Source organism: Deltaproteobacteria bacterium, from assembly GCA_016178705.1.
Lineage (GTDB): Bacteria > Desulfobacterota > Binatia > HRBIN30 > JACQVA1 > JACOST01.
The window spans coordinates 172,204-287,546 of sequence record JACOST010000030.1; the positions used below are offsets into that span (position 1 = coordinate 172,204).

General features: G+C 64.4%; 105 protein-coding genes, 1 tRNA gene and 1 pseudogene (2 of these 107 only partly in view). 50 read left to right on the forward strand and 57 right to left on the reverse strand.

The window, feature by feature from the left end; translation table 11 throughout:
• Both HYR72_21760 and HYR72_21765 read right to left on the reverse strand, forming a co-directional pair.
• Positions 1 to 190: the 5' end (the start) of a hypothetical protein gene (locus HYR72_21760; GenBank protein ID MBI1817612.1), read on the reverse strand. Its footprint begins 287 nt before the window's first position; the window shows 190 of its 477 coding nt (coding positions 1-190); it begins with the start codon at positions 188 to 190; its stop codon lies beyond the left edge, outside the window.
• A 37-nt stretch (positions 191 to 227) separates the two neighbouring features.
• A complete protein-coding gene (locus HYR72_21765; GenBank protein MBI1817613.1) occupies positions 228 to 1,616 on the reverse strand; it encodes a cytochrome C in 1,389 nt (462 codons plus the stop codon).
• A 357-nt stretch (positions 1,617 to 1,973) separates the two neighbouring features.
• On the opposite strand from HYR72_21765, the gene HYR72_21770 reads away from it, so the two are divergent.
• From HYR72_21770 to HYR72_21780, 3 genes are all read left to right on the forward strand, one after another.
• Positions 1,974 to 2,357 (forward strand): hypothetical protein, encoded by a 384-nt coding sequence (locus HYR72_21770; GenBank protein ID MBI1817614.1) that lies wholly within the window; start codon positions 1,974 to 1,976, stop codon positions 2,355 to 2,357.
• Positions 2,358 to 2,419: 62 nt separating this feature from the next.
• Complete coding sequence (locus HYR72_21775) at positions 2,420 to 3,301, forward strand: hypothetical protein (protein ID MBI1817615.1); 882 nt, start codon at positions 2,420 to 2,422, stop codon at positions 3,299 to 3,301.
• 211 nt (positions 3,302 to 3,512) lie between these two features.
• The gene (locus HYR72_21780) at positions 3,513 to 4,922 is read left to right on the forward strand and encodes a multicopper oxidase family protein (GenBank protein MBI1817616.1); all 1,410 of its coding nucleotides are present in this window, start codon (positions 3,513 to 3,515) and stop codon (positions 4,920 to 4,922) included.
• Between the two features lie 43 nt (positions 4,923 to 4,965).
• Here HYR72_21780 and HYR72_21785 read toward each other — a convergent pair whose 3' ends face one another.
• The 5 genes from HYR72_21785 to HYR72_21805 all read right to left on the reverse strand — a co-directional run bounded on the left by HYR72_21785 (position 4,966) and on the right by HYR72_21805 (position 7,851).
• Positions 4,966 to 5,433, reverse strand: a complete 468-nt coding sequence (locus tag HYR72_21785; GenBank protein MBI1817617.1) for a hypothetical protein — start codon at positions 5,431 to 5,433, stop codon at positions 4,966 to 4,968.
• Complete coding sequence (locus HYR72_21790) at positions 5,411 to 6,013, reverse strand: hypothetical protein (GenBank protein MBI1817618.1); 603 nt, start codon at positions 6,011 to 6,013, stop codon at positions 5,411 to 5,413. Before HYR72_21790 ends, HYR72_21785 begins: the two co-directional genes overlap by 23 nt.
• Positions 6,010 to 6,369, reverse strand: coding sequence for a hypothetical protein (locus HYR72_21795; GenBank protein MBI1817619.1), 360 nt, complete (start codon positions 6,367 to 6,369; stop codon positions 6,010 to 6,012). The genes HYR72_21790 and HYR72_21795 overlap by 4 nt, the downstream gene beginning before the upstream one ends.
• A 151-nt stretch (positions 6,370 to 6,520) precedes the next feature.
• Positions 6,521 to 7,342 (reverse strand): isocitrate lyase/phosphoenolpyruvate mutase family protein, encoded by an 822-nt coding sequence (locus tag HYR72_21800; protein MBI1817620.1) that lies wholly within the window; start codon positions 7,340 to 7,342, stop codon positions 6,521 to 6,523.
• A 122-nt stretch (positions 7,343 to 7,464) separates the two neighbouring features.
• Entirely contained in the window at positions 7,465 to 7,851 is a 387-nt protein-coding gene (locus HYR72_21805; GenBank protein MBI1817621.1) for a DUF4260 domain-containing protein, read from the reverse strand.
• A gap of 318 nt (positions 7,852 to 8,169) precedes the next feature.
• Here HYR72_21805 and HYR72_21810 point away from each other — a divergent pair, with 318 nt between their 5' ends.
• The 3 genes from HYR72_21810 to HYR72_21820 all read left to right on the forward strand — a co-directional run bounded on the left by HYR72_21810 (position 8,170) and on the right by HYR72_21820 (position 11,825).
• Positions 8,170 to 8,592, forward strand: coding sequence for a hypothetical protein (locus HYR72_21810; protein ID MBI1817622.1), 423 nt, complete (start codon positions 8,170 to 8,172; stop codon positions 8,590 to 8,592).
• 88 nt (positions 8,593 to 8,680) lie between these two features.
• Positions 8,681 to 11,056: a TonB-dependent receptor plug domain-containing protein gene (locus HYR72_21815; GenBank protein MBI1817623.1), complete on the forward strand. Its 2,376-nt coding sequence runs from the start codon at positions 8,681 to 8,683 to the stop codon at positions 11,054 to 11,056.
• Positions 11,057 to 11,066: 10 nt separating this feature from the next.
• Positions 11,067 to 11,825, forward strand: a complete 759-nt coding sequence (locus tag HYR72_21820) for a TonB family protein (protein ID MBI1817624.1) — start codon at positions 11,067 to 11,069, stop codon at positions 11,823 to 11,825.
• A 5-nt stretch (positions 11,826 to 11,830) separates the two neighbouring features.
• Here the strand turns inward: HYR72_21820 and HYR72_21825 are convergent, their stop codons facing one another.
• Together HYR72_21825 and HYR72_21830 are read right to left on the reverse strand one after the other, a co-directional pair.
• Positions 11,831 to 12,739: an LLM class flavin-dependent oxidoreductase gene (locus tag HYR72_21825; protein MBI1817625.1), complete on the reverse strand. Its 909-nt coding sequence runs from the start codon at positions 12,737 to 12,739 to the stop codon at positions 11,831 to 11,833.
• A 66-nt stretch (positions 12,740 to 12,805) separates the two neighbouring features.
• Positions 12,806 to 13,678, reverse strand: coding sequence for a phosphatase PAP2 family protein (locus HYR72_21830; GenBank protein MBI1817626.1), 873 nt, complete (start codon positions 13,676 to 13,678; stop codon positions 12,806 to 12,808).
• A 155-nt stretch (positions 13,679 to 13,833) separates the two neighbouring features.
• On the opposite strand from HYR72_21830, the gene HYR72_21835 reads away from it, so the two are divergent.
• The 4 genes from HYR72_21835 to radA are packed head-to-tail and all read left to right on the forward strand — an operon-like array spanning position 13,834 to position 18,883.
• On the forward strand, positions 13,834 to 14,502 hold the full coding sequence (locus HYR72_21835) for an acetate--CoA ligase family protein (GenBank protein ID MBI1817627.1): 669 nt from the start codon (positions 13,834 to 13,836) through the stop codon (positions 14,500 to 14,502).
• Entirely contained in the window at positions 14,499 to 15,938 is a 1,440-nt protein-coding gene (locus tag HYR72_21840; protein ID MBI1817628.1) for a CoA-binding protein, read from the forward strand. The genes HYR72_21835 and HYR72_21840 overlap by 4 nt, the downstream gene beginning before the upstream one ends.
• A complete protein-coding gene (locus HYR72_21845; protein MBI1817629.1) occupies positions 15,938 to 17,476 on the forward strand; it encodes a glycosyltransferase family 39 protein in 1,539 nt (512 codons plus the stop codon). Before HYR72_21840 ends, HYR72_21845 begins: the two co-directional genes overlap by 1 nt.
• Before the next feature lie 48 nt (positions 17,477 to 17,524).
• The gene (radA, locus tag HYR72_21850; GenBank protein MBI1817630.1) at positions 17,525 to 18,883 is read left to right on the forward strand and encodes a DNA repair protein RadA; all 1,359 of its coding nucleotides are present in this window, start codon (positions 17,525 to 17,527) and stop codon (positions 18,881 to 18,883) included.
• A 78-nt stretch (positions 18,884 to 18,961) separates the two neighbouring features.
• Here radA and HYR72_21855 read toward each other — a convergent pair whose 3' ends face one another.
• The 4 genes from HYR72_21855 to HYR72_21870 form a co-directional block, all read right to left on the reverse strand.
• The gene (locus tag HYR72_21855; GenBank protein ID MBI1817631.1) at positions 18,962 to 19,399 is read right to left on the reverse strand and encodes a universal stress protein; all 438 of its coding nucleotides are present in this window, start codon (positions 19,397 to 19,399) and stop codon (positions 18,962 to 18,964) included.
• A 95-nt stretch (positions 19,400 to 19,494) separates the two neighbouring features.
• Positions 19,495 to 20,910, reverse strand: coding sequence for a hypothetical protein (locus HYR72_21860; GenBank protein ID MBI1817632.1), 1,416 nt, complete (start codon positions 20,908 to 20,910; stop codon positions 19,495 to 19,497).
• A gap of 82 nt (positions 20,911 to 20,992) precedes the next feature.
• The gene (locus HYR72_21865; GenBank protein ID MBI1817633.1) at positions 20,993 to 24,901 is read right to left on the reverse strand and encodes an Ig-like domain-containing protein; all 3,909 of its coding nucleotides are present in this window, start codon (positions 24,899 to 24,901) and stop codon (positions 20,993 to 20,995) included.
• Positions 24,898 to 27,942 (reverse strand): hypothetical protein, encoded by a 3,045-nt coding sequence (locus tag HYR72_21870; protein ID MBI1817634.1) that lies wholly within the window; start codon positions 27,940 to 27,942, stop codon positions 24,898 to 24,900. Before HYR72_21870 ends, HYR72_21865 begins: the two co-directional genes overlap by 4 nt.
• Before the next feature lie 78 nt (positions 27,943 to 28,020).
• On the opposite strand from HYR72_21870, the gene HYR72_21875 reads away from it, so the two are divergent.
• Genes HYR72_21875 through xylB form a run of 3 tightly spaced genes read left to right on the forward strand, consistent with a single transcriptional unit; the run spans position 28,021 to position 31,657 of the window.
• Complete coding sequence (locus HYR72_21875; GenBank protein MBI1817635.1) at positions 28,021 to 28,830, forward strand: hypothetical protein; 810 nt, start codon at positions 28,021 to 28,023, stop codon at positions 28,828 to 28,830.
• 8 nt (positions 28,831 to 28,838) lie between these two features.
• A complete protein-coding gene (locus tag HYR72_21880; protein MBI1817636.1) occupies positions 28,839 to 30,167 on the forward strand; it encodes a hypothetical protein in 1,329 nt (442 codons plus the stop codon).
• 29 nt (positions 30,168 to 30,196) lie between these two features.
• Positions 30,197 to 31,657 (forward strand): xylulokinase, encoded by a 1,461-nt coding sequence (gene xylB / locus HYR72_21885; GenBank protein ID MBI1817637.1) that lies wholly within the window; start codon positions 30,197 to 30,199, stop codon positions 31,655 to 31,657.
• A gap of 186 nt (positions 31,658 to 31,843) precedes the next feature.
• On the opposite strand, the gene HYR72_21890 is transcribed toward xylB, so the two are convergent.
• The 3 genes from HYR72_21890 to HYR72_21900 form a co-directional block, all read right to left on the reverse strand.
• A complete protein-coding gene (locus tag HYR72_21890; GenBank protein MBI1817638.1) occupies positions 31,844 to 32,140 on the reverse strand; it encodes a nucleotidyltransferase domain-containing protein in 297 nt (98 codons plus the stop codon).
• Positions 32,137 to 32,541 (reverse strand): HEPN domain-containing protein, encoded by a 405-nt coding sequence (locus HYR72_21895; protein ID MBI1817639.1) that lies wholly within the window; start codon positions 32,539 to 32,541, stop codon positions 32,137 to 32,139. The genes HYR72_21890 and HYR72_21895 overlap by 4 nt, the downstream gene beginning before the upstream one ends.
• Before the next feature lie 80 nt (positions 32,542 to 32,621).
• Positions 32,622 to 33,263: a hypothetical protein gene (locus HYR72_21900; GenBank protein ID MBI1817640.1), complete on the reverse strand. Its 642-nt coding sequence runs from the start codon at positions 33,261 to 33,263 to the stop codon at positions 32,622 to 32,624.
• 539 nt (positions 33,264 to 33,802) lie between these two features.
• Here HYR72_21900 and HYR72_21905 point away from each other — a divergent pair.
• A complete protein-coding gene (locus HYR72_21905; GenBank protein MBI1817641.1) occupies positions 33,803 to 34,099 on the forward strand; it encodes a hypothetical protein in 297 nt (98 codons plus the stop codon).
• Complete coding sequence (locus tag HYR72_21910; GenBank protein MBI1817642.1) at positions 34,080 to 34,427, forward strand: DNA-binding protein; 348 nt, start codon at positions 34,080 to 34,082, stop codon at positions 34,425 to 34,427. Before HYR72_21905 ends, HYR72_21910 begins: the two co-directional genes overlap by 20 nt.
• Before the next feature lie 99 nt (positions 34,428 to 34,526).
• On the opposite strand, the gene polX is transcribed toward HYR72_21910, so the two are convergent.
• The gene (polX, locus tag HYR72_21915) at positions 34,527 to 36,275 is read right to left on the reverse strand and encodes a DNA polymerase/3'-5' exonuclease PolX (GenBank protein MBI1817643.1); all 1,749 of its coding nucleotides are present in this window, start codon (positions 36,273 to 36,275) and stop codon (positions 34,527 to 34,529) included.
• Positions 36,276 to 36,729: 454 nt separating this feature from the next.
• Here polX and HYR72_21920 point away from each other — a divergent pair, with 454 nt between their 5' ends.
• Complete coding sequence (locus tag HYR72_21920) at positions 36,730 to 37,092, forward strand: hypothetical protein (GenBank protein ID MBI1817644.1); 363 nt, start codon at positions 36,730 to 36,732, stop codon at positions 37,090 to 37,092.
• A gap of 170 nt (positions 37,093 to 37,262) precedes the next feature.
• Here the strand turns inward: HYR72_21920 and HYR72_21925 are convergent, their stop codons facing one another.
• Together HYR72_21925 and HYR72_21930 are read right to left on the reverse strand one after the other, a co-directional pair.
• The gene (locus tag HYR72_21925) at positions 37,263 to 38,222 is read right to left on the reverse strand and encodes a zinc-binding dehydrogenase (GenBank protein MBI1817645.1); all 960 of its coding nucleotides are present in this window, start codon (positions 38,220 to 38,222) and stop codon (positions 37,263 to 37,265) included.
• Positions 38,219 to 39,412, reverse strand: a complete 1,194-nt coding sequence (locus HYR72_21930; GenBank protein MBI1817646.1) for an aminotransferase class V-fold PLP-dependent enzyme — start codon at positions 39,410 to 39,412, stop codon at positions 38,219 to 38,221. Before HYR72_21930 ends, HYR72_21925 begins: the two co-directional genes overlap by 4 nt.
• A 251-nt stretch (positions 39,413 to 39,663) precedes the next feature.
• Between HYR72_21930 and HYR72_21935 the strand changes: the two genes are divergently transcribed.
• The 9 genes from HYR72_21935 to HYR72_21975 all read left to right on the forward strand — a co-directional run bounded on the left by HYR72_21935 (position 39,664) and on the right by HYR72_21975 (position 49,584).
• Positions 39,664 to 40,317, forward strand: coding sequence for a hypothetical protein (locus HYR72_21935; GenBank protein ID MBI1817647.1), 654 nt, complete (start codon positions 39,664 to 39,666; stop codon positions 40,315 to 40,317).
• A gap of 135 nt (positions 40,318 to 40,452) precedes the next feature.
• On the forward strand, positions 40,453 to 41,334 hold the full coding sequence (locus HYR72_21940) for a hypothetical protein (GenBank protein MBI1817648.1): 882 nt from the start codon (positions 40,453 to 40,455) through the stop codon (positions 41,332 to 41,334).
• On the forward strand, positions 41,331 to 42,227 hold the full coding sequence (locus tag HYR72_21945; protein MBI1817649.1) for a hypothetical protein: 897 nt from the start codon (positions 41,331 to 41,333) through the stop codon (positions 42,225 to 42,227). Before HYR72_21940 ends, HYR72_21945 begins: the two co-directional genes overlap by 4 nt.
• A 13-nt stretch (positions 42,228 to 42,240) precedes the next feature.
• Positions 42,241 to 44,109 (forward strand): hypothetical protein, encoded by a 1,869-nt coding sequence (locus tag HYR72_21950; protein ID MBI1817650.1) that lies wholly within the window; start codon positions 42,241 to 42,243, stop codon positions 44,107 to 44,109.
• Between the two features lie 545 nt (positions 44,110 to 44,654).
• Entirely contained in the window at positions 44,655 to 45,032 is a 378-nt protein-coding gene (locus HYR72_21955; protein MBI1817651.1) for a hypothetical protein, read from the forward strand.
• Positions 45,033 to 45,194: 162 nt separating this feature from the next.
• Positions 45,195 to 46,082 carry a hypothetical protein gene (locus HYR72_21960; GenBank protein MBI1817652.1) on the forward strand — a complete coding sequence of 296 codons (888 nt, stop codon included), beginning with the start codon at positions 45,195 to 45,197 and terminating at the stop codon, positions 46,080 to 46,082.
• Positions 46,079 to 47,005, forward strand: a complete 927-nt coding sequence (locus HYR72_21965; GenBank protein MBI1817653.1) for a hypothetical protein — start codon at positions 46,079 to 46,081, stop codon at positions 47,003 to 47,005. The genes HYR72_21960 and HYR72_21965 overlap by 4 nt, the downstream gene beginning before the upstream one ends.
• Before the next feature lie 88 nt (positions 47,006 to 47,093).
• Positions 47,094 to 48,035: an intradiol ring-cleavage dioxygenase gene (locus HYR72_21970; GenBank protein ID MBI1817654.1), complete on the forward strand. Its 942-nt coding sequence runs from the start codon at positions 47,094 to 47,096 to the stop codon at positions 48,033 to 48,035.
• A 289-nt stretch (positions 48,036 to 48,324) separates the two neighbouring features.
• Positions 48,325 to 49,584 (forward strand): hypothetical protein, encoded by a 1,260-nt coding sequence (locus tag HYR72_21975; GenBank protein MBI1817655.1) that lies wholly within the window; start codon positions 48,325 to 48,327, stop codon positions 49,582 to 49,584.
• Between the two features lie 52 nt (positions 49,585 to 49,636).
• Here HYR72_21975 and HYR72_21980 read toward each other — a convergent pair whose 3' ends face one another.
• Positions 49,637 to 51,256 carry an FAD-binding oxidoreductase gene (locus HYR72_21980; protein MBI1817656.1) on the reverse strand — a complete coding sequence of 540 codons (1,620 nt, stop codon included), beginning with the start codon at positions 51,254 to 51,256 and terminating at the stop codon, positions 49,637 to 49,639.
• Between the two features lie 220 nt (positions 51,257 to 51,476).
• On the opposite strand from HYR72_21980, the gene HYR72_21985 reads away from it, so the two are divergent.
• Both HYR72_21985 and HYR72_21990 read left to right on the forward strand, forming a co-directional pair.
• Positions 51,477 to 51,824, forward strand: a complete 348-nt coding sequence (locus tag HYR72_21985) for a hypothetical protein (GenBank protein ID MBI1817657.1) — start codon at positions 51,477 to 51,479, stop codon at positions 51,822 to 51,824.
• Positions 51,821 to 52,315: a hypothetical protein gene (locus tag HYR72_21990; protein MBI1817658.1), complete on the forward strand. Its 495-nt coding sequence runs from the start codon at positions 51,821 to 51,823 to the stop codon at positions 52,313 to 52,315. The genes HYR72_21985 and HYR72_21990 overlap by 4 nt, the downstream gene beginning before the upstream one ends.
• Positions 52,316 to 52,374: 59 nt before the next feature.
• Here the strand turns inward: HYR72_21990 and grxD are convergent, their stop codons facing one another.
• The 6 genes from grxD to HYR72_22020 form a co-directional block, all read right to left on the reverse strand.
• On the reverse strand, positions 52,375 to 52,698 hold the full coding sequence (grxD, locus tag HYR72_21995) for a Grx4 family monothiol glutaredoxin (GenBank protein MBI1817659.1): 324 nt from the start codon (positions 52,696 to 52,698) through the stop codon (positions 52,375 to 52,377).
• 11 nt (positions 52,699 to 52,709) lie between these two features.
• A complete protein-coding gene (locus tag HYR72_22000; protein ID MBI1817660.1) occupies positions 52,710 to 52,979 on the reverse strand; it encodes a BolA/IbaG family iron-sulfur metabolism protein in 270 nt (89 codons plus the stop codon).
• 105 nt (positions 52,980 to 53,084) lie between these two features.
• Positions 53,085 to 53,690 carry a PKD domain-containing protein gene (locus HYR72_22005; protein ID MBI1817661.1) on the reverse strand — a complete coding sequence of 202 codons (606 nt, stop codon included), beginning with the start codon at positions 53,688 to 53,690 and terminating at the stop codon, positions 53,085 to 53,087.
• Positions 53,687 to 54,574, reverse strand: a complete 888-nt coding sequence (locus HYR72_22010) for a hypothetical protein (protein ID MBI1817662.1) — start codon at positions 54,572 to 54,574, stop codon at positions 53,687 to 53,689. Before HYR72_22010 ends, HYR72_22005 begins: the two co-directional genes overlap by 4 nt.
• Positions 54,575 to 54,652: 78 nt before the next feature.
• Positions 54,653 to 55,900, reverse strand: coding sequence for an MFS transporter (locus tag HYR72_22015; protein MBI1817663.1), 1,248 nt, complete (start codon positions 55,898 to 55,900; stop codon positions 54,653 to 54,655).
• Positions 55,901 to 55,933: 33 nt separating this feature from the next.
• A complete protein-coding gene (locus HYR72_22020) occupies positions 55,934 to 58,234 on the reverse strand; it encodes a DNA polymerase II (GenBank protein MBI1817664.1) in 2,301 nt (766 codons plus the stop codon).
• A gap of 121 nt (positions 58,235 to 58,355) precedes the next feature.
• Here HYR72_22020 and HYR72_22025 point away from each other — a divergent pair, with 121 nt between their 5' ends.
• The 3 genes from HYR72_22025 to HYR72_22035 all read left to right on the forward strand — a co-directional run bounded on the left by HYR72_22025 (position 58,356) and on the right by HYR72_22035 (position 61,879).
• On the forward strand, positions 58,356 to 59,087 hold the full coding sequence (locus tag HYR72_22025; protein ID MBI1817665.1) for a TetR/AcrR family transcriptional regulator: 732 nt from the start codon (positions 58,356 to 58,358) through the stop codon (positions 59,085 to 59,087).
• Entirely contained in the window at positions 59,087 to 60,349 is a 1,263-nt protein-coding gene (locus HYR72_22030) for an LLM class flavin-dependent oxidoreductase (GenBank protein MBI1817666.1), read from the forward strand. The genes HYR72_22025 and HYR72_22030 overlap by 1 nt, the downstream gene beginning before the upstream one ends.
• Positions 60,350 to 60,673: 324 nt before the next feature.
• The gene (locus tag HYR72_22035; GenBank protein ID MBI1817667.1) at positions 60,674 to 61,879 is read left to right on the forward strand and encodes a response regulator; all 1,206 of its coding nucleotides are present in this window, start codon (positions 60,674 to 60,676) and stop codon (positions 61,877 to 61,879) included.
• A gap of 8 nt (positions 61,880 to 61,887) precedes the next feature.
• Here the strand turns inward: HYR72_22035 and HYR72_22040 are convergent, their stop codons facing one another.
• Positions 61,888 to 65,817: a hydantoinase B/oxoprolinase family protein gene (locus tag HYR72_22040; GenBank protein MBI1817668.1), complete on the reverse strand. Its 3,930-nt coding sequence runs from the start codon at positions 65,815 to 65,817 to the stop codon at positions 61,888 to 61,890.
• Between the two features lie 91 nt (positions 65,818 to 65,908).
• On the opposite strand from HYR72_22040, the gene HYR72_22045 reads away from it, so the two are divergent.
• From HYR72_22045 to HYR72_22065, 5 genes are all read left to right on the forward strand, one after another.
• Entirely contained in the window at positions 65,909 to 68,191 is a 2,283-nt protein-coding gene (locus HYR72_22045; GenBank protein ID MBI1817669.1) for a thioredoxin domain-containing protein, read from the forward strand.
• Positions 68,192 to 68,300: 109 nt separating this feature from the next.
• Complete coding sequence (locus tag HYR72_22050) at positions 68,301 to 68,741, forward strand: hypothetical protein (protein ID MBI1817670.1); 441 nt, start codon at positions 68,301 to 68,303, stop codon at positions 68,739 to 68,741.
• A 23-nt stretch (positions 68,742 to 68,764) separates the two neighbouring features.
• A complete protein-coding gene (locus HYR72_22055; GenBank protein MBI1817671.1) occupies positions 68,765 to 69,475 on the forward strand; it encodes a HEAT repeat domain-containing protein in 711 nt (236 codons plus the stop codon).
• Positions 69,476 to 69,546: 71 nt separating this feature from the next.
• Positions 69,547 to 69,789 carry a hypothetical protein gene (locus HYR72_22060; GenBank protein MBI1817672.1) on the forward strand — a complete coding sequence of 81 codons (243 nt, stop codon included), beginning with the start codon at positions 69,547 to 69,549 and terminating at the stop codon, positions 69,787 to 69,789.
• Positions 69,790 to 69,871: 82 nt separating this feature from the next.
• Positions 69,872 to 69,954: transfer RNA gene (locus HYR72_22065), tRNA-Leu, on the forward strand.
• A 40-nt stretch (positions 69,955 to 69,994) separates the two neighbouring features.
• Here HYR72_22065 and HYR72_22070 read toward each other — a convergent pair.
• A complete protein-coding gene (locus HYR72_22070; GenBank protein ID MBI1817673.1) occupies positions 69,995 to 72,262 on the reverse strand; it encodes a fatty acid cis/trans isomerase in 2,268 nt (755 codons plus the stop codon).
• A 303-nt stretch (positions 72,263 to 72,565) separates the two neighbouring features.
• On the opposite strand from HYR72_22070, the gene HYR72_22075 reads away from it, so the two are divergent.
• Positions 72,566 to 73,474: a glycosyltransferase gene (locus HYR72_22075; protein ID MBI1817674.1), complete on the forward strand. Its 909-nt coding sequence runs from the start codon at positions 72,566 to 72,568 to the stop codon at positions 73,472 to 73,474.
• Here HYR72_22075 and HYR72_22080 read toward each other — a convergent pair.
• Both HYR72_22080 and HYR72_22085 read right to left on the reverse strand, forming a co-directional pair.
• On the reverse strand, positions 73,471 to 74,811 hold the full coding sequence (locus HYR72_22080; GenBank protein MBI1817675.1) for a glycosyltransferase family 4 protein: 1,341 nt from the start codon (positions 74,809 to 74,811) through the stop codon (positions 73,471 to 73,473). The genes HYR72_22075 and HYR72_22080 overlap by 4 nt on opposite strands.
• Before the next feature lie 40 nt (positions 74,812 to 74,851).
• Positions 74,852 to 77,833 (reverse strand): glycosyltransferase family 39 protein, encoded by a 2,982-nt coding sequence (locus HYR72_22085; protein ID MBI1817676.1) that lies wholly within the window; start codon positions 77,831 to 77,833, stop codon positions 74,852 to 74,854.
• A 71-nt stretch (positions 77,834 to 77,904) separates the two neighbouring features.
• Between HYR72_22085 and trxA (HYR72_22090) the strand changes: the two genes are divergently transcribed.
• Positions 77,905 to 78,264, forward strand: a complete 360-nt coding sequence (trxA, locus tag HYR72_22090) for a thioredoxin (protein ID MBI1817677.1) — start codon at positions 77,905 to 77,907, stop codon at positions 78,262 to 78,264.
• A 14-nt stretch (positions 78,265 to 78,278) separates the two neighbouring features.
• On the forward strand, positions 78,279 to 78,605 hold the full coding sequence (gene trxA / locus HYR72_22095; GenBank protein MBI1817678.1) for a thioredoxin: 327 nt from the start codon (positions 78,279 to 78,281) through the stop codon (positions 78,603 to 78,605).
• 9 nt (positions 78,606 to 78,614) lie between these two features.
• On the opposite strand, the gene HYR72_22100 is transcribed toward trxA (HYR72_22095), so the two are convergent.
• From HYR72_22100 to HYR72_22135, 8 genes are all read right to left on the reverse strand, one after another.
• Positions 78,615 to 79,787: a sodium:calcium antiporter gene (locus HYR72_22100; protein MBI1817679.1), complete on the reverse strand. Its 1,173-nt coding sequence runs from the start codon at positions 79,785 to 79,787 to the stop codon at positions 78,615 to 78,617.
• A gap of 67 nt (positions 79,788 to 79,854) precedes the next feature.
• Entirely contained in the window at positions 79,855 to 80,601 is a 747-nt protein-coding gene (locus tag HYR72_22105) for a four helix bundle protein (GenBank protein ID MBI1817680.1), read from the reverse strand.
• A gap of 36 nt (positions 80,602 to 80,637) precedes the next feature.
• On the reverse strand, positions 80,638 to 81,096 hold the full coding sequence (locus tag HYR72_22110; GenBank protein ID MBI1817681.1) for a Mov34/MPN/PAD-1 family protein: 459 nt from the start codon (positions 81,094 to 81,096) through the stop codon (positions 80,638 to 80,640).
• The gene (locus tag HYR72_22115; protein ID MBI1817682.1) at positions 81,093 to 82,046 is read right to left on the reverse strand and encodes a ketopantoate reductase family protein; all 954 of its coding nucleotides are present in this window, start codon (positions 82,044 to 82,046) and stop codon (positions 81,093 to 81,095) included. Before HYR72_22115 ends, HYR72_22110 begins: the two co-directional genes overlap by 4 nt.
• 115 nt (positions 82,047 to 82,161) lie before the next feature.
• Positions 82,162 to 82,434, reverse strand: coding sequence for a hypothetical protein (locus HYR72_22120; GenBank protein ID MBI1817683.1), 273 nt, complete (start codon positions 82,432 to 82,434; stop codon positions 82,162 to 82,164).
• Entirely contained in the window at positions 82,376 to 82,699 is a 324-nt protein-coding gene (locus HYR72_22125) for a BrnT family toxin (protein MBI1817684.1), read from the reverse strand. The genes HYR72_22120 and HYR72_22125 overlap by 59 nt, the downstream gene beginning before the upstream one ends.
• Positions 82,700 to 82,806: 107 nt before the next feature.
• The gene (locus tag HYR72_22130; protein ID MBI1817685.1) at positions 82,807 to 85,677 is read right to left on the reverse strand and encodes a pyruvate, phosphate dikinase; all 2,871 of its coding nucleotides are present in this window, start codon (positions 85,675 to 85,677) and stop codon (positions 82,807 to 82,809) included.
• Positions 85,674 to 87,002, reverse strand: coding sequence for a glycine--tRNA ligase (locus tag HYR72_22135; GenBank protein ID MBI1817686.1), 1,329 nt, complete (start codon positions 87,000 to 87,002; stop codon positions 85,674 to 85,676). Before HYR72_22135 ends, HYR72_22130 begins: the two co-directional genes overlap by 4 nt.
• Positions 87,003 to 87,295: 293 nt before the next feature.
• Between HYR72_22135 and HYR72_22140 the strand changes: the two genes are divergently transcribed.
• On the forward strand, positions 87,296 to 87,772 hold the full coding sequence (locus HYR72_22140) for a hypothetical protein (protein MBI1817687.1): 477 nt from the start codon (positions 87,296 to 87,298) through the stop codon (positions 87,770 to 87,772).
• A 108-nt stretch (positions 87,773 to 87,880) separates the two neighbouring features.
• Positions 87,881 to 88,879 carry a GNAT family N-acetyltransferase gene (locus HYR72_22145; GenBank protein MBI1817688.1) on the forward strand — a complete coding sequence of 333 codons (999 nt, stop codon included), beginning with the start codon at positions 87,881 to 87,883 and terminating at the stop codon, positions 88,877 to 88,879.
• A gap of 89 nt (positions 88,880 to 88,968) precedes the next feature.
• Here HYR72_22145 and HYR72_22150 read toward each other — a convergent pair whose 3' ends face one another.
• Positions 88,969 to 89,313 carry a tetratricopeptide repeat protein gene (locus HYR72_22150; GenBank protein ID MBI1817689.1) on the reverse strand — a complete coding sequence of 115 codons (345 nt, stop codon included), beginning with the start codon at positions 89,311 to 89,313 and terminating at the stop codon, positions 88,969 to 88,971.
• A gap of 116 nt (positions 89,314 to 89,429) precedes the next feature.
• Between HYR72_22150 and HYR72_22155 the strand changes: the two genes are divergently transcribed.
• The gene (locus tag HYR72_22155; GenBank protein MBI1817690.1) at positions 89,430 to 89,759 is read left to right on the forward strand and encodes an HNH nuclease family protein; all 330 of its coding nucleotides are present in this window, start codon (positions 89,430 to 89,432) and stop codon (positions 89,757 to 89,759) included.
• 166 nt (positions 89,760 to 89,925) lie between these two features.
• On the opposite strand, the gene HYR72_22160 is transcribed toward HYR72_22155, so the two are convergent.
• The 6 genes from HYR72_22160 to HYR72_22185 all read right to left on the reverse strand — a co-directional run bounded on the left by HYR72_22160 (position 89,926) and on the right by HYR72_22185 (position 94,213).
• Complete coding sequence (locus tag HYR72_22160) at positions 89,926 to 90,588, reverse strand: ABC transporter substrate-binding protein (GenBank protein ID MBI1817691.1); 663 nt, start codon at positions 90,586 to 90,588, stop codon at positions 89,926 to 89,928.
• Between the two features lie 3 nt (positions 90,589 to 90,591).
• Positions 90,592 to 91,380, reverse strand: a complete 789-nt coding sequence (locus HYR72_22165) for a VacJ family lipoprotein (GenBank protein ID MBI1817692.1) — start codon at positions 91,378 to 91,380, stop codon at positions 90,592 to 90,594.
• A gap of 14 nt (positions 91,381 to 91,394) precedes the next feature.
• Positions 91,395 to 91,856, reverse strand: a complete 462-nt coding sequence (mlaD, locus tag HYR72_22170; protein ID MBI1817693.1) for an outer membrane lipid asymmetry maintenance protein MlaD — start codon at positions 91,854 to 91,856, stop codon at positions 91,395 to 91,397.
• Positions 91,856 to 92,632, reverse strand: coding sequence for an ABC transporter permease (locus tag HYR72_22175; GenBank protein ID MBI1817694.1), 777 nt, complete (start codon positions 92,630 to 92,632; stop codon positions 91,856 to 91,858). Before HYR72_22175 ends, mlaD begins: the two co-directional genes overlap by 1 nt.
• Positions 92,629 to 93,432 carry an ATP-binding cassette domain-containing protein gene (locus tag HYR72_22180; GenBank protein MBI1817695.1) on the reverse strand — a complete coding sequence of 268 codons (804 nt, stop codon included), beginning with the start codon at positions 93,430 to 93,432 and terminating at the stop codon, positions 92,629 to 92,631. The genes HYR72_22175 and HYR72_22180 overlap by 4 nt, the downstream gene beginning before the upstream one ends.
• Before the next feature lie 292 nt (positions 93,433 to 93,724).
• A complete protein-coding gene (locus HYR72_22185) occupies positions 93,725 to 94,213 on the reverse strand; it encodes a universal stress protein (protein ID MBI1817696.1) in 489 nt (162 codons plus the stop codon).
• 118 nt (positions 94,214 to 94,331) lie between these two features.
• Here HYR72_22185 and HYR72_22190 point away from each other — a divergent pair, with 118 nt between their 5' ends.
• On the forward strand, positions 94,332 to 95,399 hold the full coding sequence (locus HYR72_22190) for a phosphotransferase family protein (protein MBI1817697.1): 1,068 nt from the start codon (positions 94,332 to 94,334) through the stop codon (positions 95,397 to 95,399).
• Between the two features lie 9 nt (positions 95,400 to 95,408).
• On the forward strand, positions 95,409 to 96,146 hold the full coding sequence (locus HYR72_22195; GenBank protein ID MBI1817698.1) for a tyrosine-protein phosphatase: 738 nt from the start codon (positions 95,409 to 95,411) through the stop codon (positions 96,144 to 96,146).
• On the opposite strand, the gene HYR72_22200 is transcribed toward HYR72_22195, so the two are convergent.
• The 3 genes and pseudogenes from HYR72_22200 to HYR72_22210 form a co-directional block, all read right to left on the reverse strand.
• Complete coding sequence (locus HYR72_22200) at positions 96,137 to 97,360, reverse strand: cytochrome P450 (protein MBI1817699.1); 1,224 nt, start codon at positions 97,358 to 97,360, stop codon at positions 96,137 to 96,139. The two genes, HYR72_22195 and HYR72_22200, sit on opposite strands and share 10 nt — an antisense overlap.
• A 58-nt stretch (positions 97,361 to 97,418) precedes the next feature.
• Positions 97,419 to 98,027 carry a TlpA family protein disulfide reductase gene (locus HYR72_22205; protein ID MBI1817700.1) on the reverse strand — a complete coding sequence of 203 codons (609 nt, stop codon included), beginning with the start codon at positions 98,025 to 98,027 and terminating at the stop codon, positions 97,419 to 97,421.
• A gap of 36 nt (positions 98,028 to 98,063) precedes the next feature.
• Positions 98,064 to 98,216, reverse strand: a pseudogene (locus HYR72_22210) (redoxin domain-containing protein).
• A gap of 328 nt (positions 98,217 to 98,544) precedes the next feature.
• On the opposite strand from HYR72_22210, the gene HYR72_22215 reads away from it, so the two are divergent.
• Positions 98,545 to 99,009 carry a nuclear transport factor 2 family protein gene (locus HYR72_22215; GenBank protein ID MBI1817701.1) on the forward strand — a complete coding sequence of 155 codons (465 nt, stop codon included), beginning with the start codon at positions 98,545 to 98,547 and terminating at the stop codon, positions 99,007 to 99,009.
• Positions 99,010 to 99,269: 260 nt separating this feature from the next.
• Here the strand turns inward: HYR72_22215 and HYR72_22220 are convergent, their stop codons facing one another.
• Both HYR72_22220 and HYR72_22225 read right to left on the reverse strand, forming a co-directional pair.
• On the reverse strand, positions 99,270 to 100,031 hold the full coding sequence (locus HYR72_22220; GenBank protein ID MBI1817702.1) for an SDR family oxidoreductase: 762 nt from the start codon (positions 100,029 to 100,031) through the stop codon (positions 99,270 to 99,272).
• Between the two features lie 13 nt (positions 100,032 to 100,044).
• A complete protein-coding gene (locus HYR72_22225) occupies positions 100,045 to 100,398 on the reverse strand; it encodes a DUF971 domain-containing protein (protein MBI1817703.1) in 354 nt (117 codons plus the stop codon).
• 117 nt (positions 100,399 to 100,515) lie between these two features.
• Between HYR72_22225 and HYR72_22230 the strand changes: the two genes are divergently transcribed.
• Positions 100,516 to 101,061, forward strand: a complete 546-nt coding sequence (locus tag HYR72_22230; GenBank protein ID MBI1817704.1) for a DinB family protein — start codon at positions 100,516 to 100,518, stop codon at positions 101,059 to 101,061.
• A 16-nt stretch (positions 101,062 to 101,077) separates the two neighbouring features.
• On the opposite strand, the gene apaG is transcribed toward HYR72_22230, so the two are convergent.
• Together apaG and HYR72_22240 are read right to left on the reverse strand one after the other, a co-directional pair.
• Positions 101,078 to 101,473, reverse strand: coding sequence for a Co2+/Mg2+ efflux protein ApaG (gene apaG / locus HYR72_22235; GenBank protein MBI1817705.1), 396 nt, complete (start codon positions 101,471 to 101,473; stop codon positions 101,078 to 101,080).
• 43 nt (positions 101,474 to 101,516) lie between these two features.
• Entirely contained in the window at positions 101,517 to 102,452 is a 936-nt protein-coding gene (locus tag HYR72_22240; protein MBI1817706.1) for a nitronate monooxygenase, read from the reverse strand.
• 98 nt (positions 102,453 to 102,550) lie between these two features.
• Between HYR72_22240 and bcp the strand changes: the two genes are divergently transcribed.
• Entirely contained in the window at positions 102,551 to 103,015 is a 465-nt protein-coding gene (gene bcp / locus HYR72_22245; protein MBI1817707.1) for a thioredoxin-dependent thiol peroxidase, read from the forward strand.
• Between the two features lie 7 nt (positions 103,016 to 103,022).
• On the opposite strand, the gene HYR72_22250 is transcribed toward bcp, so the two are convergent.
• Positions 103,023 to 106,769, reverse strand: a complete 3,747-nt coding sequence (locus HYR72_22250; GenBank protein MBI1817708.1) for a DEAD/DEAH box helicase — start codon at positions 106,767 to 106,769, stop codon at positions 103,023 to 103,025.
• Positions 106,770 to 106,880: 111 nt separating this feature from the next.
• Between HYR72_22250 and HYR72_22255 the strand changes: the two genes are divergently transcribed.
• The 4 genes from HYR72_22255 to HYR72_22270 all read left to right on the forward strand — a co-directional run bounded on the left by HYR72_22255 (position 106,881) and on the right by HYR72_22270 (position 111,330).
• Positions 106,881 to 107,561: an HAD family phosphatase gene (locus HYR72_22255; protein MBI1817709.1), complete on the forward strand. Its 681-nt coding sequence runs from the start codon at positions 106,881 to 106,883 to the stop codon at positions 107,559 to 107,561.
• Positions 107,562 to 107,952: 391 nt separating this feature from the next.
• Positions 107,953 to 108,561 (forward strand): glutathione S-transferase family protein, encoded by a 609-nt coding sequence (locus tag HYR72_22260; protein MBI1817710.1) that lies wholly within the window; start codon positions 107,953 to 107,955, stop codon positions 108,559 to 108,561.
• A gap of 545 nt (positions 108,562 to 109,106) precedes the next feature.
• A complete protein-coding gene (locus tag HYR72_22265) occupies positions 109,107 to 110,069 on the forward strand; it encodes a hypothetical protein (protein MBI1817711.1) in 963 nt (320 codons plus the stop codon).
• 13 nt (positions 110,070 to 110,082) lie between these two features.
• Positions 110,083 to 111,330 carry a hypothetical protein gene (locus tag HYR72_22270; protein ID MBI1817712.1) on the forward strand — a complete coding sequence of 416 codons (1,248 nt, stop codon included), beginning with the start codon at positions 110,083 to 110,085 and terminating at the stop codon, positions 111,328 to 111,330.
• 73 nt (positions 111,331 to 111,403) lie between these two features.
• Here the strand turns inward: HYR72_22270 and HYR72_22275 are convergent, their stop codons facing one another.
• The 4 genes from HYR72_22275 to HYR72_22290 all read right to left on the reverse strand — a co-directional run.
• Positions 111,404 to 111,889: a YajQ family cyclic di-GMP-binding protein gene (locus tag HYR72_22275; protein MBI1817713.1), complete on the reverse strand. Its 486-nt coding sequence runs from the start codon at positions 111,887 to 111,889 to the stop codon at positions 111,404 to 111,406.
• 137 nt (positions 111,890 to 112,026) lie between these two features.
• Positions 112,027 to 112,722, reverse strand: a complete 696-nt coding sequence (locus tag HYR72_22280; GenBank protein MBI1817714.1) for an outer membrane lipoprotein carrier protein LolA — start codon at positions 112,720 to 112,722, stop codon at positions 112,027 to 112,029.
• Between the two features lie 4 nt (positions 112,723 to 112,726).
• Positions 112,727 to 115,123 carry a DNA translocase FtsK 4TM domain-containing protein gene (locus HYR72_22285; GenBank protein ID MBI1817715.1) on the reverse strand — a complete coding sequence of 799 codons (2,397 nt, stop codon included), beginning with the start codon at positions 115,121 to 115,123 and terminating at the stop codon, positions 112,727 to 112,729.
• A 1-nt stretch (position 115,124) separates the two neighbouring features.
• Positions 115,125 to 115,343, reverse strand: the final stretch of a protein-coding gene (locus HYR72_22290) for a ribonuclease J (protein MBI1817716.1). Its footprint extends 1,452 nt past the window's final position; 219 of the gene's 1,671 nt are visible here — the last part of the coding sequence; its start codon lies off the right edge, out of view; it ends in the stop codon at positions 115,125 to 115,127.

The following is a 115,343-nucleotide window of genomic DNA, read 5'->3' on the forward strand; positions in this document are numbered from 1 at the left end:
TCGACTCCGGGCGCGACGACACCTGCCGCTCCAAACCCTCAACTCGGGTATCGAGCACCTGGAGCGTCTGTTTAAGTGCCGTGACCTCCTGACGCAAATCGTCGATGTCGTTGCTCTCGGCCCGTCCGGGTGTACCGCCAATCAACCCCGCCGTCACGACGATAAGCACAACCACGAGGCGCGACTTCATCTCGTTGTCTCCCTCACCCAGGCGGCCGGAGCACGTGTCAGTACATCAGCCATAAGAGGACGTAGAGCGTATTGTTGTCGAACGCATCACGGCTTGAGCCGTCGTAGTTGTTGGCGCGCCCATTAAACTCAGTGTAGACGGTGTACATAGCGGACAAGCGCACATTTTGCCATGGAAAGTAGGCAATTTCGGCCAGCACACCATCGCTATCGGGACTGCCGTTGGCACTGCCGCTGATCGCCGCGGGTGCATAGAGGATCGGATCGGAAGTTCCGTGGGTCAGAAAGTAGCCGAGCGATAGCGCCACCTGATTCTGGTAGTGATAGATGCCGTCGAGTCGAACAGTGTGCAGCTTGTCGCTTTCGTTCGACGAGCCGCCGGCGGCGTGCGTGGCGTCGAGCTGTTGATTCTCGTAAATGTAGGTCGCGTGGGCCGACAGCGAGTTTGTGCCGAGCGCTCGCTCGTATTGGGCGTCGAACGCGAAGTCGGTGAATTTGTTGGTAGCGCCGCTAGTGCCGGTTGGAATCACTTGCGCAAAGAGTCCGAAGGTACCGACTTCGATATAGTTCGGTCCCGAAGTCTGTTGCCAAGCCACACGCCAGTAAGGGGCGACATCCCGTATCGTACCATTGCTGGTCGTCGTTGGTGGTTGCGGTGCGCCGATTTGTGCCGAGCGGTAGAGGGTGACGTTCGCGTAAAGGTGCTTGTTCCACAGAAAGTAGCCGCCCAATCCCGCCACTTGCTGCGCCAGCGCACCATCGACGAGCGCACTTGCCGCCGGAGTGGGGGCCGAGTCGGCGGAGGCAAACGGGAAGGCCCACGCGGGCGTGCTGTGCCAGAGGTCCTCTACCGTGGGGTTGTTGTTGAGCGAAACGCCATAGATCAGTTCTCGGTCACCGATCGTGGTGTCGTCGGCGTACCGGATGTCGGTATTGTCAAGGCTGAAGTTGTCGTCCTGGCCAGTGTACGTCACCTGCAGGAACGTGCCGATATGAGGCGTGATCTCGCCGGCTAGGAAGATGCTGAGCTGTTGCGGGAACTCGACGTTGGCGTTCTGCGTGCCCGGCTGCTGCGCGTCGGTACGCGTTAGAGAAGTCTGCAACATAACGGACAGGGGAAAGGTCCGATTGATGTTCAGCGGCGCCTCCTTGTCCGTCCCCGCTTCCTCAAGTTGTTCCTTCATCGCCTGCGTCGTGTACCCGTGCATCTTGAAGGCTCGCCCGAACGCCGTCAGCTCGAGAAAGACGGTATGGCAGGAGGAACACGCCAAGCCGGTCTGCCGCGCATAGCTCGGCACTGCCCCGGCATCGCGGACTCCGAGCACCGTGAACGCCAGCAGCGCAACGGAGATGATTACGAGGCGTCCGTCTGCCTGTTGGCTACTGGTCTTGGTTTCTTCCCAGACTCCCAAGCGAAACCACTTCATCGCGGCCTCCTTTGTCGTGAGGTATCTGGTAGTCGCTCGTTCTAGCTAGACCGCTTCAGCACAAGTCCTGCCACGCCCCCCGAATGAATTGGCTGCGCACAAGGATTCGGTGTTTTTCCGGTTCGTGAGAAATCCCAGTTCGATTTTCTCAAGTTCCATCGAAGACTGCTGACTGTGAAGTCGCATCAGCCGAGCAAGGCAATGGCGACCGACGCCAAGAAAAGGCGCGACTCATCACCACCACTAGTTCGCGTTCAACCTCAAGTGCTGGCGAACTGTCTCGGCGGCAAATTGGACGTGCTCGCGCGCGGTAGTTTTTGACATCGTACCCAGCGGCGCGTAGGAGTCACCACCCTCATGGGCCGCAGTTCGCACCAACTGATCAGCGCCGTCGCCATCGCGGCGATCGTGGCACTCTTTACGGCGCCGATAGCAGGTCCGCTCGCCAGGGCGTGCGACCACTGTCCGCCGCAGTGTCCGATGCACGCCCGGGGCGTCGGATGCCATCAGGGCAAGACGATGGGCTGTCACGGTCAGCGAAGCGGGCTGAGACTGATGAGCGCGTGCAGCCACGCTGCGCACGAGCAGACATCGACAGCAACCGCGCGCGCCGTGCTTCCCGCGCGCGACACCGTCGTCGCGGTATCGTTGCCATCGCGAGTCATGCCGCAGCTCTACGCCTGCGCGGCGCAGCTCGCGCCCGAACCACCGACCGACCCGCCGAGAGCGTTCCGCGCCTGATCTGACACAGTTTCACTTCTGGTTACTTCAACCCGTCGCATCTGCGGCGGAGGAAGGCGCGCATGCGAACCTTTTGCACGTGCGCCGTGATGATCGTGCTCGGCTGCTTCGTAGTAACCGAAGTGCGCGCTCACGGCGTGGTCGGACAGCGATCGTTCATCGAACCCTTCGTCACTGAGGACGTTGACCCCAAGAACGAAATGGTCATCGCCCGTCCGGAATGGAATCATTCCCGTGACGGCAAGTCATTCAGCCTCGGCTTTGGTCTGGAGAAAAAGCTCGCGGATACCCTCAGCATCACGCTCGACTCCGAGTGGGACAGCATCAGCCCACACGATCCGGCTGAGCCGCAAACCACTGGCTTCAACAATCTCGGCATCACCGTGAAGGACGCCTTCTACATCAACCAAGAGCACGAGGCGATTCTCTCTGCCGCGTTGGAGGCGACGGCACCGACGGGGACGTCCGATGTCGCTGCCGAGCAGGCTTGGTCGTTCAAGCCGTTCTTCCTCTACGGCAAGGGCTTCGGCGATCTGCCACGATCGCTCCGCTATCTACGGCCCTTCGCCATTCAAGGCGACGCGGGGTTCGAGATCTCGATCGATCACGATCGGACGACGACCCTCGCACACAACCTCACGCTGCAGTACAGCATCCCCTACCTCGAGGCCTTCGTCCGCGACGTTGGTCTTGAGTGGCCGTTGAGCGATCTCCTTCCCATGACCGAATTCAACTTCGAGCACGGCATCAACGGACAAGCAGACGGCACGAGGATCATCGCGACACCGGGTATTGTCTACATGGATCGCTACCTAGAGATCGGCGTAGCCGGCCGCTTCCCGCTCAATGATACGGCGCACCAGGACATGGATTGGGGCGTGATCGGAATCGTCGACCTGTTCATCGACGACATCTTCCCCGCTAGCGAGTGGCAACCGTTCTAGGTGCGCGATGAGCCGCGCGTGTGGGGTCAACCGTCCAGGGATCGCCCATAGCCGTGACGCTGGTTTTCACACAGGCGACGGATTCGCAGATCCCTTCTCACATACGAGATAACACTGCGGCCATCGGCGTGAGAGCTGCGACCGACAGAGCGGGAACAGTCCTTGCTGCGCTAAGCGCCGCCCGAGTGGGCAAAGATTCGAGGGCTGCGTGATGGAACTGACTCGCCGGGATGTTCTCAAACTCGCTGGCGGTGCGATCGTGGCCAGCTACGTTCCTGCCGTTGCGATCGAACGGTCACCGGTCGGCTATCTATCGTATCTTCCCATCCGCCGGCTCCAGCCTGGACGCGCGGAAGCAGAACTCATCGCGATGCCCGCATTGGCATCGGTCGCGGGCACCACCGCAAATCTCTGGACGTACAACGGGACTTTTCCAGGCCCCGTGTTGGTCGTCCGTGAAGGAGAAAGAGTTCGGGTGCGGTTCCGCAACCGTCTGAGCGAGCCAACCAATGTACACTGGCACGGTCTGCACATTCCGCCATCAGTCGACGATCCGTTCCTGATGGTCGCCCCGGGTGAAACAGTCGACTACGAGTTCGTCATTCCCAACGGATCGGCCGGCACCTACTGGTACCACCCGCATGTGCATGGTCGAGTAGCGCAGCAGCTCTTTGCCGGTCTCGCCGGCGCGGTCGTCGTGAAAGGGCCGATGGATTACTCGCGCGAGTTGCGTCGTGCCGAGGAGTACACGCTCGTCTTCAAAGACATCACACTCGCGGCTGGCGGCGTAGCCGCACACACGCCCTTCGATTGGATGAATGGCAAAGAGGGCGAACTCCTGTTGGTCAACGGCGCGCTGCAGCCGACGCTTTCTCCGCGCCGGTCGCTTCTTCGGTTGCGGCTACTCAACGCCAGTAACGCTCGCTACTACCGACTGAGTCTGGAGGGACACGACCTGCACCTCATCGCGACCGACGGAGGTCTCCTGGCAGCGCCGGTGGCTGTACCCGAGTTGCTGTTGGCACCAGGAGAGCGCTCTGAAGTGCTCGTCCAGTTGCAAGGCGTTGGAGAGTTTCGCTTGCTCAATCTGCCGTACGACCGCGGGACAGCGATGATGGGAGGGATGCATCGGAATGCAGGCCGAGGCACACTCGCAACCACGCAGACGCTGCTGACCATCTCATCGTCAGGTGTGGCACGACCCACGCTCCCCAGAAGACTTTGCGTAGTCGAGGCTCTGGCACCAGGCGCCGCGAGCGTTCGGCGGCGATTGGTACTCAGTGAAGGCATGATGATGGGGACGGGGTTCTTCATCAACGGCAAGACGTTCGATCCGAGCCGGACGGACATCGCGGGACGGCTAGGCGATGTCGAACTGTGGGAGATCGAGAACCGCGGGCGGATGGACCATCCGTTTCACCTTCACACGTACCCCTTTCAAGTGCTGTCGCGGAACGGAGTTCCCGAGCCGTTCGTGGCGTGGAAGGACGTTGTGAATGTTCGCGCCGGAGAGATCGTGCGTCTCGCAGTCGCCTTGCGCGACTTCGTTGGGCGAACCGTCTTCCATTGTCACATCGTCGAGCACGAAGATCGCGGCATGATGGGCGTTCTCGCCGTGTGAGGGACACAGTCGCGGCGGCGCACTTCTTTCTCGGGCTCGCCACTCACTTGCGTTTCCTCTTCATGAACCTCGTCACGGTTCCGTAGGCAGGTTCCGGCCCAGCAAGCGCCTCAAGGCTGACGTGCTCAATGTCTTCCAAGTCACCTAACTTGCTTGTCCAAATCCCAGGGCCGTTTTGCCTGGCCGTATGACTCGGCATGCCGCGATGATCGACATAGATCGCGATCTTCTCGAACCCCGCTTCGTGCCCACCGTCATCGCAGACGCTGTAGCCACGCGACCCAAAAGCACGAGTATAGCCATCAAGAGTCTCATCATCGGAACCTGTCAATGGAAGCGGCCAGTAGAGCCCGCCGTATGGAGACGGTTGCCACCAATGCCGATCGTCCTCCGCGGCCCAGGCGTGACAGTTGTATCGACGCGTGTCTGGGCTTGTAATCTTGTATCCGCCTCTTTTCAGTTGCGGAAAACACGCTTCAATCTTTTGCTTAGACACGTCGTCGATACCCATGGTATCGGGCGCCCCACGACAACCATGCGCGCACCGCATCATCATAGTTGTCAATCCCAGCCGCAGCGTCCTGGCGGGCGATCGCCTTCAGAGCCCAGAACCAATGTCCACCGGTCGTTTCAAGATCACACAAAATGAGCGGTATCACTTTCTCACCCATGCCGATGATCTCTTGGTATGCTGGGGACATTACCTTGCGGAGGATATTGGAAAAGTGATCTGTTTCCCGGTGCCAGTCGTCAGCGAGACGGCGAAATTCCGCTTCGTACGTGTCGGATGCTGCAAAGATCGAAGCCGACAGCCTACGGGCCAGAAGGCCCCTGATCTCCTCAATTCGGAAACTGACGCGCCCTCTATCGCCCCGAGACAAACGTCTCTGATCAGCAATCGCCCGCGTGGTATCCTGAAGCACGTTCAGGGCATATTCGGCGAGCGCGTCGATGCTCAGCTCGACGCTTATTCCCTTGGGTGAAGTATTGCTCTGTGCGCGATGAGTCCCGCGGCGAGTGCCCAGGTCGATGACATTCGATGTTACGTCGGACCCATCGTTGGCTTTGTGCGACGCAGCATTCGGCGTCATGATTTGCCGTGACCGCGAGGACGCCGTCGGCCAGGAAGTGACCTCGGCGCTGGCTCGCGTAACTCCTCCTGGGTGAGACGAGCCACGAATTTTCCGAAATTGGTCTGGAGCAAGTCGATAATGCTCTGCATGACTGGAGGGGTGATGGCCAGCCGTGCAACACATTGGGCCGTGACAGAAGTCGGCGGATCGCTCTCGGATAGGACCATTGGCAGTTGCGATTGAAAGAACGAGAGGTGGAAGATCCCCTTGTCGGGAAGAGCCTGGCATGACGCCAGATCCGCAGACAGCAATGGCATGTTGTCTGGAAATTGAAAGTCGACACGAACCGTGATCCTTCCTTCACCCTCTGCCATTGCCGCTCCTCAATGGGACAACTATCACGTTCCTGTCCCATATGTGAAGCCAGTACTCGGGCGTGGCTGCATGTGGTTAGCCGGATCATTAAGACTCCCTCGGAAGCCCGGCAAGTTGTGAAGCACCAACGGCGGCCGGTGACGACCCAGATCAAGCTTCGAACATCGCGCTGATGTCGCGAAAGCTCACGGCATCGGCCGCGAAAGCAAAGGTCCCGCGTTCTCGCATTTCCCGCGCCGCGCGTAGAAAGGCGCCGAGCGCGGCGCGGGAGAGCGCACTGCCGACACTCACGCGCTTCACTCCCATCGCCGAGAGCTCGGCGAGACTGAGTTGCACGCCTTGCAATCCCATCACGACGTTCACCGGGCGGTCGACGGAGCTCACCACCGCGGCGATGTCATCTTTGCTGGCCAGCCCCGGTGCGTAGAGCACATCCGCCCCGGCCTCCTGGTAGGCCTGCAGCCGCTTGATCGTGTCGGCGAGATCGCGCCGCCCGACCAGGAAGTTTTCTACCCGCGCCGTCAGTGTGAAAGGAAACGGCAGCGCGCGTGACACCTGACTTGCGGCACGGACTCGCTCGACCGCAAGCGGCAACGCATAGATCGGATCATCCGCGCGACCAGTGGCGTCTTCGATCGACCCACCGACGAGCCCCGTTGCCGCGGCGAGCCGCACGGTTTCCGCGACCGTCTCCGCGTCATCGCCGAAGCCGTTCTCGAGATCGGCGCTGACGGGCAGGTCGGTGGCGGACACGATGCTTCGAACATGGTCCAGCATTTCGTCGCGACCGATCGCCCCATCACGCCGCCCAACCGAGAACGCATAGCCGGCGCTGGTAGTCGCGAGCGCCTCGAATCCGAGGTGCGCCAGCAACCGCGCGGTGCCGACGTCCCACGGATTGGGAATGATGAACGCGCTGTCGCGTTCGTGCAGTGCGCGAAAAGCGATTCCCTTTTCGGTTTGAGTTCGCATCAGCATCTCCACACTCGCGGGCGCTCAACAATCCACCAAGGTGTCCCATGCGGCGCGGTCATCCTACGACGAACGGGCTCGCAAACGGAACCGCGGCGGCGCGATAGGGACGGGCCATCGCATTACATTTCATCCGGCGATCTGCCGATCCGACCAAGGTGCGTGTCGTGAAAATCGCTCGGATATTTCAGACCGTATCCGAGCATGCGATCGAATCCAATGTGCGCAAGCCAGATCAGCCCCGCAATCGTCAGTGGCCGTGCGGGTTCGAGCTGCGACACGACCAGCAGCGCGAGTGGTCCGATCGTGCTGTGGGCCACGTTGTACACCCACGCGCCCAACCGCGGACCGCCAAGGTATCCGACAAACGACACGTCGGGTACCAAGAAGAGCAGTGCGAATAGTCCCCAACCCCGCCCGAGCCACACGTAGCAAGCTACTGCGAACGCCAGCGCGGCAGCCGCCTCGATGCGAAGCCAGATGCGGGGAGCATCACGCGGGAGAGACATCGCATCCTTTCGTCGCCGGCTCAGCCTGAGTTCGCATCAGCATCTCCACCTCGAGGGTGCTCGACATCGCGCTGCCATCCTACGACGAACGCAGCCGCTAACGGAATCGCCATTGCGGCGCATCTACCCAGGAACCGAACCCCGTTCGCGGCCGGGCGCACCGTCGTGCGCCCCTCCAAGGAATTCGCTTGTCTCGTGTCGGTCCAAACTGCCGCACCACGGTCGGCGCCGACATCCGAAACGCGCGCCCACTCGTACTAGAGAACGATGAGAATCCGGGTGACGGTCGACGCTTGGCTGTGTTAGGGCTGGTCCGCGATGAAGCGTGTCCGTCGCCAATTGAACCGCTGGACGCCGCTGGTGCTCGCGCTCTTTCTCAGCGCGATCGCCGCGCCGCGCGCCGGACTGTTCTTGCATCATCATGCCGACGGTGACCACGCCCACATTCACGCCGATGGTGATGATCACGACGCGGATCACGACCATAAGCTCGCTGCCGCGCATCATCATCACGACCTCACTGTCGGCGCGGCCGAGGATGAGCCGGAGATCGAAGCGCCGGACCACGACGAGAGCGGTCACTGGCACGCGCAGAATCGTTTTCACCGCGCCCTTGCGCCAGCACTGATCACGGTCGATGACGTTCAACTCGTTGCACGGCTTCGTGCGTCTTCCGATGCTCCAATAGTCGACCGCGCCGCACTCCCCGCCCGCGCTCGCGGCCCGCCGCTCGTTCTGTAGCTTCTTCTGAATACGAGATTCTTCGATCAACGTTCGGGCTTCATCGGTCACGGACCGTGAGCCCGTGTTGTGTAGCGGAGGTTCATCAATGCGAAACCGGAGCCGATGGCTCCGCCTCGCAGCGGTGGCGTGGTGTTTCGCCGTCGTGGCTCGCGCCGAGGAGCGCGGCGCGGCTGAGACACAGCCGGCCGCAGAGGCAGCAGAAGAGCGCTCGGCACCAGCGACGCCTGAAGTCGCCAAGCCGACCGGAAAGGGACGGGCTCAACTCACCGAAGTCGTCGTCGAGGCGAAGAAACCCTTGTCGGCCGCGTCGTCGGACGAGATCCGCGAGAAGGACTACGAGTTGCGGCCGCACGCCACCGTGATGGAGATTCTCAACAGCATTCCGGGACTGGTCGTGGCGCAACATCAAGGCGGCGGCAAGGCACCGCAATGGCTCATCCGCGGCTTCGACGCCGACCACGGCACCGACGTGGCCGTCTTCGTCGACAGCATGCCGATCAATTTGCCGACGCATGCGCACGGCCAGGGCTACGCGGACGTGAACTTCATCATTCCGGAAACGGTCGAGCGCTTCCAACTCTTCAAGGGCCCGTACTTCACGCAGTTCGGCGACTTCGCCAACACCGGCGCGCTCAACTTCATCACTAAGGAAGAGTTCACGGAGAACTTCGCCCTCGCCGAAGGCGGATACTTCGGCACTCAGCGCTACGTACTCGGGGCGTCGCCGAAGTTGCCGTGGGCGAAGACGTTGCTCGCGGCGCAGGCGTTCTCAACCAACGGCCCCTTCGTCAACCCGCAGCACTACTGGCGCTACAATGGCTTCGCCAAGATCACGCTCAACCCGACGCCGGAGTCGAACTTCTGGATCGACGGCACGGTATACGACGGCGATTGGGATGGTTCGGGACAGATCCCGCTACGCGTCGTACAGCAAGGCTCGCTCGTCACCAATCCGGAGACCACCCCAGCGACGACGCGTCCGTTCGGTCGCTTCGATTCGATCGATCCCACGGAAGGCGGTTCGACCGATCGCGAAAACCTCGACGTGCACTACACGTACACGCCGACCGCGCAGGACGTGTGGTCATTCCAGGCCTACGCCAGCCGATACAAGCTGCAACTGTTCTCCGACTTCACTTTCTTTCGGGATACGGGTCTGCGGTTCACGCGGCTGTCCAACGGCGATATCTGCGATACCACTCACGGCGACTGCGGTGGATCAGACAACTACATCCCAGGCGACGGCATCGAGCAGAACGATCAGCGCGAGATCTACGGCGGCAAGGCCAACTACACTCACTACTGGGCGCTGCTCGATCGCCCGGTGCAAAGCCAAGTGGAAGTCGACACGAACAACAATCACATCAACGTCGCCCTCCACCGGCAAGTGCAGCGCCAACGCTTCTACACGATCAACCAGTTGGCGGTTCAAGAGGACACGGTCAGCGCCTGGATGCAGCACCAGATCTTTCTCACCGATTGGCTGCGGCTGGAAACCGGCCTGCGCGGCGACGTGTTCTTCTTCAACGGATCGGATAACCTTCCCGCCTCGGTGACAACCCAACCGAATTGCGATCCGGCGAGCGGTCCGCGCTGCGACCGCAATTTCACCGCGGTGCGCATCGCCGGCAACAGCACCAATTCCATCGTCAGCCCCAAGCTCAACCTGGTGATCACGCCGATGCCCGACACCGATATCTATCTGAACTACGGCAACGGCTTTCACTCGAACGATGCGCGCAACGTGTTGCTCGCGAAAGCCCACCCGCAGCAGGCCGGCAACGTCAGCTCGGCGCTGGCGCAGTCGACCGGCTACGAGTTGGGGGCACGTACTCGCCAGTTCGATAGGGTCGATCTCGCCACCGCGCTGTGGCTGCTCGATCTGAGCGACGAGCTGATTTTTTCCGGCGATACCGGCGAAGCATCCCTACCAGCGGGCGCGACGCGACGGTGGGGAATTGATTTCGAGACCCGTTGCCAATTCACCGACTGGTTGTTCCTGGACTACGATTTGAGCTATGCGGACCCCCGCTTTCGCACCGGTGAAAACCCGGGCGGTGCGATTCCCTTGGCGCCCATCATCCTCATGAACGGCGGTCTCACCACCGAGTTCGGCAGCGGCTTCTCGGCGGCGCTACGTCTGCGCTATCTTGGCGACCGTCCGGCCAACGAAACGCGCACGCTGACGGCACCGGGCTTCACGCTCTTGGACTTGCTTGGCAAATATCGCTGGCGGAATGTCGAAGCCGATCTCAGCTTCTTGAACCTGACCAATACCGACTGGCGCGAGGCGCAGTTCGACGACCAGTCGTGCGTACGCAGCGAGGTCGGTGGCGGGGACTGCGCGCTGCATTCGCCTGGCAAGCAGGGCACGTCATCGTCTAACGCCGGCGTCACCGACATCCACTTCACCCCTGGCAATCCGTTCTGGATACGCGGGGGGTTGGCGGTATACTTCTAGCGACAATCTCGTGAGTGTCGCCGTGCAGAACGCCTCAGCCGAATTGATGATCTATGTCCCGTCACCGCGGGCCAGCCGGTTCAATGTACCGCTGCTCGCGTCGGTGGCGTTGCACGTAGTCGCGCTGCTGGTATTCGCGGGCACTTCTGTGCGACTGGTGGCGCCGCCGACGGCGCCGATTCGCATCACGATCATCGACCCCGCGCCGCCACCGCCACTTGGCAATGCCGCGGCGCCGATCGCCGCAGTGGCTGTCGCGCAGCCCGCGCCGCAACCCGTCCCAGTGGCGCGGCACCGACCTCGGATTGCCCGCCAGCCGCGCCCGGTCCCGGACACCACCACGACGACCGAACCGGCGCCGAGCACCGACGAGACGGCGCGCATCACGGGTGAGTCCGTCGGTGTTGTAGACGGCGCACCCGGCGGATCGATTGGCGGACAGTCAGGCGGTACCGTTGGCGGGCACGGCGATCAATTGTTCCGGGCCGACGAAGTCGCATCGCCACCGATCGCGATCACCAAACCGATGCCGAACTATCCACCGCTCGCCCGCGCGCGCGGCATCGAGGGCTTGGTGGTGTTGGAAGCCATCGTCGACCGCAGCGGCCAGATCGAACCCGACGGCGTGAAAGTTTTACAGTCGGTGGCGCAGCTCGACGATGCGGCCATCAGTGCGTTCCGCCAGTGGCGCTTCAAGCCGGGACGCGACCAGCACGGCGAACCCGTTCGGGTCGTGCTGCAGGTGCCGATCCGGTTTCAGTTGCGGTAGCGGCCCTACTCGAACGCGGCCAAGAACTCCTTGAACGCCTGCATCTGACCGCCGGCTGTCGAGGACGGCACGAGAATCGGCGTGCTGATTCCCGCCGCGTACCACGCTTCGAGACCGTCGCGGACTTCTTTCACGCTGCCGTAGAGCGTCGTGTCGGCAAGCCAGCGCTCGGACATCAGCGCAGGAATCTTGTCGAACTCCTTCTTCGCGATCGCTTGCTGGATCGCCCGCATTTCGTCTTCATAGCCCGCTTCGATCCAGTAGTTCTGGTAGTTGGGCAGCAGGATGTAACCGGTCAGCGTCTTGCGATTCACCGCGGCGGCCGCGTTGCGGTCGTCGCTGATGCAGGTCGGGATCATGTTGCCGATGAAAAAATCCGCGCTGCCCCGTTTCTCCGCCGGCAGATACGACAGCGACGCCGCCATGTGCGAGCGCGCCGCGTTGGCCCACATCGCGCCCTGGGCGATTTCCGCGGCGAGTCGCACCATGGGTTTGCGCAGCGTCGCCAATACCACCGGTGGTAGCTCGCCTTGCCGATTGCCCCCTTCGCGCAACTGTTCGACGAAGCGCCGCGTGTCGGCCAGCGGCTTGCCGGTCGCGATGCTCAAGCGCTTGTGTACCGGCCCGTGACTCACCCCGATGCCAAATGCGAAGCGGCCGTTGCTCAACTCGTGGATCAACGATGCGGTCTGCGCGTAGTCGAACGGATGGCGCGTGTAGATGTTGGCTATCCCGGTTCCAAAACGAATCGTCTTGGTCGACAGCGCCAGCGCTTCGCACAACCCAACGCCGTCGTTGAAGCTCGGGCAATAGATCCCCGCAAAGCCGCGGCGCTCGATCTCTTGCGCTAACTCGATCGTTGCGTGCCGCCGCCCGGGCATCGCCGCTAGGCTCACTGCTGGTTTTGGGTTCATGGATTCTCCTTGGTGGTGATTCGTGAGACGTGAGACGTGAATCGTGAAGGTTGGACACCCGGCGCGTTAGGTACTCACTGCTGGGCTGGGGCGTAGCCACAGCGCGCCGATCAGGCGCGGATAGATCCACAACGCGAACACCCACAGCGACGCGACCAGCCCGTAGGTCACGAGCAACTGCGTTGGCGGTATCATTCCGAGCGAGGTGGACAGCGCCAACTGCATGGCGAGGCCGAGGATGACGACAACGATGCTCTGACGCGACGAATTCAACGTGAGCGATTGTTGTGGCAACCAACTCGCGCCGGCGAGAAATCCCACCACGCTGCCCGAGATCGTTGCCAACGCCACGTCGCCGGTGAGCGTGATCGCCAACGACGCACCAACGATGACGGCGATCGCCCACGGCGGCGTGTAGCAGTTGCGATGCGCCCAGCGTTCGAGCGGACTGATCGCCGGCAACAGCAACAGCCCGAGCCCCAATCCGCCGAGCACGTCGATCGGAAAATGTACCGCGAGATACAACCGCGAGAACGAGATCAGCGCGATCAGTAGCACCGCCACCGCGGTGAACCAGCGCCGCCCGATCCACCACGCCAGATAGCCCCAGAACACTACAGCACCCTGCGCGTGGCCGCTGGGAAACGAGTTGCTGTGCGATTGATACGGCCGGAAATCCAGCACGCGCGCCAGCGCGGGATCCGGACGCGGCGTGTTCACCCACAGCTTCGCGTACGTGTTCACGTAGCCGCCAAGCAGAATCAACAGGAACAGTCCCATGGCCTTGCGGCGATCGACGATCCAGAACAGCGGTGCGACCGTGAGGTAGTAGAACGTCGGATAGCCGAGATCGGTGACGACGCGAAAGAATCCGTCGCAAAACGGATTCGCCCACGTCGCGATCCAGTGGAACACCGCGTACCCAGTCAGCCACTCCATGCGACGGAGTTAAACAAGTCCAACGTCCAAAGTCCAAGGTCCAAAATTGCGGGTCCAAAGTCCAAGGTCAAAAGTCCAAACCCGCGCGGCCAACGCTTGCGACTTTCGGCTTTGAACTTTGGACCTTGGACTCGGCTTCCGGTAAGGAAGCGGCGATGTCCGAGCGTGCACTGAACGAGATCGACGCCAAGGCGCTGCTGCGGCGCGCCGGCGTGTCGGTGATCGCGACCGCGTTGGCGCGCACGCCCGCGGAGGCGCGGGCCGCGGCGGAGCGTCTGGGATGTCCCGCCGCCGTAAAGATCGTTTCGCCCGACATCGTTCACAAGTCGGACGTTGGCGGCGTTCGCCTCAACCTCGCGACCCCAGCCGAGGTCGAAGCGGCCGCAGCCGCGATGCTCGCCCATGTGCGCGCCGCGCGACCCGACGCGCAGGTGCTCGGCGTGGCGGTGCAACCGATGGCGCCTGCGGGCGGCGTCGAGATCATCGTTGGCGTGCAACACGATCCGCAGTTCGGCCCGGTCATCATGTTCGGTCTCGGCGGCGTGTTGGTGGAAGTGTTTGCCGATGTGGTCTTCCGATTGATTCCGTTGACGCCGCGCGACGCGCGGCAAATGGTACGAGAGATTCGCGGCGCGCGCCTGCTCGGCGCCGTGCGCGGCCGCCCGCCGGTGAATATGTCACAGCTCGAACAATTGCTGCTCGCGGTCTCCGCCCTCGTCGAGCAACGCCCCGACATCGTCGAGCTCGACCTCAATCCAGTGCTCGCGTATCCCGATCGCGTGATTGCGGTCGACGCGCGGGCATTGTTGCGAGCGGCCTCGTGACGTTCAGCCGCGCGCAATTCGATCGCGCCTTCAATCCGCGCGTCGTCGCCGTCGTCGGCGACAAGTTGATGAACGGCTTTCTCTGGCTGCACGCGCTCAAAGCCTTCAACGGTAAGTTGTACTCGGTGCAGATCGATCCCAACGAGATTCCAGCGATCGAAGCGCTTGGCGTCACCAACGTCGCCAGCCTGCTCGATATCCCCGAGCCGGTCGACTACGTCGTGCTCGCCGTCCCGCGCCAGGTGGCGCCGCGTGTGTTGGATGATTGCGTGACGAAGGCGGTCGGCGCGGTCACGCTCTTCACCGCCGGCTTCTCGGAGACCGGCGAGGCCGAAGGCGAACGTCTCGAACAACAGATTGTGACGATCGCGCAGCGCGGCCGCTTGCTGCTTGTCGGCCCAAACTGCATGGGCCTGGCCAACCCGCGCCTCGGGTTGTGCAACTTTCCGAATCAGCCTGCGGGCGAGAGTGCGGCAGGCCACGTCGGATTTCTCGGGCAGAGCGGTACCCACACCATCAACTTCGTCATGCGCGCGCCTGGTCGAGGCGTCGGGATCAGTAAGGCGGCGAGTATCGGCAACGCCTCCGTCGTCGATGCGTGCGACTACCTCGAATACTTGCGCGACGATCCCGACACCAGCGCCATCGCCATGTACGTCGAGGGCGTGCGCAATGGGCGCCGCTTCTTCGAGGTGTTGCGCGCTACCACGCGCGTCAAGCCGGTCGTGATCTGGAAGGGCGGGCAGAGCGGTGCCGGCCAACGTGCGATCTTCTCGCACACGGCGGCCCTCGCCACGCCGACGGCGGTGTGGACCGGCATGCTTCGTCAAGCGGGCGCCGTCAGCGCCGACGGACTGGACGAACTCATCGACATCGTTGCGGCGCTACAGACGGGCAAAACCGCGACCGGCGGGCGCGCCGGCCTCATCGCGATGACCGGCGGACCGTCAGTCGCTCTCACCGACGCCTTCACGCGAACCGGCCTCGACGTGCCGCTGCTCAGCGACGCGTCGTACGCGCGCTTGCGCGAGTTCTTCAACGTCGTCGGCGGGAGCTTTCGTAACCCACTCGACGCTGGCAGCACGATCGCGATGGGGTTCCGCATCGACAATCTCGAAAAGCTGCTCGACATCCTTGACGCCGAGGCTGGCATCGACGTCATCGCCGTCGATCTCGGCGCCGGCTTAGCAGTCGACCGCTGGCGCGAGATCTCAGCAGGACTGACCGGCATGCTCGAACTACTCGCCGGCTTTGCGGCACGCTCGTCGAAGCCGCTGGCGGTGATCATCGAGCCGGCCCACCGCGAGGCCGAGATCGCCGCGGTGCGCTCGCAGTTCATCGTCCGCGGGCTGCTCGCACTGCCATCCGCCGAGCGCGCCGCGGTCGCGCTGCGCAAGCTGGTCGAGCATCACCGCTTCCGCGCCGGGACAGACTGATGGAGTCGCGCCGCGATGGTTCGACGCCGGAGGCGCCCTACACGGCATGGCTGTTGATCGGCATCGTGGGGTTGCTGGCATTGGCGCTGCGCTTGTGGGGCATCGCCTGGGGTGCGCCGTTCATTTACCACGCCGATGAGCATTACGTGTTGCACCGCGCGCTCGATGTCGTGCGCGAACACGATCTCAACCCGCATTGGTTTCAATACCCAACGTTGCTGATCTACGTGCAAGCGCTGCTGATTCTGATCCTGCAGCCGTTCGTCTACGCGCCGCTGACGACGAATGCCGCACTCAACGGCATCGGCCCGTGGGACGCGTTGCCGGAGCAGTGGCCGTTCGTGCTCGCCGGGCGTCTGCTAGTTGCGCTCGCGGGCGTGGTGGGCGTCGTTCTACTCGCGCAAGCCGGACGGCGTTGGCACTCAGCCGCGGCCGGCGTCAGCGCGGCGCTGCTGCTGGCGGTGCTGCCGCTCTACGTCGACAGCGCGCACTACCTCACCACCGACGTGCCGGCGGTAGTGCTCATCGCCGCCACGGTGTGGGCGAGTTTGCGCGCGGAGCCGGAGCGCATGCGCGCGTGGGTCATCGCCGGCGCCTGCGCGGGGCTGGCTGCCGGCACCAAGTACACGGCAGGTTTCGTCGTGCTGGTGCCGCTGGTGATCGCCAGCGATCTGCGCCAACCCAGCGCATCGCTGCGGCGCTTGATGTATGTCGGCGCGGGCGTCATCGCCGCGTTCTTGATCGTCTGCCCGTACTCGTTGCTCGACTTGGAGAATTTTCTCCGCGGGCTCGACGAGCAACGGCAGAATTACCACGCCGGGTCGACTCCCGATCACTCGTGGTACTGGTACCTGACGTACCTGTGGCAGTACGAACTGCACCCCGGCGCGGCAGCGGCGGCACTGGTGGGCGTCGGCTTCGCGCTGCATCGCCGTCGGCGCACCGACGTCGCCCTGCTCTTCGCGCCGCTGTGCTACTTCGCGGTCGTGGCGACCTTCCCGTCGCGTCCCGAGCGCAACGTCCTCCCGCTGCTGCCGTTCGCTTGCCTGTTCGCCGGCCGCGGCATCGTCGAGATCGGCACACGCGTGCTGCCGGCACGCATCGCCAGTGCGGTGATTGCCGTCGTTGTGCTCGGACTCGCGTGGCTGCCGCTCGGCGAGGCGATGCGCATGAATCGAGAACGAGCGCGGCCCGACACGCGCACACTCGCCTGGCAATGGGTGCAGACCAACTTGCCGGCCGGTACCTGTGTGGTGCGCGAGGAATACACGCCGCAGCTTTCGGCGGCGGACTATCGCGTCGTCTACATCTGGTCGTTGGCGCAGCGACCCTACAGTTGGTACCTCGGACAAGGCTGCGATCACGTGATCGCCAGCTCGCACATTTACAATCGCGTCTACAATCCGCCGTTCATCGGCGGCGCCACGGCAGCGGAGTTCTACCGCGTGCTCTTCACCGTGCCGGTGGTGGCCGAGTTCACACCCGGTACCGACGTCACCGGTCCGACGATTCGTATTTTCAAGCTGCCGCGAGAATGATGAAGATGAGAAGGATGAGTCGGCAACCGCCTGTGCTATAGCCACGCCATGGCGAAAGCGCGCACGGTGTATGCCTGCCAAGCCTGCGGGTTTCAGTCGCCGCGGTCGCTCGGTCGCTGTCCCGAATGCGACGGCTGGAGCACGATGGCCGAAGAGCGCCAAGAAGCGGCCCCGACCAGCGCGCGCGCGACGGCTGGCGGAGCGGCCGCGGAACCGCAACCGATCACCGCCGTGCGCGGCGCTGCGGAAGCGCGACGCTCGTCGGGCATCGACGAACTCGATCGTGTGTTGGGCGGCGGCGTCGTGCCCGGGTCCGCGGTGTTGATCGGCGGCGATCCCGGGATCGGTAAATCGACGCTGGTGTTGCAGGCGCTCGCCGCGCTCGCGCGCGACGGCACGACGCTGTACGTCTCCGGCGAAGAGTCGCCCGAGCAGATCAAGATGCGCGCCGATCGCCTCGGCGTGCATGAAGACAAACTGCTCGTGCTCGCGGAAACTTCGTTGGAACGCGTCCTCGAATATGCGCAGAAACTAATGCCGCGCGTCCTCGCGATCGATTCGATTCAGACCGTCTACACCGACGAGTTGGCGTCGGCCCCGGGCAGCGTCGGACAAGTGCGCGAGTGCGCCGCCCAGTTGGTGCAGTTCGCCAAGCGCCGCGGCCTCGCCACCTTCCTGGTCGGTCACGTCACCAAGGAAGGCGCGTTCGCCGGCCCGCGGGTGCTCGAACATGTCGTCGACACCGTGCTCTATTTCGAAGGCGAACGCGGCCACGCCTTCCGCATTCTGCGGGCGGTGAAGAACCGCTTCGGCTCGACCAACGAGATCGGCGTGTTCGAGATGAAGGAGTCGGGCTTGCAACCGGTGGCGAATCCGTCGGCGCTGTTTCTGGCCGAGCGGCCGGTCGACGTGCCGGGCTCGGTGGTGATCGCCAGCATCGAAGGCACGCGGCCGATCCTGGTCGAGTTGCAAGCGTTGGTGTCGCCGACGGCGTTCGGCACCGCACGGCGCACAACGCTCGGCGTCGATCACAACCGCGTCGCGCTGCTGGTCGCCGTGTTGGAGAAGAAGATGGGACTGCAGCTGATGGGCCACGACATTTTCGTCAACGTCGCTGGCGGCGTGCGCATCGAGGAGCCGGCGGTCGATCTCGGCATCGTCGCCGCAGTGGCGTCGAGCTTCCTCGACAAGCCCGTCGATGCCAACACGTTGCTGCTCGGCGAAGTCGGTCTGGCCGGCGAAGTGCGCGCGATCGGTCAGGCCGAAACGCGCGTGCGCGAAGGGGCGAAGCTCGGCTTCACGCGCTGCATTCTACCGGAAGCGTCGCTGCGCCAACTCCCCGCCATCGACGGCGTGACGCTGCACGGCGTCCGCGCGCTCAGCGACGCGTGGGAAGTGTTGTTCTAACTTCAGTCCGGAAAAGAAACGTCTCGCGCCAAGCCGCAAAGCCGCCGAGGACAAGGCGCAGGGATCATCAGCGCCGCTCTACTTCGCTGCCGGCATCGGCACGGTAACCACCGGCACTGTTGACGTGTGGACAATCTTTTCAGCGACGCTACCGAGGAACAGACGGGCGGCACTGCTGCGACCGCTGGTGCCGACAACAATGATGCTTGGGTGCAACGCCACGGCTTGCTCGGCAATGCACGTGGCGGGGTCACCTTCGACCACGTGCAAGTGATAGCGCACGCGCTTGTGGCGCAGGAGCTGCGCGAGTCGCTCGGCGGCACGCTCGCGAATCGCCGCCACCGATTGCGACGGCAACGAACCGGCGCGAAAGAACGGATCGAGTTGGTGCAGCCGCGGCACGACGTGCACGACGTCAAGCGCACCGCCGCGGTCGCGCACGTAGTCCACCGCCCATTCGAGCGCTCGCTCGGAGCCCGGCTTGAAGTCCATCGGGACCAGCACGCGTTGACTCATCGGCACGCAAACCAATCGCGGCCGGAGAGTAGCGGAGCGCCGCGCACCCGGCAAACGTCAGGGTGCGCTCGCTGTCGGATTACCGAGCAAGAGGATCAACGACGCGCGAGTTCTCGGGCTAAAGTTTCCTCGAGGAAGGCTTCAACCTCTTCCATCGAGTCCAGCTTGGCTTCTATGCGAGGTGCGTCCCACGTGCTCGCGACCGCGGTAGCGGCGTTGCGTCGATGGAGAAAGAAGTTTCCGATGGCCCATCCGGGTTCACACGCCACAAAAAATCCATTACCTGTCGAGTACGGCTCGAAGTCTGGGTGCGTCGCTGCTGCTCGGTACCGCCCGGGATCGAGGACAACGCGATAGACCCCGCGCTGGTCCGAAAGGGTCTCTTCATGGCGAAGTGCGTATTCATGATCGAAGGAGACGGCAGCCCCCTCGATGGGTAGCCCAAGCCACCGCTCTTCGCTCACGACGCCCGTGAAACCGAAGAACTGCTCGCCGGGCGCCGGCGTTGGGGTCGGCGTTCCATCTGTGCGACGCGTCAGAGCGAAGTTCGACGTCAGAATTCGCGTGGGAGCGACTATCAACTCCTCCCGGATGGGCTCGTAGTCGGGATGACGAACCTCAACGCGATAGGAGCCTGCGGGCAGCTCGACGAGAAAGTACCCCGTGGGGCTAGCGACGGCTTCGAGCACAAAGTCCGATCCCTCCATCTCGAAGCGCACCGTTGCCCCACCCACGCGCGGGCAATACCATGCCCCCTGAAACGCTTGGTAAACGATGCCGCCAACACGATAGCGATTGGGCGCTGGGGTGAATGTTGGGGTGGCGGACGGCGTCGGGGTGCGTTGCGGTGGAGCGATACTCACGGTGGGGGTGGATGTTGGGGTGGCGGACGGCGTCGGGGTGTGTTGCGACGGAGCGATACTCACCGTGGCGGTTGGATCGGGTTGAACGAAATCGATTGGGGTGCCGGAACACTCGGATGGCAGGGCGACCCCCGCGACCGATGACGAGTGCGCATTCTTGCAAGAGATGACGATCTCGGTGGTCTGCGCTTCGGCCGACGAAGCGGCTCGACATGAGAAGAGCATCGTTCCGGTGGGCAGAGGGCTCGGGTCGTAAAAGGACAGGACGATGGCGCGAATGCCGTCATCAACGAAGGAGAACACCGTGTCTTCGTGGCCAATACCGGGGGCAACTCGACACTGCGGACGACCCCGGCTGTCGGCGGAAATCCGTGCGTTGCGACTCACCGTGAGATCCACCTGAGTCGCGACGGCACCGAGATCGTTGCTCAACAGCCCTACCTCGATGATGAAGGGATCGCCTGGGTTCACGGTCGCCGGTTCGGTCTTGAAGCCGATTCGCACAACACTTTTCTCGCTCGGCTCGTGATGATCCGCGCTCTGCGTGGCCAACGAATCAGGCGACTGGTCAGTTGGCGGGGTCTCTCCGCACGCGGCAACGGCGAAGAGAAGAAGCAGTGCCTGCCTCGCGGTTCTCATCGTGCTCATTCCGCTTTCTCCTTCCGTCTTTCGACGATGGAAATGCGGGACAAGGCCGTAGGACGCGCCTCGTCTGATATCCGATGTGCTCCTACGGCGCCGGTGTTGGCGTCGGCGTCGCGCAGGTCGTGTTACAGCCGCCGACGCCACCGACCACGAGCACCTGACCCGGAAGACACAGTGGTGGGGTACAGATCGGGAACGGGATGTCCGCTGTCGCGGTCGGCGTGCCGCAGCTGGTGCCGTGGTAGGCGAGAAACACGTGCGGCGTGTTGACGGCGTTGCTGTCGATCGCCAGCTCCAAGCGTGACTGCGGCCAACCCTGCTCGTGGTACGTGACCGGAATCCTCACGCTCGTTCCACTCGGCAATTTCAGCGGCAGGCTGATCGCGCTCGTGTCCCAACTAAACCCGCTGCCGTATTCTCCCTGACTGTAGCCGTTGTCGAGCTTGAGCGCGGCAATGACCAACGTACTGTCGGCGGTGCCACTGCTCTTGATCGTGATCGTGAACTCGCCGCTGCAGCTCACCGTCAGCGACGATGGCTCGACCGCGATTGCCGCACCCATGCCGGAACCCGGCGGAGGGCACTGGTTGAACGTGGCGTTGCACACGCCGTCTGCGCAGAACGAGCGCGGACACGCGGTCGAACCGTCGGCACACAAGAAACACGGGACGCCGAGCGCCGGACAGTCCGCGTCCTTGGTGCACTGCTTCGGCTTCTCGGGTACGCAGACGCCCTGACAATCCGCGCCCACCGCCGGATCACAATTGTCGGTTGGATCGTCGACGCACATCGACCCGGCGGGACATGCGAGCCCCGCGAGCCCACCGCAGCGCGGGCACGGTGGCGTGTCGGATGCGCAGGGCGCGTTGGGCGGACAGCAGGAGACTGCACACGGCGGTTGCTCCGGAATGCAGGTGTCGCCCGTGGCGCAACACGACACGGTCGGCGTGGGCGTCGGCGTCGATCGCGGCGGCGGGATCGAGCCGTGCGGATGCGGTCGCGGCGACGGTGTCGGGGTTGGCGTGCCGGAGGATGGTGAACACGTCGGTGGCGGCGTCAAGATAGGTACAAAGAACGAAGCCTGGTTGTTCTCCTCGTTGCCTTCGGGCACCGCGTTGGTCACATCAACGATGACGTCCGCCTTGCCGAATGACGGCAGCGGCAGCGAGAAACAGCTCTCCGCACCGGCGGCCAGTCCCCTTACTTCGAACTGCTTGCCGCTCACCGACACTGCGAACCCGCCAGCGGCGCCGCCACCGCGATTCGCGATGCAGACATCGATCGACGCGGAGTTGAGACCCCCCTGCTCGACGCAGCCGCCCGGCGGCGGCGGCGCCTTGACGTACACACCGATCGGCACCAAATCCGCCGCATCGGTTTGTGATCCGCCCGTTCCGACGCGAATAGTCAGCTTCACCACGGGGTCGTAGTAGAGATAGAAGCGCCCGACGATTTGATACGTCCCGTCCGACACCGGATTGCCCTGTTCATCTTTGAGATCCCAGAACGCGCGTAGCTGATACTTGAGCGCTTCCTGATCGCGTCCGGGCGCGGCCGCCGGGATGAACGGATCGCCGCAACCCTCTTCGCGGATCGTACGGACACGCTGATCGCCGCGATAGACGTAGAGATCGAGACACGGATCGAACACGCCGCCGTGCGGTTGGATCTCGGTGACGGTGTAGCGCAGCGCCGCCACTCCGGGCTGGCTGTAGTGATCGCAGTCGGACTCCAAGATCACGCGATTGAAGTCGTCCGACCACTGCGACCGGTTGACGCTGGCCGCATCGCAGTAGTTCAACTCGCTGGTGGCGAACACTTCGAGCGCCACCGCGTTGCTCTCCAGCCCGCCAAGGACCGCGAGTACGTTTACCGTGCCCGCCGCGTGTGCGGTGAACACCCCGGCAACATCAAAGGAGCCGATCAGCGGATCGCTGCTCGACCACGTCGCCTGCATCGTGACGTCGCGCGCGATGCCGATGTCGTAGTAGCCGGTCGCGCGGAAGAAACGTTGATCGCCGATTGCCACCACTCGGTCGGTGCCTTCTTGATAGATGGAGAGGGATTGCAACGTCGCTTCGTTCACGACGTGCACGGTGACCGGATTGCTCGTCACTTCATCGAGTGTCGCCGTGATCGCCGCGTTGCCCGCCGCCACCGCCGTCATCACGCCGTGCGCATCGATGGTCGCGGCGGTGTCGTCGCTGGTGTGCCAGGCGACTTCGCCGGTCACATCGCGCCATGCCCCGGTATCGTACTGCGCCGTTGCCTGGAATTTGAGTTGATCGCCGCGGAGAACCGGAATGGTGTAGCCGCAATCGAAACACGGTTCCGGCCGCGTCCCGTTCGCGTCGACGCGGCTGTCGACCACCGCGAAGCCGCCGTTGTTGGCGTAGATCGAGATCGCCACGATGCTCGGCTCGGTGACAACCTTGAGCTGGGTGGCGTCACTCGTCACGCCGCTCAGCGATGCGGTGAGTTGGGTCGTGCCGACGGCGCGGCCGGTAAACAGGCCGTCGGTCACATCGCCGATACCGCTGGGATCGAGCTGCCACGTCACCTCGTTGGTGATGTCCGCGTAGTAGCCATCGTCGAACTCACCGAAGGCACTGAATTGAATCGTGCCGCCGACCTGCACCACCTGCGTGCAATTGGGGATCGGCAAGATGTCGCCGGGACTCGGTGGCAGGCGAATCGGCGTTGCGCCGGGGGCGGTCTTCGGCGCACCGAGCGGATAGAGGCACGAAAGGTTCTGCACGTGAATCGTGCGCAGCGCGGGCCGCGCGACGACTTCCAGCGGCCACTCGCCGCTGAGTTTGTCACCGATCGATGCGGTGACGATGGTATCGCCGACCGCGAGCGCCGACGCGGTGCCCCACGAATCGATCGAGGCAACGTGCGGATTCGCCGACTGCCACGCGGCCAGATAGGTCACGTCGATCACGGTGCCGTCGCTGAGTCGCGCGCTGGCCGAGAATCCACCCTGCTGGCCGACGATCAGTTGCGACGGACCATTCGTGATGCTGATGCTGTCGATGTCGACCGCATCGCAGATCGGGAGGCACACACTGGTGCGACAATCGTCACACTCCGGGCAACTGGGAACACACCGGCAGATGTCTCCCGGCAGTTGGCAACTGCCGTTGTCGTTGCAGCGATAGGGATTGACGCGGCCGGCCGGCGCACAGACGCCTGGACTACCGCAGTCCTCGCACGACGGGCAGCTCGCCAGACATTGGCACACGGTACCGTTCGGACAGGTCTCACCTTGCTCGCAGACGCTGAGCGGCACCGTACAGCCGTCGACGGCGAAGTGACCATCGCCGTCGGGATCAGTAAGCGTACGACTGCCATCGCCGATCTCGACGATGCGCCCGTTGCCGGTCACGACATGCGCGCCATTGGGCGCAATCGTTTCGGTGAGGCGCACGCCGCCGCGGGTGAACGTCGAGATCGATTTGACCTGGCCCAGACCGATCTCAGCGACGACATCCGCCGTGCCGTCGTCACCGACCGCAAACGGCACCAGGAACGCGGCGAGATTCCCGGCGAGGACTTTGTTGATCGAGAGCGCATAGTGGCCGGCGGCCAGTCCCTGGATTTCGAACCGCCCGTCAGCGGTGGTCACGCCGCGCTTGGTGGCGACGCCGACGACCGTGAAGTCGGCGAACGAAAGAACCTTGTCAAACGAGGCGCTGTCGGGATGGGACATCCAGTCTGACGACGGCGCAGCGAGCGCGTCGCCGCGATTCGACGCGACCGAGTTTTGCAGCAAGAGCAGGCCGGTGACGGCGTTGCCTGAGGTCTGGGTCGGCACCAGCGTCGGCGTCCCACTTGGATGCAGCGTGTTGGTCGGCACCGGACGCAGCGTTCGCGTGGCCGTGGAGGCGGCCGCGCCACCGCCGTCGCTGCTACTGCCACCGCAGGCCGCGATCAGCGCGGCGAGCGCGATTGAAAGAACGGGCAGGCCCCAACGAGCGCGTGTGATGATCATGACGGACTCCTTCGTTGCATCCTTCGTTTGTGTCGCCACGCTAAGAGCGGGAGCGTGATCCCCATCAGCATCGACCAGTCGGTACCGTGGAGATGAGGTGGCGGTTCGATTGCGCAGCCACCGCCCGCTGCAGGTGTCTTGGTCGGCGACGGTGACGGTGTGCGCTTCAATGTTGCGGTTGGTGTGCAGACACAAGTAACCGTTCGCGAGAGAGTTGGCGAGGGCGCAGCCGCCAACACCGTGAACGTCACCGATCCGATCTCCGCCTCGGTAGCCACGCGCACGACATGCGGCCCCGGTGCGGCATCCGTGGGAACGGTAAACCCTGCCGCGTAGTTGCCAATCGTATCACCCTGGCCCTCGCCGACTGCTACGTCGTCGAAATAGACGACGACTGTGCGCCCGGAGTGTGCGAAGTAACACGTGCCGCTCACGCTCACCCCGGTCCCCACCGGTCCGGTAGTTGGGATCACGGTTGGTTGGCAGCCGGGGGAAGGGGGCAGAGTTGCGGAGACGCTTGGCGTGGGAGGCGCGCACACGCACGCCCCGCAGTGGTGGCAACTGGAGTCGCACACCGCATGCGAGCCCGCCGCGCACGAGGGCGGCGGCGCGCAAGGAAGACACGTGGCGGTCGGGGTCGGGGTTGGGGTTGAGGAGAAGCACTGCGGAGGAACGCCGACGGGAATGCAGCCTTCGGTAGGCGTGCGTGTCGGGATCAATGTAGGCGTCGATTGCAAGTCGCCTGGCGCCGGCCCGATGGCGAACGCAAAGATTGCCGCGACGCCGGTGGGTCCGTGTCCAACTCGAATGACAGCCGTCACCGTCTCCGTGCCTGAGTCGATCACCCAAGCCGAGTCGCCTTCGGCGTTGGGGATGTAGGCCGGCGGCGCCGCGCTGGCGCGCGCGGCGCTCAGCAGCGGCACCAGCATCGCCAGCGCACGCGGCCGCGCGCGGCGTATGCTGACGAGCAACGCTGGCACGGCAAGAAGCAGGACCACCCTCGTTGAGGAAGCGGATGAGCGAACGACGGTACAACCGCCCGAGCCTACGCCTGCGCCTGCGCCAAGATTGCTCGGCGCCCCCTCGACATCGACTTGCGCAGCGGGAGTAGCCGTCACCGACGCGTTCGCGCTCGGTCCGATGCGTGGCGAGAACGCGGTCGGGGTTGCGGTCGGCGCCTCCGCGTCAAATGGCGTCGGCGTTCCGGTCGGCAACCGTGTCGCCGTTGCGCGCCGCGTCGTCGTCGGTCCAGTAAGGATCACCGCGCCGTCTCGTCCCTCGGCGGGCAGCGCGTCGCCGTTCGACGCCGCCGCGATGATGCCGAGGTTACCCAGCGTCGCCGACGCTTCATCGCCTTGGGCCAGGAACGTACAGGAATATAGCTCGCCGTCTGGAATCGGATTGATGTTGTCGAACGCAACCACGATCGCACGCAGCATTTTCCGGTTGTCTCCGTAGGACGGACAAAGTGCGACGTCGCGGCAGTCGTGAATCGAGAGCGCCAGCGTCTTGCAAGGCGCGCTGGCCGAGCCAGTTTCGCATGCCGCATCGTGGGTGCTAATCGCCGGATTGATACGGCAACTTGTGGTGCTCACCAGATCGACGACGGTTGGATCGAACAGGATATCGTTCTGCGTGCCGCTAACCGTGTAGCCGTTGGTCGAGAGGGTGACACTGATGGTGAACGCGCCGCCCGGATGCACGGTCGCATCGCCAACATCGATCGATACCGCGCTGCCCGATGCGGGCGTCGGGGTGGCCGTCGGTCGCGGCGGGTCTCCCTCGTTCACGTAGCGGGCGAGTTGGACCGCGTACTTGGCGCCAACGAAAGTGTATCCGGCAGCCACGACACTTCCGTCACCTTGAAGGGCAAGGGCCCGCGCACTCCCCGGTGGCCCGAGCTCGACACCGCCAGTTCCAAAACTCGTATCGGGCCGGCCGTTCGCCGTGTACCGCGTCAACACGAAGCCCGCACCGAACCCCGCTGCCTCACGGGTGGCGATCAACCCTCCGTCGGGTTGCAACGTGAGCGCATACGCAGCGTCGAAACCCTGACTTGCCGCTGTGACCGCGATGCCACCGCTGCCAAAGGACGCGTCGAGCGTGCCGTCCGCGCGGTAGCGCACCAGCACGGCATTGAGACCGTTTGTACCCGCGGCAACCAACTTGCCGTCGGGTTGCCTGACCAACGAGTAGGCGCTGGCACTGCGCGTACCCAACGATGTCGTGACGCGGCCGTCGACACCAAACGAGGAATCCAACCTACCATCGGCTTCGTAGCGCACGAGCGCCCAGGCGCAATCATGGTTGCATGTGCCGCCGGCCGCAACCACCCGGCCATCCGGCTCGATCACCAGCGCGCGCGCCCACGCGCCATCGCTACCAATCGCGGTGCGCACAATGCCGCCGTCGCCGAACGACGGATCGACGCTGCCATCGGTATTGTAGCGAACCAGCATGAACAACCGATTGTCCGAGCCCGCTGCGATCACTTTGCCATCGGGCTGCAGTGCCACTGCCGCCGCGCTCGCGCTGCGTTCGCTGATCGCCGTCACCGCTTGGCCGCCGTCGCCGAAGCTCGTATCGAGCGTCCCGTCGCTATTGAAGCGTGCTACCGCGAACCCACACGTGTCGTTGCACCTCAATCCCGCAGCGACCAATTTTCCATCCGCTTGCAAGACGAGTGCGAAGCTCTGATCGTCCCCGTTGCTCAGCGGCACGACCGCAATACCATTGGCCCCGAAGCTCGCATCGAGCGTTCCGTCCGGGTTGTAGCGGATGAGCAGAAAGTCGTCCTTGGTAACCGGCGCAGTGACTGGTGTGGGGGTCGCGGGTGCATCGTTGCGCACGGAGCCGGCGGCGACCAGCTTGCCGTCGGGTTGCAGCACCAGCGCGTAAGCGAAGGCATCGTTGCTGAGTGCGGTCGCGACGACGCCCGCGTCGCCGAAGCTGGGGTCGAGCCCGGCGCGCGCTGTCCCCGCCGGTTGCACGGCGATCGCGGCCAGCAGCAGGGTCCCGACGGTGCGGTGAGTCACCTTCATGGCCAAAATCCGACGGCCTCACGTCTAAACAACTCTTGTTTTCTTGTCAAGCAATTTCCATTTCGGTAGTATCCCGGCATGGCCGCTCCGGGGGCGCCGCGCAAAGGCATCAAGGACATCTTCTACGAGACCCGTGTGCTCACCGGGCGCGACTACACCGTGCGGCGCTTCGCCATCGAGGTGCTCGGTGGGCACGTCGATCCGGTCATGCTGGGCTACATCGAAAAGGGTAAGCGCTTTCCCAACGAAGCACTGGTGCGGCGGTTGGCGGCGATTCGCAAGCAAGACCCGCACGAGTTGCTCGCCCTCTTGTGGCGCGATCGCATCGTTTACGCGTTCGGCAGAGAGCTGCGCAAAGTGTTGCACTCGCCCAAAGGTGTCGGCGGTGTCGAGGACGGCGAACTGGCGGTCGTCATCAGCCAGGCGATCGCGGCCTTGCCGGACGACGCGAGCTGGATACCGGTGGCGCGCTGGCGCGCGCAGTTTCGCGCCGCGCCGAAGCGCAGCAAACGCGCCACGGCGGCATCGGACGAAATGGTCCAGCGGGTCGAGACCACGCTGCGCGAGCGCCGGTTGGTCGAAGTGCGCGCGGGAAGAGTGCGCCGTCGCGGTCGCCACTTCGTCGCCACCGATCTGAAGGAACGGCAAGCGCTGGCGTTGGAGTTCTGCACGCTGTTCGCCAAAGGCATGCTCGATAAACTGGCGCTGCCCGATCTCGAGACCGGCACCTACCTGCGCAATCACTATTTGAACATCGATCCGAAACGGCTGCCGGAGTTTCGCAAGCGGTTGGAGGCGGCGCTCAAGAAACTGGCGGAAGACTTCGCCACCGAGGCCACCGCCGACACTTACTTCCTTAACGTGCTGGTCAACGCGACTCCATTCTGAGTGGGGTGATGATGCAGACCTGGCGATCTCTGAGATGTCTTCTGGCGCTGATCACTCTCGCGCTGGCGGCGTGCAGTGGCAGCGGCTCCAGCGGCTTCGACGTCTCCAGCGAGAACACGGCGATCGATCAAGCGCTCAGCCAGCAGCAGTGCGTCGACTTCGAAGGGTTGACCATCTGCCCGGCCAACTCCGGGCCGATCGCGCCGAGCAATCCGCCGACGCTCACCCCCACGCCGACCCACACCCCAACCAATGCACCAACGACCACGAACACGCTCAAGCGGATCGCCACTGCGACCGATACGCCGACGCAGACCCTAGTGCCCACCGACACGCCAACTTCCACCGTTCCACCAACAGCGACCGCAACGTCTACGATGACCTTGACGCTGCCGCCAACGGATTCACCGACGACCATCGAAACCGCAAGCACGACTGCAACGCAGACCGGCACCGCGACCGGAACGCCCACGTCGACTCAAACACCGACCCAACCGACCACCGACTTCTCAACTCCGACGGCGACGGCGAGCCGCACCGCAACACGGACCAGCACGACAACTTCCACGCCGGTTACAACGACGACCGGCGTACCGGTAACCACGGCACCGCTCGCCACAGCGACGACAACCGGAACGAGTCAACCGACGGCGACGACCACCACCACGTTGACCGCAACCCAAGTGCCCACAGAGACACCAACGAGCCCGCCGCCCACTGCGACGGGCACCGCTACGTCGTCGCCCACGGCGGTACCTTCTCGCACCGCGACGGCTCCGCCGACGGCGACAGCGACTCTGGTACCCACGCGTACGGCGACCCATGTAGCGACGGCGACTGCGACGCGGCCGCCAACGCTGGCACCATCGTTCGCTGCAACCGCGACTCCGAAACCGACGTCGACGGTAACGCTGGTACCGACAGTCACGCTAACGCCCACGCTCGCCCCGACCCCGCCAATGCAAGTGGACACGGCGATCGATAGCTCCACCCCGGTCGCTTGCGCCCCGGTCAACGGGGGCACCCGCTGCACCTTTACGCTCGCCTTTAGCGCGCAGGGGTTTCATGCCGATGCGGAGTTTCGCGTCGCCGTGCGCACCGTCAACCCGCTCGGATCGTGGATGATCATCCCCACTCCGCTGCTGAGCTTGGGGCCGACCGCGTCGATCTTCCGCGTGCCGGTCTCGGTGGCCGTCGCCACGTCCGCCACCGAAGTGCAACTCGCCGTCCTCGCGTTCGCCGAACCGGCGGCCGCTGTACCAAGTACGGTCAAAGCGCTCGGAGACAGCGGGGCAAACTTCGCGTACGTGACGCCGCCATTGCCGTTGCGGCCGTAAACGACAAGCCGCCAGGGCACCAAGTTCGGATGAGTCTCTATCTCGGCTTCGATGTCGGCACTCAGGGCACCAAGGGTGTGGTGCTCGACGCGGAGTCGCATGCCGTGGTCGCGCGAGCGGGGCGATCGTATGGGCTGATTCCGAACCTCCCACCGGGCGCGGCGGAGCAGCATCCCGAGACCTGGGTGCAAGCGGTGCAGGAGGTTGCCGCGGAGTTGCTCGCCGGTGTGGACCGGGCGCGCGTGCGTGGCATCGGCGTTTCGGGTCAGCAACACGGCCTCGTCGTTCTCGACGATCACGATCGCGTCGTGCGGCCGGCGAAGTTGTGGTGCGACACCACGACGGCCGCTGAGGCGCACGAGCTATCACGCGACCTCGGGCACGCGATTCCCGCGGGCTTTACGGCGTCGAAGATGCTCTGGCTGCAGCGCCACGAGCCGGAAGTTTGGAAGCGCGTGCGCTCGGTGCTGCTGCCTCACGACTACCTCAACTTCCGTCTGACCGGACGCAAGACGATGGAACCGGGCGACGCGTCCGGTACTGGTTTCTTCGATCCGGTCACGCGCGCGTTTGATCAGCGTGCGTTGTCACGCATCGATGCGCGCTTGGCAGAGATGCTGCCGCCGATGATTCAGTCGGGCGAACCGGCCGGCGCGTTGTCGTCCGCTGGCGCGCAGTTGTTAGGTCTCCCCGACGGAATGCTGGTTGCGAGCGGTGGCGGCGACAACATGATGAGCGCGATCGGCAGCGGCGCGACCAGGCCGGGTGTCGTGGTCGTCAGCCTCGGCACATCGGGGACAGCTTTCGCCTACAGCCCGACTCCGGTGGTCGATCCCGACGGATCGATCGCGGCGTTCTGCGATTCCACGGGCGGCTGGCTGCCGCTGCTGTGCGTGATGAACATGACCGGCGTGACCGAAGAGGCACGCGCCGCGTTCGGCGATGCCGATCACGAGTTGCTGACGCGCGAGGCAGCGCAGGTGCCCGCGGGGTGCGACGGCGTGATGTTCCTACCGTACCTACGGGGCGAGCGCGTCCCTAATCTCCCCGGCGCAACCGGCGCGATCGTCGGACTGCGTCCCGGGCTGCTGCGGCGCGGCCATCTGTTTCGCGCCGCGCTCGAAGGCACGAGCTTGAATCTCGCGCTCGGCATCGAGCGGATGCAGCGACTCGGGATCACCGTCGATTCCGTTCGCGTTGTCGGTGGTGGCGCACACAATCCACTGTGGCGCCAGATCCTCGCCGACGTGCTCGAGGTCTGGGTGCAACGGCTAACGGAACCGGAATCCGCCGCCCTCGGCGCGGCGATTCAGGCGCTCTGGACCGTGGGGCGTGCAGCAGGAGAATCGGTGAGCGCTAGCGAAATGGCCGCTCCGTTTGTTCGCACGGACAGCGAACTCGTTCAGCCCGACGCGACGCACCTTGATGTCTATCGCGAAGCACGCGCGAATCTCCGCGCGCTCACAAAACGCATATTCCGCGCAAATTGACTCGGAGGTCATCCACCAAACCTCAGCGCGAACCGTCTCCAACCGTCGCCTCTGACCATTCCAGTGCCTCAGGTTCACGCTGCTCGTCTTCAGCCATCGCTTGATACGCCGCTGTGGGGCGCTCTGTTTTCTGCGTCCCCACTCGGTGTCCTCGGTGCCTCGGTGGTGGGAGCCGTTCTTCGCCCATCACACGATGCGCCGCGCATGGCGCAGCACGGAGCGCACGAAGCGGTTGCACCGCCGCTCTTCGGCGAACTCGTCCGGCGTGTAGATGAGGAGGTCGACGCCCGTTGGCGCGCCCAACCAGACGTCGCGGTAGTCACGGAAGCGGTCGACGAACGGACGCGCCGACGGTGCGACGATCAGGAGGTCCACGTCACTGTATGCATCGGCCTCATCGCGCGCATACGAGCCGAACAGATAGGCCGCCTCGGCCCCGCACGCCTTCAGCACGCGCGGCAGTCGCGTCAACCAGCGGCTCACACGTGCCGGCGCAGTTGTTGTTGAGCCCATCGTAAAACCTTGCCGGACGATCGCAGCGCGGCGCGCGCTTGCGCGGGTGAAAACGCGTCGGTCGGCGCGATGCCGGGCAACGCATCGGGATAGCGTGTCGACACGTAGTACTGATCGAGTTGACCGCCCAGATCCAACAACTCGGGCGTCACCTGGGCGCGCGCGTTCAGTCGTCGCAGCAGCGCGTGGATCGAGTGGCCGATCACCGTTCGCGCGCCGAGATGGTAATGGACCGCCTTGGTAGCCTTCTCCGCGACTTGCTGCGCGATGAAACAACACTGCGCGTGGAAGTGCCCCGTCAGCGCCGCCCGCGCGAACCGGTAATCGTCGGCCGCTTGCCGCAGCCACAGTTGAGCATCGGTCTGTCGCACACGCCGCGTATAGCAGAGACGGCGGCGAGCGGGCTACCGCACAGTCGTTTTCGCTCGACCGGATCGGAGCGGATCGCGATCTAGCCCGAACAGTTGTTGAGGGCGGCGTTGACCGCCTGCACGAGACAATCGACCGTCACCTGCTGGTTACCGTTGCAGTCGAACTGCGGGCACTGGTCGAGGGCGAGGTTGCCGAGCGCGATGTTCACGCCCTTCACGAGTTCGTCGATTGTCACCGTGTCGCCGCCGTCACAGTCGCCAGCGCACGGGATCGGCGTGGCTGTTTCAGTCGGGTTAGATGTCTGCGTTGCTGTGGGCGAGAGCGTCGGAGGGGCTGTTGCTACGTCCGTGGGTGTTTGCGTCGCTGTTGCGGTGGACGTCGGTGTAGTTGGCGTCGCCGTGTAAGTCGGCGTGCTCGTCGCAGATGGCGTCGGTACCGTCGAGGGTGGTCCCTCAAGAAGGGTCGCGATCGCGTAGCTCCCGCTATACTTGTCCAGCCAAGCGATGCCCTCATCGCGTTGTTCGAAAAATTGGAGACTCACGAGCGTGAAGGGACCATATGTGCCGCCAGAAGGAAGCTGTCGCCGGTCGAAGAAGAGGCTGACGGTCGACGTCCCCTCGGGCAGAGCCTGCAACGGCGCCGAGGCGCTCAGGCGGACCTCCTGTGCCTCATCCGCGATCTCGCCCGAGATATGATAATTCCCCGCCGTCTCCACGGTCACCCAAAACTGCAAGCGGATGAAGTCCGGTTCTCCGTCTCCATCGGTATCTGGAGCCTCGTCGGTCAGATCGCCCGCGATTCTTCCCAGTCCGGAAGCAATAGAGAAGGTGCCATTGGCGACACGGCGGAACAGTTGCCCCGTGGCGTCCGCTCCATTGGCCGTGAAGACGACCTTGTAGTCTCCCGCTTGGCTGGTCTCCAGAAAGTGGTTGGCATAGACGCCATCGTTTGCGGCGCCATCTCCGTGCGCGCACAGAGCGCACAGAGAGAACCCTGAACATCCATCCGAAGAAAAGGATCCAACGCAAAGTCGCCACGGCGCAAAGCCGCAAGGGTGCAGAGAAGGGGGATGCTCTTCACAGCCCCTCGCTTTGCGGCTTCGCGTCTTTGCGACTTTGCGTTGAGTATTTCCGCATTGGGCTTCACGGCCGACGCCCCCACTCGGTGTCCTCTGTGCCTTCGGTGGTTGGTGTCCATCCGGTCTCGATCCGAGTGTTGGAGGGATTGACAACACCACTCGTTGTCGCCATCGTCTCGAACATGAGCGCCACGGCACTGATTCGCCGTCGGGTCGTGGTGGCTTCAGATGCGTTCGTCGAAGTGGTGATATGGCGCGTGGCACCGCCGGTCCGACCCTCGGTCCATGCCTTCAAGTATCGGCTGGCCTACGTCGTGGCCGGCCAGTGTGTGGTGCGCTACGATAACGAGCGCGGCAAAGGCGATCACCGACACGTCGGCACGGTGACGACGCCGTACGTCTTCTCAACACCGGATCAACTCATGGTCGATTTCAACGCCGACATTGCGAGGTGCGATGATGAGCACGGTCGTTCTTGAAGTACGCTCCCTGCCCGAGACGCTGCATGATGCGTCGCGGGCAATGAAGACCGGCCGGGGCGACGGCGAGGTCCGCATTGCCTTCGCCACGCCCGAGTTGCTGTGGCAGGTGCTGAGCGCAAAACGGTGGGAGCTGCTCAAAGCTCTTTGTGGCGCTGGGCGGGTGTCGATTCGCGAAGCCGCGCGGCGCGTCGAGCGCGATGTGAAGGCCGTGCATGCCGATGTGAAGGCGCTTCTGCACGCCGGCCTACTGAGTCGCACCGCGGACGGTCGCATCGAGTTCCCGTTCCAGGCAGTCAAGGTCGATTTCGTGCTGAAGGCCGCGTAGCCTTCTACGAAGTCGATGAGTGAACAAGGCTTGAGCACCACAAAGAACACCGAGCGGACTGATGGGCGCGGCCGCACCCGCAACGCGTCGACGATCCGATCAACGTTTGCGGGCGGTGGACTTCGCCGCGCGCCGTCCATTTTTCAGACTCGCTAGGAACTTGTCGACCGGCAGCGTGTTGACCACGTCCTTCTTCTCCGCCCAACCGCGGCGGGCGGTGGCGATGCCGTAGTCGATGTAGGCGAGGTGGTTCACGCTGTGGGCGTCTGAGTCGATCACCAGCTTGACGCCCGCGGCGATCGCTTTGCGGACGTGCTCGTCTTTGAGATCGAGGCGTTCGGGGAAAGCATCGATCTCGAGGATGGTGCCGGTGCGCTTGGCCGCCGCGATTATGGCGTCGATGTCGACGTCGTACGCTTCACGCTTGTTGATGACGCGGCCGGTGGGATGGAACAGGATGTCGGCGTGCGGGCTCTCCATCGCGCGGATGATGCGGCGGGTCATCTCGGCACGCGGGAGATTGAAGTGCGAGTGCACCGCCACACCGACCACGTCGAGTTCGGCGAGCACGTCGTCGTCGATATCGAGCGTCCCGTCCTTGTTGATGTTGACCTCGGCACCGCTGAGCAGCGTGAATCCCTTCAGGTGTTTGCGCAGCGCCCGGATAGCTTTGATCTGCTCGCGCAACTTAGCCTCGTCGGCGCCCATCATCGCCAGGCTCTTGGTGTGATCGGTGATCGCCATGTATTCGCGGCCGAGGCGGCGCGCTTCCTTCACCATCTCCTCGATCGAGTTGGCGCCATCCGTCCATGTCGTTTGGGTTTGCAGATCGCCGCGCACCTCGCCGTATTGAATCAGGCGCGGCAGTCGACCTTCGCGCGCGGCGTCGATCTCGCCCGCGTCCTCGCGCAGCTCGGGCTCGATGTAGGGCAGGCCGAGGATGTCGTAAACATCCTCCTCGGTCTTGCCGGCGATCTGTTTCTCGCCGCGAAAGACGCCGTACTCGTTGAGCTTGAGACCACGCTCGATCGCGATCTTCCGGAGCGTGACGTTGTGGGCCTTGCTACCGGTGAAGTAGTTGAGCGCCGCGCCGAAACTCTTCGACGGCACCACCCGCAGATCGACTTGCAATCCGGTTTCGAGTCGCACACTCGACTTCGTCGAGCCCTGGCCGAGCACGCGCGTGACTTCGCGCATGCCGATGAAGAACTCCATCACCCGTTCGGGCTGATTCGACACCACCAGCACATCACCGTCACCGACGGTCTCGCGGCGACGGCGCACCGAGCCGGCGATCGCGACCTGCTGCACACCGGCGATGGTGCCGAGCCGCGCCTGGATGTCTTCAAGCAATGGCAGCACGGTACCGAGCGGCTGGCGTCCGGTGTGGCCGCGGAGAAACTCGATGCCCTTGAGAATCTTCTGCTCGCTCTTTTCACCGAAGTGCGACAGCGTGCGAATCTGCCCGGCGCGCGCGGCGCGTTCGAGATCGTCGACCGTGCGAATGCGCAGCGCGTCGTACAACGCCTTGACGTGCTTCGGGCCGATGCCTTCGATCGCGGTGAGCTCAGAGATGTCGGCCGGCACCTTCGCGTGCAGATCGTCGTAGTACTTGAGCTTGCCGGTGGTCAGCAGCTCTTCGATCTTCTCGCCGATGCCGCGACCGACGCCGGGAATTTCTCCCAGCGCCTTCAGTCCACCCTTCGCGTAGCTATCGGCGAGCGGCTCATCGAGGGCGTCGATCGTATACGCGACCTTTTCGTACGCCCGCGGTTTGAACGGCACGCCTTCCATGTCGAGCAGCGCCGCGATCTCACGCATGACTTTTGCCACGGCCGCGTTGGTCATGATGAAAGTCTACAGTCGAAAGTCCACAGTTGAAAGTCAGGCGTTCGCCTTGACAGAAATCAGTCGCGTGCCCTATGGCCAGGGGACCTAGCGAGTGTTGCTCGCGACGGTGCCGGCGCAGACGAAGTGGCTGGGGGGGGAGGCTCGGTGGGTGAAGCAGCGCTGGAGACCGGTGGTTGCCACGGAGGGCCATCATGGAAGTTTCTGAATTCAGCTTCAGACTCTTGGTTCTCTTCCTTCCAGGAATCATGTGTCTCATTCTCATCGACCCGCTCATTGCCCATCGAGACTGGCACGCCCCGGAGCATTTTGTGTACGCGTTTGTGCTGGGATTTCTCTGCTACGTTCTCGCATTCCACTCTTGGCCGTTGTCCAGTGGACGTGGCCACCCCGGCTTTCGTTCTTTTCGTCGATTTCGGATTCCCGCGCGATACCCTATTCCGAGCCACTCTTGGTGACGCTGCTGGCCTCGCCCATTCTCGCGCTGGTTGTATCGCTCGCGGTCAATCGGAGATGGCTCTACCGGCTCGCGGGATCCATCGGTGTGAGCGAGCGCGACTCTGAAGATGTCTGGAGCTCGGTCTTCGGATCCAGTATCCGATGGGCAACGATTCGAGACCTGGAGCACGATTTGGTCTATGATGGACGGGTGGAACGCTACTCGGACTTTCTTGACGGCAATGAGCTGCTCTTGCGCGACGCCAGGGCGTACCGGAACTCGACTGGGGAAGAGCTGTATAAGGTCGACGCGGTGTATCTCGCTCGTGCCAAGGACAACGTTACGATCGAGTTCCGCGGCGCAGAACTGGAAGATTAGTTGGAGGACAAGACATCATGGCTAAGCCCATATCTCGAGAGACCGTGGAAAAGGGGGGAAAGAACCCGGCCCCTTCAACTCCAAGACCTCAGCCGCCAGCCCCTCAAAGGCCCGCAACTGCACCCGTCTCCTCGCCACCACCGTCTCGGTGATGGTCAAGCCGCACCCCGTCAGCCAAGATACTCCACCACCACTTTGATCTGATTCGTCGGCTTGCCGAGTTCGTGCAGCGCGTCGGGGATCTCGTGCTGGCGGATGCGGTGCGAGACGAAACGCTCGGCTGGCAGTGCGCCGCTGTGCAGCGCCGCGACGACTTCTTCGACTTCCTCCTTCACGGTGCCGATTGGAAAAACGAGATCGGTTTCCTTCAGACACAGCGACACCGGGCGGATGGTCAGTTCGCTCATCGTGATACCGGCAAGCACAACGACGCTGCCGCGACCGCCAGGCAATCGGATGGCATCCTCCATCACATCGGGGCGGCCGACTGCTTCGAAGACGACCTCGGGGCGGCCGCCCAGGGCGGCCGCAATCGCCGCGCTCAGGTCGCGCTCTGCGCTCGGATTGATCACCGCATTGGCGCCCAACTCGCGCGCCAACTGTGCGCGCGCCGGCGCCGGTTCGCTCACCACGATGCGCCCGGCACCGAGTCGGCGCGCCCAATACAGAATCGACAGACCGATCTGACCAGCGCCCAAAATGGCAACGCGCTGCCCCGGCTGCAATCGGCTACGCCGAACGAAGTGGAGGCCGTTGCCGATCGGCTCGCCGATCACCGCGTCGCGGCTCGGCACCGATTCGGGCACGCGCACCAGCGCGCTAGCCGCGATGGTGATCCACTCGCTGAAACCGCCGCGCTGGTCGGACATGCCGAGCGCGTCACCGATCGGAATCGCGCGATCGCCGGGACGCCATTCGGTCACCCCCGCTCCGCAGGACTCGACTTCGGCGATCACTTCGTGGCCGAGGATCGTCCCCGGCACCGAGATCTGCGACAGCACTTTGTCCGAGCCGCAAATGCCGCAGGCGTGCACGCGCATCCGCACCTGGCCGGGGCCTGGCTCCGGTACCTCGACTTCGCGCAGGTCGAACTGACCGGGCGCAATCAACACTTGAGCGCGGCTCTTCATTGTTGGTTCACTCCTGGTTGACTCACTCCTCCGTCGAGCACCGCGAGCACGCGGTCGATGTCGTCGCGGGTGTTGTAAAAATGCACGCCCATATGAATGCAGCCTTCGCGGGCGTTGATAGTGATGCGCTGGCTATGCATCGCCGCGACCAATTGGGTCGCCGGTGGACCGCCGGCTGGTGGCGCAAAGAGTACGATGCCGGACCACTCGCCGGCGCCGCGTGGACTCTCGACGCGACAACCCCGACGCGTGACCTCATGCACGAGATAGTCAGTCAGCTCGCCAATGCGCGCTTCGATGCGCTCGATGCCGATCTCTTCGATCAGCTTCAACGATTCGTTGAGCGCGGCGATGCCAAGATAGTTGCGTGTGCCTTCCTCGAAGCGGCGCGCTTCATCCACGAGTGTGCGGTCGCACGGCGCGTCGGGATCGCCCGGATCGGCATCGACGACGAGGCTGCCGGTCGCGGTATGACTCGCATCAAGCTGGGCGAGCAAGGCGCGGCGACAGTAGAAGATGCCGAGGCCTTGGACGCCGAGCAGCCACTTGTGCGTGCCGGCGGCGACGGAATCGATATCGGTAGCGCGTACGTCGAGCCGCAGCGCGCCGAGGCCTTGGATCGCATCGCAACACAGCAACCCGCCGCGGGCGTGGACAACCTCTGCGAGCGCGCGGAGATCCGCGCGGAAGCCGGAGTTGTATTGCACGAAGCTGACGGCGAGCAGGCGGGTCCGCGCTGACCACGCGTCTGCGACCAGCCGCGGCGTGATGCGCCGGTCGCGCTGCGGCAACAGGCGCGTCACCACGCCGCGCGCCGCTTGCCCCATCCACGGCAGCACGTTCGCCGGATACTCACCTTGCGCGACCAGCACCTCATCGCCCGCCCGCCACGGCAAGCTGGAGGCCACCCACAACAGTCCTTCGGACGTGTTGCGAGAGAAGGCGACCTCTTCGGCATCGCATCCCAACAGCCGCGCCACGCGGCTGCGAGTTTCACTCACTACCGGCGCATTGCGGAAGATCGTCGAGACGATCGCCTTGCGCGTCAGGTCGTCGATGCGCTCGTGCAACGCCTGCGCCACCCGGTGCGACAAAAGCCCGAGCCCGTTGGTCGCAAAGTAGGCGTAGCGCTCAAGGGCGGGGAACTCCGCGCGCAGCCGCTGCACTTCGTCATCGCTCAGCATCGTCATCGCCGCCTCCGTGAGAGACTTCGGGCATGGCTCTACCACAGAGCGCCCTGCCGGTTGAACCCTGATCCGGCACCAGACGGCTGCGCCTGGAGCGTGGTGCCGAAACATTCTGGCTTGACAAAGAATATGAAATGGGAATATATCCCATTTAGATGGAGAGATTGCCCACAGTATGTCGCGCCCCGCCCGCTGTGGCGGCTTACCTTGCTGGGTGCGAGTTTCCGACCGAACCAAAGAGAGGAGAATCGACCATGACCAGAAAGCTTTTGATAGTCGGTGCGCTGTCGCTGCTGGGGTTCGCCCTGACCACGCCGGCTCGCGGACGAGTATTGGGTGCGCGGCCCGGGTGTGTGAGCGACTGCCGACACAGCGCGAACGTGTGCCGCCAAGCGGCCATCCATGATGCCCGCATGTGCGCCCAGGCGACCTGCAGCGTCGAGCTGCAAGCCGCGCACGACGCGTGCGCGGCGGATCCGACCTCCGACGCGTGTCGCGCCGCGCAGGATGCCGTGCACACTTGCGTGCAACCCTGCCACGACGACTTGACGGCCGCGCTCGACGTGTGTCGCAGCGATGGACAGACCTGCGTCGCCAGTTGCCCGCACCCCGGCACCGTGGAGAGCAAGGACCCGCTGTGTGTTGGACAGTGCCGTACCGATTTTCAGGCGTGCCGGAGTACGGCGCGCAAAGACACGGAGGCCTGTCATCTGGCCTGTCAACCGCTGGTAGCAGCCGCGCGCACCGCTTGTGTTGCGGATCCGTCCTCCGATGCGTGCCACACGGCGCTCCAAGCCGCCGGACATTGCGAACGTTCGTGCGTGGAAGCGCATGAGCTCGCTTTGCACGCCTGCTTGCGCACCGCTTACGATTGCGTGGAGGCGTGCCCGAATAGCAGTCAACCGTAGCTGAGCCACGCCCGCCCCCCCGGGCGAGGTTCCCACCCCCGCCGAACGGTGCGACGCGCGTGCCGAGTTGCCGTTCGGCGGGGTGAAATGCCATAGGAAGTGCACAACGCCATTCCTCTGTACGACCCAGCGCTCATGTTGCCCGCACCGCTGAAAGAACAGTTCGTGACCGCCATCCGTCGGATGCTGCGGCCAGTCGTGCGCCAGCTGATTGCCTATGGCGTTTCGTATCCCGCGTTCGACCGCATCGTGAAGCAAGTGTTCGTCGACGTCGCCGAGCACGACTTCGCGCTGCCGTTCAAACGGCAGACGGACAGTCGCATTACCTTGGTGACCGGTCTCAACCGCAAAGAGGTACCGGCGCTGCGTGAGCGTACCGGCGAACGTAGCGTCGAGGTCGAGCACACCGTGACCACGCACGTGATCGGCCGCTGGATGACCGGGCCACCCTATGCCGACGCCACGGGCAAACCGCACCCGTTGCCATACAGCAGCGACCGGGCACGCACCGCGAGCTTTGCGCATTTGGTGCGCGATCTCACGGTCGACGTGCCCGTGCGCTCGGTGCTCGACGAGTTGTTGCGTGTCGGCGCCGTCGAGCTGCAGGCGAACGGGGATGTCGTCCTACGGCGCGAGGCACACGTTCCCGCGGGCGATGCCGAGGGCAAGCTGACTTTGCTTGGCACCGACCCGGCCGAAGTCTTCAGCACCATCATCCACAACATCGAGCATCCCGAGACGCCGCACCTGCAGCGAAAGGTGGTGTACGACAACATTGGTGCGGAAGCGCTGGCGGAGCTGCGCGCCGAAGCGCGGCGCGCCGGCGAAGAGTTTGTTCGGCGCGCCAATTCCCTGCTGGCTGCGTACGACCGCGACCGGCATCCTAAGGCCCCCGGTGGTGCGCGGACGCGCGTGGTACTCGCCACCTACTATTTCGAAGAGCCCGTGGCGCCTGCCGAGGCGCAGGAAGAGAAGAAGCCCGCGCGCCCATCTGGTCGCATTCGGAGGTCTCGATGAAACGCGTCCGCCTGTTGGCAGTTGTATTCGCCGCTATTCTCGGTTGTTCGTCCGAAGGTGGTCCGGTGGGTTCAGGGCTGTCGGGGTCATCCGTGAGTGGCAACATTGTCGCCGTCGAAGTCAACGCGCCCGCGGCGGCCACGCTGCCGACGGTCCACGTCGCGATTGACGAGGTACCGGGTCTCGCCACAGACAGCAGCGCCGACGGCACCTTCGTACTCACCGGGGAGTTCTCCGGCGCGATCACCGTGCGCTTTACCGCGCCGGACGTGAACGCCACGTTGCCACTCGAGGTGCCCGCTGGTTCAACCACGGTGGTGTCGGATATCGCGATCCGCACCCAGAGTGTGGAGGTCGGTCCGGTGCGTCAGTTGGGTTTTCTGGGCCACGTCGCCTTGGCCGACTGCGCGGGCAACGAGCTGTTGGTGAACGACCGCGGCATGCAGTCACGTCAATTCATGGTCCGTCTGACCACTGACACGGTCTTCGTACGCGGCAACGGCAACGTGTTGCAGTGCAGCGATCTGCAGGTCGGCGATGCGGTGGCGATTGAAGGCGTACTGCGCCCAAGCGATCACACCGTCGAGGCGGTCACCGTCACCGTCGCTCCGCCACCACCCGGACAACCGCAACCGATCCACGAGCTGCGCTTCCACGGCACCGTCGCGGTCGTCAATTGCGAGTCGGGTATGATCTTCGTCGTCGACACCAGCGGCCAATCGCGCCTGCGCCTGACGTCTACAAGCGTCATCGTCAACGACGCGCAGCAACCGCTACGCTGTAGCGGGATCAACGTCGGCGATCGGGTCGAAGGGCACGGCACCATCAACGTACGCCATCCCGGCGCGATCGACGTGACCACGATGCTCGTGCGACCGCCCGCACCGCTCTAGGCGCTTTCCACTGATGCGGCGGCGGGGCTCGTGCTGGGCAACTCGGGTGCCGGCGATTCCTCTGGCAGTGATCGCGGTCGTCTCACTGTTGATCATCGGCGCGGTGCCGGTTCGCGCGCAAGTCGTCGTCGTCGAGTACGCGCTGCCAACCACGTTCAGCGCACCCCGCAGCATCGCCGCAGGCAGTGACGGCAACCTGTGGTTCACCGAATCCGGCGCGAATCAAATCGGCCGCATCACGCTCGCGGGCACCGTAACCGAGTTCGTGTTGCCGGTGTCAGGGCGCGCCCCCGACCATATCGCGGCCGGTGCGGATGGCAATCTGTGGTTCACTGAAGCGTTCGGCAACCGCATCGGCCGCATCACGCCCGGCGGCAGCATCAGCGAGTTTGCGATTCCCACCGCGTCCAGCTTTCCCACCGGCATCGCGGCCGGCCCCGACGGCAATCTGTGGTTTACTGAGGCGTTCGGCAACCGCATTGGCCGCATCACACCGGCGGGGTCGATCAGCGAGTTTCTGATCCCTACGGCCGCGAGCTTCCCGTCCGAGATCGCCACCGGACCCGATGGCAACCTGTGGTTCACCGAGTCGGACGCGAACCGCATCGGCCGCGTCACGCCGAGCGGCACGATCGCCGAGTTCGTGATTCCCACTGCGGCGAGTTACCCGGCAGGGATTGCGACCGGTCCCGACGGCAACGCCTGGTTCACCGAGTCGGACGTGGATCAAATCGCGCGAATCACCCCGAACGGGACGATCACCGAATTCGTGTTACCCACAACCCTGAGCACGCCGACGGGCATCACCCGCGGCACGGACGGAAATCTCTGGTTCACGGAATTCGACGCCGGCCAGATCGGACGCATCACGCCGGACGGCACGATCAGCGAGTTCGCAACGCTCAGCAATGGCAGCTTTCCGTCGGGCATCACCAGCGGCGGCGATGGACAGGTCTGGTTCACCGAAGAAATCGGCGATCGCATCGGCCGCATTGCACCGGTCGCGACGGCGACTGCCACCGCCACTCGCTCGCCAACCGCATCACCGAGCCACACCAGCACGCGGACGCCGACAGCGAGTGCCACCATGAGCCAGACTCGGACGCCCAGCGTGACACCAACGGCGTCCGCAAGCCCCTCGGCGACACCGACGGCGATCGCGAGCGCAACCACGTCGCCACCGCCGACGCCATCGACAACGATGTCTGCATCTCGTACCGCCGGCCGAACCAGCACGCCTACCGCAACCCTCAGCTCGACTGCGAGTGTGTCGATCACACCGACACACTCGCCGACAACAGCATCAACGGGCACAGCGAGTGCGACTACGGACCCAACTCCCTCACCGACCCCGAGTTTGCCGGCGACGCCCATGGTCACTCGTTCGCCCACGGGTACTTCGACGCTTCAGCCGACCGCGTCACCGGCCGCATCGTCGACCTTGACGGTGACGACAACGCGGTCTCCGTCTCGCACAGCGACGCGAACCAGCACGCCCGCTGACACGCTCACCGCAACATACAGCCAAACCGCGACGGCCTCGCTCACGCCGACTCATTCGTTCTCCGTGACAGCGACCCCGACGAGTTCAGCGACCACCAACGCATCGCCCACCCTCACCGAGCCACCGGCCTTCACTCCAAGCCCGACACCGAATCCGCTGCCGTGCACGGGCGATTGCGACGGCACCAGCGACGTGACGGTGAGCGAACTGGTGGTGGGCATCGACATCGCGCTAGGCGAAGTAGCGCTGACGACGTGTCCATCGTTCGACACCAACGCCGATCGCACAGTCACCGTCGATGAACTGATCCGCGCGCTGCACTACGCGCTGACGCGCTGCCCTACCGCAAGCACGGATCGATCCGCCCGTCAGGATTGAGCGTCGTCGTCCGCAAGCGCCGTCAGCGCTGGCGTCAAGGTCGGCGCGGTCCCCGCTCTACATAATTTCGCGTTGAGGTATTTTTTGGCTTGCGTGACCACAAAAATGGGCGTATTTACCATTTATATGGCCCGCGTCGGTTTGCCGTGTCGTGCCCCTCCCGTGTGCATGCTCTGCGGCGTCAGTGAACCAGAACCCGTTACCTTAAGGAGATACCAATGACCAAAAAGTTTGTGATGGTAAGTGCGTTGTCGCTGCTAGGGCTCGTTTCGGTGGCAAACGCACGAGAGCATGGGCCTGGCGGGCGTGAGCCTGGGGATCATGGATCCCTCTTCCGCGGCAACACTTGCATCGCCGCCTGCCAAACTACCGCGCTGGCTTGTCATCAAGCCGCAGGCACCGAGGCCCGCGCCTGTGCGCAGGCAACCTGCGGCGCTGATCTGCAGGCCGCCCAAGCCGCATGCGCGACGGACCGAAGCTCCGATGCGTGTCAGGCAGCACAAGCGGCCGCCCGCTTGTGTCTAACGCCATGCATCGATGCGTTGATGACGGCGAAGGCCATCTGTCGCACCGACAATCACACCTGCGTGGCCGCGTGCCCGACCCCAACTCCGTCCACCTCCTCGTCGGATAAAGATCCGCAGTGCATCGCGCAGTGTCGCACCGACCTGCACGCGTGTCGCGAGAAGGCGAGTGTCGATGACCAAACCTGCGATCAGGCCTGCGATGCGCTGGTCCAAGCGGCGCGCACGGCTTGCAGTGCCGATGTAACGTCCGCTGATTGCCAGGCGGCGATATCTGTGGCCCAGGCCTGTCTCCAGCCCTGTCGAACGGCGCGCCGTACAGCGGTGCAAGCGTGCATGAGTACGGCACACGACTGCGCGCAAGCGTGCGTGATCGCGACGCCGACGCCCACGCCGTAATCGGAGTTGGCGCAGCGCCCCAGCGATCCCCCCCTCCAAACGGGGACTGCGCCGATTGCTCCGCCGGGCGGGAACGACTCGTTCGTCTGCGAACCGAGTTGCCGCCCGGCGGGGTGAAATGACATAGGAGGGTAGTTGGTTCGTTCGTGATCGTCTCAGCCCATGTTGCCCGCACCGCTGAAAGAACAGTTCGTGACCGCCATCCGTCGGATGCTGCGGCCAGTCGTGCGGCAGCTCATTGCCTATGGTATTTCCTACCCGGCCTTCGATCGCATCGTGAAGCAAGTGTTCGTTGAAGTCGCCGAGCAAGAGTTCGCCCTGCCGTTCAAGCGTCAGACCGACAGCCGCATCTCGTTGGTCACCGGCATGAATCGCAAGGAGGTGCCCGCGCTGCGCCAACGTGCGACCGAACGACTCATCGAGATCGAACACACCGTCGCCACGCACGTGATCGGACGCTGGATGGCGGGGCCGCCGTATGCCGACACCGCCGGCACGCCGCGCCGTCTGCCCTACGATAGCGAGGGTTCGCGTGCTGCGAGCTTCGCCCAACTGGTGCACGAACTCGGCGTCGACGTGCCCGTGCGCTCAGTGCTCGACGAGCTGCTGCACGTCGGTGCCGTCGAGCTGCTGCCCAGCGGCGATGTCGTCTTGCGGCGCGAAGCGCACATCCCGGCCGGTGACATCGCCGGCAAGCTGCCATTTCTCGGATCTGACCCGGCCGAACTCTTCTCGACCATCGTCCACAACATCGAACATGCCGACGTGCCGCGCCTGCAGCGCAAGGTCGTCTACGACAACATCGGTGCGGAAGCCCTCGCCCGGCTGCGCCGCGAAGCGCGGCAGACCGGTGAGGAGTTCATTCGCCGCGCTAACACGTTGCTCGCTTCGTACGATCGCGACCAGCATCCCAATGCGTCGGCCGGCGAACGCTCGCGCGTCGTTCTGGGTGCCTACTACTTCGAAGAGCCGATCGCGCCGGCCGCAGTGAAGCCCGAGGCCGACAAGCGACCGCATCCACCCGGCCGCATCCTCCGGAGGTCCCGATGAAGTCCGCGCGCTCCTGGTGGCTCGTGCTGTACGGCGCGCTCTATCTCGGCTGTGCGTCGGGCGGCGGTCCGGTGGGCACCGGCGTTTCCGGATCCTCCGTCAGCGGCAATGTGATCGACGTGCAGACCACGCCGGCGAGCGGGAGTGCCGCCGCGACCAGCGACCTCGCCAGCATTCGCGTGAGCATCGATGAGGTCCGGGGACTCGCGACCACCACCGACAACGGCGGCAACTTTCAACTCACCGGTACCTTCGCGCGAACCATTACCCTGCGCTTCGCGACCGCGCACTTTCAAGTCACTCAGTCGCTCGATGTTGCCGCGGGCGCCACCGTGGTGCTGGCAGACATCGCGTTGCATCCCGACGCGGTGGAGGTGCAGGCCCCGCGGCAGTCGGCCTTCCGGGCTCACGTCGATCTGGTCGATTGTACGGCGGGTGAATTGATCGTGCACGACGACCACGGCATGCGCGAGCAGTTCATGGCGAGGATCTCGGCGGACACGACCATCGTCGACACGGCGGGCAACGCCAAGGCCTGCAGCGACATTCGAGCCGACGATGTGATCAGCCTCGAAGGGGTGGTGCGCTTGAGCAGCGACCGAACGATCGTGGCGGTGCACATCGTGCTCGCGCCGTCGGTGATCCCGATGAAGCCGCGCGTCATCACCGTACACTTTCTCGGTTCCGTGTTGTCGATCGATTGCCGCACCGGGAGCATCGTAATCGACAATGGCGACGGCCCTGGAACTTCGGTGCTGCGGCTCTCAGCCTCGACCGTCATCACTGGCGGCAATCAGGGATCGCTCACTTGTAGCGACCTCAAGATCGGGGACTTCGTTGGCGGCAATGGAACCATCCAATTGCGCCAGCCGGGAGAAATCAACGCTCAAATGCTCATGCGTCGGGGCATGCCACATAGATAGATCGAAACGACGGCAGTGCGGGCCATTCATGATGACCCTTCATCGCCCGCGTGAGCCGATCTCCACTACAGCTCGAAAGGAAAATGGCATGATAGAGAAGGACTCACCGGATCGTCTGCTCAGCCGGCGCGAGACGCTGGGGCTCATCGGCGCGGTCGGAGTGACCGCGCTTGTGGGATGCGGGACCGATTCCGGTTCAGCCGCGGCAACGAATACGCCGACCCAGGATCCGACTGGGACCGCCACAACCAAGCCGCCGGCCACTCCCACTGCGACCACCGCCGCTACGGCCACCACGACATCGACCAATTCACCCACCAACCCACCGACCCAGGCACCGACCGAGACAGCAACATCCCCGGCCACATCCACCGCAACCGGTACACCGACGGCCACGGTAACGCCCGGGACGCTTTCCTGCGTCGTGAAGCCGGCACTCACCGAGGGCCCGTTCTTCGTCGACGAGGGGCTCAATCGCGCCGATCTTACCTCGGGCACAACCGAACCGTTCGTAACCAACGGTCTACCGTTGCGGATAAATTTCGGCGTGTATCAGGTGACGGGAAACTCGTGCACGCCACTGAGCGACGCGCAGGTCGACGTCTGGCACGCGAGCGCGGAAGGCGTGTACTCGGACGAAGCCAGTGGAGGGATCCAGAACAAGAACACCGTCGGAGAAACGTACCTGCGCGGGTATCAGCTCACCGATCAGAACGGCGCCGCCGGATTCCTCACCATCTATCCCGGCTGGTACATGGGACGCACCATCCACATCCATTTCAAGATCCGCACGTTCTCGGTGAGTGGCCAGAAGACCTTCGAGTTCACATCGCAGTTGTTCATCGACGATGCGATCAACGACGTGGTCCTGGCAAACGCCCCGTACAACACCCGCGGCACGCGCACGGTGCGCAACGCGAACGACAATATCTACGGCAGCGGGGGCTCTCAGCTCACGCTCGCTCTTCAGCCCGCCAGCAGCGGGGCGGGTTACATGGCCACGTTCACAATCGGTCTTCAGATGAGCTGAAGGCTGCCGCACAGAAAGGAGAAACCGCATGACACGCTTGGTTGGGACACGTGAATCTCTTCGGAGGTCTCATCGTCGGCGCTCAATTCGGAGCATCGCGACGCGCATGTGCTACGGGATGTTGGTCCTCGTGATGGCCTCCAGCGTCAGTGCCTCAGGACGGGCCCGCGGCCCGGCATCGCACACTCGTGCCCGGATGGCTGCGACGGCGACCATCACGGACCTCTCCGGTTTCGGGTTGCCGCTTCCTCCTCGGTTGGTGAGACGACCGGGTCGAGGAGGCAAGCAGTTGGCGCGGCTGAGCAGCGCCGATTTGCAACTGTTCGTCGGCGGGCAACTCCAATTCATCGAAGTGGAGCAACTGCCTCGCGTCGGCCCCATCTTCAACAGTCGCTCATGCGGCGCCTGTCACTTTCAGCCGGCGCTCGGCGGCTCCGGTGCGTTCATCAATGAAGTCCGTGTGCGCAACAATACCGCCGGCGGCCCGCTCCACATCTTTGCCGTCGACAATCTGTTGCGCGCCGGACCGCAGACACAAGGACCGTCGACGATCCTTCCCAACGGACTCGAATCCACACCCATCGGTTGTCAGATCACCTCGCCCAACTGCGCGCAGTCAGCTTGTCAACAAGAAGAGGCAATCCGCACGACATTCGCCACCGACTTGGAGCTCTGCGACCCGACCAGTACGAGCTTCGCGGCGGGAGCCAATTGCACGGCCGAGCGGCAGGCCACGCCGCTCTTTGGACTGGGTCTTGTCGAGGCAGTGGCCGACAGTACCTTCAACGCCATCGCGGCCGGCCAGCCGCCGGAGATCCGTGGCATCGTGAAGACGGTCAACGAATTGAGCGCTGCGCGCGTCGGGCGCTTCGGATGGAAGAATGACCACGCAACGTTGCGCGCGTTTTCCGGCGACGCCTATCTCAACGAGATGGGCATCACCAACCCGGATTTCCCCACGGAGCGCAGTACCTGCGCGCTCAACGAGAGCCAGTTTGGCGTCGTCCTCGACACGGACGATGACCCGGAAGATGAGCCGGATGACGATGGTCGCGTCGATGCCGACCGCTTTGCTGATTTCATGCGCGCGTTGGCGCCGCCACCGCAGCTCGCGAAGAGCGGCGACGCGCACGCGGGTCACCTGTTGTTCGCCACCATTGGCTGCGCCGGTTGCCACGTCGAAAACCTCACGACCGCAGAGAACCCGGCGGCCTTCATCCCCCCGACCACCAGTGGCATCGCCATCAGCACCACGCTCAACACGCTGTTGGCGAACCAGCAGTTCTCCCCGTTCTCCGATTTCTTGCTGCACGACATGGGTTCACTCGGCGATGGGATCACCTCCGACGCCGCCGGGCCGACCCTCATGCGCACGGCGCCACTGTGGGGCGCGCGCGCGCGATCACGATTCCTGCACGACGGCCGAGGAGCGACGATTGCCGAAGCCATCGCCTTGCACGCTGGTCAGGGTGCCGCCGCGGCGGCCGCCTTCCAGGGTCTGTCGTCGATCCAACAACAGCGAGTGATCGACTTCCTCAACACGATCTAGGGCACGGTGGACGTCGTCGACCTAGCTGTGCCGCGCTACCCGAGTCACTCGGCTAGCGCGGCACAGCCGGATCGATCAGCACGCCCGGATTGAGAATCCCGGCTGGGTCGAGCGCCGATTTGGCGGCGCGCAGCGCGCGCGCAAAGCCATCGGGACGCTGGCGGTCGTACCCCGGCCGATGATCGCGACCGACGGCATGATGATGCGTGATCGTGCCGCCGAGGCCGATCACCGCGTCCGCCACCGCCACTTTGATCTCGTCCCATTGTTCGAGCTGACTTGCCGCTGTACTCGGCGCGATGATCGAGTAGTACGGCGCCGGTCCGTCGGGATACGCATGCGTGAAGCGGACCGTGACCTGCCCCGCGCCGCAGACGCGCTTCACCGCATCGGTGGCCGCGGACATCACGCCGTGATGAAATGCCTCGAAGCGATCCCACGTGATCGCGGTCTCGAAGGTTTCGCTGAGCATGCCCATGCCGACCAGGGCATCGCGCAGGTACGGCGCGCCGAGGAACGACTGGCGCCATGCACCCGCCGCGCCTTCGCGACTCGCCGCCTCGTCGGTGCGCGTCTTGCCCGCACCTTCGGGCACCGTGCCGGCGTGATCGCGGCAGCACTCCAACGCGCGCGTCATCCACGCATCGAGCGGGTGATCGGCCGACTCGAAGGCCAGCACCAGCACCGCTTCGTTACCGCTGCCGGCGCCCGCGGTCATCGCTTCGCCGGGATCGAGCAGCCGGCAATTCGCCGGATACAAACCGGCCTGACTGATCGCGCGCACAGCGGCGGCGCCGGCAACAAAGTCGGTGAACGTCACCGACGCCGAAGCGCGGAACGTCGGCCGATCTTGGAGACGCATCCACGCTTCGGTGATGATGCCCAGTATCCCTTCGGAGCCGATGAACAGGCGGTCGGGACTCGGCCCAGCCCCCGAGCCCGGCAAGCGGCGCGACTCGATGACTCCCGACGGCGTCACCACGCGCAGTGATTCGACGAAGTCGTCGATGTGCGTGTAGAGCGTCGCGAAGTGGCCGCCCGAGCGCGTCGCAATCCAGCCACCGAGTGTGGAGAACTCGAACGACTGCGGGAAGTGGCGCAGTGTGTAGCCGTGCGGCCGCAGTTGCGCTTCCAGCGCGGGACCCAGCACGCCGCCCTGAATGCGCGCGGCGCGCGAGGTGCGATCGACTTCGAGCACGCGATCGAGATGCGTGAGATCGATCGACACCGCGGCTTCGTATGCGCTCCCGACACGCGGCTCGATGCCGCCGACCACACTCGAACCACCGCCATACGGAATCGCCGCGGCCTTCGCGTCGGCGCACCAGTCGAGCAGTGCGGCGATGTCGCGCTCATCGCGCGGAGACGCGACGACATCGATGGGATTGGCATAGTCGCGCCGGTACGCTCGCACCACGTCACGAAAGGCTTTGCCGTAGGTGTGGCCGGCGCGATCGTAGGGGTCGGTCGAGCAGATCGACGCGAGCGCGGCCGGCGGCGCGATGCGCGGCGCGCGCAGCCGCACCTCATCAATGCGTGGTGGCGGCACCACCGACAGCGCCGGCAGATTGAAGCGCGCCGCCAGCAACTGCGCGATGCGCTGCTGCTGCTCAGCGCTGGGCCCCTCGTCCTCCCAGCCCCAACCCCAGAACTTGCGCCGTTGTGCCGTCATGTAGGTCTCCTTCGCGTCGCGCACCTTAGCCGCACGATGCAGGAGGAGACAAGTTGCTGCGAAGCCGCTGTTGCACATTTCGCCATGCGTTGACTACGTATCACATCGTGATACATTTCGGCCCGTGCGACATCATCGGCAGGAACGTTGGCTACACACGCGGATTTCGGAGCACCTAGAAGGCGCGCTCAAGCGGGCGGCACGGCGCAAGCAGCAACCGGTGTCGTTGCTGGTCCGCAACGTGCTCGAAGGTGCGCTCGATTTGGTTGAAGACATCGTCGAGGACGGCCTCGCGGTCGCTCAACGCTCTCGCCGACTCGCACGCAACCTGGGTCGATCAGCCAAGGCGACGAGCGGTGTCGCCGATGGTCTCGACGACGTGTACGGCTGGCAGGAGCTGATCCTCAATCGCGCGGCGACGTGTGCTCGCTGCGAAACCGACCTGGCCGCCGGGGCGAGTGCACACCGTGGCCTGCGTGATCAGCCGGGCTCACTGCTATTTCTCTGCACATCCTGCGTGCGGCGACCGCGCCGTCCACGCACTCACTCAGAGGAGGAAACGCGATGACGACTACCGATCAACATCCGCACGACGGTGATGCGTCGGCAAGTTGGGAACACGTCGGCCGCGCGGCGGAACATTTCGCCCGGCGCGTCGCCCGCGACGCAAGTACATTTGCGGAACGGATTCAAGAACACGCCGGCGGATTCGCCGACGACATGGCGCGCGATTGGCGACGCGCCCGGCGCGAATATCGTCGCGGCTGTCGCCACGCGTCGCGCTACGCCGCCGCGACGGCGCCAGACGTTCGGCGTGTGTTCGAAGACATCCGCGCGGTGCTCGCTGACGTGCTCGACGGCGTCGATGAGCTGATTGGCGGCATGTTCGGTGGCGGAGAGGAGCCGGGCGACGATGCGTGGGTGCGCGTAGTCCACAACCGCGACACGACGTGCGCCGGTTGCCAGCGTCCGATCGCCGCTGGGGACGAAGGCTTCGTACGCCGCAGCGGCGGCCGCATGGAGTTCCGCTGCGCGGAGTGCGAGACGCAAACGAGTTGATGTGTCCAATGTAGAGACGCCCCGCCGGGCGTCTCCAGGCATGCGGCGCGAAAACGGCTCTACGCCGCGACCGCCGATTTCACCAGTGGCTCGAGCTCGCCGCGACCGTCCATCTCGTGAACGATATCACAGCCGCCGATGAACTTGCCGCCGACATACACCTGGGGGATCGTCGGCCAATTGGAGAACGCCTTGATGCCGTCGCGAATTTGTGGGTTCTCGAGCACGTTGACGGTCTCGTACGGCACACCGATACGGTTGAACAGCTCGATGGTGGCGGCGGAGAAGCCACACATCGGGAGATTCGGAGTGCCTTTCATGAAGATCACGATCTTGTTCTTGTCGATCATCGACTTGATGTGGTTCATCAGTTCATCGGCCATGATTGTCCTCCTTACGACACCACGCGCAGTGACTTAGGCGCACGCTGGTACTGGTCCGGTGTGTAGGTCTTGAGCGTGAGCGCGTGAATGCGCTGCACCATCGCGTCGCGCAACGGTGTGTAGACCATCTGGTGTTGGTCGACCAAGCCTTTACCAGCGAAGGCGCTCGACACGACCGTGACCTCGAAATGATCACCGCCACCCGTCAGGTCGCGCACGGATACCTGCGCGTCGGGGAGGGCCGCAGTGATCAGGCTGCTGATCTCATCAGGGTGCACCACACTCAACTCCTCAGAACGGAACCGCGGAGCCTGTCCGCGCGTGCAGAGTAAGTAGCGCAAATGCAGTGGGCACGCGAGGGGGGCCCGGCCGTGGCACCAGAGGGCCTATTGCTGGAACCTGGCTTCGACGGTGATGTCGATCTCGTCGGCGGCCTTGGTGCCGTCGGCGGCGGTGGCGAGCACGCGGGCGGTATACTCGCCCGGTTTGTCGTACACATGGATCGGGGCGGGATCATTGGAGGGGGGCGAGTTGTCGCCAAAGTCCCACGCCAGCGCCGGCGTACCGCCGGTGCACTGCGACTCGACACTGAAGCTCACGCTCAGCGGCGGCTCACCGAAATCGGGATCGGCATCGATGATGACGATGCAATCCCCTTCGTTGTCGAGTTCGGCGGGGACCGCCTCGTCGGCGTCCGCGGATCCCTCGGCGGGCGGCGGCGCTTCCGGGTGCCGCGCGGCTGGGCCAGTCGGACCGAATCCAACCGTCGGTCCAAGCGTTGGCGCCAAGATTCGGCCGGGAGCTTCGGGAGCGGCCGGGGCGCTGCTCGCCGCAGCGGGAGCGGCAGCACGGACGGTCGGCCGTTTCGCGGTGACGGCGGCGGCGCCGCTACTCGTGGTGTCCGGGGTCTCACTCGTGCGCTGACAGCTCCCGCACCCTCCGAGGAGCAGAAGCAGCGCCAGCGGCCAGACGGTGTGGGCGGGCGACTTCACCGGGTTGGCAACGGTTTCGGCGTCGGCTTCTTGCGCGGACCCGGGGTGCCCTTTGGCGACGGCGTCCGCTTGGGCGGTTCCGAACGGATCAGACGCAGCTTCTTCTCCGGCCCCGGATTGCCGTCCACATCACGCAAGCGCAACGTCAATTCGGTAGTGCCGATCGGGAAGTTCCAGGCCTTCGCGATCACCATGCAGAACTGGGTGGTGCTCTCCTTGTTGATGAAGGAAAAATCGCCGTTCGCAGTAACGGTGCACGAAGACGCGGACTCGACGAACGTCTCAAACCGGCACGCCAGATCGTTGAGCGTGTCGGAAATTGCTTGAGTCTCTTTGAACGACGGAGGATTCACCGCCGGCACGCCTCCAATCTCTGGACGATTGCGGTCGCAGACGGTATCGCTACCATCACCCAACGGCCGATTGCTCTCGAGTTGGACGTCAGGACGCTTCTTCGGGTCCTTCGGATCATACTGAAAGATGCTGCGACCGACCTCGGCATTGCTGAGGCCAGGTTTGCCTTCGATCACGATCATGAAACCAGAACCGACCGGGTGCTTGTAGGTCGCCACCCCGTCCTTGTCGACTGAATCAGGCTCGTACGCGTGGCCGTCGGCGCGGGCCGCGCCAAAGTGTGAGACGATCGGACCGATCGGCTTACCCTTGGTCGCTTTGACGTTCGGATTCGCAATCGGCCGCGTCGGCATGGCCACCGGCGTGCCCGGCGGCACCGTCGGTACCGGTGTTGCGGAACGCGCGTCGGCGGTCGCGCGCGGCTTCGGTGTCGGCTTTGGGGGCGCCGACTTCTTGATCGGGCACGCGGCCAGGAACAACACGCTAATCAACACTCCGGTCACGCGAACCGTGAAACGTCCGTACATCATTCCTCCTCGAAGCTCGCGGCTATGTAACGGGGGCAACCGAACGAGTCAATCCCGTACCCGCCCGCGCCGCCCGCGCTGCTACGGTTCGTTCGGCAACTCCATCAACCTGCGCACCGGTGAGCAGGCGAGCCACACGGCGGCGATGAAGGGGCTGGTGGCCGCCACCACGAGGGTCATTCGCAGACCGATGCTTTCGCCGAGCACGCCGCCGACGAGCGCGCCAAGCAACATCGCCGCGAGTCCAGCCATGCGCATGCTCGCGTTGATCCGCCCCAACATCGCAGGCGGTGCGAGAGCCTGACGCAGGCTGACCTCGATGATGTCGTACACCGTGGCCGCCCCGTCCTCGACCAACTGTTGCGCAATGAGCAGCAGCGCGCCGACGAGCGTGGCCCCAGGTGCAAGCGGTACGAGGAGAATACCGAGTCCAGTAAGACCCAGACCGCCAATTAACGTGGGACCGACGCCCCAGCGTGTCGTCGCTCGGCGCGCAATCAACGCCCCGAGCAGCGAGCTCACGCCTCCCACGGCGAAGATCATCCCCAGCACGCCCGGCGCGAAGCCGAGTTCACGGGTGACGAACAACATGAAGACTGTACTGAAAACGTAAAACGCGAATTTGAGCAGCATCGTGCAGCCCGCCAATACGCGTAGCACCGGATGACTGACCACGAAGCGCAGCCCTTCAGCGCTTTCGATCCACATCGAACGCTGTGCGGGCGCGCGTGGTCCAGCTTCGGGTGCGCGGATCATGGCGACGAACGCCGCCGAAGCTACGAACGACAGCGCGTCGAGCAGGATCGCCAGCGGCGCCGTGAATATCTGCACCAACCATCCGCTGAGACCGAACGCGCCCACCTCCGCCACCGCCGCGCTCGCCGACAGTTTGCTGTTGCCTTCGACGAGATCCTCACGCCGAACCAGCGTCGGCAGGTACGATCGGAAGGCGACGGCAAACACCATCGACAAAATTCCGGTCAAGAAGCCGACGACGTACAACTGCTCGATGCGCAACACGCCAGCAAACGCCGCCAGCGGAATCGACACGAGCAGCAACGCACGGCCGAGATCGACGGCGATCAACTGCGGGCGGCACGGCAGCCGATCCACCCAGACGCCGGCTGCCACTCCGATCAGCAGCCCCGGCACCAGATCCGCCGCACGCAGCAGCGACATCTGCATCGGCGTCGCGTGCAACACGAGCACGGCGGTAAACGGCAGCGCCGTCGCCGTCACCATCGAACCGAAGACCGAGATCGTCTCACCGGCCCACAGCTTGACGAAATCGCGATTGCGCCACAGGCCGACGAAGCGCGGCTGCCCCATTCTCGTCTGTCAGTTCCGGTTGCCGGGCACGGACTAGAACAACGCCAGCTGCTTGCGGCTCTGGACGATGGTGGCGAAGTCGGTGCCGAGGCAACGCAGAATCGCGTCGGCCACGGGTTCGAGTTGATGCTCGATGTAGTGCGCATAGTCGGGCGGGCCGGTCTCTTCGCCGACCGGCTCGGGGCCGTTGCGGGTGACAACGTATTCAACCATGCGGCCAGCCGCCCCGCGTTGCTTGCGCGCCGCCTTTACATGCGCCGGCGTGGTCTTGGTGTACGCCGCGAGGTCCTTGCGGATAGCCTTCTTGTACGAGAGCAAGGCGTCGAACGTGCCGGTGCGCAGATCGGCGACGAATTCCTTGATGAACGCGGCCACGGGCTGATCGTGAAAGACGCGCTGCAGCAACTCGCCTTGAAAACGTTTGCTGACCTCGCTCCAATCGCGGCGGACCGATTCGAGGCCCACAAACTCGATCTTCTCGCGGCCGTTTTCGACGAGTAAGCCGGCGTAGCGCTTCTTGCTGCCGACCTTGCCGCCGCGCACTTCGGGCAGGAAAAATCGATGATAGAGTTTCTCGAATTCCAGTTCGAGATAACTCTCGCAGCCAAACTCTTCACGCACCGCGGTCGCCACCGCTGCGCCGATGTCGGCGCGCAGCACTTCGGCGAGCGCCAACGCGCGCGCGGGGTCGGACTCGTTCGAATGGATGAAGAGCGAATCAGTGTCACCGTAGATCACGTCGTAACCGCGAGCCGCGGCGTGCTCGGCCGCGAATTTGATCAGGTGTTGGCCGGCGTGCGTGATCGCGTTGGCCACCTCGGGGAAGAACAAACGCGAGGCGCCCGAGCCGAGTACGCCGAACATCGAGTTCATCAGAATCTTGATGGCGTTGGCCTTCACCACCTGGCCGGCCCGCTTGGCTTGCTCGCGCTCGCTGGCCAAACGGGCAACCAGCGCGGGAAGAATGCCGGGAATGTCGCGCCGAAAATGCGCGCCATTCGGCGTGCGGATGTAGTCGCCATCGGCGCGCGGAACACGCACGAAGGTCAACGGATCGAGGTTCAAGCTGCGCACGATGCTCGGGTACAGACTCTTGAAGTCGAACACCAACACGTTGGTGTAGAGGCCGGGGCGCGATTCCATCACATAGCCGCCGGTGATGCGCGCCTCCTTTTCTTCAGCGCCGACCGACGGCGCCACCACGCCGCGCTGGCGCAATTCGGCAAGATACAGCGAGTCGACGGAGGCGATTGCGGCGCTGACGCGATCGAGTTGCATGCCGGTCAACAGACTGCGCTCCACCGCCAGGTCGACCAGGCCGGTGTGGTCGAGAATCGCACTGACCAGCTCCGCATCCTTCAGGTTATAGTTCACCAACAGTTGCGGATCGTGCTCGTAGGCTTGGCTGATCTGTTCGTGGTGCCGCTCGCCGGCGAACAGCTTGCCGGTGCCGAGGAACGCCTGCGCCGCGGTTTCGAGTTTGTAGTCGTCGAGTCGAATGAACGCGCCCCGCAGCAGCGACAGCGCATCGAGAACGACGCGCCCGTACGTGACCGCGCGCGACTCCCGCGTGAAGGACGCGTCTTTGCGCAGATTGAACTCGTCGTCGGAGCGCCCGATGGTGAAGCGGATGCCGTAGCGCCGCGCCGCCCGCGCCAGGAAGGCGAGGTCGAAGTCGACCACGTTCCACCCGGTGATGACGTCGGGGTCGAGAAGGTCGACGTATTCGAGAAATCGACGAATCGCGGCCTTCTCCGAATGGACCGGCTCGGCGTGCTCGAACATTTGGTGGCCGACGAAGAGAACCCGGCTGAAGTCGCGGGTGTGCAGCGCGATCGAGTACAGTTGCCCTTCGAGGCCAGCCGTCTCGATGTCGATCGACAGCACTTTCAACTTCGGTTGCCAGTGCGTCGGCTGCAATGTGGGATTGCGGAAGACGTGCCCCACGCGCCCGTGAACCTGCGACGACCCGCTGATTTCAAACGCACCGCGGATGCCGCGATCAATCAGATAGCGATAGGCGAAGCGCACGTCGGCTTCGAGGCAGACGACGCCACGCTCTTCGAGCCGGTGACGCAGCGGTGGCACGTCGCCCGGGACGCCGACCGTGACGGTCGCCGCCGGTTCGCCGGTGAGCGTGCGTAGAGGTGACGGTTCGACCGCGACGCCGAGCGCGCGCGCCGCGTCGGCATCGGCCGTGCGCACGAAGAAGTGCGGCCGGGTGCGGTCGTCGATGATCAGGCACGGCTGGCCCGATTCGAGCACGCCGTACAAGTGAACCTCCGGCACGCCGTTCACGACGCGATAGGTCGGGGTGAGAAGAAAGCCGCGCATTGCGGCGATTATAGAGTGCACCAGGCGCTGTGCATACCGTGCGAGCCGTTCAGCCGCCGCTTCGGGTCGTTGGAACCAGCCCTCTAGACTGAGAGTTCTAGAACAACTATTCTACGCGACGATGCGTGGAGCAACGGCGGTCCGCCTCTCAACCAAGCGCAGCGAGTCGCGTGAGCTGACCCGCGCGCGCCTGCTCGCGGTCGGTCGTGAGGCATTCGGGCGCAAAGGCCTCGCGGGCGTCAGTCTCACCGAAGACATCCTGCGACCGGCGGGTGTGTCGGTGGGCTCGTTCTACCATCAATTCGGCGACAAGACGGATCTGTTCCTGGCGGTGCTCCGACAGCACACCGACGCCTTCCAAGCGATGATCCGCGAGGCCCATACGCCGCGCAGCGGTCGCACCCCGGCGGACGTCGCCCGCCATTCGTACGAGACCACCTTCCGGGTCGCTGAAGAAAACGGCGACCTCTTCCGCATCTTCGTGCGCGAACGCGAGAGCGACGACAAACGCGTGCGCGCGTATCTGCAAGATACTCATCGGGACTGGATTGCGCGCCTGGCTGAGGACTATCGACATCTCGGTCTCGCGCCCGGCCACAGTTCCGCGGCGGAGTTGGCAGCTGAGCTGATCTCGGCGCTAACCGTGGGCACTGTGCTGCGTTACCTCGAGCTTCCCCCGCACGAGCGCGCGGCACAGCGCCCACATCTCATTCTCGGCTTGGTGCAATTCACACTCGGCGGTGTCCCCGCCTTGATGACGGCGCGCCGCACCAAAACCACGCGGCGACCGCCGAGTGCCCTCACCCCAACCCTCCCCCAAAGGGTGAGGGACAAGCATCGAAGGAGAGCGTGATGCAATTCGGCATTTTCTACGAACACCAACTCCCGCGCCCGTGGAACGATGGCGACGAGCACAAGCTCTTCAAGGATGCGCTCGATCAAGTCGAGTTGGCCGACCGGCTCGGGATCGACTTCGCCTGGGAAGTCGAACATCACTTTCTCGAAGAGTACTCGCACTCCTCCGCCCCCGAAGTCTTCCTCGCCGCATGCAGTCAGCGCACCAAACGGATTCGCTTGGGCCACGGCATCACCCTCATGCCGCCGAACTACAATCATCCGGCGCGCGTCGCCGAGCGCATCGCGACGCTCGATCTGGTCAGCGACGGCCGCGTCGAGTGGGGCACCGGCGAGTCGAGCGCGCGCCTCGAACTCGAAGGCTTCGGCATCGACTACATGGAGAAGCGCGACATGTGGTTGGAGGCGGTGCGGGAGACCGCCAAGATGATCGCCTCCAATCCCTATCCCGGCTATGAGGGTAAATACTTCTCGATGCCGCACCGCAACATCGTGCCGAAGCCGGTGCAGAAACCGCACCCACCGCTGTGGGTGGCGTGTTCGAATCGCGACACCATCAAGATGGCCGCGCGCCTCGGCATCGGCGCGTTGACGTTCGCCTTCGTCGATCCGAGTGAAGCGAAGTACTGGGTCGACGAGTACTACATCACGTTCAAGAACGAGTGCGAGCCCATCGGCCGCACCGTGAATCCCAACATCGCCATGGTCACCGGCCTTATGTGCCACGAAGACAGCAACGAGGCGCTGCGCCGCGGTCTCGAAGGATTCCGCTTCTTCGGCTACGCGCTCAGCCACTACTACGTCACCGGCACGCACGCGCCCGGCCGGTTCAACGTGTGGGATGACTTCAAGCGGGCCTCCAATCCCGCCACCTGGGGCGGGCCCACCGGGGCCATTGGCAGCCCCGACGAAGTGCGCGCCTCGATGCAGCAGTATGAGGACATCGGCGTCGACCAGGTGATCTTCATTCAGCAGGGCGGCAACAACCGCCACGAACACATCTGCGAAGCGCTCGAACTGTTCAACCGGCGCGTGCAGCCCGGCTTCAAAGAGCGCCACGATGCGCGCGCCCAACGCAAGGCGGCGGAATTGGCGCCCTACATCGAGAAGGCGATGCAGAAGATCCCGCCGCTGCCTGAGATGAAGACCGTTCCCCAAGTCGAGTCGTACCCGGTGCTCATGCAGCGCTTGGGCGCCCAGGTCGACGACACCACCATCGGTAAGAAGCTATCGGCGTCGGTCGCGGGAGCAACCTCCTAACCGCCATCACCCCGCAATCTTGATCGCGGTTGTACGTTGATCGGTCGGAGCCAGGCGAGCGGCTCCGACAGATCTTGCACCAAAACACTCTGCGCCGCCCGACCTCGCTCGACTTAGCTGTCACTCACACGTCGAATCCGGTGCCGCGAAATGTCCATTCACGTCACATTGAGCCGGCATGGCGTGAGGCCGGAGCTGACGATGCCGTGGTATGTGCCTTGCTTTGTACCTGGTTGTGGGCTCTTGCCGACAATCACTGCTGCCCCCGTCGGCGATCGATGCCACTCGGGTTGCGAGAGAGAGTGAGCGAATCAACCCGACCCCATGAGTTGCCTGTCCTGTGGCCAAGACAATCCATCCGATGCCGCCTTCTGCGGTGAGTGCGGCAACGACCTCACCGCCGTGCCGGTTTGCGGTGGTTGCGGCCGATCGAATGTACGAGGCGCCCGTTTCTGCCACGGCTGCGGCGCTGCGGTGACCGCACCGGCTCCGCGCCCTGCCGCCGAGGAAACGGAATCGGAAACGGCAGCTCTCGTGCGCCGAGTGGCGGCGTTGGAGACCGACCTGACCGATGTCGCGGCGGAAGTCGCCGGGCTCAATTCGCTCAAGGAGCAGTTGCAGGACGCGCTCGATGGCTTGCGTCGGCGCGCGGGCGCGGCCAAGCCAGCTCAACCGGCGCCGAGCGCGGAGCCGGGTGTCCCCTCCCGCGCCGAACCGCCCCCGCCGCCTCGCTTGGTCGCCGTATCTCCTGACCCCGCGCCGCACGTCGTCGCGGCACCAAACACGAACGGCGAGCGTCTCACGATCTTGCACGTCGAGGACCAGCCGCCCTTGCAGGATGTTGTGCGTGCCGTGGTCGAGAAGTTCAACTACGCGCGCTACAGCGTGGTGCGCGAGCCGCTCAATGGGACTTCCGGCGGCCGGCGTCTGCTGGCGATCAACCTACTCGCTCAAAGCGCAGACCCACTGGCGACGCTCGCAAACTCGACGGCCTGGGGCATCGAGAATCCGTGGGCGCTGGCGTACTGCGCAGACGGCGCGCGCGGTTTGATACTCGGCATGGTGGATTTCTTCCCACCGCCCTTTGAACCCAATCTGTGCGTGACGCGGTTGCTCGAACGCCCGAGCGCGTCGCAGCGACTGCTGGTGGTGAGTGACGCGCTCGATCTCACGACCGAACTGCGCAGCATTCTGACGCGTCTCGGCTGTGCAACTTCCGTAGCGTTCGACGGCAAGCAGGCTCTCGGTCTCGTGCCGATGGTGCGGCCCGATGTGATTTTAGTCGACCTCAATCTCCCCAAAGGCGACGCGTTCCGCGTGATCAGTCGCGTCCGCGCCGATCCCGCCAACGTCGCCGTGACATTCGCGCTGATGTGGCAGAGCACGCTCAACCTGGTTGAGTTCCGGCAGCAAGTCATGCGCGCGGCGCGCGAGTTTCCGTTCTCCGGCGACGACCTGCGCCGCGCGGTGGGCCGCGAGTTCGGTCCCGGCGGCGCGGCGTACTTCAACCCCAACGCGAAGGCCGCGTAACCTCTTCTTCACCCCCGTCCGTACCCACCACCGCCAGGGGTTTCGATCAACACGACATCACCAGGCTCGACGTGGATCTGCGCGGCCCAGCCTAGCTCTTGCCAATCCGCTGCGTCCGCACGGCGCAGACGATTGCGGCCGCGTGCACCGGGCGCGCCGCCTGCCATGCCGTACGGCGCGGATGTTCGCCGGCCGGTGAGCAGCGACACTTCCAGCGGCGCGAGGAATTCGATCTTGCGCACGATGCCGTCGCCGCCGCGATGACACCCCGCACCACCCGAGTTCCGCCGGATCGCGAAACGGCGCAGCCGCACCGGATAACGGGCTTCCAACACCTCCGGGTCGGTCAGCCGCGTATTGGTCATGTGGGTGTGGATCGCGTCGGCACCGTCGAAGCCGGCACCCGCGCCCGCTCCGCCACCAATGGTCTCGTAGTAACCGAATCGGTTGGATCCAAAAGTCAGATTGTTCATCGTCCCTTGACTCGCCGCCACGGTACCGAGCGCGCCGAAGATTACATCGACCACGCGCTGACTGGTCTCGACGTTGCCGCCGCCGACCGCGGCGCAGCGCGCCGGATCTTCATGCGCCGGCGGATTGAGCAGACAGCCCAACGGCACGATCAGCGACACCGGCGCGAGCACTCCGGCGTTCAGCGGAATATCCGCGGGTTCACCGAGCGCCGCATCAATCAGGCAACGAAAGCAATACAGCACGGCGCTCTTCACTATCGCGACGTTGGCGTTGAGGTTGCCGTCGATCACGGGTCCGGTGCCTGTAAAGTCCACAGTCGCCTCGCCGCCGCGCGCGCCGTGGCGAATCGTAATGATGACCGTAATCGGCGAGCCGTCGTCGAGTTGATCAGTGAAACCGTGCACCCCAGGCGGCAGTCGAGCCAACGCCGCGCGCATCTTCGCCTCGGCGAGCTGCTGCATGTGCCCCATGTACGCGGTCACGGTCGCGAGTCCGTAGCGCTCGACCAGCGCGAGGAGTTGCTGCACCCCGGTCTGATTCGCCGCGGCCTGTGCATTGATGTCGGCGACGTTCTCATCCACCGCGCGTGATGGGTACGGCCCGGAGCTGAGCAACTCACGGAGCGCCGCTTCGCTGGAGCGCTCGCCCTGCACCAGCCGGAAGTGGCGGATGACCACGCCCTCCTCCGCCAGCGTGCGCGAGAATGGCGGCATCGATCCCGGCACGATGCCGCCAATCTCCGCATGGTGTGCACGACTCACGGTGAAGAACAGCAGACCGCGCCCCGCCTCGTCGAACACCGGCGTGACGACGGTCACGTCAGGCAAGTGACTGCCGCCACGATACGGGTCATTGGTAACCAGCACGTCGCCCGGCCGCAGGTCGGGGAAGCTGTCGATGAGCGCCTTCACGCAGTCGCTCATTGCGCCTAAGTGAACGGGGATGTGCGGGGCGTTGACCACCAGTTCGCCGGCCGCAGTGAAAATCGCGCAGGAGAAATCCAGTCGCTCCTTGACGTTGGTCGAGAGCGACGTGCGCTGCAGCGTCGCGCCCATCTGTTCAGCGATCGCGGTGAATCGGTTGTTGAACAGTTCAAGCGTGATCGCGTCGGGTGTCTCGACGTTCCGGCCGTCTGCTCCCTCTCCCTCTCGGAGAGGGTTGGGGTGAGGGCGCACGCGGACGAGACTGTCGGTGAGGACGATGTTATCACGCTCACTGACCTCCGCCGTCCAACCCGGCTCAACGACGATAGTGCTGATCGGCTCGACGACGATGGCCGGGCCATCGATGGAGTCGCCGGCGTGCAATGCGGCGCGCTCGAACACCGCCGTGTCGTGCCACGCGCCATCGAAGAACGTGCGCATCATCTGCGACGGTTGCGGGCGGCGCGGCGTGACCGGACGCGTTGCATCCGGCGGCTTCGGCGTTTCGCCGGTGACCTCGACGCGCGCGGCGACGATCTCGATGCCACGCCCCGCAAACATGAAGCCGTAGCGCTGCCGGTGCCGCCGCTCGAACGCTGCCGCGTAGTCGTCATCATTCGGCCGCGGTACCGTGATCTCGCTGCTCTGCCCGGCGTAACGCAGATCGAGCGAGCGAGCCGCGGTGATCGCGTCGGCGGCGACGCCTTCGGCGCGCACCGCCCCACGCAGCTCGTCTTCTGTTGCACGAAACGTCGGCTCGATAGCGGCAAGGGTCTCTTCACCGTACGCCTGACTCACATCGCGCGCGGAGAGCCGCTTCACATCCGCCATGCCGATGCCGAACGCGCTCAGCACGCCCGCGTACGGGTGCAGCAGCACGCGCCGGATGCCCAACTCGCGCGCGATGGCGCAGGCGTGTTGTGCGCCCGCACCGCCGAAACTGACCAGCACGTACTCGCGCACGTCGTAGCCGCGCGCCAGTGAGACTTTGCGAATCGCCGCCGCCATGTTGGCGTTGGCAATCGTGACGAAGCCGGCAGCGAGGGCGTCGCGGCTGTAGCGCTGACCGGTGGCCTGCTCGATCGCGGCGATCAATGCGTCGAGGCGCCGTTCGACGGCCGCGCGATCAAGCGGAAACGCGAAGTGATCGGGAAGAATCCGGCCGAGAAGAAGATTCGCGTCGGTGATCGCCAGCGGCCCGCCACGCCCGTAGCACGCCGGACCGGGATCAGCGCCGGCGCTGCGCGGGCCGACGACCGGCTTCTGGCCGTCGAACCAACACAGCGAGCCGCCGCCCGCGGCGACTGTTTCGATTGCCAGCATCGGCGCAACGATGCGCACCCCCGCGTCCGACTCGGGATCGTTCACTTCCATTTCGAAGCGCCGCTCGTACTCGCCATCGAAGCGGCTGACATCGGTGCTCGTGCCCCCCATGTCGAAGCCGATGGCGTGCGTGAACCCCGCCCGCCGAGCAACGAAGGCTTGGCCGACGACACCGCCGGCCGGCCCCGACAGAACGCTGTCCTTGCCGACGAACTGCGCCGCGTCGATCAAGCCACCGGCGCTCGTCATCAGTTTCAGCGTCGCGTTGTCGGGCAGCCTGGCGCGAATCTCAGCGACATACGCGCGGACAATTGGGGTGAGGTAGGCATCGACCACAGTGGTGTCGCCGCGAGCCACGATCTTCTGCAGCGGCGACAGCCGTGATGACAGCGAGATCTGCGTGAAGCCGATCTCACGCGCGATCGCATCGATCGCGATTTCGTGGATCGGATTGCGATACGAGTGCAGCAGGCAGACCGCGAGAGCATCGATCCCGCGCCCTCGCACGTCGGCCAGCGCGGCGCGCACGGCAGAGTGATCGATCGCGCTGAGCACCGTGCCGGCCGCGTCGAGACGTTCATCGACTTCAATTACCTCGCGGTAGAGATCGGCCGGTTTGCGGATGTGCAGGTCGAAGAGACGCGGCCGGTTCTGTTCGGCGATCCGGAGTACGTCAGCAAAGCCGCGCGTCGTCACCAATGCCACCGGCGCCCCCTGCCGTTCGAGCAACGCGTTGGTGCCACGCGTCGTGCCGAGCTTGACGATGACGCGGCCGATTGTGTCGTCGAGCCGCTTGCCCATCAACCAGCGAATGCCGGTGATCGGCGCCGGCTCGCCCGAGCGCAACTCGTAGCGCGTGCCCGGCATCGGCGCGACCGCGAGCGGCGGATCGAGGCGTAGCGTTCCGCTGTGGCAATCAAAGCCGACAACGCGTGAGGGACTGTCATCCTGAGCCGCAGGCGAACGATCTCTCGGCGCATCGGCCGACGGCGTCACCGTCAGCCGATAGCCAACGAAGAACTCCGCCGGATCGCTGCGTCGTTGCCGGTCAACGATGCACTCGCGCGTCGACCCCGCCCCCACCTCGCCCGTGTACCCGCCGCTGCTCAGCAGCTTGTGCGTGCGAATTGTTCCGTCGAGTGCGCGCGCAACGCAGTCGGTGAACGTGCCGCCAACGTCGATCCAAAACTCCTCCGCGTCTGTGCGATCGCCCGGCATGGCTCACCGTTATGCCGCACGTTGCTTTGGTTCAAGCCCGAGTGGCATGGTGCGCGACATGAAGACCGTGCGGCGACTCCGCGGGCGCCTCATGTGTTTGCTGGCGGTGCTCACGCTGCCCGTTCGCGTTTGGGGCGATACTCTCCCTGGTGCGCCGCCGTTTCCAACCGAGTTGAAGATACAACTGCAGCAGGCGTTGACCGCGAAGGGCCCGAGCTACAAGCCGCGCACGCGTCATCTCACCGCCGACGGCGCGCCGAAGTATACCAACCGGCTCATTCTCGAAAGCAGCCCGTACCTGATTCAACACGCGCACAACCCGGTGAACTGGTACCCGTGGGGTGACGAAGCGTTCGATACCGCACGGCGCGAGGGCAAGCCGGTGCTGCTCAGCGTCGGCTACTCGACCTGTCACTGGTGCCATGTGATGGAAGAGGAATCGTTCGAGAACGAGGAAATCGCCCGCTACCTCAACGAGCACTACATCGCGATCAAAGTGGATCGCGAGCAACGCCCCGACATCGATGGCATCTACATGGCCGCCGTGCAGACGCTCACCGGTGGCGGCGGTTGGCCGATGACTGTGTGGCTGACGCCGGATCGTCAGCCGTTCTACGGAGGAACGTATTTCCCGCCGCGCGACGGTGAGCGCGGCGCTGGACGCGGGTTTCTCCCGCTGCTGCAACAGCTCAACGATCTCTATCACCAGCAGCCGGACAAGGTCGCCGCAGCGGCTGGTCAGATCACCGCCGCGATTGCGCTCAGCGCGGTGCCGTCACCGGGCAGCGCTCTGCCCACCGCGGCGGTGCTGCGCGATGCGTTCGCGTACTTTCAGCGCACGTTCGATGCGACCAACGGCGGGTTCGGCGGCGCGCCGAAGTTTCCGCGTCCGGTCGAGTTGGATTTCCTGCTGCGCTACCACCGCCGCAGCGGCGACGCGGCCGCGCTGAACATGGTCGTCACAACGCTAGACGTTATGGGCGCCGGCGGCATCTACGATCACATCGGCGGCGGCTTCCATCGCTACGCCACCGACGCGCGCTGGCGCGTGCCGCACTTCGAGAAGATGCTGTACGACAACGCGCTGCTGGTGCGCGTGTACCTCGACGCGTACCAAGTCACCGGTCGAGAGGACTTCGCGCGCATCGCCCGCGAAACCTTGTGCTATGTCGAGCGCGAGATGACCGCGCCGGGCGGCGGCTTCTATTCCGCATCCGATGCCGACAGCGAGGGCGAAGAAGGCAAGTACTTCGCCTGGACGCCGACACAGATCGAGGCGGTGCTGGGTCCAACGCGCGCACGCTTGATCACCGCGTACTACGATGTCACCGCGGCCGGAAACTTCCACGGCGCGACCATCCTCCACACGCCTCGCCCGCTCGCTGAAGTTGCCGCGAGTCTTCAGATCGATCCGCAGGCGGCCGCAACCCAGCTCGACGCGGCGCGCGCCGATCTCTACCAAGCCCGTTTGAAGCGTGTGCCGCCGCACACCGACACCAAGGTGCTGGCCGCGTGGAACGGGCTGATGATCGGCGCCTTCGCCCGCGCCGCGCAGGTGCTCGGCGAGCCCGCCTATGCGCGCGTGGCGCAACTGGCGGCGGACTTCGTGCTCACATCCCTCCGCGACGGTGAACGCTTGCGCCGCAGCGTCAACGACGGCGTGGCCACCGGCGACGGCTATCTCGACGACTACGCGTTCGTCGCGGCCGGTTTGCTCGATCTCTACGAAGCGACCTTCGAGCCCAAGCGGCTGGAGCAGGCGATCGCTCTGCAGGGACAACTGGAGCAGCGGTTTCTCGATCATGACGGCGGCGGATTTTTTCTCACTGGTGTCGATCACGAGTCGCTGCTGGCGCGCACCAAACCCGCCTACGACGGCGCCGAACCGGCGGGCAACTCGATGGCAGTGCTGAATCTGATGCGGCTCGCCGAGTTCACCACCGCTGCGCGTGATCGCGCGCTTGCCGAGCAGAGTCTGCGCGCCTTCGCTGGTGTGCTGCAGCGCGGTCCCGCATCGCTGCCGTTGATGCTCGGTGCGGTCGACTTCCAACTCGACCACGCGAAAGAGATCGTCATCGTCGTACCATCCGGCCACGACGTCGGCGCGCTGCGCGCGCCGCTACGGCGCACCTACGTCCCGAATCGCGCGCTGACGATCGTGACGGAGGGCGTGGAGCCAGACGCGCAACGTGCGTTGATTCCGTGGGTGGCGCAAAAGACTGCCATCAAGGGCATGCCGACGGCATACGTCTGCGAGCACTATGTGTGCGCGTTGCCGACGGTTGATCCCGAAGTCTTCGCGCGCCAGCTCGCGCAAGTCACGCCGTTCCCAAGCGACCTCGTTGTCCCCGCCAATACGCCGCACAGCCCGTGAAGGCGGTGGGGGCCGCGATCTCATGGTTTGCGCGCCCCGCGGGGTTCGGCTATCTCCACAAGGCATGGTTGGTACTTCAATTTGGCGCGTAGGTCGCGGATGGCTGCTGGTGGCGTGTCTTGCGCTCACTGCCGGCTGCGCGCATCAGAAACTATTCGGCGATGCCGGCGACAAGCCCGATCCGTTAGCGAGTCTGGCGGTACCGCTGGCGGTCAATTCGTTCGAGATCACCAACGCCGACAATCAGCGCGGCGTCTTCTTCAAGCTCTCGCGCATACCCGAGAGCGTCACTTCACACGTCGAAGGCGGCGACGCCGACCCGGCGCAGATCATCGTTGAGGTCGAGGGACCTGGTGGTGGCGAGGATCTGGCGGCACAAACCTTTCCCGGCACCGATACGCTCGTCAGCCAGATCCACATCGCACGCACCAACGGCCGGCTGCAACTGGGTGTCGAGCTGAGCGCCCTGCGCGCGCCGCCGTACACCGTGCATCAGATGGCTGACTGGATCATGGTGCGCATCAACCCGAGCCCGGCCCCTCACAACTGACGGATTTCGCGGACCGCGAGTCCGTGAGAGTTTCCACAATGCTGCATCGCAGTACGATTCCCGCGGGATGGTTGTTGATCTTGACCCTCACGCTCGTGGCCACGCCAGCCGCCGCGCAGATTTCGTCGAAGCAGGTACGCGACCGCTACGAGAAGCAAACCAAGGGCAGCACCAAGCTCGAAGATCTGATCAAGAAACTCGACAGCCCCGACCCCGACGTCCGACTCGCGGGCGTGAAGGCTCTGGGCGAGAGCAAAGAGAAGAAGGCGATCCCCTACTTGATTCAAGCCGCCGGTGATCCCGACATGCGCGTGCAAGCCAAGGCGGTCGACATCCTTGGCAACATGCGCGCCGAGGATGCGACGTTGGTGCTGGTGCAACAGCTCTTCCGCAGCGACACCGATCCACTGATGAAGCAGCGCATCCTGGCTGCCCTCGGCAAGATCGGTGACGCGCGGGCGGCGCAGCCGATCGTCGAGTACCTGCGGCGCGATCTCGACTCACCGATGCGCGGCACGGCGATCTTCGCGCTCGGAGAAATCGGGTCGCCGGAGTCGCTCGAACCGCTGACCCAATTGGCGCAGGCAGAGACTGACCCGAACTTGCGCCGCCTCGCCGGCGAAGCCGCCGCCAAAGTGCGCCAGCACCAAGCCGTGCTCAACAGCGAAGTGAAGGAACCGGGCAAGACCTTCCTCGAACCCAAAGAGCCGCCGCCGCAGCAGGGACAGCAGTGACGGCCCCGGAGCACGGGTGTAAGCACGGTCTAGCAACAGCAATGCGGCAAACGCCGAAGAAACGATCGAGCGTGCGTAGCTGGCTCGTCAGTGCGGCCTCGGCCGGTTTTGCTCTGTACGTCACCCTTGGCATTCTTCTGGGTTTCGTCAGCGACATCCGCAGCGGCCACGGATTCGACTATCGCATGAATGCGATGGGCGTTCGTTTCAACGCCATCACTGGGCTGGTCACCTTTGTGATGATTCTGCTGCTCATCATTCTCGCGAGCGTCGTCAATTTCTGGAAGAGGAGGCGGGGGAAGGACTCGACTTAGGATACTCCCGGCACGGGGGCTTGACGGCGCTCGCGGAATCCGAGATTCATCGTGCCGCGTTCAGTATGACGTCGCCGCACATGGCCCAGTGGTGGAATGGCAGACACAGCAGACTCAAAATCTGCCGCGGGCAACCGCGTGGGGGTTCAAGTCCCTCCTGGGCCACTCAAACTCTTTTCGTTCAGTGCGACGACCCATGCAGCCGCTACAGGTTCTTGTAGCGGTTGATATCGAAGAGGCCGAACTCGGTCGGCTCGCGGCGGCGGAAGTCGGCGTGCATCCAGTCGATCGTCGCCCATAGATTGGGACTGGTGCGACGCACGCCCCAGCGCTCGACGAGCGTCTCAAAGCCAGCAGCGTTCTGAACCGCGGCGAGCGCTTGCGTGAATGCATCGATTTGCGCGACCTCGACGTCGAAGACGAAGTTCGGGTAGCTGCCGAGATATCCACGCGCCACGGTGAGCGTGTCATCGGCCGGTTCGAGCCGCTCCTTCTCGTCGAACATGAACGCCACGTTGTCGTGCGCTCGATTGTGCACCAACGTGTAGATCGCATCATTGTTGATGGCATCTTGGCCATCACCGTGCCCGGAGCGCACTCGCAGGAAGGCCACCTCTGGCAGCTCGGCGACCCAGGCACCGTGCACGCCCGTGAGCGGTTGCAGCGCGCGCTCGGCGCGTTTCTCGACGGTGGAAGCCCCGGGACGGTCGCACGGCGGCTTGCCGCAGCGATTGAGGAGATCCGGCGGCCCCGACACCGCAGCATTGCGCGCCACGATCATGTCGAGAAACTCCGCCTTCACATCGCGCGAGGTGAACCGGATCTGCGTCCCGCGCGTGGTGTCGTGGAGACGATCGGCGCGTTTGTAGTCAAGCGAGTCCGTCGCGCCGACGTACCACGAGGCACGCAGCGCTTCACGGCGATTCGCCGGCAGAAACGTCAAGAAGAGATTCTCCGCCTGCATGCGTAGGTGATCCATGTAGAGACGGGTTCCGATCTGGTGGCTCACGTTGCCGAAGACGTCGTAGCCCGCCACCAGGTCGTAGTAGACGCGCTCGAAGATGGGGAAGTCCATCACCCACGCGGTCTTTGGAATCGCGCCGAGGAATCCGCGCACGACGGTGGCGTTGTCGAAGTGCCGGAAGACGGTGAGTTGCGCGTTGGGATTGTGACCGTCGCCGTTCCAGATGAAGCCAAGCGTGGGGCCCAGGCGCTTGGGATCCGCCGCGGCGTAGTAGCGCGCGCGAATGTCGAGGTAGCGGCGTTGCTCGTAGTTGTATTGAATCCAAAACTCGCCGGGGACGAGGTGGCTCAGATGCTCGGCGGGAAGGTTCAGATACGGCTTGGTCTGTTCGAGGAAGCTCGCATCGACGACGGACAGGTCATGATCGGGATCGAGAAAGGAGACGAAGAAATGGTCCTCGATCACATCGACCGCTACCTGCCCTCGGCACACCGGCCCGCGGATGAACGTCATGACGAAGTACTGCGCGTCATCGAGCAGGAACTGGTAGCGCGAACGCGCCGGCATCTCGTCGAAGCTGATGAACGGATTGGAGGCCTCGGCAGGCTCATAACTCGGAAAGCGCGTCGGCTGCCAATCCGAGTCGAGAAAGAGCGCGGAGAGCCGCCGCATCCGCGCATCGCTCAGCGGATAGACGATGTGGGTCTTGTGGACGATCGTCTCGTCGATCGGGCGCAGGCGGTACCAGAAACGCGCCGCGCCGGGCGCATCGTAGGGCCGCACGCTCGCGATCTCGTTCAGCGGATCTCCGGGCGGCGTGGTGGAGCGCACGACGCGAAAGAACGGCCCCGTCGGTAGATCGTCGAAGTAGAGGTGGGCGACGAACCAGTGCTCGTAGAGATAGCGAGCCGCGACGCGTTGCTTGAGCGAGTCTCCGTTCAAGAACGCTTCCCAACGCGCGACCTGCGCCATCGCCGCCGCCGGCAACGGCCGCGCAACGGGCGCGGGCAGGCCGCCGACGCTGGCCAACGCGCCCAGCGCGCCCAGTTCCGCGTCGCTCAGCCGAGCCATGCCGTAGGGCATGCCGCCACGCGGGTGCTGCTGCACGTACGTGCCGAACTCCGTGGCTCGCGGGCAGGAGAGCGCGCGATCAATGTCGAGCGGCACCGAATCGGGTAACTTCTGGCCGGGAGTAAACGCGTGCGCTCGCCCGAGCTCCAGCATCAGACGCATCAGCGACGCGGAATCCCGTGCGTCGGCGCTGCCCAACACCGAGAAGAAGCTGCGCTCGCGCCACTGCGCCGTGGTCTGTGCGTCGATGAACAGGCGCGTAGGCTGCATCGCCGTCAGGCGCTCCGTTTGATAGACGACGTCCTTGCTCGCGCCACGCTCGACCCCTGTGGGTGAGGAGAGCAGCAACTGGCAGGGCGCGTCGTAGCAGCCATGACAGACCACGCAGCGCCGTTCGAGGATGGGCTGCACCTGTTCGTATGAGACGTTCGTTGCCATTGGCAGCGGTGGCAGAATCGGTGGCGGGACACGAGAGCACGCCGCGGCGGAGACGATCACCAACAACAACAGGAGAACCGATGCGCCTGATTCGTGGCGCGATCCAGGGGCGAGTGGACGATCAGAGCAACGGAACAATCGCGAGATCGGCGTCATCTGTGGTCGGATAGGGAATGCCCCACCGAGTGTCAAGCACGCGTGACGCGCGGTCTGCGCCGTTGCACTCCGTCCCGCTAGTACCTACACTGCGGCGCTATTCAAGAGGCAGGTGGATCTGTGGCACAGCCGGTCGTGAGTGTTGTCGTGAGTTCCGATTACGCCAGCGGCAAAGCCGCGGGGTGGAACGATCTGCGTGCGACGCTGGCCGGGCTCGCCCAGCAAGACTTTCGTGAACCGACTGAATTCCTACTCGTCGAGACCACCGAGATCGCACTGCAGATTCCGCCCGATCTGCAACGCATCTTGCCATCGCTCCGGATCGTCGCCGCACCGGCGGCCTCCGCCAATGAGCTGAAGAATGTCGGGGCACGGGCCGCGACCGCCGATTTGGTCGCGTTGATCGACGGCGACTGCACGCCCGTGACCGGTTGGCTGCGTCACCTCGTGAGCACACTGCGCGAGCATCCCGACGTTGCGGTCGTCAGCGGTCGAACCGGTTACGCGGGGCGGAGTCTGTTGGAGCGCGCGATGGCGCTGGTCACCCGCTCGTTCCTCGACGAAGGTCGGACCGCGCCGACGCGACATGTGACCATCAACAACGCCGGCTTCCGCCGAGCGGTTTTACTGGCGCATCCGCTGCCGGAGATTGCCGGACCGCACATGTCGATGCTGCAATCCGACGCCATTGCGCGCGACGGCGGGCAGTTCCTCTTCGAACCGGGCATGCATGTGACGCACGCCTATGAAGGCTGGGCGATGGAGAAAGAAATTCGCCGCAGCATGGGGTACGGAGTGATCAGAGTACGCCGTATCGATCCGCGCCTGCCGTACGCGTGGCTGGCGCGCCTCGGAGTGCTATCGGTGCCGCTGTTCGTAGTACTGCGCACGCTGCACAGTTGCTGGAACTGCCTGCGGCGTGCCGGCGACTACGGTGTCGCGTGGTACGAGTTGCCCGTCGCCTTTGGACTCGCCGCGGCCGCATGCAGCCTGGAAGTGCCCGGCATGTTGCGCGCCGTGCGCGATCTCCCGCACGCCCCGTCGGAGTTTCGCTAAGACACCACGATCAACGACTCGGGCAAATCCTGATCATCTAGGACGCGCGCATAAACCTGCAACCAGACGGGAAACGCAACGTCGGGTGCGTGCACCGCCACGAAGCGATCGTAGCCAGCTTGCGCCAACGCGGCGCGCCGCGCCGGATTGATCGCGAGTTCAACGATAGCGTCGGCGAGGGCGGCGTGATCGGAGGGCGGAACGACGCGCCCGCAGCGCCCGTTGTCGAGCAGTTCACTCACACCGCCAACATCGGTCGCGATCACCGGGATGCGCCGCGCCATCGCCTCGAGCGCAACCAGCGGCGAGCTTTCGAGCAGCGACGGGATTACGAACAAATCAATCGTGGCCCAAAACCGCGCCATGCCGGCGTTGTCTTGGGCGCCGAGGAATTCGACTTGCTCGCAGATACCTAACTGCGTCGCGAGCCGTTCCAACTCTGAACGCAGCGATCCGTCGCCGGCGATGACGAACCGCGCCGCGGTTTGCTGCGCCACCCGCGGCAGCGCGTGAACGAAGAACGCGTGACCCTTCTCTTTCTCCAACCGCCCCGCTGTGCCGACCACCAGTGATGGCGGTGCACTCGAACGCTCCGGCCAAGTTCTTACGACGGTGGCTTGCTCCACCATCCACGGGAGGATCGCGATCACTCCCTGATACTGCACGTGTTCTCGCACGGCCTGAGCAACGCGCTGCGCGCTGACGATGATGAGATCCACGTGCGCGCGCACGCGTCGCAGCGCTCGCCACCCCTTCGCGGCATTCGATCCGTGCGACGGATCGAGGGCGAACCACCAATGGCTTCGCACACTCGACGTGGGAGTACTGTTCTCCAAATAGACCACCGGTACGCGTAGGGCGTGCGCCCAGCGCACGCCAGCGGCACCGCGGTGGACGTGGACGAGCACCCCGCGGCCGTCGCGACGCGCGGCGGCGACCGCCGCGGTGAATGCGCGACGCGCACGCCGACTGAAGCGATAGCGAATGAGCAGGCGGCTCAGCCGCTCGCCGCTGCGGCGCCAACAATACCGAAACGATCCGCGACGCAGCAGCGCACCGGCGAGCGCGACCGCAAACCGCGCGGGCAGCAGCAGGGCGAGCAACGGCTTCACGTCGGGGACGTCGTCAACTTCCGCGTTGAGCGGGATCGCGGCGTCGTGCAGCACGCGGGCGTAACGGTTGCCCGGCGGAGGCGGGTACTCGGTGTACACAGCAACGCGATGCCCCGCTCGCTGCAGTTGCAGCGCGAGTGTGCACAACAGTTGGCTCGCCCCGCCGAGCTGATCGAGATCGTTCATCAGCAAGAAGATCGCCCACTCGGAGCGCGCACCTGACATCTGAACGCTCACCGCCTCGTCGCGTGCCCGATCATGTTCCTCATTCCGGGCGATAGTCCGCAAACGCGCTCCACGCGCCGCTCGGCGTGCGCCACAGGAGGCGGAGTTTCCAAAACTGTTCGATCGCCGTCGCTGAGCGCATGCTGCGCACGAGAATCGGGACTCGACCCGTGAGGTTACCCAACTCGACGGTCACCCCTTGGGCGTCGTCGCGTCCCGGCGCGCTCGCCGCGCGGTTGCCGTTGAGGAAGACCTCGGTGGGTCCAGTGGCTTCAATGCGCAGTGCTTGCGCGCCGCCTTCGGGCAGTTCCACTGTGCCGGTCCATTGCATCGTCGACGGACGTGTCGCAAATCCCGTCACCGGCGGTTCGTCGAATTGTTGGTAGAAATCGAAACTGACGGCAGGATCAATGCGCGAATAGTCGGGCGCCGCAGTGATCGGGGTGGCGGTGATCTCATGCGTGAAGTAGCGCCCCAGCAATCCATGGGTGTCGGGATGCGTATGCAACGAGGCATGCGGAGCCGCCGCCCACGGCGACTCACCGGTGCGCCAGTCGAGCGCGATCCGTTCCGTCGGATTAGCGAAACGCGCTTGCAACTCGATCGTGTGCCAGCCCGCGGCGAGATCGCGCGGCGACTCGGCGGAGGTCGGCCGGCCATCGAGTCGCAGCGGTGCGGCGCCCGCGCGAAACGCGTACGGGCCGGGCGTCGCGATCCAGATCTGGCCGCGCCACGTCACGTCGAGAGGAAAGTCGGCCGGCGTCGCATCCGGCGGCGATTGCGCCACGTCGACGCCGTCGGGCGCGCTCCATGTGCGATTGGCCGACCGATAGGTGGCGCGCAAACCGCGCCGCCGCTCGATCACGTCGCCGCGCAGCGTGAATTTGTGCAGCACCGGATACCCGTGCTGCTCGTGAATCAGTTCGTATTGCGCATCGGGATAGTAGTGGAAGATCAGCGGCACCAGCTCCTGCTGCATCCACGAGACCAGCAGCACCGCGGTGCCACGATTACTGGGAGCAATCGGCACCACGTGCGGATCGTCGGGCAGGTCAATCAGGGTGCGCTCCGGGTTGGGCGCGATCATGCAATCGTTGCTCGCCACTTTCGGCTCCGCCATCACTGCGCCGCCGACCATGTAGAACGTCGCCGGCGTCGGCGTGTCGTCGATCGCGTTACAGATCTCGGTCATGATGTCGCCCCGCTGCAAGTTGGGAAGGTCGACGAAGAAGTTGACCCAGTTTGCGTGCAGCGCCGCAATGAACCACACCAACAGCAACGGAACGCCGATCACATCCGCCCAGCGCGGCGACCACTCGAACAACGCTGCTCGCATGCGGCCGATCGTGAGAGCCGGGATCAGGCACACCACCGGCAGCATGCCGATCAATCGCGGCTTCCACGGCGGATAGTCGGTGACCATCCCACCGATCACGAGGATGCCGAACAGCCAGATCACGACCACCACGTGGCGTGGGTCGCGCCAGCGCCACGCCATCCACCCGACGCCGAGCAGGAAGAGCACCGCCACGAACCCATCGAGCACCGGCGACATGCTCGGCACGCTGATGAACGACAGCAAGCAGCCGCCGACGTGACTGCCCAAATAACTGCGCACACCGGCGCTGTCGCCGCGCTGGTAGGCATCGACCAGTTGCGCGGTGTCGAAGCGATTCGAGGTGCCGCCGTAAAACTCGCCCCAACGCCGATACATGGTGACCAAGAGCGGACCCGTACACAGCAGAAACGCGAGCGCGCCGACCAGCGCGCCGCCGAGATAGCGCCGCCAGAAGCCGCGCATGCCGATGGCGAACAGCACGGCCGCGATGGCAAGTAAGGCGGGGAACAACTTCGCCGCGTGATAAGTGTGGAAGCCGAGCCCGACGGCGTAGCCGAACCACACCCAATCGAGGGCGCGCCGCGTCCGCAGCAAGCGCGCAAACGCCGCCAACACCAACGCGGCGACCAGCACTTGCTGAATGTTGTTCAGCGCCACGCGACTGAACGCGAGGTGATCGCGGTTGATCGCCAACAGTGCCACGGCCAGCAGCGCGATCATGTTGCCCCACCAGCGGCGTGCCCAGAAGAACACCGGCACCAAGCTCAGCACGCCGACCATCGCCGCCGAGAAGCGCAGGCTGGCGTTGCTGGTGCCACGCAATTGCACGCCGCTGTACTCGACCATGTACGAGAGGTGCGGGAAGACGTTCCACCCCAAACCGAAGGCGTCGGGAAAACCGTCTTTCCAAATTCGTTCCGCCGATCGTCCTTGCCGGCCCTCGTCGGGGTCGATCGCTGCCGGCGCGTCGTGCAGCGCCATCACGCGCAGCCCCAACGCCAACGTCAGGATGAGGAGCAGCGCCAGCGCCGCCGCACGCGGCGACAGCTCCGGCCCGCCGGTGCGCCGCCACGTGTTGTCGGTCGCGATCGGTTGCGCCGCGCGGTACCACGTCGCGACGGCCAACAGCGCCAGACTTGCCAGCCACAATAGAAACGCCGCCAGGTGCTGCGTCGGGTTGACCGTGATCGCCGCGACGTTCGCTGCAACCGCAACGCCTGCCAGGCTCCATCGCCACGCGCTCCAGCGCGTCGCCGCGACCGCATCGTCGCCGCTGAGGTTGACCACGTCGTCGTGCGCAAACGGCACCCACCGCGCCACGAAGAACGCTTTCACGGCGACAATCGCCGCGACCCCCGCTGCGAGCTCGCGACCCGGTTGCGGAAACAACACGATCAATGCGGCGAGGGCCAGCAGCGCCACCGCGCCAGCAGTCCAGCGCAGCAGGCGTCGCATTGGCGCCTCCGCCGGTGTCGGTGCGTCAGCGAACGCGAACGTCAACGCGACGCAGCCGCCGATCACTTCGGTGAGCCACCGCCACCAGGGCGATTGCGGAACGAAGTGATCGCGATAGCCGAGCGTGGCAAGCCCGAGCGCGACCGCGAGCAGCACGAGTCGGAGCACCGCCGTCAGGCGCCTCGCTGGCGATTCTGTTTCGCGCGCGCTCGTCACTCCGGTCGCCATCGCACGGAGCGGTATCTGGGTGCAAGTCGGGCGCATGTGGGGCAGGGTTGAATCGGCGGTGGCTCATGGTTATGGTCTCAGCCGACAACTGCCAGGAGGATACAGTGGCCAACGTACTCGAAATCAGCGACGCAACCTTTGACCAAGAAGTGCTGCAATCGGCGCAACCGGTGCTGATCGACTTCTGGGCGCCCTGGTGCGGCCCGTGCAAGGCCATTGGACCGGTCGTCGAAGAGCTATCGAACGAGTACGCGGGCAAGCTCAAGGTCGTCAAGATGAACGTCGACGACAACCCGCAAACCCCCTCGAAGTACGGCGTGCGCGGCATCCCGAACCTCATCGTGTTCAAAGGCGGTAAAGTGCACGATCAGATCGTCGGCGCGGTGCCGAAGGCGCACCTGGTCAAAGCGATCGATCGCGCCTTCGCCTAGGGACGGATGCCGTCATGGCTGAAGTGCGGGCGGTTACCGACGACGCGTTCGACGCCGAAGTCCTCGACTCGACGCAACCGGTCCTGATCGACTTTTGGGCCCCGCACTGTAGCGCCTGCCGGACGCTCGCGCCGATCGTCGAGACCCTGGCGCAAGAATACGCCGGTAAGCTCAAGGTGATGACGGTCAACACGGAAGAGAACCCGCGCATCGCCACGCGCTACGCCGTGCGCGCGATCCCTAATCTGCTGTTCTTCAAAGACGGACGGGTCCACGAGCAAGTGATCGGCGCGGTGCCGAAACTGCGACTCGTGCGCGTGATCGATCAGTTGCTCTCCTGAAGAACCGGCTCAGTGCCCGGGAAACAGCCCCTCGCGAAACAGCACCGGCAGATCCTTCGTTCGCCGCGTCAGCGTTAGTAACGCGAGCAGGAGGTACGCGGCGCAGAAGCCGTAGCGGACGGAAGTGTCGGGGAAGCAGAGCTGGGCCGCGAATAGGGCGAACAGCAGGACGCCTTCGCGCCGCGTCAGTTTGAGATTGGCGAGCACCGCGACCGCGAACAACGATTGCGACGCGGTCAGCAGGATCTCTTCGATCTGGCGCGGATCGAGATGAATCGCGCTCGGCGTCCCGGCCGAGATGCTGTAGACCAGCGGCAGCGTGCCGACCAGCAGCGTCCACTGATTCACCTTCGACGACACCATCGCCCCCATGCCCGCCTGCGCGTCGCCGCGCAGCGTGAGGATGCAGGCGATCGCGACCTCCGGCGCTTCCGACGCCAGCGGTGCCAACCATTGCACCAGCAGGAATTCATCGATGCCGGCGTTCTTGCCGACATGGATCAGCGCTTCGGCGAATCGTTCCGCCGAGCCGAAGATCACGATGGCGGCAAACACGAAGAAGAGAGCGACAGCAGTGCGGCGCAGCGCCGGACGCAGTTCGCCGAGCGCTTGCGCCGGGCCGAGCAGGTCCGGTTCTTCCACTTCGCCCTGCGCGATGCGCCACATGTAGCCGACAAAACAGCCGACCAACACCACCATGTCAAACAGCGAGATGGTGCCTTTCAGTGGGATCACAAACGAGTACACGGTGGCGATGGTGAGGAACACCAGCTCGACGCAGCGGCTGCGCGGCAGCTCCAACTCGCGCCCACTGCCGCGCCACCAGTACAGGCCGATGATCAACGGCCAGGCGATCCCGATCAGCAAGCGATTCGCGCCGGTCATGTTGGCCGTCGCGTAGGCGGTGTACTCGGGTTGGTGCGCGGCCCGCCAGGCGAAATACAGATCGACGGCGTACTCCGGCAATACGGCGATCAGCGCGAGAAACGCCAGCGCCAAACCTTGCGAGATGTCGACCTGGGCGACTTCAGCGGCCCAGGTGAGCAAGAACGCGGCGCCGAGAATGGCGACGCCGAATAGCACCGCCTCGAACCCGGGCGCTGTATGCAGAGCACCGAAGCGCAGCACCAGCGCCGGCACCGTGAGCAGAGCGGAAGCAAGAATCGGCAGCCATCGCATCATGCGCGGTCGTTCCAACGGCGCCCCTGCCTACATGCATGGGGCGTTGGGTTCAACCGCGGACGCGCGCTTACTTCTTTGATCGGACGGATCCGCCCGATCGGTCCGATCCGTCCACCTTCTGCGTGCCTTTGCACTCGGGGTAGCCCGAGCAGCCCAGAAATTGCGAACCTGCGCGCTCACCTTTGCGCGCAGTGCGCACGACCATGACCTTGCCGCAAAGCGGGCAGAGCGGAAGGGGATCCGACCGATCCGGCGGATCGGTCGGATCTCGTCCTCGCCGCTGTTCCAGGCGAGCCGCCGCCAGGCGTTCGCTGTAGCCGCCCGCTTGAATGAACCCCCGCTCCAGGGCGGCGATCTGCTGATCGAGCAGGTAGTTGGCCTGGTGGATCAGGCAGATCGTCGCATTGGCGACTACGCTGGGGTCGACGTGAGTGAGCCAGCGGGCGTATGGCGCGGCATCGGACCGATCGGTCCGATGCCGTCTCCCCACCTCGCGCACCGCGCGCGACTCCAGATCATCCTTGCCCCATTGCCGCAGGCCGCGCTGGCGCAGGAAATCTTCGTAGTCGAGCAGCAGCTCGTCGAGGCTGGCGCGGGTGACGTTCACCAAGCGCAGCTCGGTTTGGCTCGAGGTCGCGGAGGCACGGCTGCCCTCGGCGATGTTCTGCCGGCCACTGCGCGCCGCCTGAACCATCTGGTCTGTCGTGCGCGCTCGCTTGTCGATGAAGCGCTCGCAGAACGCGACCGTGGCATCGTAGATGATTGTCGTCACCTGAAACGAGCGCAGTGTGCGATAGCCGCCGCTCGGGCGCAGGCGCTTGCCCCGATCCGATCGGTCCGATCCGACCGATCAGTCGGATACTGTCAGCGGTACCTCGACATAGTCGCGAGCATCCGCGTCCCACGCGAACGCCTTCGCCGCTTTCACTTCGCCGTTGCGCACGGAGACCACGATCTGGCCGACATCGGGGTAGCTGGGCTCGTCCCACACCGTGGCTTGTTTGCGGTCCTCGGCGGAGAAGTAGGCATCGTGATCGGGATGCGAGTGAAAGATCGCGCGGATCACCAGCGCGCCGCGTTCGTGGCCGGTGAGGATCGGCACCGCTTCCGCTCCCATTGTGTACGCCGTGCGCGCGTCGCGCAGCGTCGGATCAGCGGCGTGGCGCTGGTTCTGGATGTTGCTCACGCACACCACTTCCTCGCGTCCGCTGCGATCGATGACGAAGCCGCAGGCTTCGTGCGGATAGCAGGCCGCGGCGTGCGCTTCGATAGCGACGCGGCTGGTGGTGGTGACGTGGAGTTCGGTCACGGTCGTTGCTCCCGATAGCGGACGAGTCGTGTGAGCGTCTCGTTGGCGGGCGTGACGATACCGTGGGCACGGCCGCGGCGCCAGACTTCGCCGTTGATCGCCTCGATCTCGGTGCGGCGGCCACGTTCCAGGTCCTGCAACATCGACGAACGATGATCGAACGTGCTCGGCACCAAGCGATCATAGAACAGCGTGCGATAGTCCGCCGCGCTCGGCCACGGCAGGTGAATGCCCTCGGCGCGGGCGACCGCGAAGGCTTCGTCGATCACCGCATTCATCAGCGCCCGGGTGTCGTCGTGTTGCGCCAGCAACCCGTACGGCACGCCGAGCAAGGCGCCGAGCGGATTGAGCGCGGCGTTGTAGAAGACTTTGGCCCACAGCGCCGCCTCGATCTCGTCGCTGTAGGCGGCGGGAATTCCGGCTGCGTCGATGCGCGCCGCCCACTCGCGCGCGCGCTGATCGAGCGCGGGACTCGCTCCGGGTCGCCGCGCGCCGAGCAAGACCTTGTCGGCGTATACTGTGACGCGCACGGAGCCGAGCGCGACGATCTCGGCGCCGAAGATCACCCGCGCACCGAGCGTACGCGCCGGCGACACGATGGCCTCGATGGTTTCGACATTGCCGAGTCCGTTTTGCAGCGAGATCACCACGCCGCCATCTTCGAGATACGGAGCGACCGCGCCGATCATCGCGCTGGTGTCGTACGACTTGGTGGCGAGCAGCATGGTCGCGAAGCGTCCGCTCAGCGCGTCAGCGCGCTCGCACAACTCGAACCCGTCGGCATGATGCTCGCCCCAGATGCCACTGATATGCAGGCCGCCGCTACGGATCGCGTCGAGGTGCGGCGCCCGCCCCAGCAACGTCACCGCCGCACCGGCGCGCCGCAAGTAGCCGCCAAACACCGAGCCCAACGCACCCGCGCCGGTGATCAGTATGCGATCCGTAGTCATGAGGGATCAGGGCGAGGCATGCCTCGCCCCTACACGGAGAGCGCTCTCGCGCTGCCTACGCTTCGCTCGCTGCCCGACGCCTTCGTGGAAATTCCATCGCGGGAACCTCTGACTCTCACGCGGCTCGGCGCGTTCTTCCTGTGGACGCGTTCCGACCACGCCCTTTCGTTGCAAGGTCAACCAGCATCCGGAGCGCGGAGTTGATCGCTTGCGTGCTGCCGAAGTGCTCCCACAAATCCTGGTCGATCACCACCGCGCGAACCGCTTCGCCCGTTAGTAGGTGCGCATACTTGCCGCGGCGGCCGCGCTGCAACTGTGAGAAATCTACCTCAGGAAACGCGCGGAGCGACTCCGCGCTGGGTTGTTGGCGCTTGATCGCCTTCTTCATACGCCCTCCGTTCTCGCTGTGTCGCACGTCGCGCGCTGATGATGCGAATGACCTCGCCGCTGCGTCGCTCGGCAAACACAACCAGAAGAAGGTTCGAACGCAACGACATCCCGATCAAGATCAAACGGTCTTCGTTCATCGCATCTGCGTATGGCACAGCGAGGTCATCCAGGAAAACAGATGCCGCCTCCTCAAAGGTGACACCGTGCTTGCGAACGTTGGCGGCCGCCTTGGTGGAATCCCATCGGAAATCCCCATATCGCACCGTCGGCACCGCACGACTGTAGCATGCCCATCACTGGCGGGCGACGGAGTGCCCGGTTCTTACGCCGTCAAAGCGGCAAACTCGGACCGCAGGTGGTATCGACCGCGTTACGCTTCGCTCTCGCCGCCGGCGCCGAGGGCGGCGTGGGCGGCGGCGAGACGGGCGATCGGGACGCGAAACGGGGAGCACGAGACGTAGTTCAAACCGATGCGGTGGCAGAACTTCACCGACTCGGGATCGCCGCCGTGCTCGCCGCAAATGCCGAGCTTGATGCCCGGGCGCGCCGCACGCCCCTTGTCGACGGCGATGCGCATCAGCGCACCCACGCCTTCCTGATCGATCGACTCGAACGGGTCGCGAGCGTAGATCTCGTACTGCTCCACGTACGGGGTGAGGAAGCGCGCCGCGTCGTCGCGTGACACGCCGAGCGTGGTCTGGGTCAGATCGTTGGTGCCGAAGGAGAAGAATTCCGCCACGCTCGCGATTGCATCGGCCGTCAGCGCCCCGCGCGGGATCTCGATCATCGTGCCGACCAGGTACTTGAACTTCACGCCGGTCTCCTTCATCACGTCGTCCGCGACGCGCCGGACGATCGCGGCTTGGAGCTGCAACTCCTTCACGTGCCCGACCAGCGGGATCATCACTTCGGGCTCCACCTTCGTCCCGCCGCGTTGCACGTCGGCGGCCGCCTCGAAAATCGCGCGCGCCTGCATCTCGGTGATCTCGGGATAGATGATACCGAGACGGCAGCCACGCAGGCCAAGCATCGGATTGAACTCGTGCAGCGCTTCGACGCGCGCACGAATGCGTTCGGTTGAAATGCCCATCTGCTCGCCGATCTCGCGCTGCCCGGCCTCGTCGTGCGGCAGAAACTCATGCAACGGCGGATCGATGGTCCGGATGGTCACAGGCTTGCCGCCCATCTCGCGGAAGATGCCCTCGAAGTCGGCCCGCTGCAGCGGCAGCAACTTCGCCAGCGCCGCGCGGCGTTCGGTTACCGATTCGGCGAGAATCATCTCGCGCATCGGTTCGATCTTACCCTCGCCAAAGAACATGTGCTCGGTGCGGCAGAGACCGACGCCTTCGGCGCCGAACGCGATCGCGTTGCGGCACTGGTCGGGCTGATCGGCGTTGGTGCGCACCTTCAGCGTCCGCTCGCGATCGGCCCACTGCATGATCCGCGCGTACTGTTGGTAGACCGGCGCCTGTGCCGGTGCGAGCGAGCGGTCGACCAATACGCGCACGACTTCGCTTGGTTCGGTGGCTATGTGGCCTTGGAACACTTCGCCCGTCGTGCCGTCGATCGACAGGGTATCGCCTTCCTTGATCACCACGTCACGCCCCGTAACCCGCATTTCACGCGTGCGATAGTCGATCAGCAGCGGCTCGCAGCCGGCGACGCACACCTTGCCCATCTGGCGGGCCACCAGCGCGGCGTGACTGGTCATGCCACCGCGCGCGGTCAGAATGCCCTCCGACGCCGCCATCCCGCGGATATCTTCCGGCGAAGTTTCGATGCGAACCAGAACGACCTTCTCACCGCGGGTGGCGGCCGCTTCGGCGTCTTCGGCGTTGAAGTACGCGCGGCCGGCCGCGGCGCCCGGTCCGGCGTTGAGGCCCTTCGCCAGCAGCCGCTGCTCACGCACGGCGCGTTCCTTCTCGGCGACGAGGAAAGTTGGGCTCAGCAGTTGATTGAGCTGATCCGGTTCGACGCGCAGCAACGCGTCGCGCGTGGTGATCAGGCGCTCGTCGACCATATCGAGGGCGATCTTGATCGCCGCGCCGCCGGTACGCTTTCCGACGCGGCACTGCAGCATGTAGAGCGTGCCCTGTTGAATGGTGAACTCGATGTCCATCATCTCGTGGTAGTGCCGTTCGAGCGTACGGCGAATGCCGATGAGTTCTTGGTAGACCCGCGCGTTCTCAGCTTCCAGCTGGGCGATGGCGAGCGGCGTGCGCGTGCCGGCCACGACATCTTCGCCCTGCGCGTTCATCAGAAATTCGCCGTAGAAAATATTCTCGCCGGTGGCCGGATCGCGGGTGAAGGCGACGCCGGTGCCGGAATCGTCGCCCATGTTGCCGAACACCATCGACTGCACGTTGACCGCGGTGCCCCAGTCTTCGGGGATGCTGTTGAGCTTGCGGTAGACGATGGCGCGCTCGTTCATCCACGAGCCGAACACCGCGCCCATCGCGCCCCATAGTTGCTCCTGCGGATCTTCGGGAAAGGCGACGCCCTTGCGAGCGCGGATCGCGTCCTTGAATTCACCGACCAACTCGCGCAGGTCGTCGGCCGTCAACTCCGTGTCGAGCTTCACGCCGCGCGCGTGCTTCTTGCGCTCGAGAATTTCTTCGAAGGGATCGATCTCGTGTTTCGACGCTGGCTTGAGATCGAGCACGACGTCACCGTACATCGACACGAAGCGGCGATACGAATCGTACGCGAAGCGCGGATTGCCGGTCAGCGCAATCACGCCCTTCACGGTCTCGTCGTTGAGGCCGAGATTGAGGATCGTATCCATCATGCCCGGCATCGACGCCCGGGCACCGGAACGCACGGAGACCAGCAACGGATTGGCTGGATCACCGAAGCGTTTGCCGACGAGCTGCTCGACGCGCCCGAGCTGTTTGGTCACGTCGTCGCGCAGCGTGCGTGGATAGGTGCGCCGGTTGGCGTAGTAGTAGGTACAGACTTCGGTTGAGACGGTGAATCCCGGCGGCACCGGCAGACCAAGGCCGGCCATCTCGGCGAGGTTGGCGCCCTTGCCGCCGAGCAGCGCCTTCAACTTCGCGTTGCCATCGGCCTTGCCGCCGCCAAAGGCGTAGACGTAGCGCCGCTTCGCGGCGCTGCTGATGGCTGATCGCTTATGGCTGATGGTCGGACCTTTGGGCGCGCCGCGCCGCACTGACTTCTTCGCGGCGGGCCGAACAGGTTTGCCTTTCGACTTTCGACTTTCGACTTTCGACTTCTTCTTCATGCCTCAATCCGTCGCCGTAGTTCGTCGACCAGCCGATCGATGGGAAGGCGCTCCTGCTGCATCGAGTCGCGATCGCGCAACGTGACCGTGTTGTCGGCCATCGTCTGATGATCGACCGTGATCCCGAACGGCGTGCCGATTTCGTCTTGCCGCCGATAGCGACGACCGATCGAGCCCGCCTGATCGTACTGCACCACCCAGCGCTGCTTCAGCATCGACACAATTTCCTTGGCCTTCTCGGGCTGCCCGTCCTTGCGCAGCAGCGGAAGGACCGCCGCCTTCACCGGCGCCATGCTCGGCTTGAAGCGCAGCACCGCACGCGTTTCGCCTTCCGCAACGTCTTCGTCGTAGGCGTCGAGCATCAGGATGAGGAGAACACGATCGACACCAACGGCCGGTTCGATCACGTAGGGGACGTAGCGCTCCTTGGTCTCCTCGTCGTAGAAGCTGAGATCCTTACCGCTGTACTCGGCGTGTTGCTTGAGATCGAAATCGGTGCGGTTGGCGACGCCTTCGAGTTCGCTCCAACCGAACGGGAACTGATACTCGATGTCCGAGCACGCCTTCGCGTAGTGCGCGAGTTCGTCCGGTCCGTAGTGATGGAGGCGGAGGTTGTCGGCCTTGATGCCGAGCTCCTTCGTGTACCAATTGAGCCGCTCGCTGCGCCAAAAGTCGAACCACTCGTCGTCGTTGCCGGGCTTGACGAAGAACTCCATCTCCATCTGCTCGAACTCGCGGGTGCGGAAGATGAAGTTGCCGGGCGTGATCTCGTTGCGGAACGACTTGCCGATCTGCGCAATGCCGAACGGCGGCTTGAGGCGACCCGACTGCAGCACGTTGAGGAAGTTGACGAACATGCCCTGCGCGGTCTCGGGACGGAGGAAGGCGACCGACGCGTCTTCCTCGACCGGGCCGACGAACGTCTTGAACATCAAATTGAACTGGCGCGACTCGGTCAGCTCACCGCCGCACTCGCCGGGGTGTTTCGACGGTCGCTCGGGGCACTGCGCGGTGGCGACGTGATCGGCGCGGAAGCGCGACTTGCACTTCTTGCAATCGATCAACGGGTCGGAGAAGCCGGCGATGTGTCCCGAGGCTTCCCACACGCGCGGATGCATCAGGATCGCGCTCTCGATGCCGACCATGTGGTCGCGCGACGTGACCATGTACCGCCACCACGACTCACGAATGTTGCGCTTGAGTTCGACCCCGAGCGGTCCGTAATCCCAGGTGCTGGCAAAGCCGCCGTAGATCTCGCTCGACTGAAACACGAACCCACGCCGTTTGGCGAGGTTCACGATCTTCTCCATGGTGACGGTGGACATTCGGCTCCGATCGAAGGCGCACCGTCTAGCACGCGCTCCGCGGAGCGGCAATGCGAGTAGTGACACGCTCGTGGGTCAGTTTAGAGCCCTCATGCCTGCAGTTGACACCGCGCGCTATCGTTCTGGTACAATGCACGCATACTTGACAGCACGGTCGGACAACGTCCGAACGTCAATACGCCACGCCTGTACGTTGTCCGAGCAAACGGCGAGTGCGAGCGTGGCCCAGAGCGCCCAACGCAGCGAGCGCACAGCGCAGCGAGCGTGAGTGACGCAGGAAGGGAAGGAACAGAATGTTCATAGTGCGCATCAGATGCGAACAGCATCAGGACGAGGACAGTCTGGCGTCTGAGATTCTCAATGCGATCGCGGAGGGTGGATCTAATGTCCACATGCAGCGGGCCGGAACGGCACTGACCTCTATCCTGGGCGATGCCCAGAAAAAGGTCGATGTGTGGACGCGGCCCTTTGAGCGGCGGGAAGACTGGCCAGATCGCGAGCTCAATAGTTTGGGGGAAGCTGTGGACATTTGTAAAGCGGTGCCGCTGAATGCCCCCGACCGCCAGATCGCCGTCAACCTGATGGAAACCGTCGAAAGAATATGGACGGCGATGGCGAAGCGAGCAGTCAAAGAAAAAGTGGACTATGACGAGGTGCACTATCTACTCCAGTCGTTTGAGAAATTCCGCGGTGCCGCCGCGCACCCCGAGCGTATACGGGAACTGGCCCGGCAGTTGTGCCATCACTACCTCCCCGAGAGTGGTTGGTGATGGCGCGGCACTCGGTGCCAATGCGGGCACAAACTAACCCTACCCATGACACACTCGTGCAGCGCATTGCGCACCGCGAGCCCGATGTACTAGCGTCGCCCGGCTCGCATGGACTCGCCCGCTCCGACTGATCGCCCACTCACCATCCGCGCCATCACGCGCCACGAGCGCGGAGCGGTGCTGAACCTGCTCGGCGAATGGATCAGCGCCGAGTTCTTCGGTCGCTATTTCGATCACGATCCCGCGTTTCGCGACGAACTGTGCTTCGTCGCGCTCGACGGCGAGCGCCTGGTGAGCACGCTGCAAGTGTTCGCGAAAGACGTGCGCGTCGGCGGCGCCACACTCCGCGTCGCCGGCGTGGGCAACGTCTTCACCACCGACGCGTATCGCGAGCGCGGCACCGCGTCGCAAGTACTCACCCATGCGATCGCGGCGATGGACGCGTACGGTTTCGATCTCTCCCTGTTGTTCGCCGTCCGGCTCGCGTTCTACGGCCGCCACGGCTGGAGCAGTCATCCGCGCCGCTTCGTTTTCATCGAGCCCGGCGACGCGGCGACATCGGGCCGCTATGCCATCGACCCGTTCGTACCGGCGCGCGACCTCGACTCGGTGATGCAGGTCTACGACGCCTACAGCGGAGCGTTGCCCGGCACCACCGTGCGCGATTACCCCTATTGGCTGGGGCAGCTGCGCTACGCGGGCAATCTCGAAGAAGACTTTCTGGTCGCCCATGCCGGTAGTGAAGTGATCGCCTACGCGCGCGCCACGACGTTGTACGGCTACTATCTGATCATGGAGCACGGCTATCTGCCGGGGCACGAGGATGCGCTGGCCGATCTCACGTGCCGCCTCCACACGGTGGAGGGGCGCACGCTACCAGGCACGCTGGCACAGCTCGCTCACGAACCGCGGGTGCAAGCGAGTTTGCAAACGCGCGGACTCACGTTGCGGGCGGTGGATGACGTCTTCTGGATGTGGCGCGTGATCTCGCCCGAGCGGTTGGCGGCCAAGCTCGGCGTTACGGTTGCCGAGGTCGAGCGCGAGGACTTCTTCCCAAACCTGTTTCCGCCCGAACGTTCGGTCTTCTGGTTGTCGGATCGATTCTGATGGTCGTGGCTCGTGATTCGTGCTCGTGACTCGACGGATTGGTTCGACCGCCGGTCCGACGACTCACGAGCACGAGTCACGAACACGATTCACGATTGCGGCTTGCCCGCCTTCAATTGCTGCTTCCACTCGATGATGCGGCCCTTCGCCGCCCACGACTCAGCGTCGGGCACGTTGCCGGAACGCTGATAGATGCGCGAGAGATTGGTGTACGGGAGCTGATCGTCGGGGTTGAGATCGACTACACGCTTGGCGGCGGTGATCGCCTCGTCCCACAGTTCCTGGTCGGCGAGCGCCATCGATAGCCCTTCCCAGGCGTCGGCGAAGTCGGCATTCAACGCCAGCGCTTCGCGGTACTTGGCGATCGCGCCGTCGAGATCGCCGTCCGCCACACAATCCACTGCTTGATCGTAACACTCGTCGGCAGTCGGCACGTGAGACCCTCCAGCAAGCGCGACTCTAGCCAATGGCGGGCACGCCCTCAAGGTATTGGAAGAAGAAGTCAGCGATGGGGGTTCAACGCAGACCCACACATCGGTATAGTGTACTCATGTCCGCGCGCAGCTTCCGGCCGAAACGCCATCGCTCGACGACGCCACCGCCTGACATTGAGGCGATCATGCAAGCGGCCAAAACCGCGGTCGCGGCGCGCCAGCAGGGGTATCGCGCCCGTTCACTCGAATTGCACGGCTGGATCTGCGCCAAGTGTGCGCGCGAGTTCGACGCCGGCAACTTGCACCTGCTCACGGTCCACCACAAGGACGGCAACCACGAGAACAACCCGCCCGACGGCAGCAATTGGGAAAATCTCTGCGTGGATTGCCACGAGGACGAGCACAGCCGTGGCCTGCTCGCGGACTACCTTGCCGGCAAAGACTAGCGCGCCCTCGATACGTTCGCTCCGCTCACTACTCGGGCAAACGGATTTTGGATTCCGTGAAACAAACAACCGCTTCCCCGAGTAGCGGGACTGAGTAGAAGCCGAAGGCTTCGTATCGAAGGCCGGCGTATCGAGGGGTTCCTTCTGGCTGGCGCAAGCCGCGAACCTACGAGGCCTTAAGGGGTTCGCCCTTGGCGTTTTTCTCGCGCAGCAACTCGATCAGCTTCGGGGTACCGCTGGTGGTGATGATTTCCTGGAACTGCGAGCGGAAGTTCGCCACCAGACTCACGCCTTCAATAATCACATCGATGATGCGCCACTCGCCGTCGGGGTCTTTACGCAAGCGGTAGTCAACCAACACCTCGGCTGCGTTGGGGCGAAGGATCTTCGTCTTCACCGTCCAATCTTCGCGTGCCTCGGCGCGATCGCCGACGACGACGGCGCGCTCGTTGTTGTAGCTTTCGACGTTCTTGCCGTAGGTAACGGTGAGGTGGCGCTTGAACTCCTCCATGAACTCTTTTTGCTGGGCGGGCGACAGGTCGCGCCAGTTGCGCGCCAGCACTAGCTTGGAGATGGTCTCGAAGTTGAACTGGACGTAAGCGATCTCCTCGATGCGTTTGCGTTTCTGCTCTGCGGTCAACCCTTTCTCCGCCAGCACGGCGGTGACCGAATCGACCAGGTGCTGTACCACTATCGGCGGCGTGTCGGCGGCGCGCGATGCGGCGGTGCACATCACGGCCGCCAGCATCAGCAGCAGCCCCTGCCGCATGGTGAACGCTGGGTTGAACGCGACGCGGTGGTGTCGTTCGGCTCTTGCTTCGTAGCGCACGGCTCAATTCCCTCCGTTGGTGTCGACGCTGTACAAATCTTCTTGCTCTTGTTGCGACATGCCGGCGCGGTCGTTGATCAGTTCGTCGCGATGCTGGCTGTAGGCGTTGCGCACCGCCACGTAGTAATCAACCGACGCCTCTCTGACTTCGCTGACTTCCTTCAGCACCTGCGCGCGGCCGTTCACGGTGCTCACCACTCGCGCCCCACCGCTGTAGTAGAACGGAATGAACCACGGATAGACCGCGGCGGCCGAATCACCCGCCAACCCGACGGTGTCGCGAATGTTCGACGGACCCCACAACGGCAGCATGAGAAACGGCCCGGCGGGCACGCCCCAGTAGCCAAGGGTTTGACCGAAGTCCTCATCGTGCTGTTCCAGCCCCCAGTCGCTCGCTGGATCAAAAAAACCGGCGAGACCCACCGTCGTGTTGACCGTAAATCGGCCTACGTCAGAAGCGGTGGGCACGAACTTGGCCTGCAGCAAATCATTGACCGCCACGATCGGAAAGCGCAGGTTCAAAAAGAAGTTCGTCAGGCACTGTTGCACTCGTTTCGGGGTGATCGCGTCGTAGCCTTTCGCCACCGGCTCCAGCACGTACATGTCGACGTGATCGTTGAACCAGAAGATTGCGCGATTGAATGGCTCAATTGGATCGTGGTCGGACGGGGCGGCGGCGGCGGACGACGGGTTGGACGCGGCGAACGCGGCAGGTACGCACACCGTTCCGACCACGAGCGGCATGGCGAACAGGATTCGCAGGATTCGGATGATGGTCTCGAGTGTGCGCATGGGCGGCGTCATCCTTACTCCGGCTTCTGTACGTCCGTGCTGTGAATCAGTTTGCCGATCAGGCGTTCGAGGATAACCGCCGACTCGGTCATGGTGATCTCGTCACCCGGCTGCAGGTAGCGCTCTTCCCCGCCGAGTTGCAACGAGATGTAGCGATCGCCCAGCAAGCCCGCGGTGACGATCGAAGCCGACGTGTCGACCGGCAACTTGAGGGTGCTCTCGAGGTTCAGCTTGGCGCGCGCACGGAAGTTGGTATCGAGCGCAATCGAGTCGACTTGGCCGACGCGGACGCCGGCGATGACGACGGGGGCGCGCGCCTTGAGGCCGCCGGTCTGATCGAAGGCGGCAAACAACGTCAGCCCGCCGTCACTGCGAAACGTGTAGCCGCCGACGTTCATCGACAGGTACGCGATGGCGCCGAGGCCAGCGACCACGAACAAACCAACGATGAAATCCCGGGTGGGTGAACGACTCATTACACTCCCCACAACGCCGTGATGAAGTAGTCGAAGATCAGCACCGACACCGATCCGATCACCACGGTCGACGTCGTCGCCGAGCTGACCCCGGCCGAAGTCGGCGCGCAGGTGTAGCCGCGATACGTGGCGATCAATCCCACCAACACACCGAACACCAGCGCCTTGAGCAGACTGCCGGCGACGTCATCGTAGTAGTCGACCGCCGACTGCAAGCTCGCGATGTAGGTGCCACCATCTACTCCCATCAGGTTCACGCCGACGAAATACCCGCCTGCCAGCCCGAACACAATGAATAGCGCCGACAGCAGCGGCATCACGCAGATCATCGCCATCGTTTTCGGCATCACCACCAGGTGGATCGGGTTGACCGACATCATACGCAAGCCATCGAGTTGTTCTGTGGCCACCATGGTACCGATCTCGGCGGTGGTGGCCGAGCCGGCGCGACCGGTGGTCAACAAGGCGGTGAGCACCGGGCCAAGCTCGCGAATCAGACTCAATCCGACCACTGCGCCGAGTGAGTTCTCCGCGCCGAACCGGACCAGGGTATTGTAGCCTTGCAGCCCGAGCACCATGCCGACGGCCAGCCCGCACACGCAGATGATCACCAGCGACAGGACTCCGAGGTTGAACAACTCCGCTACGAACACCCGCACGCGGACCGGTGGCGTGACCAGCGCGCGCACGATTTGGCCAGTGAAGATAGTGAGCTTGCCGAGGTGGTCGATGAAGTGCAGCACCGCGTAGCCGAGGTCGCGCACGAAGCCGATCATGGAGCGGCTCCCTCGTGTATTGCGCCCGGCGTTTCCGGCCGCGGCTCTTCTTCGCGCTCTTCGTTGAGAAAGCCGGCGACGCGCGGGTCGGCGCTGCGCTGCAGTTCGGCGGGCGAGCCGGCCACCGGTCCCTCGGGCAGCAGCAGCACCACTTGATCGGCCATCCGCATCGTCGAAGGGATGTGATGCGAAGACACCAACATCGTGATGTGCCGCTCGCGGTTGATGCGATACAGCAGGGCCTCGATGCGTTTCACCGAAATCGGGTCAAGGCCGGAGAACGGCTCGTCGACCAGCAGGATTTCGGGATGGGTGATAATGGCGCGCGCCAACGCCGCGCGCTTGATCATGCCGCCGGAGAGTTGTCCGGGCAGAAGGTCGTCGACGCCCGACAACCCGACGGCGGCGAGGTTGGCGTGAACTTCCGCCACGATCTCCGCTTCGCCCATACGCGTATGCTCGCGCAACGGAAAGGCCAGGTTATCGAAGATCGTGAGCGAGTCGAGCAACGCGCCGCCCTGGAACATCATGCCGAGCTTGGCGCGCACGACGTACATCTGGGTTTCGGAGAGCTGACTGATGTCATGGCCCGCCACCACGATGCTCCCGCGCTGCGGATGCACGAGACCGCCGATCAGCCGCAGTACCGTGGTCTTGCCCGAACCGCTGCCGCCAAGGATCACCGAGATCTGGCCGCGCGGAAAGCGGCACGACAGGCCGCGTAGCACCGGCCGATCGTCGAACGCCATGTCGACGCCGGTGAAGGTGACGTGGGCGTCGTCTTTAGCGCTGCGATTCATGAGATCGGAGGATTCATCAGGTCAACGACCGTCACCCTCTCCCTCTGGGCGTGTCGATAAATCGCGAGCAGGGCTTCGAGACGGCCCCTGAGAAGACGGGGCCTCCTCAGCCCGAACGGTATTCGTCTTGATCTGAATGGCATTTTCCGTTCGCCCTGAGGAGCCGCCTTCTTCTGGCGGCGTCTCGAAGGGCGTGTTCGCATGAAAATCGACAGCCCCCATAGGGAGAGGCAACCTTCGCTGCTCCGCGCCTCATCCTTGTCTGGGGTGCGAACGTTTTCGAGACACAACACTAGCGCCGCCCACCTCGGCGAGAGCGCACTTTCTTGTTGGCTCCACGCACGGTCAACACCGGACACGCGGCGCTGCGCACGACGCGCTCGGCGACGCTGCCGAGCAGCACGTGCGACAGGCCGCTGCGCCCGTGCGTCGCCATCACGATCAGATCCGCCTTCAGACGCTTGGCGGTGTCGACAATGATTTGGTACGCCGTGCCAGTCTGCAGGATCGTGCGAGCCACGATCCGACGCTTCTTCAAATCGGCAGCCAGGCGCGTCAACTGTTCGCGGCCAATGCGGCGCTGCTCGTCGATCAGCACGTTCAAGCCCGCCACCGGCCCGTAGAGGTCGGCTGGCGTCGCGTAGTAGACCGGCTCGACGACGAAGACCACGATGAACTCGGCCTTGAACGGCTTGCCAAATTCGATGGCATAGTCGAGCGCTTGCAGCGACGTGTCGGAAAAGTCCACCGGCACCAGAATGCGTTTGAGCGTCATAGGCAGCGCCTCCACAAAGTGTGCGGCAGATACACCGAGGTGCCCGACGGCGCAAGCGAGTCCGTGCTCACGCCTTTGACTTTTCCCGCTCGATTCTCTCTTGTGCGCGCGGCGGGATGTTTCCATGGCGATCGGTGATCAACGAGACTTCGAGCACACGCGCACGCAACTGACCGCGTGGCTGGCGCGCCAGTTACCGGCGGCACGTGACCTGGCGGTCTCGGACTTGCACGCACCGGGGATGGGCTTTTCGAACGAGACGCTGTTGTTCGATCTCACCTATCGCGACGGCAGCGCCGAGCGCCGCGAGCCGTTGGTGGTGCGCTTCAAGCCGGCGACGCAGATCTTTCCGGAATACGATCTTGGCTTGCAGTATCGCGTCATGCAGTTGCTGGCGCCGACCAACGTGCCGGTGCCCCGCATGCGTTGGCAGGAGCCCGACCCGGCTGTGCTCGGCAGCAGTTTCTACGTGATGGACCGCATCGCCGGCATCGTGCCGCCGGATCAACCGAGCTACCACGCGGCCGATGTCTGTACCGAGCTCACCCCCGCGCAGCGCGCGACGCTGTGGTGGGACGGCCTCGAAGTCATGACCCGCATCCACCAGCTCGACTGGCGCGCCGCCGGCTTCGGCTTCCTCGACGCGCCGCGGTGGGGCCGCACGCCGCTCGCGCAGCAACTCGGCTACTATGACCACTACCTCAACTGGGCGACCAATGGCGCCGCCCATCCCACCTGTGATCCCGCGCTCGCCTGGCTCCGCGACCATCAGCCCAGCAACGAGCCGGTGAGCCTGTGTTGGGGCGACTCGCGCATCGGCAACATGCTGTTCGACAACTGCCGCTGCGTCGCCGTCCTCGATTGGGAGATGGTGACCCTCGGCAATCCCGAACAAGACCTGGCGTGGTGGCTCTTCCTCGATTGGCACCACAGCGCCGGCCTCGGCATCGAGCGCCTGGAAGGATTTCCGACCCGCGAGGAAACCATCGCACGCTACGAGGCGCTGATGCAGCGCCCCGTCGAGCACGCGTCCTACTACGAAGTGTTCGCGGCATTCCGTTTCGCCGTGATCATGATCCGCGTCGCGCATCTGACCGCGGCCGCGGGATTGTCGACCGATCCGAACTTCGCCGTCAACAACATCCCGAGCTGTCGCTTGGCCCACTTGCTCGGGCTGCCCATCCCCGCGTGAGGTCTCGCCGTGCAACGCGTCATCGAGCTCGAGGGCTGCCTCAACTTTCGCGATCTGGGCGGCTACCCGACGGTAGATGGTCGCACCGTTCGCTGGCGTCAATTGTTTCGCAGCGATGCGTTGCACCTGCTCAGCGCGGCCGACATCGCGCGCGTGCGCGACGAGCTGCGCATCGGCGACGTGATCGATCTGCGCTCGAGTGCGGAAATCCGCAGCGATGGCCGCGGGCCATTGGGCAGCGAGCCGATCCGCTTCCATCACCTGCCGCTGTTCGACGGCGACACCCGCCGCGGCGGCGAAGAGTCCGCCGCATACACGTTGGCCGATCGCTATGTCCTCCTCGCCGAGTTCGCCAAGGACGCCATCGCGCGCGTGCTCACCACGCTGGCCGAGACCGACGCGCCTGCGGTCTATCACTGCGCCGCGGGCAAGGACCGCACCGGCGTAATTTCGGCCGTGCTGCTCGGCGTGCTCGGGGTCAAAGACGAGATCATCGTCGCCGACTACGCCGCGACGCAGGAGAACCTCGACGCCATCATCGAGCGCTTGATGGCGAGCGAAGGCTATCAAACCATGCTCAGCGCCCTGCCGCCCGATACCCTACACGCGCAACCCGAAACCATGATCACCCTGCTCGCACGCGTGCGCGAGCGCTACGGTTCAATGCGCGACTACGCCCGCGCCGCCGGCGTGAGCGACGCGAGCATCCACCGTCTCGAAGCGCGGCTGCTTGGCGATCAGGGATAAAGGCGCAGTGGCAACTTCGTCACCGCGCGGAAGACGATGCTGGGATGCAGCGGCAGCAGCTCGCTCGTCGTGCGCTCGAAGCTGCGCGTGCGTTTGAGCAGCGTGCCGATGGCGACTTGGGCTTCGAGGCGGGCGAGGTTGGCGCCCAGGCAGTAGTGGGTGCCGAAGCCAAACGCGAGGTGGCGATTCTCTTCGCGCGCGATGTCGAAGCGTTCGCCGTTGGCGAACATCTCTTCGTCGCGATTGGCGGAGCCGAGCCAGCTGACGACGAACCGACCCGGTTCGATGGTGTGGCCGTGGAGCTCGACGCGGCGCGTGGCGACCCGTGGATCCATCTGCACCGGTGACGAGTAGCGCAAGACTTCCTCGATCGCCGACGGCAGCAGATCGGGCTCCGCGCGCAGGCGCGCCAGCGCCTCCGGGTGTTCGATCAACGTCAGCGCGGCGTTGCCGATCAGCGTCGTCGTGGTCTCGTTGCCGGCCACGAGAAGCAGTACCAGCATCTGCAGCATCTCCTCGTGCGTCAGCTTGGAGCCCTCGACTTCGGCCTGCACGAGACCCGTCAGCAGATCTTCACGCGGCTGGCGCCGCCGTTCCTCGGCCAGCGTGATGAAGTAGCCGCGCATCTGATCGAAGCGCCGGCGAAACTCGACCATCTGTTCGGGGGCGGGCGGAACGAACAGCAAATTGCCCAAGTTCTCCACCGCGGCGTCCGACCATTGTTTGAACTGCTCGCGGTCTTCCGCCGGTACGCCGATGATCTCGGCGATCACCGTGACGGGTAACGGATAGGTGAGCGCCTGAATCAAGTCGACTTCGCCCTGCTCGAGCGCGCGATCGAGTAACTCGTTGGCGATCTCGTGCATGCGCGACTCGAGTCGGCGAATGATGCGCGGCGTGAACGCCTGGTTGACCAAGCCGCGCAATCGCGTGTGCTGCGGCGGATCCTGTCCGAGCATGCTCGGTTCGGGGAACATCGTCGGGTCGATGCCGGGCGGGGGCGGAAACTTGTTCGACCAGGTCACCGGATCCTTCAAGATCGCCTGGATGTCGGCGTAGCGAAACACCGACACGATCGGAAACTCCGTGTGCGCATACACCGGCTGCTCGCGTCGCGCTCGCGCGTAGAGCGGAAACGGATCGCGCCGCGTGGCTTCATCGAACGGGTTGAAACTGAAGTCGGGTGGAATCTCTTGGGTTGAATCTGCGTGCATGACTTGCCCTCACCCTGACCCTCTCCCAGAGGGAGAGGGACTTCAATCGCGTCCGCTCCTACTTCAGCGGCACGTAGTACGGTCGCCCGGCTTGCTGCCACTCCATGTAGAGCTCGGCGAAGGGCGCGCCCATCGGGTCGAGGCCGCGGATCGGCATCGAGCCGCGGCGGATGGTGAAGTCGTGCGGTGCCAGCTCGCCGGCGCGCACGAAGTGGCGCTCGGCCGCGTCGGTCTTGCCCGCTTGATGCAAGTGCCACGCGAGGGTGAATTCGGCACGCGCCAATTGTACCTCGTTGGTCGGCAACATCTGCCGCTCGCGCGCTTGCTCGGGGGTGAACGGGATCTTGTTCCGCGTCACCCACGCGCGCAACGCGGCATGATGCGGCGCCGATTCGATCCCGTGGAGATCTTTGAACTGATCGCTGCCGAACGCCACGTCGTTGGGCCGCACGATGCGTCCCTGCTCGTCGATCCACACTACCGTCGGCACGTTGACGAAGTCGTAGAGGTCGGCCACCACGTGGTCAGTGTCGATCAAGCTTGGATGCGTCGGTGCCGCCGTCTCGATGAACGGGCGCGCATCGTCCGCGGTCTTGTCGAGCGCCACCGTGATCACCACAAAGCCGTGACCCTTCAGTTCTTCGTACAGACCTTGCCAGACCGGCAAGTCATAGCGGCAGCCTCACCACGAGGCATAGGCGACGAGCAAAACTTTCTTGCCGCGATAGTCGGACAGCGAGTGCGGTGTGCCGTTGAGATCGGGCAGCGTGAAGTCAGGCGCGGTGAGCGAGGCGAGTTGCGCCGAGCGATCGCTGGCGGACACACCGAGACAGGCGACGCGCTCGTCGAGATCCATCGCTAACGGACGTCGCACGGCGTTCGCGAAGCCCGCGAGGTCGACACCGTCGTTGCTGACGAGCCCGACCTGGCCACTGGTCGGCACGCAGATGTCATCCTTGCACAAGCCTTGTGGTTTGAGTTCCCAGCCGAGCGCAGACTGCAACGCCACCGGCGCAATGCGCACCTGCGCGTCACTGAGCGTACCCGGCACCTGCACTGCACGGGTTTCATCGAGGAGCGTAAAGTTGGCGGTCGCCATGTTGATCTCCCTCGCTGGCCACTGGGCTAGGTTGAATCCAGCGCTTTGTCAACGCTATGAGGAGCCACGAGCGAAGGAGAGTGTGATGCCGAGCCCGAGCGATGCCGTCGTGCAAGAATTACTCGACCGCGCCCACATCCGCGATGTGATCCTGCGCTACGCGCGCGGCATCGACCGGCGCGAGTGGGAACTGGTCGCCGCCTGCTTCGTGCCGGGGGCGATGACAGACTACCTGTTCGTGCCGCCGGCACCGATCGAGCAAGTGATCCCCGCCATCCGCGACGCCCTCACGCGCTTCGCCAGCACGATGCACACGATGGGCAACCAACTCATCGACCTGACGGGCGACTGCGCTCGCAGTGAGACCTACGCCATCTGCTACCACCGCATCGACGGCGCCCCCGAACCGCAACTGTTCACGGTCGGCATGAAGTATTTCGACGAACTGGCGCGCGATGCCAATCGCTGGCGCATCAGCAAGCGGGCAGTGACCTTCGAGTGGCAAACCACGGCGCCGCTCGGGGCGCCACCGCGCACGGTGGCGCGCTAGCGTCGTGTCCCGAATCTGTCCGCACCGCAGACAAGAATGAAGCGCGGGGCAGCGAAGGTGCCCTCTCCCTCTGAGACGGTCGACAAAACGGGGAACGACAGTGAAGCCGGGGAATGAATTTCCGGGCTCAGTCGATCAAAGTCGGCTGAAGCCGACTGGAAACGCCTTGCCGGAGTCCCCCGGGGACTTTGCTTCGACTCAGCCGGGGAATTCATTCCCCGGTGTCGAGATCGATCGACTTGCGAGACACGACACTAACTTCACGCCAACGTACCACCGTCGGCGAGCAAGGCGACGCCGTTGATCATGCCCGCCTCGTCGGAGGCCAGGAAGGCGATCACTTGCGCGACCTGCTCGGGCTCGAACAACTGCCGCGGCACCGGCGTGCGGATGTAGTTGATGAGCTGCGGCTCGAAATCGTCGCGCGGGATGAAGTGCTGAATGATCGCGGTGCGCACCGAGCCGGGGCAGACGCAGTTGGCGCGCATGCCGCGGGTGGCGAACTCCAGCGCGATCGAGCGCGTGAAGTTGAGCAGGGCGGCCTTCGACGCCGCGTAGTGCGAGGCGTACGCTTGGCCGCGCATCGCGGCGGTCGAGGCGACGTTGACGATCACCGGCCGCGGGTGCGCGAGAAGGTGTGGCAGTGCCGACTTGGTAGTGTGGAATGCGCCGTTGAGATTCACGCCGATGACCCGCTGCCACTCGGCTTCGTCGATCTCTTCGAGCCGCAGTGCGCGACCGACACCCGCGGCGTTGATAAGAGTGTCCACGCCACCGAACGCGCGCACCGCATCGTCAATCGATACGCGTACCGATTCCATCGAAGCAACGTCACACACGCTACTCGCCGCGTTACCGCCGGCTTGTTTGATAGCCGCCCGCGTCTCGGCCAGACCCGCCTCGTTCACGTCGACGGCAAACACCTTGGCGCCGGCCGCGGCAAACGCCTGCGCAGTGGCGCGACCGATGCCGGAGGCGGCGCCGGTGACGTAGGCGATGCGATCGGTGAAACGAGGAGTCATCGGGAACCAGGAGTCAGGAGTCGTGAGCCGGAGTGAGTGGGCGTGCGGCGATACATTCCGCGCAGGGACACAACTTGCGTAGGTACGCGTACGAATAGATGCCCGTGTCGTGCCCGCCCGCCCAGGTGAAGCTCAGCGCGTAATTGCCTACGGCTTGGATACCCGTGAGCACGGCGTCGGGGACACTCAAGAAATGTTGATCGTTGCCGTGCCCCTGGCATCCCGCACAGGGGCACCATCCGCGCAGAAAGGCGTACGGATACTCGCCGACGTGGCCATCGCTCCAGGTGATGCGCACGAGGGCCCGCTCGTGCACATGACGGATCTCGGTAGGCCGCGTACGACCGGGAAGGCTGGGTGCAGGCATCGGTGACTCCGGGCGTGACCATCTACGGGTCGCGCGCTCACGTCAAGTGACTCGGGTCTCGTCATTCGTTGCCGAGCGGGCTCGACCTGTCGCGCCGTAGCCGCTACTACGTGGGCAGTGCCCACACCGACCTACAGCATTGTGTGCCACGAGTTACACGCCGCGCGGCAGCACCTGTACGACTTGGTCCGGCCGCTTTCGCAAGACGAGTTATGGTGGCTGCCGCCGCGAGCCGACGGCGTGTGCGTCAGCTATCACTTCGGCCACATCGCGCTGGTGGAAGATGAACACGTCGCGCCGGCCGCAGAGAAGCCTCCCCTCGCGCCGGCTGAGTTTCGCGACCTCTTCGGTGCCCACAACGCGAACAACAGCCATATCCGCCTCCCGTCGGGAGCGGAGATCGTTGCCTACATGCAGACGGTGCGGGAACGCACGCTACTGGTGTTGGCGCTGCGCTTCCGCGCCATTCACGATGACGATGAAGCGATCGCGGCTTCAGAATTGTTCCGCGGGCTGATCAACCACGAGTACTCGCACACCAAGTACATCCGCCGCATCTGCGCCGAAATGCACCAGCCACCGGTCGAAGCGCCGGCGTCAGAGTTGGTGGTCGCGGACGAGTCGGCGGTCGCATCGCCGCAGTACCGCATCGGACATTGGTAGGATCGGTAAGCTGAGATCAGTTGATCGCGTGCGGTTCGCCGAGGCCGAACGGCGCGATCTCGACATCGAAACCGGTGCCGGTCGGCGTGACCATCTGGTAGGTCCCGTGCATCGTACCGAACGGCGTCGTCAGCGGACACGCCGAGGTGTACTCGAACGCTTCGCCTGGCCGCAGCAGCGGCTGTTTGCCGACGACGCCGGGCCCCTTCACTTCTTCCACGGAGCCGTTGGCGTCGGTGATGATCCAGTGCCGACTCATTAGTTGCGCGGTTTCACCGCCCACGTTGGTGATCTGCACGGTGTAGATGAAGAACCACTGTTGCTGCTCGGGACTGGATCGCTCGGGGACGTATTGCGACTGCACGGCAATGCGAATCCCGCGGGTTGTCGTTTCGGACGCGAACACGAGCAGCCATGTACGCTGCGCAACGCGCGGGGTCAACGGCGCGCGCCGGTCACTCGCTCACGGCGCTCAGCCGCGCGATGGTCGCGTGAAAACCGGCGACGGTCTCGTCGACGATCTGTTGCACCGGTTTGATCGCATCGATGCGCCCGACTACTTGGCCGGCGAGGGCGATCGATGCCTCCATGTCGCCACCGAAGTACAGATCCATCGCGCGTCCGAACACGTCCATGCCGACGTGGTCGGCGCGCTCCAACTCCGTCGTCTTGTTGGTGCGCAGCGCCCGAAGCCCGGGGCGGCTGAAGCGGTTGAGGAAGACCGTATCGGTTTCGACCGCCGACAGAATCGCCTGCTTCCAGTTCTCGTGCACCGGCGACTCGGCCGCCGACACCATGCGCGAGCCCATCTGCACCCCTTCGGCGCCGAGCGCGAACGCTGCGGCCATGCTCGGTCCGTCGCAAATGCCGCCGGCCGCAATCACCGGCACGCTCACTTTGGAACAGACCAGCGGGAGCAGCACCATCGTCGCCACATCGCGGGGATTCTTGAAGCCGCCGCCTTCGCCGCCTTCGACGACGAGGCCATCGACACCCGCGGCGAGCGCTTTCAACGCGGTGCTCAACGACGGTACGACATGGAACACCGTCAGCCCCGCCGCCTTCAACTTCGCCGTGTACTGACGCGGGTCGCCGGCCGAGGTGGTGACGAAGCGCACGCCCTGCTCGACCACGAACTCGACAATGCTGGGATCGCGCACGAACAGTTGCGCGATATTCACGCCGAAGGGCTGATCGGTGAGGTCGCGCATTTTGCGAATCTCGCCGCGGACGGCATCGAGCTCGCCCGACGAGGTCTCGATGATGCCGAGCCCGCCGGCGTTGGAAACCGCTGACGCTAACTGCGCGCGGGCGATCCATCCCATCGGCGCTTGGATGATCGGGTAGCGAACGCCGAGCAGACGCGTGACTCGATTGTCGATGCGATCCATCATGCCGGTTCTTTCACATCGTGCGCGGCCGGGCGCAAGCGGTGGCCTTGTCTCATTGCGCGCACATGCTAGGACTCCGCGCGCGAGGAGGATGGCGTATGCTTGCGGTTGGTAACAAAGCGCCCGCGTTCAACTTGCCGGATCAGGACGGCAAGACGGTTTCGTTGAAGTCGCTGCTCAGCACCGGCGCCGTAGTGTTGTACTTCTATCCCAAAGACGACACTCCCGGTTGCACCAAAGAGGCGTGCAGCTTCCGCGATGACTTCAGTGCGTTCAAGAAGGCCGGTGCGCAAATCGTCGGCGTGTCGAAAGACAGCGCCGCTGCGCACACCAAGTTTCGCGCGAAGTACAAGCTGCCGTTCGCTCTGCTCGCCGATGAAGACACGCACGTCGTGCAAGCCTACGGCGTGTGGAAGGACAAGGTGCTCTACGGCCGCAAGTTCAAGGGCGTCGAGCGCACCACGGTGGTGATCGACAAGAAGGGCGTGATCCGCGCGATCTTTCCGAAGGTGAAGGTTGACGGTCACAGCGACGCGGTGCTGGCCGCGGTGAAGGCGTTGTAGCTCGGGCTCACGCGTCGGCGAGCAGATAGGTCAGGTCGTCGCGCGTGAGCGAGCGCGCAAATCCATCTTCGCCGAGCAGATCGCGCGCCAGCGCCGCCTTGCGCTGCTGCAACTCCCAGATTTTCTCCTCGATCGTCCCCTGCGTCAGCATGCGGTAGGCGATCACCGTGCGGTCCTGCCCAATGCGATGCGTGCGATCGATCGCTTGCGCTTCCACCGCCGGGTTCCACCACGGATCGAACAGCACGACGTAACTCGCCGCGGTGAGGTTGAGGCCGGTACCGCCGGCCTTGAGTGAGATCAGGAACACGCACGGATCGGGATCGTTCTGAAACGCCGCTACGATCTGCTCGCGCTTCACTGACTGACCGGTGAGCATATGGTGCGCGATCGCGCGCCCCCGCATCTCGGTACTGAGCAGCTTGAGGCATTGCACGAACTGCGAGAACAGCAGCACCTTGTGTCCCTCGGCGAGCAATGGTTCGAGCAACTCGAATAACGCATCGAACTTTCCCGACCCGAGATCGGCCTTGCCGCGCGCCAGCACCGGATGGCAGCAGATCTGCCTCAGCCGCGTCAGCGCCGCGAGTATGGCGATCTTGTTCTGCTTGACGCCGCCGGGCGCCTCGCTGAGTTCGTCGACCAACGCGCGGCTGCGCCGGAGTTCGGCGAGATAGAGCTGGCGCTGACCCGGGGTCAGCTCGCAATCGCGGCGCTCCTCGATGCGCTCCGGGAGATCGGTGGCGACCTCGCGCTTCATGCGCCGGAGCAACACCGGACGCAGCTTGGCCGCCAGCAGCGTGCGCGTGTGCCCAGGTGCATCGAGGCGATCGAAGCGGCTGCCGAACTGCCCGCGACTGCCGAGATAGCCGGGGTTGACGAAGTGCATGATGCTCCACAGATCGAGCGCGCGATTCTCCAGCGGCGTGCCGGTGAGCGCCAGCCGATGGCGCGCGCGCAACTCAAGCGCGGCCTTGGTGCCCACCGCATCCGGGTTCTTGATGTTCTGCGCTTCATCGAGAATCGCCGCGCGCAGTTCGATCTCGCGCCACGCCGCGATGTCGCGCCGCAGCAGCGCGTAGTTGGTGATGATCAGATCGTGCTGCGGAATCTCGCGCCGCAGCGCGTGCCGGGTTTCGCCGCTGCTCAGCAAGAGCACGCGCAGACCCGGAACGAAGCGCTCCGCCTCGCGCACCCAGTTGTGCATCACCGACGCCGGACAGACGACGAGGCTCGGCCCGCCGTCGGGCTCGGTCACGCGCAGATGTTCCAGCCAGGCCAACGCTTGCACGGTCTTGCCGAGCCCCATGTCGTCGGCAAGCACCGCGCCGATTCCGAGCGACGACGTGTAGGCCAGAAAGTCGAGGCCCTGTTGCTGATACGGGCGCAGCTCCGCGGTCAGACCCGCGGGCGGCGCGATGGATGGCAACCCGTCGAAGCGCGCGACTCGTTCGCGCAAGTCGGCGATCGCCCGCATGGCTTGCGCATCGGCGCCGAGGCGTTGCAACGCCTCCAGGCTCGCGTCCTTTGCACTCGCCAACTGCCACAGCGACAGCCGCTGCTCGCCCTGCCCGGCTTCGATGCCGAGATCGGCGAGCACTTGCAGCGTCTCTTCATGCACCGCCGCCACGTCACGCCGCACCCAGCCCGACGGCAACTTCACGAAGCGGCTGGTCGCGTTATGCAACTTTGCCAGGTCGGCGTCGGACAACTGCAAGCTCTCGCTCTCCCACTGCGCCGACACCGCGAACCAATCGATGCCGCTGGTCGTCACCTGGATGCGCGGCGTTACGCGTTCCTGTCCGCTCAGCAAACGGCGCAGGCGATCGGTGCCGAAGAACGTTATTCCGTCGGGTCGCGCGTCCCAGCAGTCCGCGAACGCCTCCATGCGGCGCGCGCTGAGGAGGAGCCACCAGCCAACGCCGCGGTCGTCCCACGATACCGGTGCGCGGCCGCCCGGGCCGCGTTTGGTGCCGGGCTCAGCCGTCGTGCTGGCGAGCCACACGATCGCGGGTTCAACGGCCTCGGGGTCGGGTGCCTCGATCCAGATGTTCACCGGGGCCATGATCGCGGGAGTTGGCCGCGCGTCGAGTGCGGCACCCGGCGGTGCTTCAGCATCCGAGCTTTCAGCGATGGCCTGATATGCGGCGAGTACCGGCGCGGCCCCGATCTCCGCCGCACGTAGTCGCACCCAGCCATCGGTCGGCGTGTATTCGAACCGCACCGTATCGGCCGCAGCCGGCTGTCCGGGGCGCCACTCGGGTTCGTTGTGCGCGAACAAGCGGATTTGCAGCCAGTCGTCGTCGCGCAGATCGAGCGCGATCGCCGGACGAACCACGTGCACGTGGGTGTGCGGTGCGAGCGCTTCGCGCAAATGCGGAAAGTGCGTCGCGAGCGTGGTCAGCACCGGTCGGCGGTGCGATTCGGGAAGCGGCAGGCCACCAGCCGCCCGATACTGAGCCAGCAGCGCGCGCGGCGGCTCTTCGCTCACGAGGGAGAACTCACCGTCGGCCAGCACCAGACTCGGATGGTGCCGCGCCCACTCTGTCGGACCGCCGAGGTAGACCACGTCGTCGAGCCGACGTTGACGGCCGTCGGGCCACAGCACGGCGAAGTCGACCCACGCTTGGTCGTCGCGTGCCTCACACACCGGCAGCACACGTGCCGTGGCGTTGCTGAGCCGTACCGGGGAACCGGTCGACACGCCGCCACGCGCGGCGAGCGCTGGATCGAGATCAGCGGCCCACGTCGCCAACGTCGAGCCCGACACTCGCGTCACCAGAGCCTTAAGCGCGCTGCCGCTCAGTTCGCGGCCGATGCCGTAGGCGACGCGATCGTAAGAATTCACCGAGCCGACGCCGGCGTCGACCAGCCATTCGAGCAACGCAGCTTCGTCGGGTGCGAGCAGTTCCGGCGAGCCGCGCAACTCGTTGCGCAGTTGCTGGAGCTGCTGCTGCGTGCGCGGTTGGTCAGTCAAACGCAAGGTGGTTAGCAGCCCGGTGGCGGTCACTGTTGGTTCACCGTCGGCGGTGGTCGCGAGCGACAGGGCCAAGCGCAGGTGGCGCTGCGCCACAGTGCGCCGCCGTTCGGCCCAGCCGACTAACTCGCGCAAGAGCGTGGCGCGCGCCCGCTCCGCCGTGCGAGCGGCCAAGTCACGTCGATCGCGATAGGGCTCCAGTTCGCGCGGCAGCCAACCATTGGCATAGCGCGCGATCTCTTGCGCCAACCGCCAGCAACGCAGATCCGGATCCTCTTCGCGCACGCTCTCCGCCAGCGGCGGAAGATAGGGGCCGAGCCCAGCCACGGGAGCACGGACCAACAACTGCTGCAGCGCGTACTCGCGTTCCCAAATCTGCGGCGCGCGCCGCAGCTTCTCCAACGCAGCCGAACGGACGGCTTGGACCTTTCGAGCCGGCGCCGCGTCCGCGATCGACACTCGGGGCGGCGCGAGCGACCGCGCTGGCAGCAGTCGCGCCAATCGCGGATCGGCAAACCCACCCTGCCCCTGCCCGGCGTTCAGCACGCTGCAGGCGACTGCGTAGGCATGTTTGCAATACGGCCCGACCGGGCAAGAACACTCCGGCATCCAGCCGTCGCCATCGTCCCATTCCCAACCGGTGACGTAGAGGTCGCTGCCGCGCACGGTCGCACTGAGATGGTCGCCGCGGATGGTGAGTGCGCCGACGCGCCCGATCGCGGCGTAGTCGCGCCCGCGCTGTTGCACCGGACGGGCGAACTGTTCGAGTTCGCTCATGAGCGCCGTCAGTAGAGGCGCCGAAAGCAACTCGGTTGTCCGCCCGGACACGCTTGATCCTCTCACTTCTTCCACTTACAACCGGCGCCACGCGCGAAGGGACATCCATCCATGCCGAAGATGCACGAGCGTGTCCAGCGTTTGCACGAGATCGAGGCGGTTATCTTCGATCTCGATGGCGTGCTGGTGGATTCCGAGCCGATTCATTTTCGCGCCGCGAATCGCGTGCTGGCGCGCTACGGCACCGCCATCAGCGACGCCGACTATCGGACCTACATCGGCCTCGGTGAGGGGCCGACGTGGACGGACTGGCGACGACGCTTTGGGTTGCGGCCCTCCCTCCACTCGCTGCTGGAGCACCACACTGCGGCGCGCCTGCAAGAGATTGCCGCGGGTGTGCCGGCGATTGCCGATGCGGTCGATCTCGCGCGGCGCCTGCGCGACGACGCCGTTCCGCTCGCCATCGCGTCGTCATCGACGCCGGCGGTGATCGACGCGCTATTGACCGCGCTCGGTCTTGCCGATGTCTTTTCACTCCGCGTCTCCGGCGAAGATCCCGAGGTCCATGCCGGCAAGCCGGCTCCCGACATCTATCAATGCGCCGCGGCGCGACTCGGCGTGGCGCCGACCGCGTGTGTGGCGATCGAAGACTCCGGCCCTGGCGTGCTTGCGGCGACGCGTGCCGGCATGTTCTGCATCGCCGTGCCGACTCGTTGGACCGCCGATCAGGACTTCAGCGCCGCCGACGTCGTGATGGAAAGCCTGCGCTACTTCCCGTTGCTGGTAGGGTGAAGGTTCGCTCGAACCTGAGGCCGACAGAAAACTCACCGCCGAGAACGCCGAGCACGCAGAGAGAGGGCGCCACAAGAGTATCCGAGAATTTCGTTCCCTTCATTGACACTGAATTTCGTTTGGCTCCTCCTTCGAAAATTGTCGCTGGGGGCAGGGAGCCGTAGGGGCCGCGCTTGCTCGGCCCGGCGGGGGGCGCAGCAAGCAGCGCCCCTACGACAATCCTATTTCATCGCCTTCGGGCGACCGCCGGTCATGGAGACTTCGTGGTTTCGGGCTCTATGGCTCGGCGCCCTCGGCGCGCTCTGCAGTGAGTTTGTTTGTGTCACATCAGGATTGACTGGCCAACGCGCCGGCGTACCCTGCCAGGCATTCCAACTCAGGAGGTGTCATCATGAAGTTGTACGATTTCGCCGGCGCGCCGAACCCAAAGAAGGTGCGCGTCTATCTCGCCGAGAAGGGCATCAAGGTGCCGATCGAGGCGGTCGACATCATCAGCCAGCAGAACCGCACGCCGGAATTTCTGAAGAAGAATCCGCTCGGCGGCCTGCCGGTGCTCGAACTCGACGACGGCTCCCACCTCACCGAGTCGTTGGCAATCATCGAGTACTTCGAAGAGCTGCATCCGAACCCGCCGATGATCGGCAGCACGCCGTTGGAACGCGCGCGCGTGCGCGCGCTCGAACGCATCGCCGAGTTGGGTGTGCTCTCCAACGTGGCGACGGTCTTCCAGAACACCAGTCCATTCATGGCTGGGCGGCTGAAGCAGTCGGCCGACGCGGCAGAGAACGCGCGGACGCGCTTGGCGGGGAATCTCAAAGCTCTCGACAACGCGATCGGGTCGCGGCCATTCGTCGCCGGGGAACGTCCGACCATCGCCGATTGCACGCTGTGCGCCGCCCTCGGCTTCGCTGAGTTTGCCGGCGTGCCGTTGGATGCGTCATTCAAGAACCTGACGCGTTGGTACGAGGCGTACAAGCAACGGCCGGCCGCCGGCGCGTAGAGCGGTGTGGGCTGCCGCTCAGAGTCTGTGAGGAAATCGCGCGCGCGGCGGTTCCGAGCGCGGCGGAAGGGCGGAGCATCGCTCCGCCCTCAGGGGTGTGGTGGGACCTGGCTTGGCTTGGACCAGTACTGTCCGAACTAGGACACTCGGGGCGGGAAATTGGGACACTACCGGAGATTTTCAACTGACCCACTACCAGACTCTTGCGTGCACCAGCCGAAGCGACTACAAAGAGAGCCTCCACTTTATTCAGCTCCCCGAGCGCCGGGCGGAGGGCGAGGGTGAGCTGCGGACTAGCGCCGGATCAATTGGGTTGGGTTGTACCACCGCTACGCGTCGTCGGGATGAGCGGCGTACCGCTGGGGTACAAACGGCGATGTCCACGGTCGTATAGGGCTAGCTTCGTCTGCTTGACAGCCCTGAACCCAACGGGCACAAGAAACGCGCGGCATGGTCAGTCGGGACTGGACCGTGCCTCGACGTGGACAACGGACCGCAGCAGCATGCAACCGGACTCAGCGGGGGAGCAGTCGGTTTCGCTCTTGATGGATGATCTGGTGGACGATCCATGGCGGGTGACGCACGGATTCACACCGGAGGTTCAACGGTGCAGCGATAAGCTGTTTTGTGCCGCATCTGACGAACGGCGCGGCGATATTCTTTCTGAATGGCTGGCCCAGCATCAGCCCTGCATCTTTGGCAAGATGGCGGCCAGAAAGGGTGGAGTGGAGTTCTGTTTTCTGACGGACGATGATCTTCTCGGTTCAGACCTTCCCGTTCAGCGGAAGATTCTGAGTTGTCGGCGAGCGTGGCGCGAAACGGCACTGCGGGGCGAGAGAAGTGCCTTTGTAATTGTCGCCCTATCCGAGAGGATCACGGTTGCGCTTCCGAACCTGGCAGCGAAGCGGCTGGCCCTCAAGCTTGCAAGCCTATACCTGTGCGCACAAGTTCAGCCCGACGAGGTCAAGCAGGACGCTCTTTTCCTTGAGGCCGCTGGCTTCCGCAGGCGCTGGCGCGTTGGCGTGAACTACTTTTCATCCCATGGCGACGGGAGGTGGTGGAAGGATCATCGCATCCCCGGCGGAATGGCGTTTTCAATGAACTCAGTCGGGCACATGGCGCTGTGCCAGCGAGCGATCAAGAAGTACGACGACTCCGACCCTCGGGGGCTTCTATGGGCACTCCAGGTCGCGATGCAGCTCATTGACGACACTACGCCTGGCATTTCGGGCCGGAATACAAGACTGTTCGAACTCAGTGAGGTTGCTGCAACTTTGCGGTGTCCGTTTTCACCGCCACCGCGCAATCTTCAAACGAAAAACTTCTGCGTGTACGAAGGGCAATACCACACCGATGTGACCGTGCCCTCAGAATACTTCGACCCCTGCATAGAACGGCCCGCATCTCTTGGGTTGAGAACCGACCTGGATCTCACGTACCTCCACAACGATGCGCCAGACAACCCCGACTACCGCGAGATCGGCGCGGGCGTCGATACCGAGAATTGAGGAGGGAGCCACCATGCGAAGTGAGCCACGACGCGAACTGCTGGAGCAGTTGCGCTCGTTCCTACCAGCAGACCGACCAATGCAGTTGTCCGACGCGCGAAGGGTCTATGAGAGCGATCCGGAGTTGTTTTACTCAGTCGCTCCTCTTGAGCTGGCCCAAGAGGACATTGCGATTCGCGCCTTGCAGAAGATCGTCAGGACGTTGGCCGTCATGATTCGTGACGGATTCACGATAGATAGTAAGGCTCGCACTCCCCTTGCCCTTGGATTGGAGGGCGGCGCCTTGCCACTGGACGATCTTGACAGTGATCGCGGGTTTCTTGAGAAGCTCTTTGCCGGTACTGCTCAAGATAAGTCGCTTGCCGGGCACTCCGTCTCGCGTGCTTGCGTTGCATTCCATTTGGATCGATTCCCTTGGGAAGACGAAATTCGCAAGGGCAGGATTTTACGAATTGCTCCCGAAGATGCCAGAGATGTCATGGCAGGGCTCGTTCCTCGCCATCACTACTATGAACTGATTGATTGCGCCCGCGAGGTAGTGCGAGCACCTACCGGCGTCTGGGAGGGGATCAGGCACGAGAACGACAAAACTCCCTGGGGGCATGCATACTGTGGGAAACCGTCGCGCAGTTGGAATGAGAGTGGGGCGGCAGGGACAGTACCGGACAGATATGTGTACATGGTCTATGCTGATCCTGACGGCTACGTGTTTGATTGGGATTGGGTTGAAGCAGATCCCGACGATCCGCGATTGCCCGTCAGACATGAGACGAGATTTTTCAAGAGATCCGAGATCACGTCGGACGAACTGCTGGTTGGCAATTTGGGGGCGCTTTCTGGATCGTTTCGTTCGGCCGGCGCGTATTCAGCGAAGGGAGACTGCGTGTTCTTCTATATTGATGAACGGAAATCGTATGCGCGTCGCATCGATGAGTACGTTACGCTGTTCTTCCCACTCGACAGTTCGTCCGGCACCGCAAGCATTGGCTTCAAGATCAAGTACGTCGGCCGTCTGCTCGATGCCTTGCGACGGTACAAAAGGGGCGACCAAGACAAGATCTCCCTGACGTACCAGCCTGACCAACCCGACCGGCACGACTATGTCGGGATTGACGTGCTCTTTTTGATGCGTGCATGGCTTGCAGAGGGCTGGCCGAAGATCAAGAGCGTCGCGGAAGCCATGCAATTGCTGAAGGAACTCGAATCACTAGGCACGCGCGAGGTGATGGTTCCACGCGAACTCGTTGAACAAGCTGCCTAAAGGAACCGGAACTTGTTAGTTCGACCGCCCAGCCGACCGCCCGAATCCACTCTGGAGATATCCTCACAGACTCTCAGTCGCGGAAATTGACGAACTGCAGCGGCTGCCCGAAGTCCTGTCCCTTCAGTAGCGTGATGACCGCCTGCAGGTCATCACGCTTTTTGCCGGTCACGCGCACCTGATCGGCTTGAATCTGCGCTTGCACTTTGAGCTTCGCGTCCTTGATGCGCTTGACGATGTCACGCGCCTTCTCGGTCGAGATGCCCTGTTGCACGGTGATCGTCTGCTTGGCGCGGCCGCCGCCGGCGGGTTCGATGGTGCCGTAGACCAGACACTTGAGCGGCACCTGTCGCCGCGCTAGCTTCTCCTGCAGCACTTCGACCGTCGCCTTTACCTTGAAGTCGTCGGTCGAGTTGATGCGCAGCTCGTCCTCCTCCCACTCAATCGTCGTGTTGGTGTCCTTGAAATCATAGCGCTGACTGATTTCTTTGCGCGCCTGGTTGAGCGCGTTCTCGATCTCCTGGCGATTGACCTGCGACACGGCATCAAATGAAGGCATGTGAGTTCCTCGTGAGTCGTGAAGCGTGAATCGTGAAGCGTGGTTCGTGATTTGTGTTCATCATCAGCGCTGACCAAGTGGATGTCTCCATGAATACCATTCACGCTTCACGACTCACGCGTCACGACTCACGATTTTCAAAACCCGATCGGCGCCGCCACCACATCGACACCCTCGGGCACCTGAAAATGAAACAGGTTGTCGGCCAAGCCAACGCCACGCTTGAGGTTGGTGAAACGCAGGCTGGTGACGTTGCCGAGCTGATCGTGAATCTCAGCGGCAGCGATGTCGAACGTCTTGGGGGCCACACCCAAGCGTAGCCAGCCGAGCGTTCCGTCACCTTGACGCGGGATCAGCTTCAACCACGTCAACTCCGTCGGCGGCGCCGCACTCTCGTCGAGCGAGGCGTCGAAGTCATCGGAGATGCGGCCGACGCCGAGCAGGAATGAAATCGGCGTCGACGCCTTGAACGCCGACTGAAACGGTGCCTTGAGCACTTGCTTCTCCGCGGGTTGGTACAGCCACAACGTGTCGCCATCGGCGACGATCTCCTGACCGTTCCCATCACCAAGCTGCCAGCGCAGCTTGCCCGGACGCTTGTAAGATAGTGTGCCGTGTGCGGTGAGGGTCTTGCCGAGACTCGCCACCGTCATCTCCTGCGTCACATCGGCTGTGAAGTCCGTCGTTGCATCGTAGCGCTGCTGCACCTTCTGAACGAGCCCGGCGACGGGCGCCTCGGCTCGTGACTCAGCTCGTGATTCGTGCTCGTGGCTCGTGCTCGTCAAGAGGAGCACCATTCCGAACACGATCCACGAACCTCGAGCACGAACCACGATGTCACTCCTCGATGCGGCGGGCGAGCACTTCGCGCGGTCGGCCGCCTTCGGTCGCGGTGATGACACCCTCGCGCTCCATGCGTTCGATCATACGCGCAGCGCGGTTGTATCCCACGCGCAGCCGGCGCTGCACCCACGAGATCGACGCTTGCCGGCTTTCGGTCACCAACCGCACCGCCTGATCGTACAGTGCGTCGTCGAGTTCGTCATCCACTTGCGATTCGCCGTCTTCCTCCTCGTCGCTTTCGAGCAAGCCAAAGGCATACAGCGGCGAGCCTTGCTTCTTGATGAAGTCGACCACCTTGGTGATCTCGGTCTCGGACACGTAGGCACCGTGCAGTCGCTGCACGCGCGCGGTGCCGGGCGGCAAGTAGAGCATGTCGCCGCCGCCGAGCAGGCGCTCGGCGCCGATGTGATCGAGGATGGTGCGCGAGTCGACCCGTGCCGTCACTTGAAACGACACGCGAGCGGGAAAATTCGCCTTGATCAAGCCGGTGATCACATCGACCGACGGCCGCTGCGTCGCTAAGATCAAATGCATCCCGGCGGCGCGCGCCTTCTGCGCCAGCCGCGTGATCGGCTCCTCGACGTTGCGCCCCATCGTCATCATCAAGTCGGCGAGCTCGTCGATGATGATCACGATCTTGGGCAAGTGCTCACGCACCGGCACTTTGGGAGCTGCCGCCGTCGCAGCGTCGTCCTCGTCCGCTTCCACCAGTTCTTCCAACTCGATCACGCCGGCTTGCCGCTCCTGCTCTTCGCGATCGACGACGCGGTTGTAGCCGTCGATGTTGCGCACGCCGAATCCCTTCATCATTCGGTAGCGCTCGTCCATTTGCTCGACCAGATTCTTGAGCACGACCACCGCCTTCTTCGGATCGGTGACGACGGGAACGAGCAGATGAGGAATGTCTTCGTACACCGACAGCTCGAGCATCTTGAGATCGATCATCACGAAGCGCACGTCGCGGGGATTCGCCTTGTGCAAGATGCTCATGATCATCGCGTTGAGCGAGACCGATTTGCCCGTGCCGGTGGCGCCGGCGACGAGGAGATGCGGCATGCGTGCCAGATCGGCGACCACGGGTGTGCCTGCCGTGTCCTTACCGAACGCCAGCGTCAGCGGCGAGGTGGCGGCTTCGTACGCCTCGCTTTCGATGATGTCCTTCAGCGCGATCTGCTCGCGGCGTGCGTTGGCGACCTCGATGCCGACCACTGCGGTGCCGGGAACTGGAGCCAGAATGCGCACGCCGACGGCGCGCAGCGCCATCGCCAAGTCGTCGGCGAGCGTGACGATGCGATTCACCTTCACCCCCGGCGCCGGCTCGATTTCGAACGTGGTGATGACCGGCCCCGGGCGCACGGCGGTGACTTTGCCCTGAATGCCGAAGTCGGCGAGCTTGGTCTCGAGAATCTGCGAACTTCTGCGCAATGCTTCTTCATCGACGCGCACGCCGCTGCGTTGCGGCGCATCGAGGAACATGGCCGACGGGACCTGATAACGACCGTCTGCGGCGAAATGAAACTTTTCTTGCACCACCGCGCGACTCGGTTTCTCCGCCGCCTTCGGCGCCGCGGGTGGCGAAGGCAGCACGACCGAGATCGCCGGCGTGGATGATTCCGGTTCCGGCTCGGGATCAATTTCGTCCTTGAGAAGAATTATCGGCGTGTCGCGCGGCGGCGTGGCGTCACGCTTGACGTTCGTCCGCGGCAACGCCGCCGGCGCCATGGCGCGACGTTCGGCGCGCCGCGCCCATGCGGCGCCGATGCGCGTCCAGCCACCAATCGCAGCGCGGCGCGTGGCGGTGGCGGCGGTGCGCAGCGAGATTCCGGTCGTGAACACCAGTGAGACCAGGAGCAGCGAACCGGTCAGCACCAACGCGCCCGCGGTGCCGAGGGTCTCGTGCAGCAGCGTCGCAACAAATCCGCCGAGCCAGCCGCCGGCGGTCGCAACGTCGCGGTCCGGTCGCAACACGCCGCCGGCGATCGCCACCACCAACACCAGCGCCAAGCCGCCACCGGCGCGGGCGATCGACAGATCTTGCGTCGCTTGGCGGAAGAGAGTGGCGGCGACGGCGAGGAGGAGGAGCGGCACGAGGTACGCCGCCAGCCCCAACATCTGCAACATCGTGCTGGCGAGACCGTAGCCCACCGGGCCGCCCAAGTTTCCGGTCGTCGCGCCGCGTTGATACGAAAGGAAGCTCACCAGCGCGAAGATCGCCGCCGCCAGCACCACGACCGCGACGACCTCGTCGAGCACGCGCGCCGCCAACGGCTCGTTGGTCTCCGCCGACTTCCGTTTGCGTGGCGAGCGAGCGACCGGTGCGTCCGGCTCTTCGCTATCGCGCCCCGCCGTCACCATCACCGGCGGGCGTGCCCCGACTCGTTCCCGCGCCATTTCACATCTCCATTATGAACGGCAAGATCACCGGCCGCCGGTCGAGGGTGCGCGCGAAGTAGCGCTTGAGGGCTTTGCGGACCTCTTCCTTCACTTCGAGTGAATCAGTGCGCGACTCGCGGGTGATCTGCGCCAGGGCGTCCTTGACCACCGTCTTGGCCTTGTCGAGATAGGCTTCGCTGTCGTCCTCGAAGATGAAGCCGCGCGTGATCAGATCGGG

Bases quoted from the DNA above. Each gene is read 5' to 3' on its own strand.
- HYR72_21765 (MBI1817613.1), bottom strand. From the start codon at position 1,616: ATGAAGTGGTTTCGCTTGGGAGTCTGGGAAGAAACCAAGACCAGTAGC.
- HYR72_21770 (MBI1817614.1), top strand. From the start codon at position 1,974: ATGGGCCGCAGTTCGCACCAACTGATCAGCGCCGTCGCCATCGCGGCG.
- HYR72_21775 (MBI1817615.1), top strand. From the start codon at position 2,420: ATGCGAACCTTTTGCACGTGCGCCGTGATGATCGTGCTCGGCTGCTTC.
- HYR72_21780 (MBI1817616.1), top strand. From the start codon at position 3,513: ATGGAACTGACTCGCCGGGATGTTCTCAAACTCGCTGGCGGTGCGATC.
- HYR72_21785 (MBI1817617.1), bottom strand. From the start codon at position 5,433: ATGGGTATCGACGACGTGTCTAAGCAAAAGATTGAAGCGTGTTTTCCG.
- HYR72_21790 (MBI1817618.1), bottom strand. From the start codon at position 6,013: ATGACGCCGAATGCTGCGTCGCACAAAGCCAACGATGGGTCCGACGTA.
- HYR72_21795 (MBI1817619.1), bottom strand. From the start codon at position 6,369: ATGGCAGAGGGTGAAGGAAGGATCACGGTTCGTGTCGACTTTCAATTT.
- HYR72_21800 (MBI1817620.1), bottom strand. From the start codon at position 7,342: ATGCGAACTCAAACCGAAAAGGGAATCGCTTTTCGCGCACTGCACGAA.
- HYR72_21805 (MBI1817621.1), bottom strand. From the start codon at position 7,851: ATGTCTCTCCCGCGTGATGCTCCCCGCATCTGGCTTCGCATCGAGGCG.
- HYR72_21810 (MBI1817622.1), top strand. From the start codon at position 8,170: ATGAAGCGTGTCCGTCGCCAATTGAACCGCTGGACGCCGCTGGTGCTC.
- HYR72_21815 (MBI1817623.1), top strand. From the start codon at position 8,681: ATGCGAAACCGGAGCCGATGGCTCCGCCTCGCAGCGGTGGCGTGGTGT.
- HYR72_21825 (MBI1817625.1), bottom strand. From the start codon at position 12,739: ATGAACCCAAAACCAGCAGTGAGCCTAGCGGCGATGCCCGGGCGGCGG.
- HYR72_21830 (MBI1817626.1), bottom strand. From the start codon at position 13,678: ATGGAGTGGCTGACTGGGTACGCGGTGTTCCACTGGATCGCGACGTGG.
- HYR72_21835 (MBI1817627.1), top strand. From the start codon at position 13,834: ATGTCCGAGCGTGCACTGAACGAGATCGACGCCAAGGCGCTGCTGCGG.
- HYR72_21845 (MBI1817629.1), top strand. From the start codon at position 15,938: ATGGAGTCGCGCCGCGATGGTTCGACGCCGGAGGCGCCCTACACGGCA.
- radA (MBI1817630.1), top strand. From the start codon at position 17,525: ATGGCGAAAGCGCGCACGGTGTATGCCTGCCAAGCCTGCGGGTTTCAG.
- HYR72_21855 (MBI1817631.1), bottom strand. From the start codon at position 19,399: ATGAGTCAACGCGTGCTGGTCCCGATGGACTTCAAGCCGGGCTCCGAG.
- HYR72_21860 (MBI1817632.1), bottom strand. From the start codon at position 20,910: ATGAGCACGATGAGAACCGCGAGGCAGGCACTGCTTCTTCTCTTCGCC.
- HYR72_21865 (MBI1817633.1), bottom strand. From the start codon at position 24,901: ATGATCATCACACGCGCTCGTTGGGGCCTGCCCGTTCTTTCAATCGCG.
- HYR72_21870 (MBI1817634.1), bottom strand. From the start codon at position 27,942: ATGAAGGTGACTCACCGCACCGTCGGGACCCTGCTGCTGGCCGCGATC.
- HYR72_21875 (MBI1817635.1), top strand. From the start codon at position 28,021: ATGGCCGCTCCGGGGGCGCCGCGCAAAGGCATCAAGGACATCTTCTAC.
- HYR72_21880 (MBI1817636.1), top strand. From the start codon at position 28,839: ATGATGCAGACCTGGCGATCTCTGAGATGTCTTCTGGCGCTGATCACT.
- xylB (MBI1817637.1), top strand. From the start codon at position 30,197: ATGAGTCTCTATCTCGGCTTCGATGTCGGCACTCAGGGCACCAAGGGT.
- HYR72_21905 (MBI1817641.1), top strand. From the start codon at position 33,803: ATGAGCGCCACGGCACTGATTCGCCGTCGGGTCGTGGTGGCTTCAGAT.
- HYR72_21910 (MBI1817642.1), top strand. From the start codon at position 34,080: ATGAGCACGGTCGTTCTTGAAGTACGCTCCCTGCCCGAGACGCTGCAT.
- polX (MBI1817643.1), bottom strand. From the start codon at position 36,275: ATGACCAACGCGGCCGTGGCAAAAGTCATGCGTGAGATCGCGGCGCTG.
- HYR72_21925 (MBI1817645.1), bottom strand. From the start codon at position 38,222: ATGAAGAGCCGCGCTCAAGTGTTGATTGCGCCCGGTCAGTTCGACCTG.
- HYR72_21930 (MBI1817646.1), bottom strand. From the start codon at position 39,412: ATGACGATGCTGAGCGATGACGAAGTGCAGCGGCTGCGCGCGGAGTTC.
- HYR72_21935 (MBI1817647.1), top strand. From the start codon at position 39,664: ATGACCAGAAAGCTTTTGATAGTCGGTGCGCTGTCGCTGCTGGGGTTC.
- HYR72_21940 (MBI1817648.1), top strand. From the start codon at position 40,453: ATGTTGCCCGCACCGCTGAAAGAACAGTTCGTGACCGCCATCCGTCGG.
- HYR72_21945 (MBI1817649.1), top strand. From the start codon at position 41,331: ATGAAACGCGTCCGCCTGTTGGCAGTTGTATTCGCCGCTATTCTCGGT.
- HYR72_21950 (MBI1817650.1), top strand. From the start codon at position 42,241: ATGCGGCGGCGGGGCTCGTGCTGGGCAACTCGGGTGCCGGCGATTCCT.
- HYR72_21955 (MBI1817651.1), top strand. From the start codon at position 44,655: ATGACGGCGAAGGCCATCTGTCGCACCGACAATCACACCTGCGTGGCC.
- HYR72_21960 (MBI1817652.1), top strand. From the start codon at position 45,195: ATGTTGCCCGCACCGCTGAAAGAACAGTTCGTGACCGCCATCCGTCGG.
- HYR72_21965 (MBI1817653.1), top strand. From the start codon at position 46,079: ATGAAGTCCGCGCGCTCCTGGTGGCTCGTGCTGTACGGCGCGCTCTAT.
- HYR72_21970 (MBI1817654.1), top strand. From the start codon at position 47,094: ATGATAGAGAAGGACTCACCGGATCGTCTGCTCAGCCGGCGCGAGACG.
- HYR72_21980 (MBI1817656.1), bottom strand. From the start codon at position 51,256: ATGACGGCACAACGGCGCAAGTTCTGGGGTTGGGGCTGGGAGGACGAG.
- HYR72_21990 (MBI1817658.1), top strand. From the start codon at position 51,821: ATGACGACTACCGATCAACATCCGCACGACGGTGATGCGTCGGCAAGT.
- grxD (MBI1817659.1), bottom strand. From the start codon at position 52,698: ATGGCCGATGAACTGATGAACCACATCAAGTCGATGATCGACAAGAAC.
- HYR72_22010 (MBI1817662.1), bottom strand. From the start codon at position 54,574: ATGATGTACGGACGTTTCACGGTTCGCGTGACCGGAGTGTTGATTAGC.
- HYR72_22015 (MBI1817663.1), bottom strand. From the start codon at position 55,900: ATGGGGCAGCCGCGCTTCGTCGGCCTGTGGCGCAATCGCGATTTCGTC.
- HYR72_22020 (MBI1817664.1), bottom strand. From the start codon at position 58,234: ATGCGCGGCTTTCTTCTCACCCCGACCTATCGCGTCGTGAACGGCGTG.
- HYR72_22025 (MBI1817665.1), top strand. From the start codon at position 58,356: ATGCGTGGAGCAACGGCGGTCCGCCTCTCAACCAAGCGCAGCGAGTCG.
- HYR72_22030 (MBI1817666.1), top strand. From the start codon at position 59,087: ATGCAATTCGGCATTTTCTACGAACACCAACTCCCGCGCCCGTGGAAC.
- HYR72_22035 (MBI1817667.1), top strand. From the start codon at position 60,674: ATGAGTTGCCTGTCCTGTGGCCAAGACAATCCATCCGATGCCGCCTTC.
- HYR72_22040 (MBI1817668.1), bottom strand. From the start codon at position 65,817: ATGCCGGGCGATCGCACAGACGCGGAGGAGTTTTGGATCGACGTTGGC.
- HYR72_22045 (MBI1817669.1), top strand. From the start codon at position 65,909: ATGTGTTTGCTGGCGGTGCTCACGCTGCCCGTTCGCGTTTGGGGCGAT.
- HYR72_22070 (MBI1817673.1), bottom strand. From the start codon at position 72,262: ATGGCAACGAACGTCTCATACGAACAGGTGCAGCCCATCCTCGAACGG.
- HYR72_22080 (MBI1817675.1), bottom strand. From the start codon at position 74,811: ATGTCAGGTGCGCGCTCCGAGTGGGCGATCTTCTTGCTGATGAACGAT.
- HYR72_22085 (MBI1817676.1), bottom strand. From the start codon at position 77,833: ATGGCGACCGGAGTGACGAGCGCGCGCGAAACAGAATCGCCAGCGAGG.
- trxA (MBI1817677.1), top strand. From the start codon at position 77,905: ATGGTCTCAGCCGACAACTGCCAGGAGGATACAGTGGCCAACGTACTC.
- trxA (MBI1817678.1), top strand. From the start codon at position 78,279: ATGGCTGAAGTGCGGGCGGTTACCGACGACGCGTTCGACGCCGAAGTC.
- HYR72_22100 (MBI1817679.1), bottom strand. From the start codon at position 79,787: ATGATGCGATGGCTGCCGATTCTTGCTTCCGCTCTGCTCACGGTGCCG.
- HYR72_22115 (MBI1817682.1), bottom strand. From the start codon at position 82,046: ATGACTACGGATCGCATACTGATCACCGGCGCGGGTGCGTTGGGCTCG.
- HYR72_22120 (MBI1817683.1), bottom strand. From the start codon at position 82,434: ATGAAGAAGGCGATCAAGCGCCAACAACCCAGCGCGGAGTCGCTCCGC.
- HYR72_22130 (MBI1817685.1), bottom strand. From the start codon at position 85,677: ATGAAGAAGAAGTCGAAAGTCGAAAGTCGAAAGTCGAAAGGCAAACCT.
- HYR72_22135 (MBI1817686.1), bottom strand. From the start codon at position 87,002: ATGTCCACCGTCACCATGGAGAAGATCGTGAACCTCGCCAAACGGCGT.
- HYR72_22140 (MBI1817687.1), top strand. From the start codon at position 87,296: ATGTTCATAGTGCGCATCAGATGCGAACAGCATCAGGACGAGGACAGT.
- HYR72_22145 (MBI1817688.1), top strand. From the start codon at position 87,881: ATGGACTCGCCCGCTCCGACTGATCGCCCACTCACCATCCGCGCCATC.
- HYR72_22155 (MBI1817690.1), top strand. From the start codon at position 89,430: ATGTCCGCGCGCAGCTTCCGGCCGAAACGCCATCGCTCGACGACGCCA.
- HYR72_22165 (MBI1817692.1), bottom strand. From the start codon at position 91,380: ATGCGCACACTCGAGACCATCATCCGAATCCTGCGAATCCTGTTCGCC.
- mlaD (MBI1817693.1), bottom strand. From the start codon at position 91,856: ATGAGTCGTTCACCCACCCGGGATTTCATCGTTGGTTTGTTCGTGGTC.
- HYR72_22175 (MBI1817694.1), bottom strand. From the start codon at position 92,632: ATGATCGGCTTCGTGCGCGACCTCGGCTACGCGGTGCTGCACTTCATC.
- HYR72_22180 (MBI1817695.1), bottom strand. From the start codon at position 93,432: ATGAATCGCAGCGCTAAAGACGACGCCCACGTCACCTTCACCGGCGTC.
- HYR72_22190 (MBI1817697.1), top strand. From the start codon at position 94,332: ATGGCGATCGGTGATCAACGAGACTTCGAGCACACGCGCACGCAACTG.
- HYR72_22200 (MBI1817699.1), bottom strand. From the start codon at position 97,360: ATGCACGCAGATTCAACCCAAGAGATTCCACCCGACTTCAGTTTCAAC.
- HYR72_22215 (MBI1817701.1), top strand. From the start codon at position 98,545: ATGCCGAGCCCGAGCGATGCCGTCGTGCAAGAATTACTCGACCGCGCC.
- HYR72_22220 (MBI1817702.1), bottom strand. From the start codon at position 100,031: ATGACTCCTCGTTTCACCGATCGCATCGCCTACGTCACCGGCGCCGCC.
- HYR72_22225 (MBI1817703.1), bottom strand. From the start codon at position 100,398: ATGCCTGCACCCAGCCTTCCCGGTCGTACGCGGCCTACCGAGATCCGT.
- HYR72_22240 (MBI1817706.1), bottom strand. From the start codon at position 102,452: ATGGATCGCATCGACAATCGAGTCACGCGTCTGCTCGGCGTTCGCTAC.
- bcp (MBI1817707.1), top strand. From the start codon at position 102,551: ATGCTTGCGGTTGGTAACAAAGCGCCCGCGTTCAACTTGCCGGATCAG.
- HYR72_22250 (MBI1817708.1), bottom strand. From the start codon at position 106,769: ATGAGCGAACTCGAACAGTTCGCCCGTCCGGTGCAACAGCGCGGGCGC.
- HYR72_22255 (MBI1817709.1), top strand. From the start codon at position 106,881: ATGCCGAAGATGCACGAGCGTGTCCAGCGTTTGCACGAGATCGAGGCG.
- HYR72_22260 (MBI1817710.1), top strand. From the start codon at position 107,953: ATGAAGTTGTACGATTTCGCCGGCGCGCCGAACCCAAAGAAGGTGCGC.
- HYR72_22265 (MBI1817711.1), top strand. From the start codon at position 109,107: ATGGATGATCTGGTGGACGATCCATGGCGGGTGACGCACGGATTCACA.
- HYR72_22270 (MBI1817712.1), top strand. From the start codon at position 110,083: ATGCGAAGTGAGCCACGACGCGAACTGCTGGAGCAGTTGCGCTCGTTC.
- HYR72_22275 (MBI1817713.1), bottom strand. From the start codon at position 111,889: ATGCCTTCATTTGATGCCGTGTCGCAGGTCAATCGCCAGGAGATCGAG.
- HYR72_22285 (MBI1817715.1), bottom strand. From the start codon at position 115,123: ATGGCGCGGGAACGAGTCGGGGCACGCCCGCCGGTGATGGTGACGGCG.